Source organism: Bradyrhizobium sp. CSS354, assembly GCF_029051725.1.
In the GTDB taxonomy this organism is placed as follows: domain Bacteria; phylum Pseudomonadota; class Alphaproteobacteria; order Rhizobiales; family Xanthobacteraceae; genus Bradyrhizobium.
The window spans coordinates 458,662-574,004 of record NZ_JAACFU010000006.1 but is presented as its reverse complement, the minus strand read 5'-3'; the positions used below and the strand labels follow the sequence as shown (position 1 = coordinate 574,004).

At 64.5% G+C, this 115,343-nt stretch carries 94 protein-coding genes (2 of these 94 only partly in view); 42 read left to right on the top strand and 52 right to left on the bottom strand.

Translation table 11 applies throughout. The features are described 5' to 3' along the window. From GWG67_RS18270 to GWG67_RS18255, 4 genes are all read left to right on the top strand, one after another. Positions 1-952 carry the 3' portion of a tripartite tricarboxylate transporter permease gene (locus tag GWG67_RS18270; protein ID WP_275170653.1) on the top strand. It extends 563 nt beyond the left edge of the window, so the window shows 952 of its 1,515 coding nt (coding positions 564-1,515); its start codon lies off the left edge, out of view; the stop codon is at positions 950-952. A gap of 52 nt (positions 953-1,004) precedes the next feature. After that, positions 1,005-1,994: a methylmalonyl Co-A mutase-associated GTPase MeaB gene (gene meaB, locus GWG67_RS18265; protein WP_275170652.1), complete on the top strand. Its 990-nt coding sequence runs from the start codon at positions 1,005-1,007 to the stop codon at positions 1,992-1,994. After that, a complete protein-coding gene (locus tag GWG67_RS18260) occupies positions 1,991-2,644 on the top strand; it encodes a pyroglutamyl-peptidase I (protein WP_275170650.1) in 654 nt (217 codons plus the stop codon). The genes meaB and GWG67_RS18260 overlap by 4 nt, the downstream gene beginning before the upstream one ends. Positions 2,645-2,735: 91 nt before the next feature. Then, positions 2,736-4,106 (top strand): TIGR03808 family TAT-translocated repetitive protein, encoded by a 1,371-nt coding sequence (locus tag GWG67_RS18255; RefSeq protein WP_275170648.1) that lies wholly within the window; start codon positions 2,736-2,738, stop codon positions 4,104-4,106. Between the two features lie 29 nt (positions 4,107-4,135). Here GWG67_RS18255 and GWG67_RS18250 read toward each other — a convergent pair whose 3' ends face one another. From GWG67_RS18250 to GWG67_RS18235, 4 genes are all read right to left on the bottom strand, one after another. Then, positions 4,136-4,777, bottom strand: coding sequence for a TIGR03809 family protein (locus tag GWG67_RS18250; RefSeq protein WP_275170701.1), 642 nt, complete (start codon positions 4,775-4,777; stop codon positions 4,136-4,138). A 509-nt stretch (positions 4,778-5,286) separates the two neighbouring features. Then, positions 5,287-6,993 (bottom strand): S8 family serine peptidase, encoded by a 1,707-nt coding sequence (locus GWG67_RS18245; RefSeq protein ID WP_275170646.1) that lies wholly within the window; start codon positions 6,991-6,993, stop codon positions 5,287-5,289. A 13-nt stretch (positions 6,994-7,006) separates the two neighbouring features. Next, positions 7,007-7,702 carry a hypothetical protein gene (locus GWG67_RS18240; protein ID WP_275170645.1) on the bottom strand — a complete coding sequence of 232 codons (696 nt, stop codon included), beginning with the start codon at positions 7,700-7,702 and terminating at the stop codon, positions 7,007-7,009. Further along, positions 7,699-8,268, bottom strand: coding sequence for a sigma-70 family RNA polymerase sigma factor (locus GWG67_RS18235; RefSeq protein ID WP_007593582.1), 570 nt, complete (start codon positions 8,266-8,268; stop codon positions 7,699-7,701). Before GWG67_RS18235 ends, GWG67_RS18240 begins: the two co-directional genes overlap by 4 nt. 434 nt (positions 8,269-8,702) lie before the next feature. Between GWG67_RS18235 and GWG67_RS18230 the strand changes: the two genes are divergently transcribed. Together GWG67_RS18230 and GWG67_RS18225 are read left to right on the top strand one after the other, a co-directional pair. Beyond that, positions 8,703-9,860 (top strand): GGDEF domain-containing protein, encoded by a 1,158-nt coding sequence (locus GWG67_RS18230; protein ID WP_275170644.1) that lies wholly within the window; start codon positions 8,703-8,705, stop codon positions 9,858-9,860. 63 nt (positions 9,861-9,923) lie between these two features. Beyond that, positions 9,924-11,027 carry a DUF2336 domain-containing protein gene (locus GWG67_RS18225; RefSeq protein ID WP_275170643.1) on the top strand — a complete coding sequence of 368 codons (1,104 nt, stop codon included), beginning with the start codon at positions 9,924-9,926 and terminating at the stop codon, positions 11,025-11,027. A 10-nt stretch (positions 11,028-11,037) separates the two neighbouring features. On the opposite strand, the gene GWG67_RS18220 is transcribed toward GWG67_RS18225, so the two are convergent. Both GWG67_RS18220 and GWG67_RS18215 read right to left on the bottom strand, forming a co-directional pair. Beyond that, the gene (locus GWG67_RS18220; RefSeq protein ID WP_275170641.1) at positions 11,038-11,676 is read right to left on the bottom strand and encodes a DUF1109 domain-containing protein; all 639 of its coding nucleotides are present in this window, start codon (positions 11,674-11,676) and stop codon (positions 11,038-11,040) included. A 2-nt stretch (positions 11,677-11,678) separates the two neighbouring features. Beyond that, positions 11,679-12,224, bottom strand: a complete 546-nt coding sequence (locus GWG67_RS18215; RefSeq protein WP_275170700.1) for a sigma-70 family RNA polymerase sigma factor — start codon at positions 12,222-12,224, stop codon at positions 11,679-11,681. 292 nt (positions 12,225-12,516) lie between these two features. Between GWG67_RS18215 and GWG67_RS18210 the strand changes: the two genes are divergently transcribed. The 5 genes from GWG67_RS18210 (at position 12,517) to GWG67_RS18190 (ending at position 17,331) form a co-directional block, all read left to right on the top strand. Further along, positions 12,517-13,200: a hypothetical protein gene (locus tag GWG67_RS18210; protein WP_275170640.1), complete on the top strand. Its 684-nt coding sequence runs from the start codon at positions 12,517-12,519 to the stop codon at positions 13,198-13,200. A 136-nt stretch (positions 13,201-13,336) separates the two neighbouring features. Further along, positions 13,337-14,116, top strand: a complete 780-nt coding sequence (locus tag GWG67_RS18205; RefSeq protein WP_275170639.1) for an enoyl-CoA hydratase — start codon at positions 13,337-13,339, stop codon at positions 14,114-14,116. Between the two features lie 219 nt (positions 14,117-14,335). Continuing rightward, positions 14,336-15,733 (top strand): TolC family outer membrane protein, encoded by a 1,398-nt coding sequence (locus tag GWG67_RS18200; protein WP_275170638.1) that lies wholly within the window; start codon positions 14,336-14,338, stop codon positions 15,731-15,733. A gap of 25 nt (positions 15,734-15,758) precedes the next feature. Next, entirely contained in the window at positions 15,759-16,316 is a 558-nt protein-coding gene (locus tag GWG67_RS18195; protein WP_275170637.1) for a hypothetical protein, read from the top strand. Positions 16,317-16,368: 52 nt separating this feature from the next. Further along, positions 16,369-17,331 (top strand): amidohydrolase family protein, encoded by a 963-nt coding sequence (locus GWG67_RS18190; protein WP_275170635.1) that lies wholly within the window; start codon positions 16,369-16,371, stop codon positions 17,329-17,331. Between the two features lie 2 nt (positions 17,332-17,333). On the opposite strand, the gene GWG67_RS18185 is transcribed toward GWG67_RS18190, so the two are convergent. The 3 genes from GWG67_RS18185 to GWG67_RS18175 all read right to left on the bottom strand — a co-directional run bounded on the left by GWG67_RS18185 (position 17,334) and on the right by GWG67_RS18175 (position 23,289). Next, on the bottom strand, positions 17,334-20,450 hold the full coding sequence (locus GWG67_RS18185) for an efflux RND transporter permease subunit (protein ID WP_275170633.1): 3,117 nt from the start codon (positions 20,448-20,450) through the stop codon (positions 17,334-17,336). A gap of 36 nt (positions 20,451-20,486) precedes the next feature. Continuing rightward, positions 20,487-21,731, bottom strand: a complete 1,245-nt coding sequence (locus GWG67_RS18180; RefSeq protein ID WP_275170632.1) for an efflux RND transporter periplasmic adaptor subunit — start codon at positions 21,729-21,731, stop codon at positions 20,487-20,489. A 145-nt stretch (positions 21,732-21,876) separates the two neighbouring features. Further along, the gene (locus tag GWG67_RS18175; protein ID WP_275170631.1) at positions 21,877-23,289 is read right to left on the bottom strand and encodes a CoA transferase; all 1,413 of its coding nucleotides are present in this window, start codon (positions 23,287-23,289) and stop codon (positions 21,877-21,879) included. A 54-nt stretch (positions 23,290-23,343) separates the two neighbouring features. Between GWG67_RS18175 and GWG67_RS18170 the strand changes: the two genes are divergently transcribed. Both GWG67_RS18170 and GWG67_RS18165 read left to right on the top strand, forming a co-directional pair. Then, on the top strand, positions 23,344-23,631 hold the full coding sequence (locus GWG67_RS18170; RefSeq protein ID WP_092024185.1) for a hypothetical protein: 288 nt from the start codon (positions 23,344-23,346) through the stop codon (positions 23,629-23,631). 174 nt (positions 23,632-23,805) lie between these two features. Then, the gene (locus tag GWG67_RS18165) at positions 23,806-24,576 is read left to right on the top strand and encodes an SDR family NAD(P)-dependent oxidoreductase (RefSeq protein ID WP_275170630.1); all 771 of its coding nucleotides are present in this window, start codon (positions 23,806-23,808) and stop codon (positions 24,574-24,576) included. 182 nt (positions 24,577-24,758) lie between these two features. Here GWG67_RS18165 and GWG67_RS18160 read toward each other — a convergent pair whose 3' ends face one another. The 3 genes from GWG67_RS18160 to GWG67_RS18150 are packed head-to-tail and all read right to left on the bottom strand — an operon-like array spanning position 24,759 to position 30,401. Beyond that, positions 24,759-28,127: an error-prone DNA polymerase gene (locus tag GWG67_RS18160; RefSeq protein ID WP_275170629.1), complete on the bottom strand. Its 3,369-nt coding sequence runs from the start codon at positions 28,125-28,127 to the stop codon at positions 24,759-24,761. Continuing rightward, on the bottom strand, positions 28,124-29,716 hold the full coding sequence (locus tag GWG67_RS18155; RefSeq protein WP_275170627.1) for a DNA polymerase Y family protein: 1,593 nt from the start codon (positions 29,714-29,716) through the stop codon (positions 28,124-28,126). Before GWG67_RS18155 ends, GWG67_RS18160 begins: the two co-directional genes overlap by 4 nt. Further along, on the bottom strand, positions 29,613-30,401 hold the full coding sequence (locus GWG67_RS18150) for an ImuA family protein (protein ID WP_275170626.1): 789 nt from the start codon (positions 30,399-30,401) through the stop codon (positions 29,613-29,615). The genes GWG67_RS18155 and GWG67_RS18150 overlap by 104 nt, the downstream gene beginning before the upstream one ends. 162 nt (positions 30,402-30,563) lie before the next feature. On the opposite strand from GWG67_RS18150, the gene GWG67_RS18145 reads away from it, so the two are divergent. The 3 genes from GWG67_RS18145 (at position 30,564) to GWG67_RS18135 (ending at position 34,967) form a co-directional block, all read left to right on the top strand. Next, positions 30,564-31,799: a putative DNA modification/repair radical SAM protein gene (locus GWG67_RS18145; protein WP_275170625.1), complete on the top strand. Its 1,236-nt coding sequence runs from the start codon at positions 30,564-30,566 to the stop codon at positions 31,797-31,799. After that, positions 31,799-33,241 (top strand): UdgX family uracil-DNA binding protein, encoded by a 1,443-nt coding sequence (locus GWG67_RS18140; protein ID WP_275170623.1) that lies wholly within the window; start codon positions 31,799-31,801, stop codon positions 33,239-33,241. The genes GWG67_RS18145 and GWG67_RS18140 overlap by 1 nt, the downstream gene beginning before the upstream one ends. Before the next feature lie 97 nt (positions 33,242-33,338). Next, a complete protein-coding gene (locus GWG67_RS18135; protein WP_275170622.1) occupies positions 33,339-34,967 on the top strand; it encodes an inorganic phosphate transporter in 1,629 nt (542 codons plus the stop codon). Positions 34,968-35,041: 74 nt separating this feature from the next. Here GWG67_RS18135 and GWG67_RS18130 read toward each other — a convergent pair whose 3' ends face one another. Continuing rightward, complete coding sequence (locus GWG67_RS18130; protein ID WP_275170620.1) at positions 35,042-36,214, bottom strand: M20 aminoacylase family protein; 1,173 nt, start codon at positions 36,212-36,214, stop codon at positions 35,042-35,044. A 201-nt stretch (positions 36,215-36,415) separates the two neighbouring features. On the opposite strand from GWG67_RS18130, the gene GWG67_RS18125 reads away from it, so the two are divergent. The 7 genes from GWG67_RS18125 to GWG67_RS18095 all read left to right on the top strand — a co-directional run bounded on the left by GWG67_RS18125 (position 36,416) and on the right by GWG67_RS18095 (position 41,643). Then, the gene (locus tag GWG67_RS18125; protein WP_275170619.1) at positions 36,416-38,035 is read left to right on the top strand and encodes a GMC family oxidoreductase; all 1,620 of its coding nucleotides are present in this window, start codon (positions 36,416-36,418) and stop codon (positions 38,033-38,035) included. Positions 38,036-38,222: 187 nt separating this feature from the next. After that, a complete protein-coding gene (locus GWG67_RS18120) occupies positions 38,223-39,167 on the top strand; it encodes a metallophosphoesterase (protein ID WP_275170618.1) in 945 nt (314 codons plus the stop codon). Positions 39,168-39,190: 23 nt separating this feature from the next. After that, positions 39,191-39,514 (top strand): cupredoxin family copper-binding protein, encoded by a 324-nt coding sequence (locus tag GWG67_RS18115; RefSeq protein ID WP_275170617.1) that lies wholly within the window; start codon positions 39,191-39,193, stop codon positions 39,512-39,514. A gap of 157 nt (positions 39,515-39,671) precedes the next feature. Beyond that, the gene (locus GWG67_RS18110; protein WP_275170615.1) at positions 39,672-40,220 is read left to right on the top strand and encodes a sigma-70 family RNA polymerase sigma factor; all 549 of its coding nucleotides are present in this window, start codon (positions 39,672-39,674) and stop codon (positions 40,218-40,220) included. Beyond that, the gene (locus GWG67_RS18105; RefSeq protein ID WP_275170614.1) at positions 40,217-40,978 is read left to right on the top strand and encodes an anti-sigma factor; all 762 of its coding nucleotides are present in this window, start codon (positions 40,217-40,219) and stop codon (positions 40,976-40,978) included. Before GWG67_RS18110 ends, GWG67_RS18105 begins: the two co-directional genes overlap by 4 nt. Before the next feature lie 65 nt (positions 40,979-41,043). After that, a complete protein-coding gene (locus GWG67_RS18100) occupies positions 41,044-41,325 on the top strand; it encodes a type II toxin-antitoxin system RelE/ParE family toxin (RefSeq protein WP_275170613.1) in 282 nt (93 codons plus the stop codon). Positions 41,326-41,337: 12 nt separating this feature from the next. After that, positions 41,338-41,643: a HigA family addiction module antitoxin gene (locus tag GWG67_RS18095; RefSeq protein ID WP_247349855.1), complete on the top strand. Its 306-nt coding sequence runs from the start codon at positions 41,338-41,340 to the stop codon at positions 41,641-41,643. Between the two features lie 2 nt (positions 41,644-41,645). On the opposite strand, the gene hpnO is transcribed toward GWG67_RS18095, so the two are convergent. Then, positions 41,646-43,037 carry an aminobacteriohopanetriol synthase HpnO gene (gene hpnO, locus GWG67_RS18090; protein WP_275170612.1) on the bottom strand — a complete coding sequence of 464 codons (1,392 nt, stop codon included), beginning with the start codon at positions 43,035-43,037 and terminating at the stop codon, positions 41,646-41,648. A gap of 141 nt (positions 43,038-43,178) precedes the next feature. Here hpnO and GWG67_RS18085 point away from each other — a divergent pair, with 141 nt between their 5' ends. After that, entirely contained in the window at positions 43,179-43,811 is a 633-nt protein-coding gene (locus tag GWG67_RS18085) for a DUF2147 domain-containing protein (RefSeq protein ID WP_275170610.1), read from the top strand. Here GWG67_RS18085 and GWG67_RS18080 read toward each other — a convergent pair. After that, positions 43,779-46,367, bottom strand: a complete 2,589-nt coding sequence (locus tag GWG67_RS18080; RefSeq protein ID WP_275170608.1) for an MMPL family transporter — start codon at positions 46,365-46,367, stop codon at positions 43,779-43,781. The two genes, GWG67_RS18085 and GWG67_RS18080, sit on opposite strands and share 33 nt — an antisense overlap. Before the next feature lie 462 nt (positions 46,368-46,829). Between GWG67_RS18080 and ispH the strand changes: the two genes are divergently transcribed. Next, positions 46,830-47,756: a 4-hydroxy-3-methylbut-2-enyl diphosphate reductase gene (gene ispH / locus GWG67_RS18075; protein ID WP_219684809.1), complete on the top strand. Its 927-nt coding sequence runs from the start codon at positions 46,830-46,832 to the stop codon at positions 47,754-47,756. Positions 47,757-47,791: 35 nt separating this feature from the next. Next, positions 47,792-48,952, top strand: coding sequence for an adenosyl-hopene transferase HpnH (hpnH, locus tag GWG67_RS18070; RefSeq protein WP_275170607.1), 1,161 nt, complete (start codon positions 47,792-47,794; stop codon positions 48,950-48,952). 168 nt (positions 48,953-49,120) lie between these two features. On the opposite strand, the gene GWG67_RS18065 is transcribed toward hpnH, so the two are convergent. From GWG67_RS18065 to GWG67_RS18040, 6 genes are all read right to left on the bottom strand, one after another. Then, positions 49,121-49,870 (bottom strand): phosphorylase, encoded by a 750-nt coding sequence (locus tag GWG67_RS18065; RefSeq protein WP_275170606.1) that lies wholly within the window; start codon positions 49,868-49,870, stop codon positions 49,121-49,123. Continuing rightward, positions 49,867-51,834, bottom strand: coding sequence for a squalene--hopene cyclase (shc, locus tag GWG67_RS18060; RefSeq protein WP_275170605.1), 1,968 nt, complete (start codon positions 51,832-51,834; stop codon positions 49,867-49,869). The genes GWG67_RS18065 and shc overlap by 4 nt, the downstream gene beginning before the upstream one ends. A gap of 76 nt (positions 51,835-51,910) precedes the next feature. After that, positions 51,911-53,164, bottom strand: a complete 1,254-nt coding sequence (gene hpnE, locus GWG67_RS18055) for a hydroxysqualene dehydroxylase HpnE (RefSeq protein ID WP_275170604.1) — start codon at positions 53,162-53,164, stop codon at positions 51,911-51,913. Beyond that, positions 53,164-54,003 (bottom strand): presqualene diphosphate synthase HpnD, encoded by an 840-nt coding sequence (gene hpnD / locus GWG67_RS18050; RefSeq protein ID WP_275170603.1) that lies wholly within the window; start codon positions 54,001-54,003, stop codon positions 53,164-53,166. The genes hpnE and hpnD overlap by 1 nt, the downstream gene beginning before the upstream one ends. Next, positions 53,993-54,877, bottom strand: a complete 885-nt coding sequence (gene hpnC, locus GWG67_RS18045) for a squalene synthase HpnC (RefSeq protein WP_275170602.1) — start codon at positions 54,875-54,877, stop codon at positions 53,993-53,995. The genes hpnD and hpnC overlap by 11 nt, the downstream gene beginning before the upstream one ends. Before the next feature lie 194 nt (positions 54,878-55,071). Continuing rightward, complete coding sequence (locus GWG67_RS18040; protein ID WP_007593627.1) at positions 55,072-55,305, bottom strand: hypothetical protein; 234 nt, start codon at positions 55,303-55,305, stop codon at positions 55,072-55,074. A gap of 451 nt (positions 55,306-55,756) precedes the next feature. Between GWG67_RS18040 and GWG67_RS18035 the strand changes: the two genes are divergently transcribed. Beyond that, positions 55,757-56,254, top strand: coding sequence for a hypothetical protein (locus GWG67_RS18035; protein ID WP_275170601.1), 498 nt, complete (start codon positions 55,757-55,759; stop codon positions 56,252-56,254). Positions 56,255-56,375: 121 nt separating this feature from the next. Here the strand turns inward: GWG67_RS18035 and GWG67_RS18030 are convergent, their stop codons facing one another. From GWG67_RS18030 to GWG67_RS18015, 4 genes are all read right to left on the bottom strand, one after another. Then, entirely contained in the window at positions 56,376-58,742 is a 2,367-nt protein-coding gene (locus GWG67_RS18030; RefSeq protein ID WP_275170600.1) for an RND family transporter, read from the bottom strand. A gap of 206 nt (positions 58,743-58,948) precedes the next feature. Beyond that, a complete protein-coding gene (eutC, locus tag GWG67_RS18025; RefSeq protein WP_275170599.1) occupies positions 58,949-59,734 on the bottom strand; it encodes an ethanolamine ammonia-lyase subunit EutC in 786 nt (261 codons plus the stop codon). A 6-nt stretch (positions 59,735-59,740) separates the two neighbouring features. After that, a complete protein-coding gene (locus tag GWG67_RS18020; protein WP_275170598.1) occupies positions 59,741-61,327 on the bottom strand; it encodes a B12-binding domain-containing radical SAM protein in 1,587 nt (528 codons plus the stop codon). Between the two features lie 152 nt (positions 61,328-61,479). After that, positions 61,480-62,862: an ethanolamine ammonia-lyase subunit EutB gene (locus tag GWG67_RS18015; RefSeq protein WP_275170597.1), complete on the bottom strand. Its 1,383-nt coding sequence runs from the start codon at positions 62,860-62,862 to the stop codon at positions 61,480-61,482. A gap of 224 nt (positions 62,863-63,086) precedes the next feature. Here GWG67_RS18015 and GWG67_RS18010 point away from each other — a divergent pair, with 224 nt between their 5' ends. Then, positions 63,087-64,826, top strand: coding sequence for a methyl-accepting chemotaxis protein (locus GWG67_RS18010; protein ID WP_275170596.1), 1,740 nt, complete (start codon positions 63,087-63,089; stop codon positions 64,824-64,826). An 815-nt stretch (positions 64,827-65,641) separates the two neighbouring features. Beyond that, positions 65,642-67,546 (top strand): AI-2E family transporter, encoded by a 1,905-nt coding sequence (locus GWG67_RS18005; RefSeq protein WP_275170698.1) that lies wholly within the window; start codon positions 65,642-65,644, stop codon positions 67,544-67,546. 101 nt (positions 67,547-67,647) lie between these two features. Here GWG67_RS18005 and GWG67_RS18000 read toward each other — a convergent pair whose 3' ends face one another. Both GWG67_RS18000 and GWG67_RS17995 read right to left on the bottom strand, forming a co-directional pair. Continuing rightward, positions 67,648-68,139, bottom strand: a complete 492-nt coding sequence (locus GWG67_RS18000; RefSeq protein ID WP_342761047.1) for a septal ring lytic transglycosylase RlpA family protein — start codon at positions 68,137-68,139, stop codon at positions 67,648-67,650. 115 nt (positions 68,140-68,254) lie between these two features. Continuing rightward, positions 68,255-68,581, bottom strand: coding sequence for a hypothetical protein (locus tag GWG67_RS17995; RefSeq protein WP_275170594.1), 327 nt, complete (start codon positions 68,579-68,581; stop codon positions 68,255-68,257). A gap of 196 nt (positions 68,582-68,777) precedes the next feature. Here GWG67_RS17995 and GWG67_RS17990 point away from each other — a divergent pair, with 196 nt between their 5' ends. Next, on the top strand, positions 68,778-70,115 hold the full coding sequence (locus tag GWG67_RS17990) for an epoxide hydrolase family protein (protein ID WP_275170593.1): 1,338 nt from the start codon (positions 68,778-68,780) through the stop codon (positions 70,113-70,115). A gap of 54 nt (positions 70,116-70,169) precedes the next feature. Here the strand turns inward: GWG67_RS17990 and GWG67_RS17985 are convergent, their stop codons facing one another. From GWG67_RS17985 to hpaR, 16 genes are all read right to left on the bottom strand, one after another. After that, entirely contained in the window at positions 70,170-71,384 is a 1,215-nt protein-coding gene (locus tag GWG67_RS17985) for an acyl-CoA dehydrogenase family protein (protein WP_275170592.1), read from the bottom strand. 199 nt (positions 71,385-71,583) lie between these two features. After that, complete coding sequence (locus GWG67_RS17980; RefSeq protein ID WP_275170591.1) at positions 71,584-72,792, bottom strand: ABC transporter substrate-binding protein; 1,209 nt, start codon at positions 72,790-72,792, stop codon at positions 71,584-71,586. A gap of 112 nt (positions 72,793-72,904) precedes the next feature. Then, positions 72,905-73,480: an HdeD family acid-resistance protein gene (locus GWG67_RS17975; protein ID WP_275170590.1), complete on the bottom strand. Its 576-nt coding sequence runs from the start codon at positions 73,478-73,480 to the stop codon at positions 72,905-72,907. Positions 73,481-73,608: 128 nt separating this feature from the next. Continuing rightward, a complete protein-coding gene (locus GWG67_RS17970; RefSeq protein WP_275170589.1) occupies positions 73,609-75,132 on the bottom strand; it encodes an FAD-dependent oxidoreductase in 1,524 nt (507 codons plus the stop codon). Between the two features lie 27 nt (positions 75,133-75,159). Then, a complete protein-coding gene (gene folE / locus GWG67_RS17965) occupies positions 75,160-75,786 on the bottom strand; it encodes a GTP cyclohydrolase I FolE (protein ID WP_275170588.1) in 627 nt (208 codons plus the stop codon). Positions 75,787-75,923: 137 nt separating this feature from the next. Continuing rightward, the gene (locus GWG67_RS17960) at positions 75,924-76,814 is read right to left on the bottom strand and encodes an alpha/beta fold hydrolase (RefSeq protein WP_275170587.1); all 891 of its coding nucleotides are present in this window, start codon (positions 76,812-76,814) and stop codon (positions 75,924-75,926) included. A 12-nt stretch (positions 76,815-76,826) separates the two neighbouring features. Further along, complete coding sequence (locus GWG67_RS17955) at positions 76,827-77,654, bottom strand: metal-dependent phosphohydrolase (RefSeq protein WP_275170586.1); 828 nt, start codon at positions 77,652-77,654, stop codon at positions 76,827-76,829. 219 nt (positions 77,655-77,873) lie between these two features. Further along, positions 77,874-78,752 carry a transglutaminase family protein gene (locus tag GWG67_RS17950; RefSeq protein WP_275170585.1) on the bottom strand — a complete coding sequence of 293 codons (879 nt, stop codon included), beginning with the start codon at positions 78,750-78,752 and terminating at the stop codon, positions 77,874-77,876. After that, a complete protein-coding gene (locus tag GWG67_RS17945; RefSeq protein WP_275170584.1) occupies positions 78,749-81,274 on the bottom strand; it encodes a circularly permuted type 2 ATP-grasp protein in 2,526 nt (841 codons plus the stop codon). Before GWG67_RS17945 ends, GWG67_RS17950 begins: the two co-directional genes overlap by 4 nt. A gap of 27 nt (positions 81,275-81,301) precedes the next feature. Beyond that, positions 81,302-84,571 carry a DUF2126 domain-containing protein gene (locus GWG67_RS17940; RefSeq protein WP_275170583.1) on the bottom strand — a complete coding sequence of 1,090 codons (3,270 nt, stop codon included), beginning with the start codon at positions 84,569-84,571 and terminating at the stop codon, positions 81,302-81,304. 288 nt (positions 84,572-84,859) lie between these two features. Further along, on the bottom strand, positions 84,860-86,164 hold the full coding sequence (locus GWG67_RS17935; RefSeq protein ID WP_275170582.1) for a methyl-accepting chemotaxis protein: 1,305 nt from the start codon (positions 86,162-86,164) through the stop codon (positions 84,860-84,862). Further along, positions 86,142-86,663, bottom strand: coding sequence for a PAS domain-containing protein (locus GWG67_RS17930; RefSeq protein WP_275170581.1), 522 nt, complete (start codon positions 86,661-86,663; stop codon positions 86,142-86,144). The genes GWG67_RS17935 and GWG67_RS17930 overlap by 23 nt, the downstream gene beginning before the upstream one ends. Before the next feature lie 185 nt (positions 86,664-86,848). Beyond that, positions 86,849-88,372 carry a UxaA family hydrolase gene (locus GWG67_RS17925; RefSeq protein ID WP_275170580.1) on the bottom strand — a complete coding sequence of 508 codons (1,524 nt, stop codon included), beginning with the start codon at positions 88,370-88,372 and terminating at the stop codon, positions 86,849-86,851. 169 nt (positions 88,373-88,541) lie between these two features. Next, positions 88,542-89,318: an HpcH/HpaI aldolase/citrate lyase family protein gene (locus GWG67_RS17920; RefSeq protein ID WP_035974924.1), complete on the bottom strand. Its 777-nt coding sequence runs from the start codon at positions 89,316-89,318 to the stop codon at positions 88,542-88,544. A gap of 155 nt (positions 89,319-89,473) precedes the next feature. Further along, complete coding sequence (locus tag GWG67_RS17915; protein WP_275170579.1) at positions 89,474-90,559, bottom strand: malate/lactate/ureidoglycolate dehydrogenase; 1,086 nt, start codon at positions 90,557-90,559, stop codon at positions 89,474-89,476. A gap of 118 nt (positions 90,560-90,677) precedes the next feature. Then, complete coding sequence (gene hpaR / locus GWG67_RS17910) at positions 90,678-91,196, bottom strand: homoprotocatechuate degradation operon regulator HpaR (RefSeq protein WP_275170696.1); 519 nt, start codon at positions 91,194-91,196, stop codon at positions 90,678-90,680. A gap of 109 nt (positions 91,197-91,305) precedes the next feature. On the opposite strand from hpaR, the gene hpaH reads away from it, so the two are divergent. The 6 genes from hpaH (at position 91,306) to GWG67_RS17880 (ending at position 97,857) form a co-directional block, all read left to right on the top strand. Continuing rightward, positions 91,306-92,112 (top strand): 2-oxo-hept-4-ene-1,7-dioate hydratase, encoded by an 807-nt coding sequence (gene hpaH / locus GWG67_RS17905; RefSeq protein WP_275170578.1) that lies wholly within the window; start codon positions 91,306-91,308, stop codon positions 92,110-92,112. Positions 92,113-92,142: 30 nt separating this feature from the next. Further along, positions 92,143-92,541, top strand: a complete 399-nt coding sequence (locus tag GWG67_RS17900) for a 5-carboxymethyl-2-hydroxymuconate Delta-isomerase (protein WP_275170577.1) — start codon at positions 92,143-92,145, stop codon at positions 92,539-92,541. Further along, a complete protein-coding gene (hpaE, locus tag GWG67_RS17895) occupies positions 92,534-94,072 on the top strand; it encodes a 5-carboxymethyl-2-hydroxymuconate semialdehyde dehydrogenase (RefSeq protein ID WP_275170576.1) in 1,539 nt (512 codons plus the stop codon). The genes GWG67_RS17900 and hpaE overlap by 8 nt, the downstream gene beginning before the upstream one ends. 106 nt (positions 94,073-94,178) lie before the next feature. After that, positions 94,179-95,162, top strand: a complete 984-nt coding sequence (hpaD, locus tag GWG67_RS17890; protein ID WP_275170575.1) for a 3,4-dihydroxyphenylacetate 2,3-dioxygenase — start codon at positions 94,179-94,181, stop codon at positions 95,160-95,162. Positions 95,163-95,333: 171 nt separating this feature from the next. Then, a complete protein-coding gene (locus GWG67_RS17885; protein ID WP_275170574.1) occupies positions 95,334-96,203 on the top strand; it encodes a fumarylacetoacetate hydrolase family protein in 870 nt (289 codons plus the stop codon). A gap of 25 nt (positions 96,204-96,228) precedes the next feature. Further along, a complete protein-coding gene (locus GWG67_RS17880) occupies positions 96,229-97,857 on the top strand; it encodes a thiamine pyrophosphate-dependent enzyme (RefSeq protein WP_275170573.1) in 1,629 nt (542 codons plus the stop codon). Here the strand turns inward: GWG67_RS17880 and GWG67_RS17875 are convergent. The 5 genes from GWG67_RS17875 to GWG67_RS17855 all read right to left on the bottom strand — a co-directional run bounded on the left by GWG67_RS17875 (position 97,835) and on the right by GWG67_RS17855 (position 102,727). Further along, positions 97,835-99,076: an MFS transporter gene (locus tag GWG67_RS17875; protein ID WP_275170572.1), complete on the bottom strand. Its 1,242-nt coding sequence runs from the start codon at positions 99,074-99,076 to the stop codon at positions 97,835-97,837. The two genes, GWG67_RS17880 and GWG67_RS17875, sit on opposite strands and share 23 nt — an antisense overlap. A 54-nt stretch (positions 99,077-99,130) precedes the next feature. Continuing rightward, positions 99,131-99,784 carry a DNA oxidative demethylase AlkB gene (alkB, locus tag GWG67_RS17870; RefSeq protein WP_275170571.1) on the bottom strand — a complete coding sequence of 218 codons (654 nt, stop codon included), beginning with the start codon at positions 99,782-99,784 and terminating at the stop codon, positions 99,131-99,133. 9 nt (positions 99,785-99,793) lie between these two features. Then, positions 99,794-100,540 carry a 2OG-Fe(II) oxygenase gene (locus tag GWG67_RS17865; protein ID WP_275170570.1) on the bottom strand — a complete coding sequence of 249 codons (747 nt, stop codon included), beginning with the start codon at positions 100,538-100,540 and terminating at the stop codon, positions 99,794-99,796. A gap of 158 nt (positions 100,541-100,698) precedes the next feature. Further along, positions 100,699-101,385: a DUF2848 domain-containing protein gene (locus tag GWG67_RS17860; RefSeq protein WP_275170569.1), complete on the bottom strand. Its 687-nt coding sequence runs from the start codon at positions 101,383-101,385 to the stop codon at positions 100,699-100,701. Beyond that, a complete protein-coding gene (locus GWG67_RS17855) occupies positions 101,378-102,727 on the bottom strand; it encodes an amidase (protein WP_275170568.1) in 1,350 nt (449 codons plus the stop codon). Before GWG67_RS17855 ends, GWG67_RS17860 begins: the two co-directional genes overlap by 8 nt. Before the next feature lie 172 nt (positions 102,728-102,899). On the opposite strand from GWG67_RS17855, the gene GWG67_RS17850 reads away from it, so the two are divergent. From GWG67_RS17850 to GWG67_RS17835, 4 genes are all read left to right on the top strand, one after another. Then, a complete protein-coding gene (locus GWG67_RS17850; protein WP_275170567.1) occupies positions 102,900-103,313 on the top strand; it encodes a Zn-ribbon domain-containing OB-fold protein in 414 nt (137 codons plus the stop codon). 3 nt (positions 103,314-103,316) lie between these two features. Further along, on the top strand, positions 103,317-104,456 hold the full coding sequence (locus GWG67_RS17845; protein ID WP_275170566.1) for a thiolase: 1,140 nt from the start codon (positions 103,317-103,319) through the stop codon (positions 104,454-104,456). 105 nt (positions 104,457-104,561) lie between these two features. Further along, positions 104,562-105,476 (top strand): SDR family oxidoreductase, encoded by a 915-nt coding sequence (locus GWG67_RS17840; RefSeq protein WP_247288650.1) that lies wholly within the window; start codon positions 104,562-104,564, stop codon positions 105,474-105,476. A 113-nt stretch (positions 105,477-105,589) separates the two neighbouring features. Continuing rightward, positions 105,590-106,756, top strand: coding sequence for an SMP-30/gluconolactonase/LRE family protein (locus GWG67_RS17835; RefSeq protein ID WP_275170565.1), 1,167 nt, complete (start codon positions 105,590-105,592; stop codon positions 106,754-106,756). 60 nt (positions 106,757-106,816) lie between these two features. Here GWG67_RS17835 and ppc read toward each other — a convergent pair whose 3' ends face one another. Next, entirely contained in the window at positions 106,817-109,606 is a 2,790-nt protein-coding gene (ppc, locus tag GWG67_RS17830) for a phosphoenolpyruvate carboxylase (protein WP_275170564.1), read from the bottom strand. Positions 109,607-110,845: 1,239 nt separating this feature from the next. On the opposite strand from ppc, the gene GWG67_RS17825 reads away from it, so the two are divergent. Next, a complete protein-coding gene (locus GWG67_RS17825) occupies positions 110,846-111,763 on the top strand; it encodes an NADP-dependent oxidoreductase (RefSeq protein ID WP_275170563.1) in 918 nt (305 codons plus the stop codon). 778 nt (positions 111,764-112,541) lie between these two features. On the opposite strand, the gene GWG67_RS17820 is transcribed toward GWG67_RS17825, so the two are convergent. Together GWG67_RS17820 and GWG67_RS17815 are read right to left on the bottom strand one after the other, a co-directional pair. Beyond that, positions 112,542-113,291 carry a chemotaxis protein CheB gene (locus GWG67_RS17820; RefSeq protein WP_275170562.1) on the bottom strand — a complete coding sequence of 250 codons (750 nt, stop codon included), beginning with the start codon at positions 113,289-113,291 and terminating at the stop codon, positions 112,542-112,544. 63 nt (positions 113,292-113,354) lie between these two features. Then, positions 113,355-113,759, bottom strand: coding sequence for a YccF domain-containing protein (locus GWG67_RS17815; RefSeq protein WP_275170561.1), 405 nt, complete (start codon positions 113,757-113,759; stop codon positions 113,355-113,357). A 386-nt stretch (positions 113,760-114,145) separates the two neighbouring features. Between GWG67_RS17815 and GWG67_RS17810 the strand changes: the two genes are divergently transcribed. Continuing rightward, complete coding sequence (locus tag GWG67_RS17810) at positions 114,146-114,709, top strand: MarR family transcriptional regulator (RefSeq protein WP_275170560.1); 564 nt, start codon at positions 114,146-114,148, stop codon at positions 114,707-114,709. A 45-nt stretch (positions 114,710-114,754) separates the two neighbouring features. Here the strand turns inward: GWG67_RS17810 and GWG67_RS17805 are convergent, their stop codons facing one another. Further along, a protein-coding gene (locus GWG67_RS17805) for an acyl-CoA synthetase (RefSeq protein WP_275170559.1) crosses the window boundary here: on the bottom strand, positions 114,755-115,343 show its 3' portion. The gene runs 956 nt beyond the window's last position; 589 of the gene's 1,545 nt are visible here — the last part of the coding sequence; its start codon lies beyond the right edge, outside the window; the stop codon is at positions 114,755-114,757.

Sequence of the window (115,343 nt, the reverse complement as noted above, 5' to 3'; positions counted from 1 at the left end):
GCCGCGCTTCACCTTCGGCCTCACCGATCTGTTCGGCGGCATCGAGCCGATCCCCGCGCTGGTCGGCGTGTTCGCGGTGGCCCAGGTGATGCGCGCGATGCTGACGCCCGAGCCGCCGCCGCTGCCGCGGCGCAAATTCGGAAGCATCATGGCCGGCCAGTGGAAGCTGACCAAGAAATACCATTGGCAGATGACGCGCGGAAACATCGTCGGCATCATCATCGGCGTGCTGCCCGGCGCCGGCGCCGACATGGCCGCCTGGGTGTCCTATGCGATGTCGAAGCGCTTCTCCAAGGAACCGGAGAAATTCGGCACCGGCCATGTCGAGGGCCTGGTCGAGGCCGGCGCCAGCAACAATGCCAGCATCGCCTCGGGCTGGGTGCCATCATTGCTGTTCGGCATCCCCGGCGACACCATCGCAGCGATCGCGATCGGCGTGCTCTACATGAAGGGGCTCAACCCCGGACCGACGCTGTTCACTGAAAAAGCGTCGAGCATGTACGCGATCTATCTGATGTTCATCATCGCGAACATTTTGATGATCCCGCTCGGCATCGCCATGATCCGGGTTGCCGCCTATATCCTGCTGGCACCGCGCTCCGCCATCATGCCGATCATCATGCTGTGCTGCGCAGTCGGCTCGTTCGCGATCGGCAACAACATGTTCGGCGTCGTCACCGTCGCCGCCTTCGGCGTGATCGGCTATGTCATGGAAGCAAACGGCTATCCCGTTGCCGCGATGGTGCTCGGCATCGTCATGGGCACCATGGTCGAGCAGGCTTTTGTCACTTCGCTGATCAAGTCCGACGGCAGCATCCTGCCGTTTTTCGAGCGCCCCGTGGCCGCGATCCTCGCCGCCATGGCGATCGGGGCGCTGCTGTGGCCGGTGATGGTCTGGGGGTGGCGGAAGTTGAAACCGGTGCGGACGGGGGTGGCGGCGACAGGCCGGTGATATCGGGCGGGCGGCCCTCGCCTGCTCCGCGCGGGCGTTGTAAAGCAAGGGCATGGTTGAGAAAAAGCCTTCCCTGGACATCAAATCCCTCGCCCGTGATCTCCGCGCCGGCAGCCGCGCGGCGCTCGCGCGCGCCATCACACTGGTCGAGAGCCGGCGCAGCGACCATCAGGCGCTGGCGCGCGAGCTGGTGCAGATGCTCTTGCCTGACACCGGCAGGGCGGTCCGCGTCGGCATTACGGGCTCGCCCGGCGTCGGCAAATCCACCACCATCGACGCGCTCGGCATCCATCTCATCGAGCAGGGCCGCAAGGTCGCGGTGCTCGCGGTGGATCCGTCCTCGGCGCGGAGCGGCGGCTCGATCCTCGGCGACAAGACGCGGATGGCGCGGCTCTCGGCCTCCGACGACGCCTTCATCCGCCCCTCGCCGTCCTCCGGCACGCTCGGCGGCGTCGCCGCGAAAACGCGCGAGGCGATGCTGCTCTGCGAGGCGGCCGGCTTCGACGTCGTGCTGGTCGAGACCGTCGGCATCGGCCAGTCCGAGACCGCGGTCTGCGACATGACCGATTTCTTCCTGGCCCTGATGCTGCCGGGTGGCGGCGACGAATTGCAGGGCATCAAGAAGGGTCTGGTCGAGCTCGCCGACATGATCGCGATCAACAAGGCCGACGGCGACAATCTCAAGCGCGCCAACATCACCGCCGCCGATTATCGCGGCGCGCTGCATATCCTGACGCCACGCTCCGAGCACTGGCATCCTCCGGTCGAGACCTATTCGGCGCTGACCGGCGACGGCATCGCGAAGATCTGGCAGAAGGTCCTCGATCACCGCAAGGCGATGAATGCATCCGGCGACTTCGCCGCACGGCGCCGCCAGCAGCAGGTGAAATGGATGTGGTCGATGCTGGAGCAACGCATGCTGGCGCGGTTGCGCAGCGAGGCGTCGGTGCGCACCAAGGTCCGGAAGATCGAGACCGAGGTGGCCGATGGCCATCTCACACCGGCGCTCGCCGCCGAAAAGATCCTGGAGTTGCTGCAATGAGCGACAAGCTCCGCATTCTGCTCACCGGCTTCGGCCCGTTCCCCGGCGCGCCCTACAATCCGACCCAGCCGCTGGTCGCCCGCCTGGCGCAATTACGCCGTCCCGCACTCGACGATGCCGCGATCTCCAGCCACATCTTCCCGGTCACCTATGCTGCGGTGGACCGGCAATTGCCGGAGGTGATCGCGAGAGAAAAGCCCGATGCGCTGCTGATGTTCGGCCTCGCCGCACGCACGCCCTATCTGCGCATCGAGAGCCGCGCGCGCAACGCCGTCACCATGCTGTGGCCCGATGCCGCCAACACCCGCTCGAGCAAGCGCGGCATCGCCGGCCATGCGGACGCGATGATTTTCGGCCCGCACACCGCAAGGCTGCTGCGCGCCGCCCGCCTCACCGGCATCGACGCGCGCCCCTCGCGCGACGCCGGCGCCTATCTCTGTAACTACCTAAGCTGGCGCGCGATCGAAAACGTCAGGGGCGGCGGACCAAAGCTCGCCGCGTTCATCCATATTCCCCTGCTTGCGCGCAGCGGCGCCGTGCGCCGCAAGGGCGCGCCGCGGATCACGCTGGAGGAACTGGTGGATGCCGGGGAAGCGATGCTGATGGAGATGGTGCAGTTGGCACGGAAGCGGCGGAACACGACTGCGTAAACGTTTAACCCTACCGCGAACAATCCTCACGCACCCAATCGTCCTGCGCTACTTAACCGCTGCGGACCCCGCGTTCGCCGGAGGACGCGTCATGGACCTCAATCGCCGCCATATCATCGGAGCTTCGACCGCAGGCATCGCCGGCGCGCTCGCGATACCGGCCGAGGCCGCGCGTGCGGCGCCGCTGACGTCGCTGCTCGGCCGCGATGCCACGCAATATGGCGTACGACCCGGCAGCAGCGAGGATCAGACCCGCCCGCTCCAGCGTGCGATCGACGAGGCCGCGCGAGCGCAGATGCCGCTGGCGCTGCCACCCGGCATCTACCGCACGGGACTGTTGCGGCTGCCAAATGGCGCGCAACTGATCGGCGTGCGCGGCGCGACAAAATTCGTCTTCACCGGCGGGGCGTCGGCGATCCAAAGCGACGGCTCCTATGCAATCGGCCTCTCCGGCATCACCTTTGATGGCGGCGGCATTCCGCTGCCGACGCGGCGCGGGCTGATCCACGTACTCGGCGGGCGCGACGTCCGCATCACCGATTGCGAGATCACGGGATCCGGCGGCAGCGGCGTCTGGCTAGAGCAGGTCTCCGGCGACATCTCGGGCAACATCTTTACCAACATCGCGGTGACGGCGGTGGTGTCGTTCGACGCCAGAGGTCTCAGCGTCTCCCACAACACCATCACCGGCACCAACGACAACGGCATCGAGATCCTGCGCACGGCCATCGGCGACGACGGCACGCTGGTCACTGACAACCGCATCGAGGACATCAAGGCCGGCCCCGGCGGCTCCGGCCAGTACGGCAACGCCATCAACGCGTTCCGCGCCGGCAACGTCATCGTGCGCGGCAATCGCATCAAGAACTGCGATTACTCCGCCGTGCGCGGCAACTCGGCCTCGAACATCCACATCACCGGCAACAGCGTCAGCGACGTGCGCGAGGTCGCGCTCTATTCGGAGTTCGCGTTCGAAGCCGCGGTGATCGCCAACAACATTGTGGACGGCGCCGCCGTCGGCGTCTCCGTCTGCAATTTCAACGAAGGCGGCCGCATCGCCGTTGTCCAGGGCAACATCATCCGGAATTTGATTCCGAAGCGGCCGATCGGCACCGCGCCGGATGACGATGCCGGCATCGGCATCTACATCGAGGCGGATTCATCGGTCACCGGCAACGTGATCGAGAACGCGCCGTCCTACGGCATCGTTGCCGGCTGGGGCAAATATCTCCGCGACGTCGCGATCACGGGCAACGTGATCCGCAAGGCACTGGCCGGCGTCGGGGTGTCCGTCGTGCCCGGCGCCGGCACCGCGCTCGTCAACAACAACATGATCTCGGAAACCCCGCGCGGCGCCGTGGTCGGCCTCGATCATGCGCGCGCGGTAACGTCCGACCTGTCGGCGGACGGCGCCCAGCGGTTTGCGCAATTGGTCGTCGGCGGGAATGCGGTGCGGCGGTAGGTGCCGCTCCTCGCCTCTGGCTCCGAACGCTAGAACGCATTCCGCAGCAGCGGGTACTTCGCTTCGAGGCCGTCGAGGCTGAAGGTGAACTCAACCAGGCGCTCGGGGGCGGCGACAATTTCGGCTGCCGGCGGGGAGAACTGCGGCAGAAGCGCCGCCATCGCGGCCAGCGCCCTGGGCGCCGCCATCGCGGGCGGCACCTTGGGTCCTGTCATTGCCACGGGTGCGGTGGGAGGCGCCATGGCAGCTGGCACTTCGAGCGGTGCCATCGGGGCCGGCGCGGCGACCGGCGCGGTCGGAGTTTCGGAGATTTCGGCGAGAACGCCCGGCTTGGAATCGAGCCTGACCGACACGGCGGTCTCGGGGGCGATGTGCACGGCCTTCGGTTGCACGGTCTGCGCCTGCTGCTCGCGCGGAAACATGCGGGGCATTGTCGCCGGCGACCAGCCGAATGCGGGCGACACGCTCGCGGCCGCCGTGGCGACGTCAGCGCCGGTGGCAAGCGCGCGCCAGGTCTGGACCGCGAGCTTGGCCTCCTGGATGTTTTCGAGAAATGCGATCTCGGAGTGATAGCGGCGCCAGCGCCCGGTCTCGAACATCTCGGAGAGATGCACCAGCCGCTGCTCGGCGAGAGCGCACCAGCGTGCCGCAATGTCGCGGCCAATGGCCACGTCGCGAACAGCCTCTTGGCGATGTGTCATAAATCAGCCCGTCAGGAGAAAATACGGACGCGACGCAACGCACACGAATCAATTTAGACGCGACGTGAATATTTTGTGGAAAAGTTTTGACTTGTCCAGCAACGACGATGTTTTCGTCGCCAAACTCCGTAGTCGTGCGGAGATTCAAGGGGATCTGGAGTCAAGCTTCGCACAAGCATAGCGCGCTTGCGGCGTGCCGGCAGAGCGGTGGGGATGAGCGAGTCATGATCTCTCTACCGGAAGCTGATCTCATGCAGGGCTTCGAGGAATCGGACGTGCAAAAAGAAAAGACCCGTCCGGGGGGACAACCGGACGGGTCGAGCCATATGGGCGCTTGGGGTGGATGGGCGCTCGCGCCTGATATGACTTATGGGGAGGGATAACCGCTCCCACGTAATTTGGTCGTGGCAGCGGGCCGAACGTTCAATGCGGCGTTTGATTTTTCGACCTTCGCGCGGCGCGCAAAGTTGTCGCAGCCGCTATCGCGTCGCCGGACTATCCGCCTGAGAAACCGTGGCTTTATCCTCGGTGCTCGACAACGAGGGTTGCTCTAATGCGCGGATGCCGGGCCCGTCGCGACGCTTCCCGGTATCTTCACGTTTTGTTGTACCGGACGCGGCTGCGACCGGCGTCGCGCCGGCGGCGGGAACGGCCATGACCGCGGCAAACGCGTCGGCCTCGCCATCGCCGAAGAGATCGTCGCGCCCGGGTGAACCGAGGTCACGCGCCGTCTTCGCCAGCGTCGTGCGCAGCGCTTCCGGCTTCAAGGCGTAGTTGCGCTCGAGCAGCAGCGCCGCGACGCCGGAGACATAGGCGGCCGAGAACGAAGTACCCGACGTCATCTGGTATTTGCCGTCAGGCGCGGGGAGGAAGATATCGACGCCGGGGGCCGCGACCGCGATGTAGTTGCCACGGTTGGACGCGGTGAACAGCCTGTCCTGCTGGTCGGTCGCGCTGACCGCGATCACGTTGGGATTGGCGGCCGGATAGAGCGGCGGGGACTTCGCGCCGGCATTGCCGGCGGCCGCGATCAGCACCAGGCCACGCGCGGCGGTCGCGGCGATGGCCCGCTCGATCACCGCGTCTTTGGGGCCGGCAAAGCTCATGTTGACGATCTGCGCGCCATGCTCGGCGGCATAATTCAGCGAGCGCAAGATGATGTAGGACGAGCTCTCGGCCCCGCCGGTGGTGCCGCCGAAGGCGCGGATGGCGATGATGCGCGCCTCGGGCGCGCTGCCCATCAGCTTGGCATGCGCCACGATGGCGCCGGCAATTCCGGTGCCGTGAATGTGCGGGCCCTCGGCGATGCCGAGCGCATCGAAATTGTCGGCAATGGAATTGGCAAGTTCCGGATGTTGGACGTCGATGCCGGAGTCGATGACGGCAACCGTCACATTGGCGCCATGCGCCAGCGCATGTGCCTGCGGCAGCCTGAGCTTGGCCAGCGCATATTGCGCGGGATCTCCCTCGGTCGGCACCGACGATTTCTGGTCCTGGAGCATGTAGCGGAAATTCGGCTGGACCGAGCGCACGCTGCCGTCCGCCGCGAATTCGCGCCGCACCGTCGCGGAGGGCCGGCCGTCGGTGATGCGGAACAGTCCGAACGTTGCCCCGATCAGCGGAAAATTCTCGGAGGACACGCGGGTCAGGCCATGGCGGCGCGCAAGCTCATCGGCCTGCGTCGACGACAGCCCGGCATCGATCTCGGCAACGAATTCGTTGGCAAAGGTGCGCAAGTCCGCGGCGACGGGCGTGTTGTTGCCGCGCCCCCTCCCGGCGGTCTTCTTGCCCGATTTACTCGAGCCATCGCCGCCCGCGTTCTGCTGCGCCAGGCATTCGCCGGCGGCGTCGCGATAGGCCGCGGTACAGGCGGGATAGAGGTTCGGGGAGTAGCGCGCATAAGGCAGCACCGGCGTCGGCCCTATCCGCGCCGAAATCCTCGTCGTCACGATCGGACCTGGACCGCGGCCGACAGCCACCGCTCTGGCGGCAACACCGGGACTGACGCGTGCGGCGATGCCAGGTGAAATGGTCGGCATTCGGGAGGGGACGCTGATCGTGGGCGTGCGCATGATCGCCTGCGCCTGCGCAACCTCGACGCCGAGACAGGCGGCGAGCACAAGCGCGGCTGCGACCGACGAAGCCCAGGCCCCGGCTCTCACTCCATTTTCGGACTTGCGCGTCATCGGCTTGGAAGCGCTACGGCGCCGCGACGGCGAGGTTGACGAACTTCTCGCGCTGCATCTTGCCGAGCAGCGAGGCGAGTTCGTCCTGGCTCATCGCCTTGTCGAACTGGAGGCGGAACATGCCGCCCTTGGCATCACCGATGATCGAAGCCTGGTAGCCGTCGAGCAATGCCGTAATGTCGGCGACGCGCGCCTCGGGCGTAAAGCGCACCAGCGCGCGCGCCGGCGGGACGCTCGTGCCGAGGTCACGTGTGAGCGGAGCGCTGGTCGAGAGCGAAGCAGTCTGGAAGGTCGCAGTCTGGGTCTTCGTCAACACGGCGCCGATGATTCCGGCTTGCAGCACGAGCGCCATGGCGCCAAGGCTCGCCGACCAGGCCAGAGTGCGCGGCGACAGGCTCGCAAAGAAGGTGGCGATGCGCGCCGACAGCGGCAGCGAACCGGCCGCCCGCGCCGGCTCGGCGTCGATCGCTGCGAACAGCTTTTGCATCGCGCGCGCCGACGGAGCACCCAGGCTCTCGTTCAGATGAATGGTCTCTTCATACTCGCCGCGGATCGCGGCGTATTGCTTCGCGAGCTCCGGATCGCGCGCCAGCGCCTCGTCGACGCGGCGCGCATCGCGCGGGTTCAGCGTGCCGGCGGCGTGCCACGGCAGCAGCAGTTCAATTTCACCGGGCTCTTGCTCCAGCATCTTCTTGCTCAAAGCCATCATGGCCAGCCTCGCTCAATGCCGGCTGCCTTCAGCAGTTCGGCCAATTTCTTGCGCGCATAGAACAGGCGCGTCTTCACAGTGTTCTCCGGGATGCCAACGATTTCGGCCACCTCTTCCACGGATTTTTCGTGGTAGTAGACGAGATCGACGATTTCCCGATGATCCGGCGAGAGGCCCGTCAGACACTCCCGCAACGCTTCACTGGTATCCTTCTTCTGCACCGCCGTTTCCGGATTGTCGGACGTATCCTCGATCGCGTTCGCGGCGTCGTCGTCCAACTCAAAATCCTTCCTGCGCCGGAGCGCAGACAGGGCCTTGAATCGGGTAATGGCCAGCAGCCAGGTGGAAACGGCGGATCGGCCCTCGAACTTGCCGGCTTGACGCCAGACGTCGAGAAATACCTCACTGATGAGGTCTTCTGCCGCCTGCTCGTCCCGCACGAGCCGGAGGCCGAACCGATACACCCTGACATGGTGCCGCCCGTACAGCACCTGCATGGCGAGCCGGTCGCCTTGAGCGATCCTGGCGATCAGGATCTCGTCCGAAGCCGCTTGTGTCACGCTCAAAGGCCGTCTCGCAAGGTTGGTCGGGTCGATGCGGCAGACGGTTCGACGGGAGGGGTAAAATTCTTCAACCTACCGCAGTCGTACGGGGCGCTGTGTGATCTACCCCACATACGCGAAATTTCCTGTTGCCACCCGCGGCTGGGCGCCTCGCTCAAGAACGGTAACATAGTAATGAAGCACTTTCCTGCGCAATGCCGTCTCAGCATAGACGGTCCGACGTGCATGGAACCTTAGCAGCCTAGCACGACATATGTCTTCCGAAGCCCTGCTTTGGCTCGAACGCGTCGCACACGATGCCTAATCGCCGGCAAATTCCTGGAGCGGTCGACGTCCCGCGCTGCCGAGCTGCACAGCGTGGATTCGGTTTCGAAGGATACCAAACCTAAAGGCTTGGGACGTAGATTTTTGCGCTGACATCCACCATTGGCGGGACCATGAGCACGGCTGCGACGTCCTTTCCCGAGAGGAATGCCGCTGAGACCGCGGATCTCGCCCTGACGACCGAGGCAGCGGCACCCGAAGTCCTGGCGCGCCGGATCCGGCAGCGGCGCCAGATGTATGTCGGCCAGGTGGCGAGCTACTCGCTCGGCGCCTCCGTCCTGCTGCTCTACGCCTTTGACGGCGTGATCTCCATGGGCGTTCCGTCACTGTTCTGGCTCAGTGGCCTTCTGATCATCGGTACCTTCACCGTGCTGTCGGAAGCGGGCTTCGCCGACCGGTTCGAAGATCATTACCTCACCGTCTTCCAGATCTCGGCGCATATGACGCTGCAACTGCTGTTCCTGCTCGCGGTGCCGACAGTCGGAGTTGCGTTCCTGGCCGTGCTGTTTCTGATCTTCGCCTTCGGCACGCTTCGTATGACCTCGAGCCAGGCGATGCTCACCTGGGGTCTCGCCACGTGCGGGCTCGCCTTGGTCTTCCTCGCCTCGGACTTGCCAATCGGACTGCCGGTTGCGACCCAGCTGCAACGGGCCGCCTCTATGCTGTGCTTCGTGCTGGTAATCGGCCAGTGCGCCTTCCTCGGCCTGTTCGGTGCCACGCTGCGCAAGATCCTGTACCGGCGCAGCATCGAGCTGAAGGCCGCCTATCAGCGCATCGAGGAGCTGGCGGAGCTCGACGAGCTCACCGGCTCCTACAACCGCCGCTGCATCATGCGGCTTCTCGACGCCGAGATCGAAAACTCGCGGCAGACATCGAAGCCTTGCGCGATCGCGCTGATCGACCTCGACTGGTTCAAGCGCATCAACGACGCCCACGGCCATCCCGTCGGCGACGAGGTGCTGCGCACCTTCGCGATCACCATTTTCGCCAATATCCGCCCGGCCGACTGCTTCGGCCGCTACGGAGGCGAGGAATTCTTGCTGCTGCTGCCGGGGATGGACGGCGATGCGGCGTCGCGCATGCTCGATCGGCTGCGCGGCATCGTCGCCGATCTGGACTGGAGCGCATTCTCCCCGGGCATGCGCGTGACCATTTCCGCGGGCGTTGTGACGCTGCGCGACAACGATACTGCCGACACGTTTCTCGTGCGCGCCGACAGCGCGCTCTATTCCGCCAAGGCACAAGGGCGCAACCGCATTGCAACGAGCTGACCAATCCATTTTCTCCCGGCGCGACAGAAGCCGCTGCCGGGCCGACCGCTCCAGGACAGGGCAATGAGATCCAAATCCGCAAAATCATCCGAGAATTTGCTCGAAGAATTGCAAACCACGCTCTCGCACGGCACCGTTGCGCACCGGGTCGAGATGCTGCGCCGCGTCACGGACCTCTTCGTGGGCAATGCGGTAGATTATTCCGACGACCACGTTCGTGTGTTCGACGAGGTGTTCCAATGCCTGATCGAGCAGATCGAGACGTCCGCCAGGGCGCTGCTTGCCGAGCGCCTCGCACCGATCGCGGCTGCGCCGCCGAAGATCATCCGCACGCTCGCGCTCGACGAGGTGATCGAGGTTTCCGGCCCCGTGCTGTCGAAATCCGAACGGCTGGACGAGGCGACCCTGATCGAGATTGCGCGTACCAGGGGCCAGGCCCATCTCAAGGCGATCTCGCTGCGGCGGGTGCTGTCGGAAGCGCTGACCAACGTGCTGGTGACCCGCGGCGACGAGGACGTGGTGCAATCGACCGTCAGCAATCCGGGCGCGCAACTGTCCGAGGGAAGTCTCGCCGAGCTCGTGACCCGCGCCGAACGTGACGACGATCTCGCCAGCTGCATCGGCCTGCGGCCTGACCTGCCCCGCCATCATTATTTGAAGCTGGTCGCGAAGGCCTCCTTGGCCGTGCGCAGGACGCTGGAGGCCGCGCATCCGGAGCTTGCGGACGACGTGTCCAGCGTGGTCCAGGAAGCGGCCCAGCGGATCCGCGCCGCCGCCATGACCAGGCAGACCGAGAGGGCACGGGCGCTGGTGAAGTCGCTGCACGAGGACGGCCGCCTCACCGAGCTCCAGGTCGCCACCTTCGCAGAGCAGGGCAAGTTCGACGAGACCAATGCGGGGCTCGCAGCGCTTGCGGGCGTCGCGGTCGAGACCGCCGAGACCATGATGATCGAAAGCCGGGTCGAGGGCGTGATGATCCTCGCCAAGGTCGCGGCCATGCAATGGTCGAGCGTCCGCGCCATCATCGCCCTGCGCGAGAAGCTCTCAGGCGGCTCGCAGACCGACATGCTGGCGCTGCGCGACGCTTACGAGGCGCTGCGCAGCTCGACCGCGCAGCAGGTGCTGCGCTTCCACCGCATGCAGCAGGGTGCGACGCCGGCGGCGTAAAGCGGGCGAGCTAGTAGCGTAGGACCTTCGCCCCCGCCAGCGCGCCAATTGCCGTCACCAACGCGGTGGCGAGCGTGTACCAGGTCGCGACGAACAGCGGTGAGTCATCGGTGCAGTGCGAGGCGTACAGCGTCGCGGCGAGCCCGGCCGACACCAGGCCGGCGAGCGCACCGGCGAGCGCGGGGTTCGACGGCGCGCCGTGGCGCAGGCCGAACAGGGCCCCCGCAAGCAGCGGCAGCGACATCGCAGGGATTGCGAACAGGCACACCCTGGAATTCTTGCCCATCAATCGCATCGTCATCGGCGCGGCCGGCGCCATCATCGCCTCGCTGCCGATCGCCACCGCGAGCAGCCCGACGGGCAACAGCAGCAGCCAGCCCCAACCACGCAGCAAGGCTTCGGGACGCGACAGATGCAGGCTGACGATGATCGCAGGGATCGCGAGCGACAGCGTCACCGCGAACTTCATGTCGAAGAACGGGTTGCGCATCGCGCTCATCACGTCGTGACGCACACCGAGGAAGGTGGCGAAGATCAGGATCGACAGGGGCGCGGCGACCAGCAGCGCCATGGTCAGCACCGCGCCGACGCGCGGCGGGCGATGGGCGTTGTCGGCCGCGAGCGAGCGAATGAGTTGATCGGTATCCATGACTACTGGTCCCGCAGTTTGGCAGTCAGCGCCGCAAGTCCGCGATGCAGCGCGACCCGCACCGCGCCCTCGCTCATCGAATATTTCACCGCCGTGTCCTTGATCGAGGTGCTGTCGACCGCGATCGACTGCAACACGTCGCGCTGGCGTTGCGGCAGCGTCTTGAGCTGGCTGGCGACTTCGCCTGCCGAAGCCGTCTCCTGCGGCGCCTCGCCCGGCAGGATCTCGGCGAAATCGTCGATATTGACGAAGATCCGCCTGCCCCGTCGCCGCAGCATGTCGATCAGCTTGTTGCGGCCGATCGCAAACAGCCACGGGGCGAAGGGGGCTTCGCTGTCCCAAGTGTGCCGCTTCAGATGCACCGCCAACAGAATCTCCTGCACGATATCCTCAGCCTGGTCGGGAGGCTGCCCGGCCCGCGCCAGGCCACGCCTCGCGGCAGCGCGCAGCACAGGCGTGACCGCCTTCAACAGGCGATGATACGCCGCGTCATCGCCTGCCATGGCCGACCGCATCAGGCCGGTCCACTCGTCCTCACGTCCGCGCACGCGCGCCCTCACCATGCAATTCGGCCGCTCTTTCAGTTTGTTACGCCGGCAGCGGCAAGATCACGAATTCGTGATCTGTGCCTGGCCACGCGACCGAAGCGGCCGTCAGGATTTGCGACGGCTCTTAACACCGATCGGTCCCGTTCGCACCCCGTGGCCAGTCGCGACGGCAGCGGTTTGCCGCGCTTTTGCCCAGTGTGGCCCGAAGATTCCCATTTTCTGCCCCGCTGTGGTCACGCCCCAGGGTCTCTGTTCGGTCCCGGGACGGGCGGAATTTGGGGAGATCGTCAACATGATGAAAGCCAGCGGGCGCGCGGCCGTGATTCTCCTGGCCGGGTTTTTCTTGGCCGGGCTTTTCGTGCTGTTCGGGGGCGTTGCACAGGCGGCGCCGGGTTCAGCCGCAAGCAGCAAGTCGGACAGTGCAGGCAAACAGGCCGACGCGGTCAAGCCTAGCAAGCAGCAGCGGCGTCACACGTCGCGCCACCGCGACAGCACCAAGACGGCGCAGAAATCCGACGACAAGGCCGACAAGAAGGACGCCGCGGCAACCGCCGACGAGGCGAAGGCCGACAATCGTGACATGCCGGCGTCGAGCCAGATGCCGCCGGAAGTTGCGAACGCCAATGCGCAGCTCGCGGCCGCCGAAACACCGACAGCAGCTGCCGCTTCCGCAATGACGGGCCGCGCCAACGACAACGTCCAGGCAGCGGCCGATAATACCGCCGCCCCGAACGCCGAGAGCCAGGTCGTCCCACCCGATCAGCTCAACGACATCGACCGCGCCCTGCAACGGGACAACGCGCCGGCGCCGAAGGCGGTGATTGCCGCAACCGAGGCGCAGCCGCGTCCGGCACCGGTGATGGCAAGCAGCCAACAGAGTTCGGCCTGGGACCAGAGCTCCCTGATCGGAAAAATCTTCATCGGCGTCGGCACGCTGCTGACGCTGGCCTCCGCCGCGCGCATGTTCATGGCCTGATTGTGGCCTGATAGCCGTCCGGAACGCGGACCTCGCCGCGTGTCCCGGGCGCTCCTGCTCCGATGGCCTTGGCGCCTCTTGAAGCCCACCGCACGAGCGGGCACATTGCCCGCTCAACCAAAAGCGTGGGTGGAGCATGAGCACGTTCGAACACATCATCGTCGAAAGCAAAGGCGCGGTCGGCATCATCAAGCTGAACCGGCCGAAGCTGCTCAACGCACTCTCCTTCGGCGTCTTCCGCGAGATCGCCGCGGCAGTCGACGATCTCGAAGCGGATGACGCCATCGGCTGCATCGTCGTGACCGGCAGCGAGAAGGCATTTGCCGCCGGCGCCGACATCAAGGAGATGCAGCCGAAAGCCTTCATCGACATGTTCTCGGAGGATTTTGCCGCGATCGGCGGCGATCGGATCGCGCGCTGCCGCAAGCCGACGATCGCCGCAGTCGCGGGCTATGCGCTGGGCGGCGGCTGCGAGCTCGCGATGATGTGCGACTTCATCATCGCCGCCGACACCGCCAAATTTGGTCAACCCGAAATCACGCTCGGCACCATCCCCGGCATCGGCGGCACCCAGCGCCTGACCCGTGCGATCGGCAAGTCCAAGGCGATGGACCTTTGCCTCACCGGCCGCATGATGGATGCAGCCGAAGCCGAGCGCAGCGGCCTCGTCAGCCGCATCGTGCCGGCCGACAAGCTGATGGACGAGGTGATGGCCGCGGCCGAGAAGATCGCCGCGATGTCGCGGCCCGCGGTCGCGATGGCCAAGGAAGCGGTCAACCGCGCCTTCGAGACCACGCTCGCCGAGGGCATGAGCGTCGAGCGCAACCTGTTCCACGCGACCTTCGCGCTGGAGGACCGCTCCGAAGGCATGGCGGCGTTCATCGAGAAGCGCAAACCGGTGAACAAGAACCGGTAAGGAGGGGAGCGGTCAGGCTGGTGTAAGGCTCTGCCGCTTTCCCGCAGAATCCCTGTGATGTAGCTGCAACAAGCACGGAATACATGGGGGTTTCCCCCGCGGCAGTTTGCCTGCGAGACCTCGGCTGGTTAAACAGTTAAGAGAGCCGCCGTCGGCGGGGGCGGACAGCCGGGATTTGCGGATTACATGATTGGGCGTGCCGCCAGAGCTGGTCGCGTGATGACGCGGCATCGATCGGGCGTGGCTCCTGTGCTCGCGACATGGACCACACTGGCGCTCTGTTGCGCCCTGCCCTCCGCTGCACGGGCGGAAGCGCTCCCGGAGGCGCTCGCCAAAGCCTACCAGACCAATCCGCAGCTCAATGCCGAGCGTGCGCGGCAGCGCGCCACCGACGAGAACGTGCCGCAGGCCCTCGCCGGCTACCGGCCACAGATCGAGGCAAGCCTCAGCGCCGGGCTGCAATCGGTCCGCAATCTGCTGCCCAACAACACCATCCAGACCGCCAATCTGAAGCCATGGATCATCGGCGTCACCGTGTCGCAGACCCTGTTCAACGGTTTCCGCACCGCCAACAACGTGCGGGCCGCTGAACTCCAGGTACAGTCGGGCCGCGAGGCGCTGCGCAACGTCGGCCAGGGCGTGCTGCTCGACGCGGTCACCGCCTATACCAATGTGCTCGCCAACCAGTCGCTGGTCGAGGCGCAGCGCTCCAACGTCGCCTTCCTGCGCGAAACGCTTTCGGTCACCCAGCGGCGCCTCAACGCCGGCGACGTCACGCCGACCGACAGCGCCCAGGCCGAGGCGCGGCTCAACCGCGGGCTTTCCGATCTCAACGCCGCCGAAGTCGCGCTGGCGGTGAGCCAGGCGATCTACGCGCAAGTGATCGGCAATGCTCCGTCGCAGCTTCGGGTCGCCGAAGTCGTCGACCGCTATCTGCCGAAGAGCCGCGAAGACGCGCTGACGATGGCGATCCGCCAGCACCCGGCGGTGATGGCGGCGGGCTTCGACGTCGATGTCGCCTCCACCAACATCCGCGTCGCCGAAGGCGCGCTGCTGCCGAGCGCCAGCGTCCAGGGCAGCGCCAGCAAGAGCCGCAACAACGACCCGACGCTCGGCACCTTCGCCGAAGATCAGGCCTCGATCGTCGCCAATGTCACCGTGCCGATCTACGACGGCGGCCAGGCCGCCGCACAGACCCGGCAGGCCAAGGAAATCACGGCGCAGAGCCGGCTCGTGCTCGACCAGGTGCGCAACCAGGCGCGCACCGCGGCGGTCAGCGCGTGGGTTGCCAATGAAGGTGCCAAGGTCGCGGTCTCGGCCTCGGAGTCCGAAGTGAAGGCGGCGACCGTCGCGCTCCAGGGCGTGCAGCGCGAGGCCGCCGGCGGACAGCGCACGACGGTGGATGTGCTGAACTCGCAGGCCGATTTGATCCAGGCCAAGGCCCGCCTGATCGGCGCCAATCGCGACCGCGTGATCGCCTCCTACACGCTGCTCAGCGCCGTCGGCCATCTCGACGTCAAGACCTTGAGCCTGAACACGCCGGACTATCTGCCCGAGGTACACTACCATCAGGTCCGCGACGCCTGGCACGGCCTGCGCACGCCGTCCGGGCAGTAGTTTCAAATCGTCTGGCTTGCTGCCGATGAAAAGCTGCCGCATCCATCTGATGGGAGCTTCAGGCTCCGGCGTGACGACGATCGGCCGCGCGCTCGCTGGCCGGCTTGCGCTGCCGCATCACGACAGCGATGATTATTTCTGGCTGCCGACCGCGCCGCCCTACCAGACCACGCGCCCCGCCGCCGAACGTTTGCGGCTGATGCGCGAGATGTTTCTGCCGCGGCTCGATTGGGTGCTGAGCGGAACCGTCACCGGCTGGGGCGACGAGCTCATCCCAGTCTTCGATCTCGTCGTCTTTGTGACGACGCCGCGCGAGCTTCGCTTGAAGCGCCTGCGTGGGCGCGAGGCTACGCATTTCGGAGCGGATGCCGTCGCACGGGGCGGCTGGCGTCATGAGGAGGTGGAGTCGTTCGTCGATTGGGCCTCGCACTACGAAGCCGGCGATCGCGACGGCCGTAGTCTCGCAAAAGATGAGGCGTGGCTCGCGAAGCTGCCCTGCCCGGTCGTGCGCATCGACGGCTCACGCCCGCTTGCGGACCTCGTCGAGCAGCTATGCAGCGAAGCGCAGCGTCTGCCGGGCTGATGTGATACTGTCGCGACGCCACTGCCAGATAATAAAAACAGGGAGAGAAACCATGCTCAGCCGACGCAGCGTCCTGCTTGCCTCCCTTGCCGCCGGAGTTGCCATGTCGAACAAAGCCCACGCACGCGCGGCGCAGCCCGCGACGCCGGTCAATTTCGACGTCCCGGCCCATGCCTGCGACTGTCACACCCATATCCATGGCGATGTCGAAAAATTTCCGTTCTTCGCCGGACGCGTCTATACGCCCGAGCCGGCGAGCCCCGAAGAAATGGCCGCGCTGCACAAGGCGCTGCATATCGCGCGCGTGGTGATCGTGACGCCGAGCGTCTACGGCACCGATAACTCCTCCACCCTGTTCGGCATGAAGGCGCGCGGCGCGGCCGCGCGCGGGGTGGCCGTGATCGATGACAAGACGACCGAGGCCCAGCTCGACGCGATGCATGCAGACGGCTTTCGCGGTGTCCGCCTCAATCTTGCGACCGGCGGCGTTAACGACCCTAATGTCGGCCGGCCGCGCTTCACCGCCGCAGTCGAGCGCATGAAGGCACGCGGCTGGCACGTGCAGCTGTGCACCACGCTCCCCATGATCTCGGCAATCAAGGACCTCGTCGAGACGGCGCCCGTACCCGTTGTATTCGACCATTTCGGCGGCCTTGATGCTTCGCTCGGGCTGGAGCAGCCGGGATTTGCCGATTTGGTCGCGCTCGTGAAATCCGGCAAGGCCTATGTCAAGATTTCCGGCGCCTACCGCTCGTCGAAGCTCGCACCCGATTATCAGGACATGGTGCCATATGCCCGCGCGCTGATCGCGGCGAATGCGGACCGCATCGTCTGGGGCACGGACTGGCCGCATCCGGATTCGAGCCGTGTCGAGGGACGCAAGGCAACCGACATCGCGCCGCTCTACCAGATCGACGACGGCCGCCTGCTCAACCAGCTTCCGGTGTGGGCGCCGGATTCGGGTGTGCGCAAGAAGATCCTGGTCGACAACCCGGCGCAACTCTACGGATTTTGACGTCAGCGTGTGCGGCGGGAGAAGAAGGAGATCAGCACCGGCAGCGTCACCAGGATCACGATCGGGGCCAGCATCATGCCCGTTACCACGACCACCGCGAGCGGCTTCTGCACCTGCGAGCCGATGCCTTCCGACAGCGCGGCGGGCAACAGGCCGATGCCGGCGACGACGCAGGTCATCAGCACCGGCCGAAGCTGCAATTCGCCGGTGCGTATCACCGCGCTCATGCGGTCCATGCCCTCTTCGATGAGCTGGTTGAACTGCGACAGGATGATGATGCCGTCCATCACGGCGATGCCGAACAGCGCGATGAAGCCGATCGCCGCCGAGACGCTAAAGGCGGTGCCGGTGATCAAGAGACCGAGCACGCCGCCGAAGATCGCCATCGGGATCACGCTCATGGCGAGCAGCGTGTCGGTCATCGAGCCGAAATTGAACCAGAGCAGAACGCCGATCAGCGCCAGCGAGATCGGCACAACGATCGACAATCGCCGGATCGCGTCCTGGAGATTGCCGAATTCGCCGACCCAGTCCATGTGGGCGCCGGGCGGCAGCTGCACCTGATCGGCGATCTTCTGCTGCGCCTCGCGGATCGCGCTGCCGAGGTCGCGTTCACGCACCGAGAACTTGATCGGCAGATAGCGTTCCTGCTGCTCGCGATAAATGTAGGCCGCACCCGAGACGAGGCTGATGGTGGCGACCTCGCTCAGCGGGATCTGCGTGACGGTGCCGTTCGGTCCGGGCGCGCCGATCCGCAAATTCTGGATCGCCTCGGCGCTCCTGCGGAATTCGGGCGCGAGACGAACGATGATCGGGAAGTGGCGGTCGCTTCCCGCCTCGTAGATGTCACCCGCAGTGTCGCCGCCGATCGCGACTTTGATGGTGGCATTGATGTCGCCCGGTGCGAGGCCGTAGCGCGCGGCCTTGGCACGGTTGATGTCGATCTGGATGGTCGGCTGCCCGAGTGAGGTGAACACGGCAAGATCCGTGACGCCCTGCACGGTTGAAAGCACCGACTTGATCTTGTTGGCGGTGTCGGTCAGGGCCTGGAGATCGCTGCCGAACAGCTTGATCGAGTTCTCGCCCTTCACGCCGGAGACGGCTTCGGAGACGTTGTCCTGGAGATATTGCGAGAAGTTGAACTCGACGCCGGGGAAGCGATCGTCGAGCTGCTTGAGCAGCTGCGCGGTCAGCTCTTCCTTGTCGCGGGTGCCGGGCCATTGGCTGGCGGGCTTGAGCGGCGCGAAGAACTCGGCGTTGAAGAAGCCAGCGGCGTCGGTGCCGTCATCGGGGCGGCCGTGCTGCGACACCACGGATTCTACTTCAGGCCGCGCGCGGATCACCTTGCGCATCTCGTTGACGTAAGAGTTGCCTTCCTGGAGCGAGATGGTCGGCGGCAGCGTGGCGCGGATCCAGAGATTGCCCTCCTCCAGCTTCGGCAGGAATTCGAGGCCAAGCAACCGGCTGAGCGCAACCGTCATCAGCACGAGGCCGAACGCGCCACCGAGCATGATGCCGCGGTTGGCGACCGCCCAATTCAGCACCGGCATGTAGATCCGATGCAGGATCAGCATCACCCTGGTCTCGGTCTCCCTGACATGCGCGGGCAGGATGATCGCGGACAACGCCGGAGTGACGGTGAAGGTCGCAAGCAGACCGCCGGCCAGCGCGTAGGCGTAGGTGCGCGCCATCGGCCCGAAGATGTTGCCCTCGACGCCGGAGAGCGTGAACAGCGGCAGAAAGGCCGCGATGATGATCGCCGCGGCGAAGAAGATCGAACGGGAGACGTCGGCCGCCGCGCTGAGGATGGCGTGGCTTTTCATGCCGAACAGCGTCTCGGACGACATTTGCTCGGATTCCGACATCGGCGTCGTCTGCGTCAGGCGCCGGAAGATCGCCTCCACCATGATGACGGTGGCATCGACGATCAGGCCGAAATCGATCGCGCCGACCGACAGCAGGTTCGCCGATTCCCCGCGCAGCACCAGGATGATCACCGCGAAGAACAATGCGAACGGAATGGTGGCGCCGACGATCAGCGCACTGCGGAGATCGCCGAGAAAGATCCATTGCAGCAGCACGATCAGCAGAATGCCGATCACCATGTTGTGCAACACGGTGTGGGTCGTGAGGTCGATCAGGTCGCCGCGGTCGTAGATGCGTTCGATACGCACGCCGGGCGGCAGGATGCTGGAGTTGTTGATGGTTTGAACGAGTTGGTGGACGCGCTTGATGGTTGGCGAGCTCTGCTCGCCACGGCGCATCAGGACGATGCCTTGCACGATGTCGTCGGACTCGTCGAGGCCGGCAATGCCGAGACGTGGCTTCTGGCCGACGGTGACGGTGGCGACGTCCTTGACCAGAACCGGGTTGCCGTTGGTCTGCGAGACCATGGTGTTAGCGAGGTCGTCGATCGAGCGGATCAGGCCGACGCCGCGCACCACGGCCGATTGCTGACCGATATTGACGGTGTTACCGCCGACATTGACGTTGGAATTGCCGACCGCCTGGAGCAATTGCGGCAGCGTCAGACCGTTGGCGACCAGCTTGTTGAAGTCGACCTGGAGCTCGTAGGTCTTGCTCTTGCCGCCCCACCCGGTGACGTCGATTACGCCGGGCACCGAACGGAAGCGCCGCTGGAGGATCCAGTCCTGGATGGTCTTGAGGTCGAGCACGCTGTAGTTCGGCGGGCCGACGAGACGGTAGCGGAAGATTTCGCCAATTGGACTGAGCGGCGAGATCTGCGGCTGCACGTTGCCGGGCAGCGGCGCGAGCTGCGCCAGGCGGTTCAAGACCTGCTGCAACGCCTCGTCATAAGTGTAGGCAAAGGAGAACTGCAGTTTGACGTCGGAGAGGCCGTAGAGCGAGATGGTGCGAATGGTCGTCAGGTTCTTCAGGCCCGCGACCTGGGTCTCGATTGGAATCGTGATGTAGCGCTCGATCTCCTCGGCCGACAGGCCCGGGCTTTGCGTCACGATGTCGACCATCGGCGGGGTCGGATCGGGGTAAGCTTCGATGTTGAGCTGGTTGAACGCAATCAGGCCGCCGATGAGCACGGCGACGAACATCCCGACCATCAGGAAGCGCCGGTTGACGGCAAGGGCGACGAGGCGATCCATTCAGGTCTTCAGCTTGTCTTTTTTCCGGCCAGTCGATCAGCTGCCGGACGCCGCGCGGTCGATGAACAGGCTGCCTTTGGTGACCACCTGCTCGCCGGGCTTCAGATTACTGGTGACCTCGACGAGATTGCCATTGATGAGACCGATCTTGATCTCGCGCAGCTCGACCGACTTGTCCTCGCGTGCGACCCAGAGGCGGACCTTGTCGGCTTCGTAGATCAAGGCCTGCTTCGGTACCGCCGGAGCGGCGCGGTCGCCGGACGAATAGATCGTGACGTTGGCGAACATCTCGGGCTTCAGCAGGCCGTCCTTGTTGTCGATGGTGGCGCGGACCAGTAGGCGGCGGGTGTTCGGATCGATCGCGGCGGCGACGTAGTTGACCTTGGCGGTCAAGGGGCGGCCCGGCAGCGCCATGACGTTGACGGCGATGTCCTGTCCGATGCACACGGCAGCCGCATCGCTCTCGCGCACGAAGGCGGTGAGCCAGACCGTGGAGAGATCGCCGACCACGAAGACCGGATCGCTGGCGCCGGAATTGACGTACTGGCCGGGGCCGATCTTACGCTGCACGACCGTGCCCGCGATCGGCGAATAGATCGTGACTTCCGGATTGATGACGCCCTTGTCCTGGAAGGCCTTGATAGTCTCATCAGTGAAGCCGAGAATCCGCAGCTTGTTGCGCGCGGCTTCCAGCGCCGTCATCGAGGAGCGCATGTCGTTCTGCGCCTGAACCTGGGTCGCTTCCGCCTGCTGATAGTCCTTCAGGGGGATGGCATGGCCCTCATAGAGGTCCTTGGCGCGCTTGAACTGGATGTCGGCAAGATCGATCGCCGACTTTGCCTTGTTCTGCGAGCTCATCGCCGCAATGAAATCGTTCTGGGCCTGCACGGTGTCGGCGGCCTCGATTGTGAACAGCGGTTGACCTTGCTTCAGCACCTCGCCGGGCTTGGCGAGCAGCTTGGTCACCCGCCCCGCATAGGGCGAAAACACCGGCGTCGAACGGTCCTCGTCGACTGCGACCTTGCCCTCGGTGACATACTCGGCGCGGAAGGTCTTGGCCTTGACCGGCTCGATCGTCAGCGTCGCCCATTCCGACGGCGTCGGCGTGAAGTTCTGCGCATTCCTGCGCGACTGGCTGGAGATCTCGGAGTGGTTCTTCTCCTTGGCTCCAGTATGGAGGAAGCCGTAGGCCCCGGCACCGGCAAGAGCTAGTAAAATTACGGATGTAATCACCCGTTGTTTTGTAAGCACCTGCAATCGCTTGGTATTTTCAACTACCATGGGGCCCGGTCATGTCTGCGATGATACCGGCGGATGCCTGCCTCATCGGTCGCGCTAATAGTGCCGAATTGTAATTTCAAACAACCTAAAAAACGCCGGGCGCCTTTCCGTTTGCGTTAAAAATTTGCGACGTGTCAGCTTCACGTCAGCTTGTCACCGGCCACTCTGCCGGATGACTGCCGAGCGGCATCGCCGGACGGCTCCATTGCGCCGGCGTCTTCGACAGCAGCGCTGAATGGCGCACCGCCTTCAACGTGCCGAAGCCAGATGGCATGCTCTCGATGAATGCAGCATGTACGGCCTCGCCCGTAATATCCGGGGTGTTCAGGCCATTTTCGAGCCGTCCGAGATTCCACAGCCAGCGCCCGGTCTGGGCTAGCGACACACGCACGTGCCAGCTGCCGCCTTCGCGGACCTGGCGGGCCTTGGCCATCATCGCGCCGAACGCCATCAGATAGCCGGTGGCGTGGTCGAGCATCTGCGCCGGCAATTCCTTCGGTCCATCGATGCCGGCGGCCTCTCCCTCAGCATGGTTGAAGCCCGTCGTGGTCTGCACCAGCGAATCGAAGCCGCGCCGTTCCGCCCAGGGACCGGCATGGCCATAGGCCGATAGCGTTACGTAGACGATGCCGGGATTAATTGTCGCTGCGTCCTCCGGCGTAAAGCCGAGAGCGGCGAGCGCGCGCGGGCGATAGCCTTGCGAGAAGATATCGGCGTCTCTCAAGAGCTCACGCAACTGCGTACGCCCGGCCTCGCTCTTTAGCTCGATGAAGGTGGTGAGCTTGCCGCGGCCGGTGTCGATGGTTAGCCACGGAATCGCCGGCAGCGCGGGGCCCGACACGAGCAGCACATCCGCGCCGTGCGCGGCGAGCGTGCGACCGGCGACGGGGCCCGCGATAACGCGAGAGAGGTCGAGCACGCGCAGGCCCGCGAGCGGGCGATCGCCTTGTGGCAGTCGTTGCGGCCATGGCTTCGGCGGGGCCTCGCCGATCTTCTCGATCGAGACCAGCGGCAATTCGGCGAGCGCGCGGGCCTGCGGCAGCGCCGACCATTCGTCGTAGGAGCGCATCAGCGCAACGACGCCGCCCGCTGCGTAGGCCGCGGTCTCGAAATCCTCGCCCTTCCATTGCATCAGCGCGGCCTGCACCTTCTCGCGCTCGGGCTCGCAGCCGAGCACCTTGCAGACGGCGTCGCGATGATGCGGGAAATTGGTGTGGCAGCGGACGAAGCGGTTGTCGCCGGTTCTGTAGACGCCGGCGATGGCGTCCCAGGCGGGCGGCGGCGGCTTGTCGTCGACGCGCAAGTAGCGCTCGGAGCGGCATTCGGCGACGGCATGGCGCAGGTCAACGCTAACGTCCTGCGCCTCGCCGCCGCGCAATCTCCAGATTTCGGCGGCGGCGAGGCCGGCGGCTGCTATCGTCGTCTGGCCGGCAATTGCGACGCGAAACGAAGACGGGATTTGCGGCTCCTCGCCCATCAACCGCACGCGCGCAAGCGCGGCGGCGTCACCGCCGGCGGAGGTCCAGATGCCACTGAGAATCTCGGCGGGGCTTTGCATGACCCTTCTCTCCCTCTAGTTTGCGACCATCGCATTAGCACACAAGGACATGCAATGGCCGCCATCGATCCTCTCACTGCAGGCGCCGTGTTCATCGCAACGGCGGCCACCGACGCGGTCTATGTCATGTTCACCTCGGCCGTGATCGCGCGCAAGCGCGTGCCTGCGGCGAACTGGAGCGCGGTCTGGTACATGCTCTCGTCCTATGCGGTGATCAGCTACACCGAAAACGCGTTCTATGTGGCTTTCGCGGCGATCGGCTCCTGGGCCGGCGCCTACGCCTCACTGACATTCCTGCACCGCCCGCCCGGCGGCCCGCCGGTGGGCGCGGCACCGGAGTGAGGGCCGCTGCTTCCACACCGTCATTGCGAGCGAAGCGAAGCAATCCAGAGTCTTTCCGCGGTGACAGTCTGGATTGCTTCGTCGCAAGAGCTTTTCGCAATGACGATGTGGAGGCTTTTGGGCGTCCCTCGAAACAGCTACACTCGCTGCGACCAACAAGAAGGAAAACCAACAATGGATCTCGGTCTCAAAGGCAAGAACGCCGTCGTGCTCGGCGGCACGCGCGGCATCGGGCGGGCGATTGCGGTGACGCTGGCCGGCGAAGGCAGCAATGTCGCGGTATGTGCACGCAACGCCAATCAGGTTGCCGCCACCGTTACGGAGTTGAAGGCCAGCGGGATCCGCGCGACCGGCGGCCCGGTCGATGTCACCGACGGCGCGGCGCTGAAATCCTGGATCGAGGGCGCGGCAAAGGAGCTTGGCGGCATCGACATGCTGTTCTCCAATGCGGGCGCGATGGCGCAGGGCCATGATGCCGCATCGTGGGAGCAGAATTTTCGGCTCGACCTGCTCGGCGCGGTGCATGCGTTCGACGCCGCGCGGCCGTTCCTCGAGGCCAGCGGCGACAAGGGTGGCGACGCCGCCTTCGTGATCATCTCATCGATCTCCGCGGCGCAAGCGGACACGGCGAGCTCCTACGGCCCGATCAAGGCGGCGTTGATCCACATGGCCAAGGGACTGGCGCGGCAATATGCGAAGAAGAAGATCCGCGTCAACGTGGTCTCGCCCGGCACGGTCTATTTCAAGGGCGGTGTCTGGGAGATGATCGAGCAGAACATGCCCGAGCGCTACAATGATGCGATGAAGCGTAACCCCACCGGCCGCATGGCGACGCCGCAGGAAATCGCGAGCGCAGCGGTGTTTCTGGCGAGCCCGGTGTCGGGGTTCACCACGGGCTCCAATCTGGTGGTGGACGGCGCGATCTCGAACCGGGTGAATTTTTGAGGCGGGCACGCGCGTCCCTGCCAGTTTCGTCATCCTGAGGTGCGAAGCTTGCGATGCAAAGCATCGCAAGAAGAGCCTCGAAGGATGAACGGCCCGGATGCAGCCGGGCCGTCGCCCTTCGAGGGCCGCTGAAGAAGCGGCCACCTCAGGGTGACGGTGCGAGAGGGGCGCGGCCCACACCCTCAATGAAAATCCCGCGACGGCGGCAGGATGCGGACGTTGCGGGGGTGGCGAAGTTTTTGCGCGGGCGCATCCGGGTGGGCGCGGGGATCGTCGTTGAGCGGTTCGATCGGGGCGGCGCCTGCCGGCACCGGATGCTTGCGGCCGAGGGCGTCGTTGGCGAGGCCGACCAGATCGTGCGAACGGTCGACCATGCGCTGGGCAATGAGGTGCGTCACCTTTTCGGGGCTGCTCTGGATATAGCCCTCGACCAGGATGAGGCGCGCGCCCATCACCTCTTTCCGGTACTGCTCCATGATTTTCGGCCATACCACGACATTGGCGATGCCGGTTTCGTCCTCCAGTGTCATGAACACGACGCCGCTGGCGCTGCCCGGCCGCTGCCGTACCAGCACGACGCCGGCACAGCGGACGCGGCGCCGCTCGTTGTCATGATTGATGTCCTTGCAGGCGACGATGCGCTCGCGCGTAAACATCTCGCGCAAAAATTCCATCGGATGGCCCTTGAGTGAAAGGCGAATGGTCTGGTAGTCCGCGACCACCTGTTCGGCGCGCGGCATCACCGGCAACGGCCTGGCTTGCTCGTCCGGCTGCTCGCGTGCGGTGGCCACCTCGAACAGCGGCAGCGGCACATCATCGGGCAGGCGCCGCACCTGCCACAGCGCCTCGCGGCGGTCGAGCCCGAGCGAACGGAACGCGTCGGCATCGGCGAGCAGGATCAGCGCGCGCTTGGGCAGTCCGGTGTCGCGCGCGAAGTCTTCCAGAGAGGTGAAGGGCCGGCGGTTGCGGGCGACGACGATGCGGTCGGCCCAGTCGGGCGCTCTCTCCACATTTTCATTCCGAGGCGCGCCTCTTTTCAGCCTTTCCTCATCCTCATCGAGCCAATGAAAACCGTCGATCTGGCGGAAGCCCAGTCGCACGGCGCAATATTTGCCACTTCCTTCTTCAAGCGTGTTCTGCGCAAAGCTGTAGGACACATCGATATCGCGCACCTCGACGCCGTTCTTGCGAGCGTCGCTGACGATCTGCGCCGGGGCGTAAAAGCCCATCGGCTGCGAGTTCAGGAGGCCGCAGCAGAATGCATCAGGGTGATAATGCTTCAGCCATGAGGAGATGTAGACAAGCTGCGCGAAGCTTGCGGCATGGCTCTCCGGAAAGCCGTAACTGCCAAAACCCTTGATCTGTTCGAAACAGTTTCTGGCAAAATCAGGCGCATAGCCGCGCGCGATCATGTTGCCGATCATCTTGTCTTCGAACTTGCCGATGGTGCCGACATTGCGGAACGTCGCCATCGCACGGCGCAGGCCGTTGGCCTCCTCGGCCGTGAACTTCGCGGCTTCGATCGCGATCCGCATAGCCTGTTCCTGGAACAAGGGCACGCCGAGTGTCTTGTGCAGCACTCTGTAAAGCTCGTCCTTGTCGCCATGCTCCGGTGACGGCGATGGATAGTTCACTTTTTCCAAGCCGTTCCGCCGTCGCAAATAGGGATGCACCATGTCGCCCTGGATCGGCCCCGGCCGCACGATCGCGACTTCGATCACGAGATCGTAGAAGGTCCGTGGCTTCAGGCGCGGCAGCATGTTCATCTGCGCGCGGCTCTCGACCTGGAACACGCCGAGCGATTCCCCTTCACACAGCATGTCGTAAACCTTGGGATCGTCCTGCGGGACGCTCGCCAGCATCCAGCGTTCGCCCTTGTGCTGTTCGATCAGATCAAAGCACTTGCGGATGCAGGTCAGCATGCCCAGCGCGAGCACGTCGACCTTCATCATGCTGAGCGCGTCGACATCGTCCTTGTCCCATTCGATGAAGGTGCGATCATCCATCGCGGCATTGCCGATCGGCACATAGGTGTCGAGCCGGTCTTGCGTGAGCACATAGCCGCCGACATGCTGGGACAGATGACGCGGGAATTCGATCAGCTCGGTCGCGAGTTCGACCGCGAGGTTGATCATGGAATTTTGCGGATCGAGGCCGGCCTGCCTGACCTGCATGTCGTTGAGGCCCTTGCCCCAGCTTCCCCAGACGGTGTCGGCGAGTGCGGCGGTGACGTCCTCGGTCAGGCCCAGCGCCTTGCCGACGTCGCGGATGGCGCTGCGCGGGCGATAATGAATGACGGTGGCGATGATCGCGGCGCGATGGCGGCCGTAACGACGGTAGACATATTGCATCACCTCCTCGCGTCGCGAATGCTCGAAATCGACGTCGATATCGGGCGGCTCCAGCCGCTCCTTGGAGATGAAGCGCTCGAACAGCAGATCGACCTTGGTCGGGTCGACCGATGTGATGCCCAGTACGTAGCAGACCGCCGAATTCGCCGCCGATCCCCGCCCCTGGCACAAAATGTTCTGGCTGCGGGCGTAATGCACGATGTCGTGCACGGTGAGGAAGTAATGCGCGTATTTCAGCTCGGCGATCAACGCGAGTTCTTTCTTCAGGGTGGCGCGCAGCTTGTCGTCGATCTTGCCGCCGAAATATTTGTCGACACCGGCCCAGGTCAGATCCTCCAGATGCCCCTGCGCGGTCTTCCCCGGCGGCACCGGCTCATCCGGATACTGGTATTTGAGCTGATCGAGCGAGAAGGTGATCTTGTCCGCAAAGCGCATGGTCTCCGCGATAGCCTCGGGAAAATCGCGGAACAGCCGCGCCATCTCCCTGGGCGTCTTCAGAAACCGCTCTGCATTGGCTTCCAGCTTCCGGCCGACCGCCTCGATCGTGGTTTTCTCCCGGATGCAGGTCAGCACGTCCTGGAGGGGACGGCGCGCGGGATGGTGATAGAGCACCTCGTTGGTCGCCAGCAGCGGCACTTTTGCTTTTGCGGCGAGACCATCGAGCTGCGCGAGGCGGCGGCGGTCGTCGCCGCGATAGATCAGGCTTGCCGCCAGCCACACGCCCTCGGCGCGACTTGCCTTCAGCCTGGCGAGGATGTCCTGCGCTTGCGCCGCATCGAGACGATGCGGCAGCGTCAGGATCAGGAGCTGGCCTTCGGAAAACGCAAGGAGGTCGGCGAAGGTGAGATGGCATTCGCCCTTCGCGATCCGCGTGATGTCGTCGCCGCGCTTGCCCCTGGTGAGAAGCTGACACAGCCGGCCATAGGCGGCGCGGTCGCGCGGATAGACCAGAATATCGGGCGTACCATCGATGAAGACGATGCGCGTGCCGATCAGCAGTTTTGGCTTGTGCAGCACCTCGTCATTGTCGAGCTCCTTGTAGGCCCGCACCACGCCGGCGAGCGTGTTGTGATCGGCGATGCCGATCACGGGAATGCCGAGTTTGCCGGCCTGATGCACATAGGCGCGCGGATCCGAGCCGCCGCGCAGGAAGGAGAAATTCGTGGTGATGCCGATCTCGGCATAGGCGGGCGTGTTCATGCGAAGAGACCGTGCACATACCAACCGGGAGGAACGGGCTTGCCGTCGCGGTCGAAGCACTCCCCCTCGTAAAGACCGTCGCGAAAGATCCAGAAGCGAAGGCCCTCGGCATCCTCGATACGGAAATAGTCCCGCGTCAGTTGCTTGCCGTCCTGCCGCCACCATTCCATGGCGATGCGCTCGGGGCCTTCCACCCGCACCACCGCATGCTGCGCGCGGCGCCAGGTGAATTGATGCGGCGGCCCGTCGGGCACGGTCGCGAACGGCACATTGATCGGCTCAGGCTTGTCGAACAGCCGCAACGGACGCAATGGCGGCTCGGTCTCGGTGCGCGCGGGCCATTCGGCCTGCATCGCCACGGCGAGATGATGCTGGGCAGGCGCGGCCAGCACCGCACATTCGGGGATATGGGTATCCTCAGGCAGATGCACGACGACGCGCTTTCCGCCGATGCGCGCGGCGATGCGGTCGATCAGCGCGGCAAGCTCATCATTGTCGTGGACGTGGGCGTCGAGATCGCGCTGCTCCTGCACCACGATCTCGGTGCGGCTTGCCGACAGCCGAACCATGTCGAAGCCGAAGCCGGGATCGAGGGGATCGGCGAGCGCATCGAGGCGCTCGCGGAACAGCCGGTCGACGACTTTGCTTTGCGTCACGGGACGTCCGGTCTCGACCATGATGGCACGCACCGCGCCGTCGGTACGGAAGAAGGCGGCCTCCAGCCGTCGCGCGCCCTTGCCCTGCTTCTCCATCGACGCGATCAACGTGTCCGCCAGGCGCGACAGCGTCATCGCGATCATGGTGTCGGTCGCGATCGGCTCGGCAAAGCGTTTCTCCACGATGTAATCGGGCAGCGGCTTTCGTGGATTGATTGGCGCATCGCCCTGCCCCAGCGCATGCGCGAGCAGCGTGGAGAACCGTGCGCCGAACCGCGCCGTGATTTCGCTCGGCGTTCGCGAGGCGACATCGCCGATGGTCTTCAGGCCGGCGCGGCGCAGACCGGTGCTGATGGCCTCTCCCGCACCAAGCGCGGACACTGGAAACCGGCTGATTGCCGCCGCCTCCCCGCCATCGGCAACGATGGTCCCTGAAGATTGCCGCGTCAGCGTGCGCGCGCAGACCGAGGTGCCGGCGATCGCCGCGCTGACGGCAAAGCCCTGGCGATCGAGGGCACGGACAAGGGTTGGCAACAGCGCAGCCTCGCCGCCGAACAGATGCGCGCAGCCGGTGATGTCGAGGAACAGCCCGTGCGGCGGATCGAGCGCCACCAGCGGCGTGAAGCGGTCGCACCAGTCGGCGATGTCGCTGATCGTCTTGGCATCGGCCACGGCATCGGCGTCGAACACCTTTAGATCCGGACACATCGCCCGGGCATTGGCCAGGGGCTGGCCGACATACAGACCGAGGCGCTCGGCCGCCTCGTCCAGCGCATGGATCACCAGCGCGTTGCTGTCCTTGATGACGACAATGCTCGGATCATTGGTTCTACCCAGCCCGACGTTGCCGAAGAACCGCTGGATCCGATCGATGGGCAGGCGCGGCAGCCACAGGCTGAGGATACGCCGACGATTCAGAGAACTGGCACTCATCACATTTCCATTCCATGATCCACCGGCCGCACGGGCCGTGACGATTGCGCAGGAGCTCGGCATCGAAGCGCGGCGCCCCCCAGGCACTCCACATCGCGCCCGGCGGCGAATGCGCCGCGCGAAGCATCCATCTGGTCTCGGCGGTCGAGGGCAAGGGTTGCGCGGCCATCCGCAGCAGCAAACCGGTGACACCGGAAGATTGCGCAGCCAGCGTCAGCTTGCGGCTCGCCACGAGATCGAACTGCCTGGTCTCACCCCAGAGCTCGAGCACGACCGCACCCAGCGCGTCGCAGGCGAGCGCATCTGCCGAAGTCCGTAGTGCACTCTCCACGTCGGCGGCGCGCACCATCACCATCCGGCGCGGATCGAGGCCGATCTCGGCGAGCCCGCTCATCGACAGCGCGCCGGCTTCAATCTCTGAAAAATCCTGCCGCACCCACAGCAGCGGCTTGCGCGCCGTCACGCGCCCCGCAAGTCCCGTGACAAAGCCCGTCGCGGCGGCGCCCTGACGTCCCTCGCAAAACACCTCGTGGATTGCCGCGCGCGCGAGCCCGCCCTTCAGCGCGCTGTCCACTTCGCTATGGCCGAGCGCGACACGGTCGCGATTATGCACGACCTCCGCCGTCTCGATGCGCTCGATCTGGCCGCGCAAGGCTGCAAGCGCGCTTGTTCGTGCGCCGCTCATATACGCCGCTCCTCAAGGGTGATTGCCGGTGGCTCTCAAAAAGAGAACCAGCGGCTAGCTCATTTGTTCATGATATGTTCTAATATAAAGCTAACGACGCCCCGGGAGTCAATCGAATTGGCAGGCCTCGGGATTCATGAGCTGAATCAAAGGGATTCCAATATGGACGTGCAACGCAAGCTGGAAATCCTGGCAGACGCCGCCAAGTACGACGCGTCCTGCGCCTCCAGCGGCACCGAGCGGCGGGATTCCAGCGACGGCAAGGGCATGGGCTCGACCGCGCCCGGCATGGGCATCTGCCATTCCTACGCGCCGGACGGCCGATGTATCTCGCTGCTCAAGGTGCTGCTGACCAACGCCTGCAATTACGACTGCCTCTATTGCGTCAACAGGGCCTCCTCCAACGTGCCGCGTGCCCGCTTCACCATCGACGAAGTGGTCAAGCTGACGCTCGACTTCTACCGGCGCAATTACATCGAAGGGCTGTTTCTCTCCTCCGGCATCATCCGCAACCCCGACTACACCATGGAGCAGGTGGTGAGCGTCGCGCGCAAACTACGGGAGGAGCATCACTTCCGCGGCTACATCCATCTCAAGACGATCCCCGAGGCTGACGATGCATTGATCTCCGAGGCCGGCAAATATGCCGACCGTCTCTCCATCAACATCGAGATGCCGCAGGAGACGAGCCTGCAGCAATTCGCGCCCGAGAAGGACGTGCGCGCGATCCGCCGTACCATGGGCCGGCTGCGGCTGAAGCTGGACGAGGCCGAGGAAAGCCTCAGCGCGAAGACGAAAGCCAAGCCGCAGCGCTTCGCGCCGGCTGGCCAAAGCACGCAGATGATCGTCGGCGCCGACGCGGCCTCCGACCACACCATCCTTCACACCAGCGCCAATCTCTACGGTTCATACAGGCTGAGGCGCGTCTATTATTCCGCGTTCAGCCCGATCCCCGACGCCAGCCGCGCGCTGCCTCTGCGCGCGCCGCCCTTGCTGCGCGAGCACCGTCTCTACCAGGCCGACTGGCTGATGCGGTTCTACGGCTTCGACGTCGGCGAGATCATCGACGACAGCGCGATGCTGCCGCTCGACATCGATCCAAAACTCGCCTGGGCGCTGCGCCACCGCGACCGCTTCCCGCTCGACGTCAACCGCGCCAGCCGCGAGGAATTGTTGCGCGTGCCGGGCTTCGGCACCAAAGCGGTCGAGCGCATCATCGCGGCGCGCCGCACGACCACGATCCGCGTCGCCGATCTCGCGCGGCTGCATGTGCCCCGCAACAAGGCGCTGCCGTTCATCGTCCTAAGCGATCACCGGCCCACGCCGCATCGGCTCGACGAGGCACGGCTGATCGAACGGTTCAAGCCGAAGGCAACACAACTGGGATTTGGCTTCTGATGCAGTACATCACCCTCGAGAACGAAACCGATTTCGATGGCTGGCGCAAAGCCGCGCGTAGCCTCGTGCTTCACCAAGTGAAGCCGGCCGACATCACCTGGGCCGTGCGGGGCGGCGAAGCGGAGCTGTTCGCGCCGCCCTCGCCGTCTCCGCTGCCGGCCGGTGGCGACGGCACCTTCAACGTGCCTGCAAAATTCGTCGAGCTCGCCAAGGCCGCGATCCTGCATCGCGATCCCGAGCGCTTCGCGATCCTCTATCGCCTGTTGTATCGGCTGAAGGACAATCACGATCTCATCGAGGTCGCGACCGATGTCGATGTCGCGCAAGTCACGGCCATGGCAAAGGCGATCTACCGCGACGAGCACAAGATGCATGCCTTCGTGCGCTTCCGCGAGATCGGCAGGGAACGCGAAGCACACTACGTTGCGTGGTTCGAGCCGGAGCATCATATCGTCGAGCTCGCCGCGCCGTTCTTCGCCAAGCGCTTTGCCGACATGCCCTGGTCGATCCTGACGCCCGATTTGTGCGCGCATTGGGATGGCCACGCGCTCTCGTACACATCAGGCGTCAGCAAGAGCGAGGCGCCGAGCGAAGACCGGCTGGAGGAAACCTGGCGGCGCTACTACGCCAGCATCTTCAATCCCGCCCGCCTGAAGGTGAAGGCGATGCAAACGGAGATGCCGAAGAAATATTGGAGGAACCTGCCCGAGGCTTCGATCATTAAGCCTCTGATCGAGGATGCCGAACGCATGACCGGCGCCATGATCGCCAATGCCGCAACCGATCCGCACAAGCCTCAAAAGCGGCCGGAGGCTCCGATGAAACGCAAGACCGCTACCGACGATCTCGAAGCGCTCCGCGAGGAGGCCGCCCACTGCCGCGCCTGCCATCTCTACAAGGACGCGACCCAGACCGTGTTCGGCGAAGGTCCGAAATCCGCCAATATCATGCTGGTCGGCGAACAGCCCGGCGACAAGGAAGACCTCGCCGGCCATCCCTTCGTCGGTCCGGCCGGCCAGATGCTCGACCGGGCACTGCAGGAGGCCGGCGTCGACCGCAAGAAGGTCTATGTCACCAACGCGGTGAAACACTTCAAATTCGTGCCGCGCGGCAAAATCCGCCTGCATCAGAAGCCGAATACGCCGGAGATAAAGGCCTGCCGACAGTGGTATGAGCGGGAAGTCTCCGTCATCCAGCCCGATCTCATCGTAGCGATGGGCGCGACCGCCGCGCAGAGCGTGTTCGGCAAGATCACCCCGATCGGCAAGACCCGCGGCCGGCTGATCGATCTTCCTGACGGTCACAAGGCGCTGGTGACGGTGCACCCGTCCTATCTGCTACGGTTGCCCGATCCGGAAGCCAAGGTGCTGGAATATCAGCGCTTTGTCGAAGACCTGAAGATCGTCGCCGGTTTGCAGAAGAAAGCCGCGCGGGCGGCGTAAATAGCGGCGGAAATCGGCTTTCAACCGCTGCTTGTCATCCAGCCTTCAAATCCATCGCGGACAATACCCTTACCTGAAAGTTAAGGGGCGTCCTGACATGACCGATGTAGCATTCGACCGCGCAGTAGCCGATCCCGCGCCGATCCAGCCGGCCTCGCGGCCAAATCTCGACAAGGGCTTCAACCCGCTCACGATGATCCTGTTCTTCGGCATCCTCGCCGCGGGCCTGCTCTATGTGGCCTACAGCATCTATTCGGATGTCGATGCGACCGGCACGCGTGTCACGAGCTACCTGCCCTACATCCTCTTGTTTGTCGCGCTCCTGATCGCGCTCGGCTTCGAATTCGTCAACGGCTTCCACGACACCGCCAACGCGGTGGCCACCGTTATCTACACCCATTCGCTGCCGGCCGAAGTCGCGGTGATGTGGTCGGGCTTCTTCAACTTCCTCGGCGTGCTACTCTCGTCTGGCGCCGTGGCCTTCGGCATCGTCTCGCTGCTGCCGGTCGAGTTGATCCTTCAGGTCGGCTCCAGCGCCGGTTTCGCGATGGTGTTCGCGCTACTGATCGCCGCAATCCTTTGGAACCTCGGCACCTGGTATTTCGGCCTGCCGGCCTCCTCCTCGCACACGCTGATCGGCTCGATCATCGGCGTCGGCGTCGCAAACGCGCTGATGCGCGGCCGCGACGGCACCTCGGGCGTGGACTGGGGCAAGGCCACGGAGATCGGCTATGCGCTCCTGCTGTCGCCGCTGGTCGGCTTCGTCTGCGCCGCCGGCCTGCTGCTGCTGCTCAAGCTGATCGTCAAGAACCCGGCGCTCTATGCCGCCCCTGAGGGTAACAAAGCTCCGCCGATCTGGATTCGCGGCCTGCTGATCCTGACCTGCACCGGTGTCAGCTTCGCCCACGGTTCGAACGACGGCCAGAAGGGCATGGGCCTGATCATGCTGATCCTGATCGGTACCGTGCCGACGGCCTATGCGCTCAACCGCGCATTGCCGGAGTCGCAAGTCGCCCAGTTCGCGAAGATCTCGGAAGCCGCCTCCAAGGTGGTTGCGACCAAGGGCGCGGGCCATGCGATCATCGGCGATCCCCGTCCTGCGGTGACGCAGTACGTCACCTCGCATCACATCAGCGAAGGCACCTATCCTTCGCTCTCAGTGCTGGTGAAGGATGTCGGCGAGCAGGTCGCGAAATACGGTTCGCTGAACAAGGTGCCGGCGGAAGTCGTCGGCAACACCCGCAACGACATGTACCTGACCTCGGAAGCGATCCGCTTCCTGATGAAGGACAAGGAAAACGACCTCAGCAAGCAAGAGGTCGCGACCTTGAACGCCTACAAGGGCGGACTCGACAGCGCGACCAAGTTCATCCCGACCTGGGTGAAGGTCGCGGTCGCCATCGCGCTCGGCCTCGGCACCATGATCGGCTGGAAGCGCATCGTCGTGACCGTCGGTGAGAAGATCGGCAAGACTCACCTCACCTACGCGCAGGGCGCTTCCGCCGAGCTCGTCGCCGCCGCCACGATCGGCGCCGCCGACGTGTTCGGCCTGCCGGTCTCGACCACCCACGTGCTGTCGTCCGGCGTCGCCGGCACCATGGCCGCGAACGGTTCGGGTCTTCAGGTCGCCACCATCAGGAACATGGTGATGGCCTGGGTGCTGACCTTGCCCGTCGCCATCCTATTGTCGGGTACGCTGTACGTGATCTTCTCGCGGATCTTCTGAGCCTATCACGTCGCTCGAAGACAAAGGGCCCGTGCGGTGCACGGGCTCTTTTCATGTGTGCTTTCGGCTTGACCTTACGATGCCGCGAGCGATTGCTCGACCAGCTTGACCCAGTACGACGTGCCGTAAACGATCGCCTCGTCATCGAAATTGTAGGCGGGGTGATGCAGGCCGGCGCTGTCGCCGTTGCCGCAGAAGATGAAGGCGCCGGGGCGCGCTTCAAGCATATAGGCGAAATCCTCGCCGCCCATCAGCGGCGGCATTTCGAGCACATTGGCCTCGCCCGCGACCTGCCCGGCGATGCGACGCGCAATCTCGGTCTCCGCGGCGTGGTTGTTCACCACGGGATAATTCCGCTTGTAGTGCAGATCAATCTTGGCGCCGGTGATCTGCGCCACGCCCGCGACGACCTCGTGCACGCGCTTCTCGACCAGCTTGCGCACCTCCGGCGACAGCGTGCGGATGGTGCCCCTCAGTGTCGCGGTTTGCGGAATCACGTTGCGGGCATTGCCCGCGTGGAACTCGCAGATCGAGATCACGGCCGATTCCAGCGGATCGACGCTGCGCGCGACGATCGACTGCAGCGCCGTGATCACCTGTGCGCCGACCAGAACGGAATCGACACATTTGTGCGGTCGCGCGGCATGGCCGCCGAGCCCCTCGATCATGATATCGACCTCGTCGGTCGCCGCCATGATCGGACCCGGCCGGATCGCGAACGAGCCCACCGGAATGCCCGGGCCGTTGTGCATGCCGTAGACCTGCTCGATGCCGAAGCGCTCCATCAATCCGTCCTTGACCATCGCCAAGCCGCCGGCGCCACCCTCCTCGGCCGGCTGGAAGATCACCACCGCATCGCCGGCGAAGTTGCGGGTCTCGGCGAGATAGCGCGCAGCACCGAGCAGCATCGCTGTGTGGCCGTCGTGGCCGCAGGCGTGCATCTTACCGGGAGTCTTCGAAGCGTAAGGCAGGTTGGTCTGCTCCTCGACCGGGAGCGCATCCATATCGGCGCGCAGGCCGATGGTCTTGAGGCCCTCGCCGGCCGGCTTGCTGCCCTTGATCACGCCGACCACGCCGGTCTGGCCGATGCCGGTCACGACCTCATCGCAGCCGAATTCGCGCAGGCGGTCTGCGACGAATGCTGCGGTGCGGTGGACGTCGTAGAGCAGCTCCGGATGCTGGTGGATGTCCCGGCGCCAGGCCTGAATATCGGGTTGAAGGTCGGCGACGCGGTTCACGATGGGCATGGAGGGTCTCAAGCTTTGTTGAAAATGCAGGCCTGTCTACCATGCAAGCGCCAGTCCACCCAACTGGCGGGGAGTCTGGGGTAGCTCTGTCCTCTCGTCATGGCCGGGCTTGTCCCGGCCATCCACGTCTGACTATTAGAACGGAAAGCGCGTGGATGCCCGGGACAAGCCCGGGCATGACTCCTATTGGGTGGAAGCAGAATGCCAAGACGGCTCGAAGGTGAGTTTGACTACATTGTCGTTGGGGCCGGCACGGCCGGCTGCATCGTCGCCAACCGGCTGTCGGCCAATTCCAGCAATCGCGTCCTCGTCCTCGAAGCGGGCGGCGACGACAACTGGATCTGGTTCCACATTCCCGTCGGCTATCTCTTCGCCATCGGCAATCCGCGCTCGGACTGGATGTTCAGGACCGAGGCCGAGCCCGGCCTGAACGGCCGCTCGCTCGCCTATCCTCGTGGCAGGGTGATCGGCGGCTCGTCGGCGATCAACGCCATGATCTCGATGCGTGGACAGGCCGCTGATTACGATCACTGGCGCCAGCTCGGCATGACCGGCTGGGGTTATGACGACGTGCTGCCGCTGTTCAAACGGCTCGAGGATCACTTCCTCGGCGCGAGCGAGCATCACGGCGCCGGCGGCGGCTGGCGCATCGAGGCGCCGCGGTTGTCCTGGGACATCCTCGATGCGGTGGGCGATGCGGCCGAAGAGATGGGCATCAAGCGCATCCCGGATTTCAATACCGGCGACAACGAAGGCACCAGCTATTTCCACGTCAATCAGAAGCGCGGCCGGCGCTGGTCGTCGGCGCGTGGCTTTCTCAAGCCGGTCCTGAACCGCCCGAACCTACGGCTCGAAAAACATGTGCTTGTTGATCGTCTGATCATTGAGCAGGGCCGCGCTGTCGGCGTGCGCTTCATCCAGAATGGCGAGATCATCGAGGCGCGTGCGAAACGCGAGGTAGTCCTCTCGGCAGGCGCGATCGGCTCGGTGCAGGTGCTGCATCGCTCCGGCATCGGGCCCGCCGACTGGCTGTCCCCGCTCGGCATCGACATCGTGATGGACAAGCCCGGCATCGGTCGCAATTTGCAGGATCATCTCCAGCAGCGCGCGATCTACAAGGTCGAGGGCGTGCGCACATTGAACGAGACCTATTACAATCTGGTTCGACGCGGCTTGATGGGCCTCGACTACGCCTTACGCCGTCGCGGGCCGCTGACGATGGCGCCGTCGCAGCTCGGCATCTTCACCCGCTCCGATGCGACGCGCGCACGCGCCAACATCCAGTTTCACGTGCAGCCGCTGTCGCTCGACAAGTTCGGCGATCCCCTGCATCGCTTCCCCGCGATCACGGTGAGCGCCTGCAATCTCCAGCCGACCTCGCGCGGCACCGTACGTCTACGTTCGGCGACGCCGGACGAGAAGCCGATCATCGCGCCGAATTATCTTTCAACGGATGACGACCGTCAGGTCGGCGCCGACGCCATCCGCACCACCCGCCGCCTGATGCAGCAGAAGGCGCTGGCAAAATATCGCCCGAGCGAGTATCTGCCCGGCCCCGCCGTCGGTGACGACGACGCCTCGCTCGCCAAGGCCGCAGGCGACATCGGCACCACCATCTTCCATCCCGTCGGCACCGCGAAGATGGGCGCGGTGAGCGATCCGATGGCGGTGGTCGACGAACGCCTGCGCTTCTACGGTCTCGGCGGCCTTCGAATTGTCGATGCGTCAATCATGCCGACCATCACGTCGGGCAACACCAACACACCCACCGCGATGATCGCCGAGAAAGGCGCGACGATGATTTTGGAGGATGCGAAGTGAATGCGTAGCCCCGATGGGGCGTAGCGAAATCCGGGAGAGGACGCTCGATTGGTCCCGTATTCCGCTACGCTCCATACGGGCTACGCGTCCAACCACCTCACGAAAACGTCATCGCGTCCGGGAATAACACCCCCGCTCCCGCAATCACCTCCCCGAAGCCCAATTCCGGGCGAAGTGGAGCTACGCGATGAGCGGACACGATCACGGCGAGGACGGCTTAAGCCGCCGCAAGGTGCTGGAATGCATGACCTGGGCCGGCACCGGAGTACTTTGGACCATCACCGGTGGCGTCCCGCGCTCGCTCGGCATCATCGATTCCGCGCAAGCCGCGACCGCGGCCGCGCCCGGAATGACCTTCCTCCAGATCAGCGACAGCCATGTCGGCTTCGACAAGCTGGCCAACCCCAACGCGCTCGGCACGCTGGAGGAAGCCGTCAACAAGATCAACGCGATGCCGGTCAAGCCGTCGTTCATGATCCACACTGGCGACATCACGCATCTCTCCAAGGCCGCCGAGTTCGACAATGCCGACCGCATCATCTCGCAGAGCAAGCTCGACGTGCACTACGTGCCCGGCGAGCATGACTTCCTCGACGAGGACGTGAAGTTCTATCGCGAGCGCTACGGCCGCGGCACCAAGGGCGCGGGCTGGTATTCGTTCGATGCCGGCGGCGTGCACTTCATCGGCCTCGTCAATGTCGTCGACCTCAAAGCCGGAGGCCTCGGCAATCTCGGTGCCGAGCAGCTCGCCTGGCTCGAGGACGATCTGCGCGGCAAGTCGAAATCGACGCCGATCGTGCTGTTCGCCCACATCCCGCTCTGGACCGTCTACCCCGAATGGGGCTGGGGCACTGAGGACGGCGCCCGCGCGCTGGACCATGTAAAGGGCTTTGGCTCGGTCACCGTGCTGAACGGCCACATCCACCAGGTGATGCAGAAGGTCGAGGGCAACGTCACCTTCCACACCGCCCGCTCCACCGCCTTCCCGCAGCCGGCGCCGGGAGCCGCCCCCTCGCCCGGACCGATGAAGGTCGAGGACGCAAAGCTCCGCGCGATGCTCGGCGTTGCCAGCATCAACTTCAAGCAGAGCGAGCAGCGGCTCGCGATCATCGACACGCCGCTCCAGGGTTGATGCAGGACTAACGGAAACCGACAATGAAGACTCTAAATCGCCGCGACTTCGGTGTCGCTTTGGCCGCGGCCATGCTGTTACCCGCCACAACCGCCCATGCCGACGACATGGAGGTGCATATCGACAATTTCGTCTTCCAGCCGGCCGAGCTCAGGATCAAGGTCGGCACCACCGTGACCTGGACCAACCGGGACGACATCCCCCACACCGTGGTGTCGGCCGGCAAATTCAGGTCCAAGACCCTGGACACTGACGACAAGTTTTCGTTCACCTTCACCAATGCGGGCGACTACAAATATTTTTGTTCTCTGCACCCACACATGACGGGGATGATCAAGGTTGAGTAACATCTCGAACCAAGGCATCAACGTCTTGCCCGGCCGGTGGTCCCACGCCGGCCGGGCTCGTGTGCCTTCGGTCACACACAGAGACAAGACGAACAGGGACGAGACGAACAGCGACGAGACGAATCAACGAGCAGAACAAGAGGCAAAGCGAGGAGCGATGCCCGCTAACGACGATTTGCAGAAGGCGCAACGCTTCCGTGAGGCGGCGCTGCCCTATCTCGACGACGTCTACACGCTCGCGCGCTATCTCTTGCGTGACGCCTCCGATGCAGAGGACGCGGTGCAGGAGTGCTATCTGCGCGCGCTGAAGCATTTCGACAGCTATCGCGGGCCGGCGATGAAGCCCTGGCTATTTGCGATCCTGCGTAACGTCTGCAATGCCGAATATGCACGCCGCGCGCACAGGCACGGCGCGATCGAGGATACCCCCGGCGCTGCCGAGCAGACGCCGATCTGGCAGGAGACCGAGGCAAGCCCGGAAACCGAAGTGCTGCGCAGCCGCGATGCGGGCGCGATCCGCAAGCTGATCGACGCGCTCGCCGAACCGTTCAAGGAAACATTCGTGCTGCGGGAGATCAACAACCTGTCCTATCGTGAAATCGCCGAGGCCGTCGGTGCACCCGTCGGCACCGTGATGTCCCGCCTCGCCCGCGCGCGCGCCATGCTGCGCGCGGCCTGGACGGCGGATGAGGAGCAAGCAAGATGACCTGCGACGAAGCAAGGATCCTGCTTCACGCGCTGCTCGATAACGAGCTCGATGCCGGCCATGCGCGCGAGGTCGAAGCCCATATCGCCGGCTGCCCGGCCTGCGCTGCGGAGCTTTCGGCACAGCGCGAGATGCAGCGCGTGCTCGCGGACGCCGATTTGCGCTACACCGCGCCGGCGAGCCTGCGTGCGCGTATCGAGGCCTCGCTGCCGCAGCGTCAACAGCCGAGCCGCCGCTCCGTGCTGCGCGGCTTTGCGATGGGCTCGGCAGTCTCCGCGCTCGCCGCATCCGGCGTTGTCGCATTGGTGCTGCGCCAGGACGACCAGCAGCGCATCCTGTCGGAGGTCGTCTCCGCGCATCTGCGCTCGCTCCAGGCCGGCCACCTCATCGACGTGGTCTCGACCGACCAGCACACGGTGAAGCCCTGGTTCAACGGCAAGCTCGACGTCGCCCCGCCCGTGATCGACCTCACCGCACAAGGTTTTACGCTGGTCGGCGGCAGGCTCGACTATATCGACGCACGCGCCATCGGAGCGGTCGTCTACAAGCGCCGGCAGCACGTGGTCAATCTGTTCGTGTCGCAGACATCGAACGCAGAATACCGCGCGCCCAAGACCGAAACCATGCAGGGCTTCAACTGCCGGCGCTGGGGCAATCGCGGCCTGAACTTCTGGGCCGTCAGCGATCTCGGCGCAGACGAGCTCGCCGAGTTCGTCGACAAGTTCGAGGCGGCGATGAAGACGAATGTGGAGGGGTAGCGGCCTCGTATCAGAAATTGATACAAACCCCTTGCGCACGTATCAACCAATGATACATTGACTGAGTGATCAGGACCTTTCGGGATAAAACGACTAAAGCGGTCTTTAACGGCGAAAGCCCCAAACGCTTTCCGGCGGACCTGGTGAAGGTTGCTCGCCGGAAATTGCGCTATCTTCACGCTGCGGGCGAACTCAGCGATTTGAGGGCACCACCCGGAAATCGCCTTGAAGTCCTCACGGGCGATCGCAACGGACAGCACTCGATCAGGATCAACGACCAGTTCCGAGTGTGCTTCGTGTGGACATCACAAGCTCCCGTTCAGGTCGAGATCGTGGATTATCACTAGGAGAATGCGACGATGGCCAAAAAACTCAAGCCCATGCATCCTGGTGAGGTTCTTCGGGAAGAATTCCTGAGCCCGCTGGACATGTCGGCAGGCGCGCTCGCCAAGACATGCGGCCTGCCGCGTACGCGTATTGAGCGGATTGCGAGTGAGCAGACCGGAATCACCGCTGACACCGCGCTTCGGCTTGCCAAAGCGCTCGGCACGACCGCCGAGCTATGGCTCAATCTCCAGAACGATTACGATATCCAGATCGCCAAACGCGATCTCGGGAAGGCTCTCGACCGCATCGAGACTGTGAACAAGCCCAAGGCGGCCTGAGCTTACGCCGATCGCCTCACCGCGTTGTCCACCAGCGTCTTGCCGAGCGACCAGATCGCGCCGGGGACCTTGTGGCTGCCGGCGATGACGTCGTCGAAGGCGCGCTCGATCCAGCCGCAGTCTTCCTCGGTGATGGTGAGCGGCGGCAGGAGCTTGATGGTGTGGCTGCCATGGCCGGCGACTTGCGTGAGGATCTTGTGGTCCTTGAACAGCGGCACGGTGATGAGCTGGCAGAACAGGCCCTTGTTGGCCGCCTCCAGCACGTTCCAGGACGCCCGCAGTCGCAGCGATTTCGGCGGGCCGAACTCGACGCCGATCATCAGGCCCTTGCCGCGGACTTCCTTCAACAGCTCGTAGCCGGGCACCATGCGCGTGAGCGCGAGGCGCAGCTCGGCACCGCGCTTGGCGGCGGACTCGATCAGCTTCTCGGATTCCATGACGTCGAGGGTGGCGATGCCCGCGGCCATCGCCAGGTCGTTCTTGGAGAAGGTTGAGCCGTGCACGACTGCACGGTCCATCTGGTTGAAGATCTTGTCGAAGATGCTCTTGCGCGTCAGCACCGCACCGACCGGCACATGGCCGCCGGACAGCGACTTCGACAGCAGCACCATGTCGGGCTCGACGTTCCAGTGCTCGACCGCGAGGAAGCGGCCGGTGCGGCCCATGCCGGTCTGGATCTCGTCGGCGACGAACAGCGTGCCGTATTTCTTGCAGAGCGCAGCCGCAGCCGGCAGGAACTCGTCGGTGGGCATGTTGACGCCCTTGCCCTGGATCGGCTCGACGACGAAGGCCGCCACCTCGCGCGAGGCCAGCGCCTTTTCGAGCGCGGCGAGATCGTTGAACGGGACCGAGGTGCAGCCCGGCAGCAGCGGCTCGAAGCCGGTGCGGAAGTTCGAATCGCCCGTCAGCGACAGCGCGCCATAGGTCAGGCCGTGATAGCCGTGGGCACAATAGACGATGCCCGGACGGCCGGTGGCGCCGCGGGCGAACTTGATCGCCGCTTCGACGCATTCGGCGCCGGAATTGGCGAAGAACGCCTTGTCGAGATAGGGGACGTACTTCAAAAGCCGCTCGGCGAGCACGCCAGCGAGCACCGAGACGTCGAACTGGACGAGGTTGGGCAGGTCGGCATCGAGAACGCTCTTGAGCGCCTCGCGCATGACAGGATGATTGCGCCCGATCGCAAACACGCCAAAACCGGACAAGAGGTCGAGATAGCGCGCCCCGTCCCGGTCGTAGAGGTACTGTCCCTGCCCCTTCTGGAAGCCGACATCGTAGCCGATGGTCTTCAGAACCCGAACGAACTGCTCGTTCAGATGCCGATTATGCAGGGCGCTGCGCTGGGCCTGGCGGTCCGCAAACAGCTGAGACATGTCTGGATTTGGGCTGTGCATCCGCTACATACTTCGGTTGAGGGCCGTCTCGTCAACTGAAAACGGACCGTTGCCAAAAACGGTCTGTGCGGCCTTTTGCCCTTTTTCGGACCATCTTCGCAAGCAGAGCTTTAGACCATGTTGCACTGCCAAGGAACTATCATGCGTTTAGCCCTTTACACCGGACTAATACTGGCTGGCGGTTACGCCTGCCTGACCCCGGCGCTCGCCGCCGATCCGACCGGCGACTGGCGGGTTGCCGATGGCGTCGCCAACATTCGTGTCGCCCAATGCAATGGCAGCATGTGGGGCGCGGTTTCTTGGGAAAAACAGCCCGGCGGCCGCGACGAGAACAATCCGGACGCCTCGAAAAAGACCCGGCCCACGCTAGGCCTGGCGACCCTGATCGACATGAAGAAGAAGCCCGGCGCCGATCAGTGGGAAGGTCAGGTCTACAACGCCAAGGACGGCCAGCTCTACAGCGCGACCATCACGCCGGTCGGCACCGACCAGCTCGAGATCAAGGGCTGCGTGATGGGCTTCCTGTGCGGTGGCGAGACCTGGACCCGGGTCAGCCCCCCGATTCCCCTGAGCCCCGCCAACGCCATGGCCAAGGGCGCGCCGAAGCCCACCGGCGCCGCGCCGAAAGCCCCGGCAACGACGGGCGCTACGGCGGCGCAGCCTGCGCCCGCACTTCCCAAGCCCGGCGGCACCGCCAAACCCGGTCAGAAGGGCGCCGCCGACCAGGTCGGCGACATCTGCCTACTCCCTGAGATTGCGGGGTTTGCCCATTAGGGCGGGCTGAAACAGCAGCACGGCGGCGAGCGTCGTTACCAGCGACAGCGCGAGCAGCTTGCCCATGCTGGACGTGCCGGGATGGCTCGACAGCCAGAGGCTGCCGAACGCGGTCGCCGTTGTCAGCGCGCTGAAAAAGATCGCGCGCGTCAGGCTGGTCTGGAGCAGGTTTGTCCTGCCTGAGCGCCAGGCCACGACATAGTAGATCTTGAAGGCCACGCCGACGCCGAGCAGCAGCGGAAACGCGACGATATTGGCGAAGTTGAGCGGCAAGCCGATCAACACGCAGATCTCGAGCGTCACCGCACCGGCCACCAGCAGTGGCACCAGCGTCATCAGCACGTCGACGAACCGGCGCAGCGTGATCCACAGCAACAGACCGATCACCAGCAGCGCATAGATTCCGGCATGGATGAACGCCTTCACCACGGTGTCGCCGGATTTCAGGATCGAGACCGGACCGCCGATCGCGGTCGGCTCGGCAACGAGCACAGCCGCCGCAAATTTGCGCAGCGTGTCGTTGTCGTTGGGATCGCCCTTCGGCAGCGCCTCGACGCGGATGATGCCATCCTTGCTCTTCCAGGCGCTAACGAGATCTGCCGGCAATGATTTCAGGGTGACCGGCTCGGCCTGCATCGCGTTCCGGAGCTGGTCGAACACGATCTTCATCGGCGCGACGAACACGTCCTGCGCCTTGTTCCGCGTGGCTTCATCGCCATTGGCGAGCTTGTCCAGCGCGTCCGCGAGCCGACGCGAGGCGACCGCACCCGGGCCCTTCGCATCGCCTGCGGTCCGGCGCAGATTGTCGACCGAGGATTTCAGCGCATCGACGTTTTCCTTGTCCGTCGGCGCGGCGTCGATCTGGTCGGGATTGAGCGCGGGGTTCAGCACCTTGGCGCCCTGCGCGATCAGCTTCAGCTTCGGCGCCTGGTCTTCAGGAACGAAGCTGTTGAGCGACATCACGCGCAACACCTCCGGCACCTTCTCCAGCCTCGCCTCCACCTGCCTTGCCTGCTCTTCCGACGTGGTCATCACGTTGATGGCATTGGCGCCGGTGTTGGGATCCTTGCGCAAATCGAGGAAGGTCGCGATCGACTCTGCCTTCGGGTTGCGCAGGTTCATCGGGTTGAAGTCGAACTTCATGAAATAGAGCAGCGGCAGGCCGGCGACCGCGAGAAACATCGTACCACCGACGACCAGCACGCGGTGCTTCTCCAGGAAGTGATCGAGCGGCGCCAGGAAGGCGTAGCCGACCGGCTCTTTCTCGCCGGGCGGGTTCAACAGCTTCAGCATCGCCGGGAGCACGGTGATGCTGGTAACAAACGCCACCAGCATGCCGACGCCGGCGATCTGACCGAGTTCGGCGATGCCCTTGTAGTCGGTGGGGATGAAGCAGAGGAAGCCGGCCGCGGTCGCCATTGCCGCCAGCGACAACGGAATTGCCGAGCGCTTGGCGGCCAGCACCAGCGCGCCCGAAAGGTCGTTGTGCTTGTAGCGTTCGGAGCGATAGCGGACGCTGTACTGAATGCCGAAATCGACGCCGAGGCCGACGAAAAGCACGGCGAACGCGATCGACAGCAAATTGAGCGAGCCCACCATCATCAGGCCCGCGGCGGTCGTCAGCGCAAGACCGACGAAGAGATTGACGAACACCGCGAAGATGATCTTCGCCGAATGCAGCGCCAGCCACAGGATGAGCAGCACGACCAGGACCGTGCCGATGCCGTTGACGACGGCACCTTCCTGGACGGTTGCATATTCCTCGTTGGCGATCGGGACCGGACCGGTCAGTCGCACGCGCGCCTGATATTTGGTGGCAAAATCCAGATCGGCTGCGGCCTTGCGGATCGCATCGGTTGCGCCTTTGCCGGGCTCGAGCGCGTTGTAGTCGAGGACGGGCTTGAACTCGATGAAGGCGCGCTTGTCCGAATCCGTCAGCGGGTCGTCACTGACGAGTTCGCGCCAGGAGAAGGTCGCGTTGCCCTTGTTGAGCACGGTCTCGACCGTTTGCGCGATCTGGTTGAAGGGCCGTTCGGTGTTGTCGAGCTTGACCTGGCCGCGCTTGACGCCGGCAAGTCCCGTTTCCAGCGCGCCGGTCAGGCCGCGGATCGAGGGATCGCCCGCCATGATCTCGATCAGGGGCGCGGCGGATTCGAACTGACTGGTGACCTTGCCGACTTCTTCGGTCGGCAGGAACAACAGACCATTCTTCTCGAAGAACTCGCCGGTGCCGAGCTGCTGCATCGACTGGAAGTCGGTCTTGTTGTCCTTCAGCTTGGCATAGAGCGCGTCCGACGCCGCGGTCGCCATCTCCGGCGTCTTGGCTTCGACCACCGCCGTGATCGTCGCATCGCGGTCGAAGGCGCGATCGAACTGCTGGTCGCGTTGGCGCCAGTCCAGATTTTGGGCAATCAGCGAGTTGATGTCGGTGTTGATGGCAAAGTGCCGGGACGTGTAATAGCCCGCCCCCACCGCCAGCAGGAGCCCGAGAACGACGACGAGGGAGGCAAACCGGGTGCAGGCCCTGACGGTGGCAACGACTACGCTTTGCAGCACTACTTTTCTTTCTGCGGTTAACAGCTTGCCGGAAACGCCCGCTGTTTAACGGAGTTCCCGGCCGAAACCTATTGCTGTTTTGAGTGGTTATCGCCGTCAGAAGGTTCGAGGTAAACGGCGGAAGACCATGGCAAAATCATGCGGGGCAGTCGGTATAGCCGGGGAGTTGAGGCGGGAAAGTGACGAAGCGCGCGCACAAATGTCTCCACTTTTGCGGCAATGGGCGCCCTCTACTATAGTACCGCAAAAGTGATCCAGTAGGGAACCAAAGTTCGTTCCACCTTTCCTTACTGCCGATTTTTTGACACAAAGTGCTGCGCCTCCATGCACCGGGGCGGCGACAGGGGTGGGCAGCTACCGCCTGCGCGAAACCGTGGTGCGGATATTGCAACTCATTGGTTCGTATCGCGGTGACCCCTGAACTTGAGAGCGGATTGGTGCAACTTGCGTGATGGGCGTCCAATGGAAGTTTATCTGGCGCAACCGCGTGGCTTTTGCGCGGGAGTGGTGCGTGCAATCGAGATCGTGGAACGGGCGCTGGAGAAGTACGGCCCGCCCGTCTACGTGCGCCATGAGATCGTGCACAACAAGTACGTCGTCGAGAGCCTGAAAAACAAAGGCGCGATCTTCGTCGAGGAACTGTCAGAGGTGCCGCCGAAGGCCGTGACGGTCTTCAGCGCTCATGGCGTCGCCCGCAGCGTCGAGGAAGAAGCGGCCGCGCGCGACCTTCCAGTGCTCAATGCCACCTGCCCCCTGGTCACGAAAGTTCACAATCAGGGGAAGCGCTACATCGCCAGGGGCCGCACCCTGATCCTGATCGGCCATGCTGGCCACCCCGAGGTCGAGGGTACGATGGGCCAGGTTCCCGCCCCCGTCCTGCTGGTCCAAAGTGTTGAAGAGGTTAAAGCCCTTGAGCTGCCGGCGGATACGCCAGTGGCCTACATCACCCAGACCACCCTGTCTGTGGATGACACCAAGGACATCATTTCGGCCCTGCAGGCCCGCTTTACAGATATTCAAGGTCCGGATATCCGGGATATCTGCTATGCGACACAGAACCGCCAATCTGCGGTAAGGGATTTGAGCAAGCTGGTCGACGTGATCTTGGTGGTGGGCGCTGCCAATAGCTCGAACTCGAACCGGCTCCGCGAAATCGGCACTGAGGCCGGTGTCGCGAGTTATCTGATTGCCGACGGCAGCGCGCTCAATCCCGAGTGGTTGAAAGATGCCAGAACCGTCGGTGTCACGGCTGGCGCTTCGGCGCCCGAGGTACTCGTGGATGACGTGATCGAAGCAATGCGGCGGATCGGACCGGTCAAGGTCTCGGTGCTCCCCGGCCGCGAGGAAAACATCGAATTCCGGCTTCCGGCCCAACTGGCTGCGAGCTGACCCACCCGAATTTCAAGCCCAGAAAGAAACTTGTAATGGCTATCCCCTTCTTCAAGGAAATGCGTATCGGCGGCTATTTGATCAAGCAGAAGCTGCTTGGCCGCAAGCGCTATCCGCTCGTGCTGATGCTGGAGCCGCTGTTCCGCTGCAACCTCGCCTGCGTCGGCTGCGGCAAGATCGACTATCCGGATGCGATCCTCAACCGCCGCATGACCGCACAGGAGTGCTGGGACGCGGCCGACGAGTGCGGCGCGCCGATGGTCGCCATTCCCGGCGGCGAGCCGCTGATCCACAAGGAGATCGGCGAGATCGTGCGCGGCCTCGTGGCGCGCAAGAAGTTCGTCTCGCTCTGCACCAACGCGTTGTTGCTCGAGAAGAAGCTCGATCTGTTCGAGCCCTCGCCCTATCTGTTCTTCTCGGTGCATCTCGATGGCCTGAAGGAGCACCACGACAAGGCCGTGTCGCAGAAGGGCGTGTTCGAGCGCGCCGTCTCCGCGATCAAGGCGGCCAAGGCCCGCGGCTTCACCGTCAACGTCAACGCCACCATCTTCGACGGCCACCCGGCCGAGGAGATCGCCAAGTTCCTCGACCTCACGGTCGAGCTCGGTGTCGGCGTCTCGATGTCGCCCGGCTACGCCTATGAGCGCGCGCCCGACCAGGAGCACTTCCTCAACCGCACCAAGACCAAGAAGCTGTTCCGCGACGTCTTTGCGATGGGCAAAGGCAAGAAGTGGAATTTCATGCATTCCGGCCTGTTCCTCGACTTCCTCGCCGGCAACCAGGAATATGAGTGCACGCCCTGGGGCATGCCCGCGCGCAACATCTTCGGTTGGCAGAAGCCCTGCTACCTGCTCGGCGAAGGCTATGCGAAGACCTTCAAGGAGCTGATGGACACGACCGACTGGGAGACCTACGGCACCGGCAAGTACGAGAAGTGCGCCGACTGTATGGCCCATTGCGGCTACGAGCCGACGGCGGCGACCGCTGCCATCAACAACCCGCTGAAGGCGATGTGGGTGTCGCTGCGCGGCATCAGGACCACGGGTCCAATGGCGCCGGAGATCGACATGAGCAAGCAGCGTCCGGCCCAGTATATCTTCTCGGCGGAAGTGCAGAAGCGCCTGTCGGAGATCCGCAAGGACGAGGCCGCCGCTGCCCAGGAGAAGGCCGCACGGAAGGCTTCGACCGCCGCGTAAGCGCGGTGACCTGTAGCCCGGATGGAGCGCAAGCGAAATCCGGGAGGGTGCCTCCGCGTTGAAGGCCCCGGATTGCGCTCTGCTCCATCCGAGCTACGCAGATCAAAACAAAAGGCCCGGTCGCCATTGGCGACCGGGCCTTTTCATTTTAGTGATCGCAGAACCCGCTCAGGCCGCCTCGGAGACCAGCGCCTCGCCCTCGACCAGCTCGGTGCCGATCAGGAAGTCGCGGCAGCCGCGAAGTGAGCGCAGCGCGCGGTTGAAGTCGAGGCCGGTCGAGACCAGTCCGTGCAGCGCGGTCGGATTGCGCGCGATGCCGCGCAGCACGGCCAGCACGTCGATCTGGCCATTCGGCTTGATGGCGGCGCGGGCGAGCGCCGGCAGCGCGCGATGGGCGGGATCGCTGATGACGCGGACCGCGGCGAACGGCAAGCCGGCCTCGGCGGCGTAGGCGGCCGCGATGTGGCTTTCCATGTCGACGGCGGCCGCTCCGGTCTCCGAATGCAGCGCCGCCTTGCAGGAGCGCCCCGTGACCACTTCCTCGGCACCGGCGAGGCTGCCGCGCACCACGCGGCGGCGCCCCGACGTCAGGCGGTCGATCAGGTCGTCGCCGAGCGAGAGGCCGGCGGCCCAGCGGGTGTCGCCCGCGAGCACCTCGGTCGCCAGCACGACGTCGCCGGAGCGCAGCGTCGGGTCGAGCCCGCCGGCAACGCCAAAGGAGATCACACCGCGAATCGTCTCGGGATCCAGCACCGTCAACAGCGCCCGCAACTGGGTCGGGCTGCTCGACGAACAAATGACCGCCATTCCGGGCCCCGCAGCGATGCGGGCCTCCTGAACCAGTCCAGTCACGATCAATATCGGCCTCGGATCAACGGTTTGACCCGCGGTAAGATAGTCCCCCGTCCCCAAAGTCACATTCCGACCCCTACCACCCTGCTGTTGGTGTTCCGCAAGTTCCGATACCGCGCCAACGCCCACAGCGGGAAGAACTTCGGGTAACCATGGTACCGTAGATAGAATACACGGGGAAAGCCTGTGGCGGTGTACCGCTGTTCGTCCCACAGTCCTTTTTCGTTCTGTGTTGCAATCAGGTACTCCACCCCGCGGGCGACGGCCGGGTGATCAACCTCGCCAGCAGCCATCAAGGCAAGCAAGGCCCATGCCGTTTGCGAGGCGGTTGAGGGGGCAGCCTGCCAGCCCCGGTAGTCCAACCGGTAGCTGACGGCATCCTCGCCCCAGCCGCCGTCCTTGTTCTGGATCGAGGCCAGCCAGCCGGCGGCTTTCCGGATCATGGGGTCGTCATGGCGGACGCCGGCCATGTTGAGGGCGCACAGCACCGACCAGGTTCCATAGATGAAGTTCATCCCCCAGCGGCCATACCAGGACCCTTCCGGGTGCTGGGTCTTTCGGAGGTAGTCGATCCCGTCCGCGACATGCTTGCTGGTCTTCGCGGTCTCGCCGAGCTGGGCCAGCATCGAGACGCAGCGCGCGGTGACGTCCTCGGTCGGTGGATCGAGCAGCGCGCCATGGTCCGAGAACGGGATGTTGTTCAGATAATATTCGAGATTGTTGACGTCGAAGGCAGCCCAGCCGCCGTCGTCGCTCTGCATGCCCTCGATCCACTCCCGCGCACGGTCGATCGCGGCGTCATAGCCGGTCGCGCCGTGCTCCCGGCGCATGCGGTCCATCGACATCACCACCACCGCGGTATCGTCGAGATCGGGATAATGGGCATTGTTGTACTGGAAGGCCCAGCCGCCCGGGCGCACGTCGGGCCGCTTCACCGCCCAGTCGCCCTTCACCTCGAGCTCCTGCTTCGGGATCAGCCAGTCGAGACCCTGCTTGGCCGCCGGCACCGCCCTGTTACCGCCGGCTTCGAGCAGCGCGTGGGCGGTCAGCGTCGTGTCCCACACCGGCGAGACGCAGGGCTGGCAATAGGCTTCGTCGTCCTTGATCACGAGCAGCTTGTCGATACCCCGGCGCGTGATCGCGCGCGGCGGGAAGTTCTCGTCCTTGCCGAGTGCGTCGTACATCATGACGATGTTGGCCATTGGCGGATAGATCGCGCCCATGCCGTCCTCGCCATTGAGCCGCTCCTCGGTGAAGGCGAGCGCTGCCTCGATCGCGCGCTTGCGCAGGCTCTTGGGAAACATCGGCTCGATCACGCGCAAAATGCCGTCGAGCGCGCGAAACAGCACGAACCAGGCCATGCTCTGGTGCGGCGCCTTGGCAGTCATGCCGATCGAGCGCGGATCCTGCAGGAACAGCTCGTCGATGCCGATGCCCTTGGGATTCCTCGCCCGCGGCTTCAGCGCGGCGATGACCATCAGCGGCACCATGGTGGTGCGCGCCCAGTAGGAGATCTTGTTGATGTGGAACGGCGACCAGAACGGCAGCAGCACGATCTCGATCGGCAGCACCGGTACCGCGCGCCAGGTCACGACGCCAAACATCGCAAGCATGAAGCGCGTGAAGACATTGCTGTGAATGGCACCGCCGCGGGAATGGATCGCCTCGCGCGCACGCACCATGTGCGGCGCGTCGATGGAATCCCCGATCATCTTCAGCGCGAAATACGCCTTGACGCTGGCGCTCATGTCGAACTCGCCGTTATGCACCAGCGGCCAGCCGCCATGGGCGCCCTGCACGCGGCGAAGATAATTGGCGATCTTGGCTTCGAGCACGGCATCGACCGGCTCGGCCAGATAATGGCGCAGCAGCACGTATTCGGCCGGAATCGTGCAATCGGCCTCGAGCTCGAACACCCAATGGCCGTCGGGTTGCTGGAAGCCGAGGACGCCTTCGGTGGCCGACACAATGCTCGATTCCAAGTTTCTCAATTCTTGGGCTTCGCGGCTGGTCGCGTTCACGGAATCCATCTCGCTCGATTGCTCCGATAGTCGATTGAATTGGCCGAAATTGACCGGGACAAATGCCCGTCAGGGCCGCCTGTCACTATCCCTTGGCGGCCAGAACCAGATCGGCGGCGCGATCACCGGATCGGACCGATCCCTCGATGGTTGCAGGCAATCCCGTAGCAGTCCAATCGCCTGCAAGAAACAGGTTTTTCAGCGCAGTGACCGGCCCTGGACGCAGGGCATTCTGCGCCGGCGTCGCCGCAAATGTGGCGCGGCGCTCGCGCACGATCTGCCAAGGGGGTAGCTCGCCGGAAACACCGCCCGCCTTGCAGACGTCGTTCCAGATCGCCTGCGCGAGTTCCTCGCGCGGCATCTCGACCAGACGGTCGCCGTTGCTGATGGTGACGGACAGCCGGTTCGGGAACGCAAACAGCCATTCCACGACGCCGCCGATCACGCCGAGGATCGGAGCCGATCCCGCCGGCGGCTGAACGCGGAAATGCGCATTCACGATGGCGCGGAATTCGGTCGGCGTCTTCAGCCCCGGCAGCAAGTTGGAGGCAGCGCGCGGCGGCACCGCCATCACGACGACATCGCCCGCGCCGATCTGGACCACATCTTCGCCGCCGAAATTCAGCGCGCCGACCTTGCCGTCATGGGTCGCAAACGAGCGCAGCTCATGGCCGAGCTGAACGGTGTGGCCGCGCTCCTGCAGGAACGTCACGGCAGGCTCGATCAGCACTGCGCTAAGCCCGTCGCGCGCGATCAGGGGACGGCAGGCCTGTCCGCCGGCGAGCAGCGTCTCGCGCACGATCGCGCCGGCAAGCCCGGCCGAGCCTTCGGGTGGATCGACGTTGAGCGCCGCGAGCAGCAACGGCTGCACCAGGCGCTGATAGAGCACGCCCTCGCAGGGAATGGACTTGCCGACCAGGGTCTCTTCCGAGGCCCAGATCAGTGGCGCCAACTTCAGATAATCGGTCAACCCGGTGTCGGGGACGCGGCGGCTCTCGTCGAGCACCCACGTCGGCAGCCGGCCGTCGCCGAGATCGATCTGCCAGCGCTGCCCGGTCGTGATATCGACGAAGGGAAACTGCGCGCGCTCCGGACCGACGAGGCCCGCCTCAGTACCGATCGAGCGCGCATAGGCGCGCGCGTGGCTATTGCCGGACAGCAGCAAATGGTTGCCGTTGTCGATGGTGAGATTGGTGGCGCCGTCGAAATAAGAACGGCAGCGACCGCCGGCCTGCTGCGTCGCCTCGTGCACGGCGATCTTGAAGCCGGCATTGGCAAGCCGCACGGCGGCGGAGAGGCCGGAGATTCCAGCACCGATGATGTGAGCTGTTTTTTGCATCAGATGAGAGCGTAACGGAGCAGGATGGCGATGCGTGTGATCTTCGACACACGCACCGGCTCACGCGGCGCGTTGAACCCGCGCGCGATCAGGAGATCGAGAATCGCATGATAGTATTTCGACATCATCCGCGGCGCGCGCACCGCGCGGCGCCGGTTGCGATTCATGATCTCGTCCGACTTCTCGAAATACACCTTTGCGCGTTGCGCCAGCGGCAGGCAGACCTTCGGCAGCGCGCGCTCGACGATCACGCGGTCCGGATCGTTGGAGGTGATGCCGGCATGCAGCAGCGCTTCGCGCGGCAGATAGAGCCGCCCGAGGCCCGCATCCTCGTCGATGTCGCGCAGGATGTTGGTGAGCTGGAGCGCGCGCCCGAGATGATGCGCGAGCTCGATGCCATCTTCTTCCGGCAGGCCGAAGACCCGGACCGACAGCCGCCCCACGGCACTCGCAACGCGATCGCAGTAGAGATCCAGCGTCGCCATGTCGGGCGCGCGGATGTCCTGCGGCACGTCCATCTCCATGCCGTCGACGATCGCAAGGAAATCCTCGCGCTTGAGGCCGAAGCTTTTCACCGACGCGACGTAGTCCTTCAGCCGCGGCGGCGGATTGCCCTGGTAGAGCGCATCGATGTCGTTGCGCCACGCCTGAAGGGCGGCGAGCCGCTCGTCGCGCGGGCCATCGGAATCGGCGATGTCGTCGACCTGGCGGCAGAAGCTGTAGATCTGGAACATCGCTTCGCGCTGGTCGTGCGGCAGGATGCGCATCGCGGCGTAGAACGAACTGCCGGATGCGGTCGAGCCATAATTGGCGCCGGGCGAGGTCGCCTCAAGCGTCATGTGCAGTCCCCGGTCTGGAAATGGCTTTGCGTCCGACCGCGCGGCGGCCGACTTCGCCGATCATGCCGGCGAGGCTGAAGGTGAGGAGCTCAAGCTTGTTCAGGTGCACGCGCTCGCGCAAGGGATCGCGCACCTTCAACTGGCGCACGATGCGGTCGGCATAGGCCTGGATCACCGAGACCTCGACGCCGAGGCGAAAATCCCTGATCTCCGCGCTGAGCGACCTGCCCTCCTCGAGCAGCGCTTCGTTGCGCACGGCGAGAGCCTGAAGGCAGGCCAGCATCGCCGGCGGCGACTGCGCCAGTCCGAGCTGCTCGACCGAGGCGCCACTCGCGGCCAGCGCATCGCGCGGCAGGTAGACGCGGTTGAGCTCGCGGAAATCCTTGCCGCAATCCTGAAGGTGGTTGTTGATCTGCAGCGCTGCGCAGAGCGCATCCGACGCGGCCCAGGTCGAGGTGCTCTCACCATGGACGTCGAGCATGAAGCGGCCGACCGGCATCGCCGAGTAGCGGCAATAATGGATGACCTCGTCCCAATTCTCGTAGCGCAACTTGGTCACGTCCATGCGGAACGCGATGAGCACGTCGAGCGCGTGGCGCGGCGCCATGCCGCGTTCGGCCAGTGCGTGCCGCAGGCTGACGGCCTCGGCCTGGGTGTCGCCCTTGCCGAGCAATTCCGCCTCGAGCAGGTCGAGATAAGCGAGCTTCTCGTCCGGCGGCAGCGTGGCGTGGTCGGCGATGTCGTCGGCGGTGCGGACGAAATTGTAATACGCCAGGATCAGCGCGCGATGACGCGGATGAATGATCCAGGACGCGACGGGAAAATTCTCGTCGCGCTCACCCTTGCCGGATCGCAATTCGCTCGCAGAGGTCATCGAGGGCTGGTCTACAATCGTTTGGACAGGAAGGGCTTTTTCGCTCGCGCTAGCCCGTGCCGGCGATGCCGCCGCGGCCCCCATATAGGGGAATACGGCCGCAAAACCAATCCTGTCTCTCGATGGCTGCCCTTTGCAGATCAGGTCCGAAAAGGCGGGCCCGGAGGCCGCCTTTTGTGGGCCAGTGGCCGAGCTTACTGGTTGTGGTTCTTCAGGACTTGGTCGCAGGCCTGCGAAATCTTGGCCCGGTTCTCCTTGAGGCAGGCCAGGATGGTGAAATCGCCTTGGTCGATGACCGGACGGCAGAGCTTCTGCACATCGCGCGAGCAGGCCTTCTGCTCGGCGTCCGTGCCGCGCCCTTGCTGGGCGAACGCTGCGGTCGAGAGGGAGGCCGACAGCAAGGTGAGAGCGACGAGAAGCTTACGCATTGTATTCCTTCATTCTGACGGCAGAATCGCACCAATCCCGGGCAGCACACCGGATCGGATTGTTCTGATGGCAAGTCGCCGCGGGAGTAGCGGCCTCAGAGAAGGCACAAGCACTGGCAAATGCGGCCAAATTGGCGCCACGTCCACCAAATCAGGTCTTCCCTGCGCCTTCTCTGGCAAATGTAAGAGATTGATACTACGCCATAATTCAGGCACGCCGCGTTTTGCTGCGCACCTGTTGCAGAGCTGCATCTCTCCATCCCGCCTTGGGCACCAGAAACATGCCGAAACGCAGAGAATCCGGAGGTCAACCATGGCAAGCGCGCTTCGCGATGCCGACATGTGGGCGGCCGGCCATTGAACCTGACACAGGCTCGGAACACTAAACCTTCGATGTGGCGAGACGTCCTTGGTGACAAGCGGACGTCGTTCCAAAACGGGATATTTTGAGATGAAATTCTTTGGGCGATCTGAACTGGCAATCAAGGCGGCCAGCATCGGCGCTGTGCTGCTGTTCTCAGTTTCGGCAAGTCAGGCTCAGTCGTCCGGACCGTTTGCAGGTTTCGAGGGCGCGTGGACCGGGACGGGTACGGTGTCGCTGTCCGACGGCTCCACCGAGCGCATCCGCTGCAAGGCGGACTACAAGGTTGCCGGCACCGGTCTCAGCCTCAAGCAGGCGCTGCACTGCGCGTCCGAGAGCTACAAGTTCGACCTCACCAGCGACGTGACCAGCCAGGGTGAGCGGATCTCCGGCAATTGGAGCGAGACCAACCGCAACATCTTCGGCAATCTGCAGGGCACCGCCGGCGGCGGCCAGATCGAGGTTTTCGTCGAGGCCAACGGCTTTGCCGCCAATTTGTCGCTGCGCACCAACGGCACCAAGCAGACGGTGCAGATCTCATCCAAGGGCGAAATTCGCGGCGTCAACATCACGATGACCAAGGGCTGACAGCTCTTACCGCTTCGAAAGAAGCAAGCCCCGGTTCTCGCGAACCGGGGCTTGTTGTTTTCCGGAGACGCGGCGCAGTCGCCCGGACCGCGCCGATTCCATGTCGGATGAATGAAGCCGCTCAGATCGCCGGCTTGTCGGTGCCCTGAAGCTTGCCGTGCAGATTGATCAGCCACATCGCCGTCGGCCGCAGGATGAAGAGGTCGGCGACGAGCGCCATGACCATCGAGAAGGCGCTGAGCCAGCCGAACAGCCGCAGCGACGGCAGGTCGGAGAACACCGTGACGACGAGACCGCAGGCCAGCACCAGCGTGGTCAGGATCAATGCCGGGCCGACCAGCACGGTCGCGCGCTCCACCGCGAGCGCCGAGCCGACGCCCGGCTTGCTCTCGAGCCTGAGGCGGTTGAGGAAGTGGATGGTGGCGCTTAAGCCCAGGCCAAACGAAACGGTCAGAGCCACGACACTTGCGAATTGCAGTCCCTCACCCATCGCCCACAGCACCGTTCCCGACATCACCACGGGGAAGATGCCCGGCAGGATGCAGGCGAACATCACCACCCAGGAGCGGAAGGCCAGGCCGATGAAGATCGCGACCAGCGCGAATTCGACGGTAAGCCCGCGATTGAGCTTCTCGATCATGCCGGCCGAGTTGCGCGCGGCAATCGCGGCAAGACCCGTGACCGCCACTTCATAGCCGGGATGCTTCTTGCGGACGGCATCGAGCTCGGAATCGAGCTTGTCGACGATCGGCAGCAGCTGGCTGGAATCCTTGTCCGGCACGCGACCTGCGACCACGACGGCGTCCTGCTCGGCATCGATGAACCGGCGCACCAGATGCTCCGGAATGACGCTGACATATTCCTTCAGCGTCGCGACGTCGGCGCTGCCGGCCTTGTCCGCGAGCCAGCGGCGCAGGGTCTCGACCGACCAGACATTGCCGACACCGGCTGCCTTCTCCACCGTCGCGTGCACGTCCGCGATGGTCTGCAGCGTTTCCGGCGAATAGAGCGATTCACCCTTGGGGAACTGGATCAGAACGTTGACCGGATTGGCGCCGGTGAGCTTGGCGTCAAGCCGGTCGCTGGCGGCGACCGCCTGGCGTTTGTCCGGCACCTGGTCGGCGAGCCGGTAGCGCGGCTCCAGATTGGCGTAGATGACGCCGAGGCCGGCGACGAACAGCACGGCGATCAGGCTGAACAGGCCGGGACGGCCCACCATGCGCACCGCGATCCAGTAGCAGAAATTACGCAGCGCCTGCACGCCGGCATCCGCGCTCTGGAACTTGGTCGCAAAGACCTTCTCGTTGCGCACCAACAGCACGCCGAACACCGGCACCAGTGACAACACCGCGACCAGCGCGATGATGGTGGCGGCGAGACCCGCCTCGCCGAACTTGCGGATCAGATCGGAGTCGGAGAACTGGAGCGCGATGAAGGAAATGCCGGCGGTGCCGTGCGTCAGCACGCAGGCCGGTCCCACCACCAGCACCGCGTTCTTGAACGCGGTGAACTTGTCCTGGCCCGCGATCAGCCGGTCGCGCGCGGCGAAGGTGAGCTGCATCGAGTCCGAGAAGCTGATGACCATGATGAGCGGCGTCATCACATTCAGGAACATGTTGAGATTGAAATTGGCCCAGCCGAGCGCGCCGAGCGCCAGCAGGATCGCGATCATCGGCGGGAACGCCGCCGCCACCATGAACGAGATTTTTCTGAAGAAGATGATGGCGATGACACAGCCGGCGAGAATGCCGAGGATGTTGTAGGTGAGCCCGTCGCGCTCGACCGCGTTGCGGATCTCGAGCTGCATCACCGGCACGCCGGAAAGCTGCACGTTGAGGCCGGTGTCGCCGAGGTCTTCCTTCATCAGCGCGCGGATGTCGGCCACGGTCTTGGTCAGCTTGTTGGAGGCGACCACCTCCGGATCGAGCGACAGCACGATCAGCGCCAGCGTGCCGTCCTCGGACAACAGCTTGCCGCGGATGATCTCGTTGGCTTTGACGCCCTCGATGAACTTGTTATAGGCGTCGCCCTCGGGCAGCTCGGGTGGGAACAGCGCGGCGGGAAGCTTGCCCGGCGCCGGCGCCTGACGCGCGGAGAACAGCGAGACCAGTCCGCGCGTGCCCTCGACCAGTTGCATGTCGGTGACGAAGTCGCGCAGCTTCTCGAGGTTGTTCCGCGCCAGCAGGGTCTTGCCCTCGACCACGACGAGGACATCGAATTCCTCGGCCGGGAACTTCTTGGTCACTGCTTCGTACTGGCGGAATTCCGGCGTGTTGGACCGGAACAGCTGCGACAGCGAATCGTCGATTTTGATCCGGTGAATGCCGAAGACGGCGCCGACGATCAGCACGAGCAGGACGATGCAGGAGACGATGGGCGCCCGGACTGCGATCAGCCCGATGCGCTCCAGCCCGAAGGCGATCGAGGACGCAGGTCCCTGCTCGACCTTGTCGACATGAACCTCACTCTCGCTGTGCTTTTCGAGCATGCCTTGTCCAGTTCCTAAATCGGCTCGGGTCTGTGAGCTTGTCGCGCCCCGCGAACGGCTTGAAAATGCCATACCAATGGGAGGCTTGCCCTTTGAAAATGCGCAGAAAATCGCCGCGAGGGGTTTAGCAGGTCAATCACCCTTCTCGCAAGCAGGCGGAGTGTGGCCGAATCGATCAAGATATGGCGATTTTGCCTTAATGCCCTTCATCCGGGCAAAGCCGTGCCAATTCGACGCGGCGCGCGGTCCGCGCTCTCGTCCTTCAGCGCCACACCGGTCAGTTCCCGCGCGAGCCCCTCGCGGACCAACCAGGCGATCTTGAAGGCGGCCTCGTCATAGCTCAACCCGGCCTTGTGGATGTTCGACACGCAATTGCGCTCGGCATCGCTGCGATCAGGCTTCGGGGCGAAAGTCAGATAGGCGCCGAGACTGTCGGGCGCCGACAGGCCCGGCCGCTCGCCGATCAGCGTCACCACCATGCGCGCGCCGAGAATGGCGCCGATCTCGTCGCCGAGCGCGACGCGCGCGCCTGAGGCGACGACGACATGGCCGATCGCGACACCATCGTCGGCTGCGAGCAACGGCAGCAGGCGCATCACGAGCGCGACCGCATGGGCGTGGACCGCCGCCGCCGACAGCCCATCGCCGATCACGAGTGCGAGTTGGCACGGCTCCGAGGCGCTCCGCGCCAGAGCCTCTGCTGATCCAGCATCTAGCCGTCTGCCCAGATCGGGCCGCCGCAGATAATCCCTGCGGTCGACCGCCTGGCTGTTCGCCTCGGTGACGACGAGGCCGAGCGCGCGGAGATCCGCGACCAGCCGCGGCGCATCGAAGACGGCATGCACCGCATCGCGGGCGCGGGCATGGTCCAGCGTGAAATCGAGCAGTGCCCGTGTCGGCAGGCTGGCGCCGCTGCGCCCGAGTGCGACGCGCGCGGGCGTGAGCGACCGCAGATCGAGGGTCGGACGACGCGGGGTGGCCGGATCAGACATGTCGCATCATTCGGCGGGGACGGAGGCCTCGCGTAGCCGGATCGAATAGTTCGAGGCGTTCTGCTGGCCGGTCGAGGCCGCCCGCGCAAAGGTGATGAGGTGGTGCGCGATCAGGGTGCAGCCGATCAGGCCTTCGAGATCGCCGCGCTTGATTCGGCCCAGCGCGAACTTCCAGAACACGCGCTTGTAGTCGCCGAGCACGCCGACCTTCCAGAAGATGTTTCGCAGCATGACGAGGCCGCGCCTGATGTTGGGCCAGGTCTTCATCTCGTCCGGTTTCGGCATCTTAAGGCGGTGCACGTAAACGTGGTCGCATTGATACTGGAAGCGCGCGTAGACCTTCTCGGGCTCGTAGGCGACGGCCATAGCGTGCTTCCAGGACGCGACGACGTCGTCGTAGGGCAACAGGAAGTTGACATTGGAATCGCGGCCGTCGTCCTCGACCAGGCGTCCCTCGCGCTCCAGACGGTCCCACAGCGGCGTCTTCGGCAGCGCCTGAAGCAGGTTGATCGTGAGCAGCGGAATCCGGGAGTCCTCGACAAAGGCGAGCAGCGCCTCCGAAGTGTTCGGCTTGTCGGTGTCGAGCCCCATGATGATGCCGGACACGACCTCCATGCCGTAGGAGTTGATGGTTTGCACGCCCTCGAGGATCGGGACCATCATGTTGTGGTCCTTGTGCATCGCCTTCAGCGCATCGGGGTCGGGCGTCTCGATGCCACAGAAGATGGTGACGAAATAGGCCTCGCGCATCTTCTCGAGGATTTCCGGCCGCTTGGCGATGTTGAGCGTCGCCTCGCAGGCGAGCCGCACCATGTAGCCGGTCCTCTTCTGCCATTCGATCAGATGCGGCAGGAGGTCCAGCGCCGCCTTGCGGTTGCCGATGAAATTGTCGTCAACGAAATAGACCGTGTCGGTCATGCCGCATTCGCGCAGGCGGTCGAGCTCGGCGATGATCTGCTCGGGCGACTTGAGCCGCGGATTGCGGCCGTAGAGGCCGGGGATGTCGCAGAACTCGCACTGATAGGGACAGCCGCTGGAATACTGGATGCTGCCGAGGAAATATTTCTTGACGTCGGCGAGCTCGTAGGCCGGGATCGGAAACTCCGTCATCGGCACACGGTCCTTGGTGGTCAGCACCACCTGCGCTTCCGGACGTGAGATGTCGCGCGACAAGATTTCGAGCAGCTGATTGGTGGCGTCGCCGAGCTCACCGACATGGAGATAGTCGAAGGAGGGATAGTAATCCGGGCAGGCGCTGACGGAGGGACCGCCGAGCGCGACGGGCAGATCGAACTCGTGGGCGCGGCGGCAGATATCGTTCATCTGCTGGCGCTGGATGTGCATGCCGCTGACGAAGACCGCCTCCGCCCATTCGAACTCTTCCCTCGTCGTACGGCGAAGGTTCTCATCGACGAATTTGACCTGCCACTCCTCGGGCAGATAGGCCGCGAGCAGCAAAAGTCCCTGCGGCGGCATGAAGGCGCGGACGCCATCGGTCAGGGGGTAGGAATGCTCGAACGTCCCGAACGACGATGTGTATCGCGGAAACACGCACAGAATCCGCCGGGACGTCCCGTTACTTTCAGCTCGCATCAAAGCTCCCCCGCCACGCTCGACTTAGCTGCGGAAATTGCCAGACAGGCACATAGCGTAATGCTGCCGCCGGAATTTCTCAATATTGTGGCATGAGCATAATTCCCTAGGGCACCAATGGTTTCCTCGAGCCGCCTGGTGCTTCCGCCGCGTCAAGCGATCAGCCGTGAGGCGAAATCGGGCAGCAGGCCTGCATCGCCGGCAAGCCGGAAATCGGGACCCGCAATGCCCGACTGCGCCAGCCAGTCGTCGAACTCCGGCGCGCGGCGCAGTCCGAAGACGTCGCGGACGTAGAGCGCGTCGTGAAAAGACGTGGACTGATAGTTCAACATGACGTCATCCGCACCGGGAACGCCCATGATGAAGGTGACGCCAGCGGTAGCGAGCAGCGTCAAGAGATTGTCCATGTCGTCCTGGTCCGCCTCGGCGTGGTTGGTGTAGCAGATATCGATCCCAAGCGGCAGGCCGAGCAGCTTGCCGCAAAAATGATCCTCCAGCCCGGCGCGGATGATTTCCTTGCCGTCGTAGAGATATTCCGGGCCGATGAAGCCGACCACGCTGTTGACCAGGAGGGGCGCAAAGGCGCGGGCAACTCCATAGGCGCGGGCCTCGCAGGTCTGCTGGTCGACGCCGTGATGGGCGTTGGCCGATAGCGCCGAGCCCTGCCCGGTCTCGAAATACATCACGTTCTGGCCGACCGTACCGCGCCTCTGCGACAACCCGGCCTCTTGCGCCTCCTTGAGAAGCGCGAGGTCGATGCCAAAACTGCGGTTGGCGGCCTCAGTGCCGGCGACCGACTGGAAGACGAGGTCGACCGGCACGCCCTGCCCGATCAGCGACAGCGTCGTGGTGACATGGGTCAGCACGCAGGCCTGGGTCGGGATCTTCAGCCGCGCGATGATCTCGTCGAGCAGCCGCAGCAATTGGCCGATCACGGTCGGGTCGTCGCTCGCCGGATTGATGCCGATGCAGGCATCGCCGGCGCCCAGCAGGATGCCGTCGAGGATGGAGGCGGTGATGCCCCTGGCGTCGTCGAAGGGATGGTTGGGCTGGAGCCGGGTGCTCATCCGGCCCTTCAGGCCGATGGTGTTGCGGAAAGCGGTGGTGACCTCGCATTTCCGCGCCGCCAGGATCAGATCCTGGTTGCGCATCAGCTTCGAGACCGCGGCCGCCATCTCCGGGGTGATGCCGCCTGCCACCTTGCGCAAGATTTCGGGCGTCGCGGCATCCGACAGCAGCCAGTCGCGAAAGGCACCGACCGTCAGCGAAGCCACCGGCGCGAAAGCCTTGGCGTCGTGACTGTCGATGACGAGGCGGGTGACCTCGTCGGTCTCATAGGGGATGACGGCTTCCTGCAAGAACTGCCCGAGCGGGACGTCGGCCAGCGCCATCCGCGCGGCGATCATCTGTTCGGCACTGGCGGCGGCGATCCCGGCCAGCCGGTCGCCGGAGCGCGGCGGCGTCGCCTTGGCGAGCAAGTCGCGCAAATCCGGGAACGTGTAGGTCGTGGCGTCGATGGTGTGGCGGTAGACCAATCGTCTCTCCGGGGTTCGTCGGCCAGAGGCCGACTCCAGGGCCGATCCCAAGACTATACCTTCAGATCAAGACGCTGAAATATCTTACCTTTCTTTCGACCAAGGGCGAAGGGGGGCCAAACCCGCCGTTAACGCCGCGTCCATCTTCATTCTGCATAGTTTTGCATCAATTTGTACGACTGCGCTCTCCGGGCCGCTTCCGGCCATTCGGGCCCCTGAAAACCATGACAATCGACCAATCTGGGAATGCCACCGGCCTCGCCGGCCGCTTCACGCTTGCGACCAAGCTCTACGCGATCTTCGCGCTGTTCGCGCTGCTCACGGCGGCGATCGCGATGCTGTCCGACTACAACAGCCGCCGCGGCGCCGACCTGACGAACGCAATCGAGACCGCGAACGCCGCCGCGCTGAATGTCGAGCGGGTCAACTCGCTGGTCTACGCGGTCGTGATGGAATCGCGCGGCGTCTACATGTCGACTGAACCGGCCGTGGTGAAGAAATACGGCGAGGGCCTGCTCAAGTTCAACGCCCAGATCCTCGACGTCGTGAAGCGCTGGGAGACCATCGTCAAGGCTGACGATGCCGAGCAGTTCGCCACGTTCAAGAAGCGCATCGAGCAGTTCGTCGAGTTTCGCAAAGAGCTGGTGCGCCGCGGCGTCGAGATCAATGCGGCCGCGGGCCGCGAATGGGGCGACAACGACGCCAACCGCGCCGTGCGCTCGGCGCTGAACAAGGATCTCGAGGCGCTGTCCAAGGTCTATGCCGAGCGCGCGAGGCAAATAGGGCACGAGACCGAGACCAATCGCACCATGTCCTTCGTCCTGACCTGCCTCGCCGGCGTGGCGCTCGCCCTCGTCGTGATCGGCATCGTCATCATCGCCCGCTCGATCGCACGTCCCCTCTCCGCCATCACTGCGACCATCAAGCAGGTCGCTGACGGCGCCGAGAACGTCGTGGTGCCCCACAGCCACCGCGCCGACGAGATCGGCGCACTGGCACGCGCGATCCAGATCTTCCAGGACGCGATGGGGCGTAACCGCAACCTCGCCTCACAGGTTTCGCAGGACTCCGCCGCGCGCGAGGAGCGCGCCCGCCACATCGAACAATCCGTCGACGCGTTTCGCGAGGCGATCGGCGCGATCATGCGCGGCCTCAGCGACAACGCATCCGTCATGCGCGAGACGGCGCAGACCATCACCCGCGTCACCGCGGACGCGAGCAGCCGCGCCGGCACGGCGGCGAACGCCACCGAGCAGGCCTCTCACAACGTCACGGCGGTTGCAGGCGCGGCCGAGGAGTTGTCTGCGTCGGTGGTGGAGATTGGCCGCCAGGTGCGGCAATCCGCCAGCGCGGTCGAGCAGACCGGCCAGCGCACCGAGAAATCGATCGCCGAGATCGAGAGCCTGGCGGCCGCCACGCAACGCATCGACGGCGTGCTCAGCCTGATCCAGGCGATCGCCGAGCAGACCAATCTGCTCGCGCTCAATGCCACCATCGAGGCGGCGCGCGCGGGCGATGCCGGCCGCGGCTTTGCCGTCGTCGCACACGAAGTCAAGGCACTCGCAGGCCAGACCGCGAAGGCGACCGCCGACATCAGCGAGAACGTCTCGATGATCCAGTCCTCCACCCGCAACGCGGTCGACGCCGTCCGCGAGATCGGCGGTGCGGTGCGCGAGATCAACGATGTCACCTCGGCGATCGCCGGCGCCATCGGCCAGCAGGATGCCGCCACGCGCGAGATCTCGTCCAACGCGCAATCGGCTGCCCAAGGCAACGAGACCCTCGTCGCCAACATCAGCTCGCTCCGCGACGCCATCGGCGAGACCGACACTGCGGCCTCCTCGGTGCTGACGGCTGCGAGCAGCGTGACCGAGACGGCGGAGACGCTGTCGCGTGAGGTGGAGAAGTTCTTCCAGAACCTGCGCTCAGGCGCAGCGGACGGCCGCGTCGCCAAGGCGGGGTAGCAGCACGTCGATCGCCAGCAGAGCCGGCGGCGGGGTCGCTCCACCAAAAAACGCGAAAACAACCCCATGCACAGTAGCCGGGGATAGCGATATCAATGGCTTGGCTCTAGTCCAAAGCTATTCGTATTTTACGAAATGACATTTGACTCGTCGGGCAAAACAGGGGCATGATGTCAATGCTGGAGCCTTCCGCGCTGGGCCGGCAGATCGTGAGAAGCCGAAGGCTGGCTGAGGCCGCCTCCCTGTGAACCAAAGCCGCGGAGCAGTCCGCGGCTTTTTGCTATCGCCACCACCTGGGTTTATCGGAAGCGATGCAGGAGACAATGATCCTTGGAAGCGGCCCAAATGTTCAGGCTTTTCGGCGGCAAGCAGGCCGGAAAGATCACACGCCGAGTCGCTAGCGCGAGCTAAGCGGGGCGCCATACCGCGCTCTTGGAGCAGCGCGCGGAACTAAACCCGGCGTGGCTTGTTCATCCCCAACGTGGCTTGGGGCTCCCGATTCAATGCCGCCGTCAGCGCAACATCGTCCGCTCCAGATGCTCATGGCAACAATGCGTACCCGTCGGGATCGTAGCCCTAGCCGATCGGGCCTGGTCAGTTGTGGCCGGCCTCGCAAACCGGCCTGAAGCTCATGCATCGACTTCGACAGGTTGCGTCATGTCAGGACTAGACGACCTTCCCAAAGATGTGCCGTCCGAACTCACTGAACCCTCAACAACTCGCCGTCTTTCCCGGCCTAGCGAGGAGCTGTGATCAGGCAGCCATTCAAAGCACGAACACCGGAAGAGCTGATTTCCCTATTGAGCGCCGTGGCGATGGCCATTCTCGCGTCGATCATTGTCATGGTGCTGTATTATGGTCGCGAGATCATCATTCCGATAGCGCTGGCTGTCTTGCTCAGCTTCGTGCTGGCGCCCCTGGTTCGACTGGTTCAGCGTCTGCGCATTCCACGCAGTTTGGCTGTGGTGAGCGTGGTCGTGATCGCCTTCGCATTCATATTTGCGATGGGCAGTCTCCTCGCTACCCAACTCGCGCAGCTGGCCGGCGATTTGCCGCGATATCAGTCCACAATAAGCGAGAAGATCCAATCCTTCCGTGAGACCACCGCCGGTCGAGGCACGCTCGAGCGAGCTTCCAGCATGTTGAAGGACCTCAGCAAGGAGCTCGACAAGCCGAAGGAGGCCGCGAATTCGTTGGGGACCATAGCAGCTCCGAAAGCGGCCCAGCCGAAGCCTGTTCCTGTGGAAGTGCTCCAGCCCGATCCCGGCGCGCTGGAGAGCTTGCAAACGCTGATTTCACCATTGCTTCATCCGCTCGCAACGACCGGGATCATCGTCATATTCGTGATCTTCATTTTGCTTCAGCGCGAGGATCTTCGTAATCGTCTGATCAGGCTGGCCGGTTCGGATGACCTGCAGCGCACCACGGCTGCCCTTGATGACGCGGCGAGCCGCCTCAGCCGGCTTTTCCTCATCCAGCTTCTCGTGAACGGGGGCTTCGGCATCATCATCGGAATGGGTCTGTGGCTGATCGGCGTTCCAAGCGCGATCCTGTGGGGTATTCTGGCAGCAGTGCTGCGCTTCGTGCCTTACATTGGGGCGGTCATCGCCGCCGCCTTTCCTCTCGCTCTCGCGGTCGCGGTCGATCCAACCTGGACGATGCTGCTTTGGACGATCGCGCTGTTCGTGGTGGTGGAGCCCGTCGTCGGCCATGTGCTGGAGCCGATGGTCTATGGACACAGCACGGGACTGTCGCCGGTGGCCGTTGTGGCTTCCGCGACGTTCTGGACGGCGCTCTGGGGTCCAATCGGCCTCGTTCTGGCGACACCCCTTACCGTGTGTCTGGTCGTACTGGGCCGCCATGTCGAGCGCCTGGAGTTCCTGGACGTCATGTTTGGAGACCGACCAGCGCTCTCTCCGCCTGAGATATTCTATCAGCGGATGCTCGCCGGCGATCCGACAGAAGCATCGGCAAAGGCCGAGGAGTTCTTGAAGGAGCGATCTCTTGGCTCCTATTACGACGAAGTCGCCCTGCGAGGACTGCAACTGGCTCAAGCGGATGCCGAGCGCGGCGCTCTGGCTCCCGACCGGCTGATCAAAATCAAGGATGCAGTCCAAGAATTTGCCAATAACATTTCGGAGCAGGATGAACGTCCGTCGCCGAAGGTCAACCCGACCACAGATGTCGAAGCTACATCTGCCATAGAAGGCGTGGCTGAGGACGCGCCTTATGAGAGTCTGCGGGTTCTGCGCAAGGAGGACTTGCCTTCCGAATGGCAAGGCGATCATCCCGTGCTCTGCCTGGCTGGACGAAATCCGATCGACGAAGCCGCTGCGATCATGCTGGCTCAACTGACGAATGCGCATGGCTTGTCGGCACGAGTTGAAGCAGCGGGAGCGTTATCGACGGCGAATATCTTCCGGTTGGAGACCGCCGGGGTCGCCATTGCCTGTCTTGTCTATATGGACGCAAGTAGTCCTGCCCATATGCGTTACTCGGTGCGACGGCTTCGCCGTAAATTGCCGAACGCTACAATCATTCTGGGTTGCTGGATGAAGGACATCGACCCAGCGGCGCTGGAAACTCTGCGGGAAGGTGCCAAAGCGGATTTGGCTGCTGCAACTCTGGGCGGGGCGCTTAAACTCTGCATAGAGGCGACGGGTGTGGATGGCCTTGGCACAGGAGCCGAAGGCCAGACTTCGAAGATCACGGCCGCTTAGTAGTTTAGACGCGCAGATATGGCTGCTCCGGGCGCGCAGCAAACCATGATGTCATCATGGCGATGGCGCGGCGCCCGCGACCTTCGTTCGTACTGCGCGATTCAACCAACCGGTCCGGGGGTCCAATCGCCGCCGGCAAGCGGCCGGACTTTTACGTCAGGAATGACTCCGCGCTCCAGGCTCGGATCGAAATGGCGCATGGTCCGCTCATTGAAGTCGATGATGCGGCCAGGCCTTAGCGGTCCCACATCATTTATCCTGACGATGACCTTCTTGCCGACAGCCTCGACGAGGGCGTATTTCGGCTTCGCGCCAAATTGGACCCCACCGAATTTCTTACGCAAGCTCGTCTTGATGGCAGCCGACCAGACTGAGGGATCATAGCGCTCGCCGGAGGCCGTCTTCGGGCCGCCCTCCTCTTTGCCAGGCTTGAACGGATTGTACATGGATGCCGCGCCAACGATCGCTTCCCCGGAAGCGGCATTGTCGGCAGCGCTTGAGTGAACCCCACCAGCTTCACATCGCGCAATCGGAACGGAAACGGCAAGCGCAATCACGGCGCCGCAAATTGCGGCGCTCGATCGGAACCCCATTATATCTCCTGTGATTTTCGATTGTTCGGTTCCGGTGCCGCAAATCATTTTGCGGATGGAGCCAACCCCTGGCTCCGGAACCGTTGTGGGAACCGTAGTGGTCCAGCACGGTGTTTTAGTTGTCGCCGTCTAAGCCAGACATTGCGTCAACAGCATGACGACGAGCGACAGAGAAATAGTGCGACGACATGACTCTCACGGCGCCACCAATCAGGACAATCGGTGCGCTCGTCGGCCTGGCCGTGGTTTCATACTCATCGACGTTGTCGTTGCAGAAGCGATCATCGCAGCGACGCTGCGGCGGAGGCAGCCAATCTAGCGTGAGAAGGCTTGCTTGCGCGATGTCGCAGAGGGAGTTTGCAATGTCCTTGCGCAGCAAGGCGCGATGCTGAACACGTTCCGGGACAACGAGCCGACGCACAGATCCGGTCAGCTTGTTCACTCCGTCCGTGTCTAGGACATGGGACAGAAATGCTGAGCTTGTCTTCCTTCACCTTGCCCGGCATCAGCCGCAACTGCTCACAGCATCTAACAAGCCTTAACGAGCTATTGACCAGCTACCGAGCCATGTTGCAGAGCCAGACGAAGGACTGCCCTGCTCCGCAGGCTCCGATCGCCTGAAGCCAGGAGGGTGTCCCATGCCGATGCCATACGATTCCGAGAACACCATCGACAGAAGCCGGCGCGCGCTTTTGAGCACCGCAGCGGTTGGAATTGCAGCGGTGATTTCCACGAGCGTGTTTTCGCTGCGTGGCGCGGCGGCCGCCGGCGAAAGCACAATCCGCCCCTTCCACATTGCCGTGCCGGAGGAGGACCTTATCGAGCTTCGGCGGCGGGTGTTGGCGACGCGATGGCCCGATCGCGAGACTGTTTCCGATCAGTCCCAAGGTATCCCGCTGGCGAAGCTCCAGTCCCTCGTCAACTATTGGGGAACGTCCTACGACTGGCGACAGATCGAAGCGAGGATGAATCGACTTCCGCAGTTCGTCACCAACATCGACGGCATCGATATCCACTTCATTCATGTCCGCTCCAAACATCCCACCGCCCTCCCTGTCGTCATAACCCATGGCTGGCCCGGATCGGTTTTCGAGCAGCTCAAGCTGATCGATCCACTCACCGATCCGACGGCCCATGCGGGCCGGCCTGAAGACGCGTTCGACGTCGTGATCCCTTCGATGCCCGGCTATGGCTTCTCCGGCAAGCCGGTCGATATAGGTTGGGGTCCTGACCGCACCGCGCGCATCTGGGCGGAACTGATGAAGCGATTGGGCTACACCCACTATGTCGCGCAGGGCGGCGACTGGGGCTCGCCGGTCTCGAGTGCGATGGCACGGCTGGCGCCGGCAGGATTGCTCGGCATCCATATCAATTTGCCGGCGATCGTCCCGCCCGAGATTGCCGCGATCCTCGCGGCCGGCGGGCCCGCCCCGGCAGACCTTTCCGCCAAAGAGCGCGCAGCGTTCGATGCATTCAGTGCGGCCGGCAAGATGGGCAACCGGTCCTACGCGCTGATGATGGGAACGAGGCCGCAAACGATCGGCTACGGCTTGACGGATTCCCCCGCCGGCCTGGCGGCCTGGATGCTCGGGCATCCCGGCTTCTCGCATTGGAAATTTGACGGCACCGACTCCGAAAAATCCCGCGACGAGGTGCTCGACGACATCACGCTGTACTGGCTGACGAACAGCGCCACCTCCTCGGCGCGACTTTACTGGGAATATAGCGGGCGCAGCCCCGCCCTTGCGGGTCCCGAGAAGACTGCGGAGATCTCGCTGCCGGTGGCCATCACGGTCTTCCCCGGCGAGAGCTATCAAGCCCCGGAAACATGGGCCCGGCGCGCCTATCGCAACCTGACCTACTTCCACGAGGTCGACAAAGGCGGTCATTTTGCTGCTTGGGAGCAGCCGGCGCTTTTCTCCGCCGAGCTGCGCGCCGCATTCAGGCCGCTTCGCCCCGCACATCTGGTCCAGTGACAGTGGTCAAGAGCGCCGCGGGCAAGGTGTTGATCTAACTGCCGAGGGCGTTGCTTAGCCCATCACCCCGCCTCGCTTGATCAGCTCCTTCCCCACCGCGGCCAGATGCACCTGATCCGGCCCGTCGCCGATCCGGATGAAGCGGGCGTAAACGTAAGCACGCGCCAGGAACGTGTCCTGCGAGACGCCGGCGGCGCCGTGGATCTGGATGGCGCGGTCGATAACGCGGGCGGCCATGCTGGGCACGACGATCTTGGCGGCGGCAATCAGGTCGCGCGCCATCTTGTTGCCTTCGCGATCCATCCTGTCGGCGGCTTGCAGCGTCAGCAAGCGCGCCTGCGCGATCTCGCAGAATGAGTGTGCGATGTCCTCGCGGACCGAGCCCTGGTCTGCGAGCGGCTTGCCGAAGGCCGTGCGGGAGACCGCGCGCTGACACATCAACTCGAGCGCGCGCTGGGCGCAGCCGATCAGCCGCATGCAATGATGGATGCGGCCGGGGCCAAGCCTGCCTTGCGCGATCTCGAAGCCGCGGCCCTCGCCGAGCAGGATGTTCTCCGCGGGCACGCGAACGTTCTCGTAGACGATCTCGGGATGGCCGACCGGCGCGTCGTCATAGCCGTAGGTCAGCATGTCGCGGGCGATGCGCACGCCGGGCGTCGCTCTCGGCACCAGGATCATGGATTGCTGGCGGTGGCGGTCGGGATCGTCGGGCGCGGTCTTGCCCATCACGATCAGGATCTCGCAATCCTCGTTCATCGCGCCCGAGGTGAACCATTTGCGGCCGTTGATGACGTAGTCACCGCCGTCCCGCTTGATCTCGCATTGAATGTTGGTGGCATCACTGGAGGCCACCTGCGGCTCCGTCATCGAGAAACCGGAGCGGATGCGCCCCTCCAGAAGCGGCTTCAGCCAGCGCTCCTGCTGTGCCGGCGTGCCGTAATTTGCCAGCACCTCCATGTTGCCGACATCGGGCGCCGAGCAATTGAACACCTCGGGCGCCCAGAGGATGCGGCCCATGATCTCCTTCACCGGCGCATATTCGAGATTGCTGAGGCCCGGACCGTGCTCGCCGGAGAGGAACAGATTCCAAAGCCCCTGCTCGCGCGCCAGCCGTTTCAGGTCCTGAAGGATCTGCGGCGTCCGGTAGCGCGTCGCTTCCGGCTTGACCTGCTCGTAATAGAGCGCCTCGACCGGCTCGACATGCGTCCGCATGAACCGGCGGACGCGCTCCTGCAACTCCAGCGAACGTTCGGAGTGGTGAAAGTCCATGGGGGTCTCCTCCTCTTCCCTTCTCCCCTTGTGGGAGAAGGTGGCGCGAAGCGCCGGATGAGGGGTCTCTCTCCGCGAACGCAATAAACAGCTTCGCGCGCGGAGAGAGACCCCTCACCCGGCTCGCCGCTTCGCGGCGATCCACCCTCTCCCACAAGGGGAGAGGGTGCACCGTTTGTGCGGTCGCGCCCGCAGTCCCTCACGTGCCGCGCAGCAGCTCGCTCGCGACGATCCAGTCGTTGCCGTTGAACTCGAGCATATAGCCGTCCTTGATCGGGCGGAAATCCTGCGGCGTGGTGTTGAGCGTGATGCCGGGCATCAGCAGCGACAGCGGCACGTTCTTCAAATTGGCCGCCTGCGCCATGATGTTCTCGCGCGTCAGATTATCCTTGCACTGCTTCAGCAAGACCACCAATGCCTCGGCGACGGTGTAGCCGTAGAGACCCGCGACGTTGTTGACGTCGGCGTTGGGCAGGCGCTTCTTCATGAAGTCGATATAGGCCGTCATCGCCGGATCGTTCTTCGGCGCCTCGACGAACGGCTTGAGCGAGCCGAGCGAGAGCACGCCCTTGCCGGCATCGAGGCCGGCGGGGACCATCACGGTGGCCTTGTTGGCGCAGCCCGAGGCGAGGAAGCGCGTCGCCTGCCAGCCGACTTCATGCGCTTTCCGGATCGCCTGGGCGCAGGCGCGCGGCGTCACCGAATAGATCATGAATACGTCGGCCTTGGTGTTGGCGAGCGTCAGCACCTGGGAATCGACGGTGGGGTCGGCCACCTCGAAGCTCGACGCCATCGCGATCGCCTTGTCGGCGTCGGCACCAAGCGCTTCCTTGACGCCGCGCAGATATTCCTTGCCGGCGTCGTCGTTCTGATAGAGCACCGCGAAGCGCGCATTCGGGTTCTTGGCGCGGGCATAGGCGACGTCGATGGCGGCCTCGCTGGTGTAGTTCGGTGCCCACGGCAGCGCCATCGACCAGGGCATGTTGGCGGGGTCGTTCCACTTCGAGGCCGAGCTGATCAGAAACAGTTGCGGCACCTTGTTGCTGTTGAGATATTTCGCGATCGCCGAGCTCGGCGCGGTGCCCATGGTCGCGAAGATGAAGGCGACGCCGTCGCCCTCGACCAGCCGCCGCGCCGCTTCCATGGTCTTCGGCGGCGAGAAGGCGTCGTCGAGCGACAGGAGATTGAGCTTGCGGCCGTTGATCCCGCCCTTCTCGTTGACCTCGTCGAAATAGGCCGAGATCACCCTGCCGGTGATGCCGAGCGGCGATGCGGGGCCGCTATAGGGCATGGTGTTGCCGATCTTGATCTCGGTGTCGCTGACGCCGGGACCGTAGGATTTTTGCGCGGAGACAGGCGTGGACAGGCAGGCAGCCAGCGCTGCAGCCAGGGCCAAAGCGGCTTTCATGGTTTCTCCCCGGTGATGATCGCCGCGCTAGTCGGAAAGCGCGACGTGCTGCTTTTTGCCAGCACGTCAGATCAGCGGAGTTCCGCGAGAGGGTCTTGCGTCGAGTTGCTGATCAGTGCCGTCGCTTCAGGCTGAAGCCCAGGCTGACCCAGCCCGCGCCCGCCATGATCAGGTCGATGCCGAGAAACAGGCCGAGGATGTAGACGCTGTTCACCGGCCAACGTGCCAGGATCAATAGCCCGAGCAGCAGCGTGATGACGGCCGATAGCGCCACCCAGACCCACGGGCTTTCGCGCTTCATGCTGAAGGCGAGAAACAGCCTGACCGCGCCGGAGGCGAGCAGCGAGGCGCCAAGGAACAGGGTCAGCAGCGCCGCAGCAAACAGCGGGTTCTCGAAGGTCAGGAAGCCCGCGACGATGTAGAGCACGCCGAGCAAGGCCCAGATCACGAACTTGCCCCAGCTCTTCATCTGGAACGCACCGATGATTTCGGCCGCGCCTGCGACGATCATCATGGCGCCAACCACGATCACGCTCGCCACAGTCGCCATCACCATGCTGCCGAGCGCGACGAATCCGGCAATGAGATAGACCACGCCGAGAGCGACGATCCATCCCCATTTGCCATGCAAGGCCCCGATGCCGGAGCCCAGGCTGGAAGGATGGGAGATATCCGAGGCATTTGTCATGAGGGGCCACTCCTGCATGGGAAGCCAGCGGGCACAGGCCAGAATAGCGCGCGCCGCACCGGAGACAGCCAGCACAGCAGCCCTCGCGGGCAGCAACATTGACGCAAATCAACATCGGAAGCGGCGCCTCAGCCGCGCCTCCGCTCCATCTCCAGCTCGGCCTTGAGATTGTCGAGATCCCGATAAATTGAAGCAACCGCAAGGACGCGGCCGCCCTTGCGATACTTCAGCAGGCAGTCCTTGCCGGAAATGCTGCCGTCGATCGCGATGTCGTCAAAACTCTCGGCGTGGCCGACATAGTTGATCGGCACGTCATAGTGCTGCGACCAGAAGAACGGCACGGCTTCGAACCGCTCGCGCTTGCCGAGCATGTTGCGTGCCGCGGTCTGGCCCTGCCGCTCCGCCACGACCCAGTGCTCGACGCGGATGGTTTGACGCGAATGCGGATCGGGCCAGCGCGCGATGTCGCCGGCCGCGAAGATACCGGCTATGCTGGTCTCAAGATATTCGCTGACGCTGACGCCCCGGTCGGCCGCAAGCCCCGCTTGCTCGGCGAGCGCAAGGCGCGGCTTGACGCCGATGCCTACCACGACCAGTTCGGCCTCGATCACGCCACCGCTCTTCAACGTGGCGCGCGTGCCGTCCAGCTTTTCCACCGTGTCCTCGAGATGGAAGTTGACGCCGTTCTCCTCATGCAGCGCGCGCACGAAGTCGCCCATCTCGGGACCGAGCACCTTCTGCATCGGCCGTTCGTCCGGCGCGACCACGTGCACCTCGATCTTGCGTGCCCGCAAGGAGGCCGCAACTTCCAGGCCAATGAAGCTGGCGCCGATCACCAGCGCACGCTTGGCGCTGCCGGCCGCCTTGATGATGGCGCGGCTGTCGGCGACGGAGCGCAGGGTGTAGACATGAGGCTGGTCGGCACCCGGAATCTGCAATCTGACCGGCTCGGCGCCAGTCGCGAGCAGCAGCCGGTCGAACGGCAGCCTGTCGCCGTTGCCCAGCGTCACGCTGCGCGTCTTCGCCTCGATCGCGGCGACATTCGTGTTGAGCCTGAGATCGATGCCGGCGTCCCGATAATAGTCCTCGCCCCGCAGCAGCAGCCAATCCTCCGGCGCGTTGCCGGCCAGGTAATCCTTGGACAGATTGGGCCGGTCCACCGGCATCGCGCTGTCATTGCTGAGCATCGTGATGGCGCCGGCAAAGCCCTCGCGACGGAGCGTCTCCGCCGCCGCGAAACCCGCCGCGCCGCCGCCGATGATGACAAATTTTTCCGGCGTTGGCGCTGTCCGGTGAGGCACCGAAGGCTTCGGCATCTCGCGCTTGCGCTGAACCACGATCTTGTCCTGATCGCGCGAGACCTCCCATACCGCCAACGCATTCAGCGCCGGCGGACGGGTCGCCTCGCCTGACCGCAAGGAGAAGCAGGCGTGATGCCAGGGACAGCGGATGGTGTCGCCAACCACGAGTCCTTCGGCGAGCGGACCGTGATAGTGGCTGCAGGCCGGCTCGATCGCAAAGATCTCGCTGCCGGCCTGCACCAGCAGGACGTCTTCCTCGCCGACATGGCCGAGCAATTTGCCATCCTTGAACGCGGCGAGCGTCACGCCTCGGCTCAGGTCGGGGCCGCTTGGCTTCTTGTCCTCGGTCATGGCATTGCCTCCTTGAGCCGTCGCGGATCAATCGTCCGAATTGGCCAGCCCCAGCAGCTCCTGGCGGGTCAACGCATTATCGCGGAACACGCCGAGCATGCGGCTGGTGACGAGATCGGTCCCGGGCTTGTGCGCGCCGCGCGTGGTCATGCAGTGATGCGTTGCCTTGATGATGACCCCGACACCTTCGGGCTTCAGCACATCGTTGATCGTGTTGGCGATCTGCGCCGTCATCTTCTCCTGGATCTGAAGGCGCTTGGCGTAGATGTCGACGAGACGCGCGAGCTTGGAGATGCCGACGACGCGCCCTTGCGGAATATAAGCGACCCAGGCGCGGCCGACGATCGGTGCCATGTGGTGCTCGCAATGGCTTTCGAAGCGAACGCCGCGCAGGACGATCATCTCGTCATAGCCTTCGATCTCCTCAAACGTCTTTTGCAGGATTTCGGTGGGGTCCTGCGCATAGCCGGAGAAATACTCCTCGAAGGCGCGGGCGACCCGGTCCGGCGTTTCGCGCAGACCGTCGCGCGCGGGATCGTCGCCGGCCCAGCGGATCATGGTCCGGATCGCCTGCTCGACCTCCGCCCTCTCGGGCCGTTCGGTCGGCGCTTGCGCGACGGCGACACGCTCCAGCCTGCGCGTTTGCGTCTTCATCGAAAACCTCTCCTGCAACGAACCGCGTACAGAAAGCGGCCCCACAGCTTGGACGGCTGCGATTGGAAAAGGTTCCCGGGATCAGGAAAAATTGGAATCCGCGAGAGCGGCAAGACTGAGGGACGAGAAACCCGGCTCTATGAGGCCGCTTTCCGCACATCGAGCACGGCCCGCGCCCATTCGGCCGGCCGCTCCTGCGGCAAATTGTGGCCGGCCCCTGTAAAGACGCGCCGCTCGAAAAAGCCCTCGAATTTGCGTGCATGGTGCGCGGTGCCGGAATTGACACCGTCGCTGTCGCCGTCGATCGCGATGGTCGGCACCCGAACCGGCGGCTGGGCGGCGAGCTTCGCCTCGATCGCGGCATAGGCGGGATCGCCCGCGACCAGCGCGTAACGATGTCGATAGGAGTGGATCACGACATCGACGAAATCAGGATTGTCGAAGGACATTGCGGTGGTCTCGAACGTCGCGTCGTCGAACGCCCATTTCGGCGACCACATCGACCAGAGCTGGCGCGCAAAACCGCGCCGGTTGCGCTCCAGTGCGCGGCGGCCGCGCTCATTGTGGAAGAGATATTGATACCAGAGCGCCGCCTCCTCCGTTGGCGAAGCCGGCTCCATCGAACGCGCGATGTTCTGGATGTTGTAAGAATTGCCCGAGACGAGGCCGATCACGCGCTCCGGATGCAGCACCGAGACCACGCAGGCCGCGCGCCCGCCCCAGTCGTAGCCGCCGACCACTGCGCGCGAGATTCCAAGCGCATCCATGAAGGCCAGGAGATCGGCGCCCAGCGCCGCCTGCTCACCGGAGCGCAATGTCGCAGCGGAGCGGAATCGCGTCGGCCCGTAGCCGCGCAGCCAGGGTACCAGCACCCGCGCGCCCGCTTGCGCAATGATCGGCGCGGTCTCGGCATAGGCGTTCACGTCGTAAGGAAAGCCGTGACCCATGATGCAGGGCCAGCCGTCCGGCGCGCCGTATTCGCGATAGACGATGTCGAGGATATCGGTGGTGATTGTTTTTTGTTGCATTACAAGGCGAAGCTATTTTTGCGGCCCGGACAACGTGATGTCGCGCTCGGCGCGGAACACGTTGCTGTAGAGGTTGGCGATCCACTGGCGGCCGATCTCGGTCTTGTTGAGGTAGCCGATCTCGGTCTGGATGTGCGGCGCGACGCTATTCCAATAGAACTGCGGATAGCGGTTCACGATGTCGGCCGGCGAATCGTAGCCGAGCTGGCGGTTCATGCCGACCTCTTCGAATTCGTAGTAGAGCGCGTTGGCCTTGCGCAGATAATTGGGGTCGCCGAGCTGGCCGATGAAGTCGGCGGCGCGCAGGATCGAGGCGTCGTCGTCATAGTCCTGGCCTTCCCGGGCCGGAAACCGTGTCCCCTCGATGGCGCGGGCGATGCGTTCCGGATCAAGCCCTGGAATGTGCTGCAGCCGGCGCATGACGTACAGCTTGGATCGGTCGACATGATACATCATCAGGCTGGCATCTGATGAGCCGCGGGGCAGCGAGACCTTGGTGCCTGCCGCATCGACCAAAAAACCGTCCTCGTCATCTTCTTCGAACAAGCCGCGGACATAGCCGATGTCATGGGCAAGACACGCGATCAGGACGTGGACGTAATCCTCGGCCGAGAGATGAATATGAAGATACCGGCCGCTCAGGATGGAATGGCCCGCGAGCGTGACCAGCATCGTATGTTCGACATTATGATAGAGAGCGTCGCTGTTTCCGATGCATTCCATCGCGGTGCGGGTTGCGCTCTCGACGATGTTTGCCGGAGAATCGCCGTACCTGCGGCGCATGAACGAACCCAGCGTCTTCTCCAGGGATTCCGCCGCCAGTCTCGGTAACGTCATCATGGATGCAGCCCCGTCTGTCGGTGGTGTCCCACATCAACTCCCGACGTCTCATTCTCGTCCTCGACGAAGGCGCCAGCATAGCCCATCTTGGCCGACTGGCAAAACCCGGGGGCGTAAACACGCAAATATGTTTTGCGGTTGTTGCCCCGCGATATCGCAGTTGCGGTGCCGGTTCGATACACCCAGGCTAGGGCGTCGCCGACACGGCAGGACCCGCAATCATTCCACCAGCAGCACGTCGACGGCGACGTCGAGCTTCTGCTTCGGCGAGCCGACGATGATGCCGTCGACCGGCGAAACGTCAGAAAAGTCGCGGCCGACCGCGAGCACGATATGGTCGCCAGCGACCATAAGATCGTTGGTCGGATCGAAATCGACCCAGCCAAGCTCCTCCCCGCACCACAGCGACACCCAGGCATGGGTCGCGTCAGCGCCCTGCAGGCGCGGCTGGCCCGCCGGCGGAATGGTGCGCAGATATCCGCTGACATAGGCCGCCGGCAGGCCCAGCCCGCGCAAGCCCGCAATCATCACATGGGCAAAATCCTGACAGACGCCATGGCGCTTGACGAAGACCTCGTTGAGCGGCGTCGAGATCACCGTCGCCTTGGGGTCGTAGCGAAATTCGGTGCGGATGCGATGCATCAGATCGACCGCCCCGGCGAGGACGCCCGCACCGGGCGCGAAGCTTTCCGCCGCATAGGCACTAACCGGTCCCAGCACCGGCACCAGCGGGCTCGCAAAGACATAGCCGACCGGCGAGGACGGCCCGAGGCTCGTCGCCTCGAAGGCGATGTCGCGAATGTTCTCCCAGCCCGGACTGGCAGCGGCGCGCGCCGGCGGCTGGCGCGACACCTTCACGCGAGAGCGGGAATCGATGCGCAGAGTGCGATGCGCGGCCTCGATCACGACGCTCTCGGTCAGGGTGCCGAAGAAATCGCGCCGGACGCTACGCTCGGCGGGGCGCGGACGGATCTCGACCTTATGCGAGATCAGCTCCTGGCCATGGCCACTCCTCGGCTCCAGCCGCAGCGTGCAGCGGGCGAAGCTGACCGGACTCTCGTATTCGTAAGTTGTGACGTGACGGATGTCGTAGATCACGCGAGCCCCGTCAGCTTTTCCGGTCGGCTGGCATTGGGGCCGTGCGGGAAGTAGTGCTGCCCGACCGCCTCGGCGAGGCTGAGCAGATCCTGCTCCAGTGCGAACAGCGTCTTGACCTCGAGCTTCTCGGCCTCCGCGGTCGCGAGCATCGCCTGCATCGCGACCGCAAGCCGCTGCGGCTTCTCGATCAGGCCGTGCTCCTTCAGGCTTGGCAGCGCGGCGATATGCTCGTTCAGCGCCGTCACCTGGAACGCCACCGAACGCGGATTGTAACTGTCGAGCACGGCGAGGTCGCGCACCGGCGCCAGGATCGGCGCCAGCAGATAGCGCGAGCGGTAGGTGATCTGGCAATCCACCAGCGTCAGCAGGATATCGAGATCCTCGTCGCCGGCCTCGTCATAGGCAAACTGCCGGGCGAAACGCGTCGTGTTGATGGCGCGCTCGGTGCGACGGCCGATGTCGAGGAAGCGCCAGCCGGCGGCGCGGTTCATGTTCTCGTGCGCAAGGCCGGCAAAGCTCGCGAGCTCCTGCAAGGTCAGCTCGGCCGCGCTCAGCACGCTGTCGTCGTCCTCGACCTCAACGGCCAGCCGCTCGGCCATCTCGGTGATGACTTGCCAGGCGTCCGGCGACAGCCGCTCGCGCAAGGAGGTCGCCGTGCGCTGGGCCGCGCGGACCAGCGACAGTGCCGAGCCGAAACGCTCCGGGCTCTGCAGCGCTTCGGCGACGATGCGGCCGGGCGCCGCGCGCGAGGTCTGCGAGATCGCGCCCCAGGTCACCAGCAGGCGCTGGATACGCTCGGCCGATTGCAGCGAGGCCGCGGTGCCCTTGTTGGGCCCGCTCGGCGAGCCCAGCGTCCGCACCAGCCGCAGCGTCGCCTCGGCGCGTTCGAGGTAGCGGCCGAGCCAGAACAGATTGTCGGCCGCGCGACTCGGCAGCACGCCGGCGATCCGGCGGATGCGCACCTTGTCGGTGGCGGGCAGCAGCGTCGCGCTCGAGACCTGCTTGTCCGAGACCACCCAGACGTCGGCGGAACGCGCGCCGTCGCCCATCGACACCGCGCGCGCATCCGGCTGCTCGGCGATCCGGCAGAAGCCGCCGGGCATGATGGCCCAGCCGTCGGGCGTCGCGGCTGCGAACACGCGCAGCACGAAGGGACGGGGCGTGATCTGCCCCTGCTCCCACACCGGCATGGTCGAGAGCCGCACCACCTCCTGGCCGACATAGTCCATGCCGCGCGCGGCGATCGCGTCGCTCAGGCGCCGGCGCCCGGCGGCATCGAGCTCGCTCGCGAGCACCGGACCGTTGCTGTCGAAACCGGGAACGCCGCGCCGATAGGCGCCTTCGATCGCGACCTCGTCGAGCCGCGACAACACCTCGTCGCGCGCCGAACGCTGGCCGCACCACCAGGTCGCGATGTGCGGCATCTTCAGCTCTTGGCCGAGCAGGCGGTGGCTGAGCGCCGGCAGGAAGCCGAGCATCGCGCGCGCCTCCAGCACGCCCGAGCCCGGCATATTGGCGACGACGACGCCGTCCTTGCGCAGCACGTCGATCAGGCCGGCCACGCCGAGCCGCGAGGAGGCATCGAGCTCGAGGGGATCGAGCGAATTGGAATCGACGCGGCGCAGCAGCACGTCGAGGCGCTTGAGGCCCGCAACCGTGCGGATGTGGATATGGTTGTCGCTGACGGCGAGATCGTCGCCTTCGACCAGCAGGAAGCCGAGATAGCGCGCCAGCGTCGCGTGCTCGAAATAGGTCTCGCTGAAGCTGCCCGGCGTGAGCACGCCGATCCGCGGCTCGTCGCGGTCGGCGCGCGCCCGAAGACTGTCGCGAAACGCCTCGAAGAACGGCGCGACGCGCGGCACGTTCATCGACTTGTAGAGATCCGAGAACGCGCGCGAAAGCACCAGGCGGTTCTCCAGCGCATAGCCCGCGCCCGACGGCGCCTGCGTGCGGTCGCCGAGCACCCACCAGCGGCCGTCGGGCCCGCGGCCGACATCGGCGGCATAAAGCGAGAGATAGCGCCCGCCCGGCGGCGGCACGCCGCAGACGGGACGGAGATATTCGGGGCTGCCGGCGATCGCGGCCGCCGGCAGCGCGCCTTCGGCGACGAGGCGGCCCTCGCCATAGATGTCGCGCAGCACGAGCTCGAGCAGCTCGGCGCGCTGGGTGATGCCGTCGGACAACTGCTTCCAGTCGGCCTCGTCGATCAGCAGCGGCAGATGGCTGATCGACCAGGGCCGATCGGCGCTCTCGCCGGGCGCGCGATAGGTGACGCCGGCCTCGCGGAGATGACGGTCGGCCATGCCGAACCGCCGCTCGACCTCGTCGGGCGCGAGCGCGCCGAAGGCATCGAAGAAGCGGCTCCAGACGGCGCGGGGCTTGCCGTCCGGGCCGAGAAACTCGTCGGGGATGCCGGGCAGTCGCCTGTAGTCGCGGACCCATTGCGCGAAGCGGCGCTGGCCTTCACGTTGACCTTGCGCCTTACCCGCCTTGTCGTCCTCTTCGGCTGCGCCCTCGGCCATGCGCCTCTCCCTGCCCCGGCATCATACTCATTGCAGGAGCGGGGTCCGCAAGTCGAGGGTCAGCGGAAACTCATTTGTGCGTTCCTCGGGCGGCGGCTGCATCGGGCCCGGCGTATGGCCATGGTCCTGGAAGCGCGCCAGCCGCCGCGCCTCGGCCTCGTAGGTGTTGACCGGCTTGGTGTCGTAGCTGCGGCCGCCGGGATGGGCGACGTGATAGACGCAGCCGCCGAGCGAGCGGCCGTTCCAGGTATCGATGAGGTCGAATGTCAGGGGCGCGTGAACGGGAATGGTCGGATGCAGGCCGGAGGCCGGCTGCCAGGCCTTGAAGCGGACGCCAGCCACGGCTTCGCCGGAGCGGCCGGTGGCGGTCATCGGCAGGCGACGGCCGTTGCAGGTGACGATATGGCGGCCCTCGACGAAGCCTTCCGCCTTGACCTGGAGCCGCTCGACCGATGAGTCGACATAGCGCACTGTGCCGCCGGCCGAGCCCTCCTCGCCGAGCACGTGCCAAGGCTCCAGCGCCTGCCGCAGCTCCAGCGTCACGCCGCCATGATGGATGCGGCCGAAGGCGGGGAAGCGGAATTCGAGCTGGGCCAGATACCATTCAGGCTCGAACGGATAGCCGGACTGCTTCAACTCGGTCAGCACTTCGAGGAAATCTTCCCAGATGAAGTGCGGCAGCATGAAGCGGTCGTGCAGCGCGGTGCCCCAGCGCACGAACTTGCCTTGTTGCGGCTCGCGCCAGAATTTTGCGATCAGCGCACGGATCAGCAACTGCTGCGCCAGCGACATGCGCGGATCCGGCGGCATTTCGAGCGCGCGGAATTCGACCAGGCCGAGCCGGCCGGTCGTGCCGTCCGGTGAATAGAGCTTGTCGATGCAGATCTCGGCGCGATGGGTGTTGCCGGTGATGTCGACGAGGAGATGCCGGAACAAGCGATCCACCAGCCACAGCGGCGCCTGAGTGCCCGGCGGCGGCACGTGCGTGAGCGCGACCTCGAGCTCGTAAATGCTGTCGTGGCGGGCTTCGTCGATGCGCGGCGCCTGGCTGGTCGGGCCGATGAACAGGCCGGAGAAGAAATAGGACAGCGACGGATGACGCTGCCAGTGCAGCACCAGGCTCTTCAACAGATCAGGCCGGCGCAGGAACGGCGAGTCCTGCGGGCTTGAGCCGCCGACCACGACGTGATTGCCGCCGCCGGTGCCGGTATGGCGGCCGTCGACCAGGAAACGATTGGCGCCGAGGCGTGTCTTGCCGGCATCTTCATAGAGCCCGGCGGTGATCTCGACTGCCTCGCGCCAGTTCTTTGCCGGCTGGACGTTGACCTCGATCACGCCGGGATCGGGCGTCACCTTGATGACGTCGACGCGCGGATCGAATGGCGGCGGATAACCCTCGACATGGACCTGGAGCTGCATCTCCTCGGCCGTCGCTTCGAGCGCCGCTATCATCTCTAGATAATCCTCGATCTGCTCGACCGGCGGCATGAAAGCGCAGAGCACGCCGTCGCGGACTTCGACCGACATCGCAGTGCGGACCGGGACGGAGGTGTTGAGCTCTTCCGGCTCGAGCCGCTCCGGCGAGTCCGGACGCGCCGGAAGGCTGAACACCGGCAGCTTGCCGCGGGCCTCCATCGGATCCCGCTCGACGATGTAGGGATATTGATCGGGCGGGACATAGCCCAGCGAGTCCAGCGGCAGGCGCAGGCCGAGCGGCGAATCCCCCGGCATCAGAAACAGATGACTGCGCCGGAGCTGCCAGCGCTCGCTGCGCCAGCGTGGTGCCGCATTCCAGCGCTGCACCGGCAGCACGAAGCCGCGAGGATTGTTGAGCCCCTGCTCGAACACCCGCGCCATGCGCGCGCGGGCCTCCGGATCGGACAATTTGGAATCGGACGGATCGACGTTGACGGGAAGCTCGGATTCCTTCTGCAGCCAGTACGCGGTGTCCTCATAGGCCGGCATGATGTAGCCGGGATCGAGACCAAGCCGCAGCGCCGTGCCTTCCACGAACGCCTGGACGTCCTTGGCCTGCGCCGGCCGCGGATTTTCGATGCTGGCGATGAGGTCGGCATTCTTCCAGATCGGCAAGCCATCCTTGCGCCAGTACAGGCCAAAGGCCCAGCGCGGCAGGCTTTCGCCGGGATACCATTTGCCCTGACCGAAGTGCAGCAGGCCCCCGGGTCCGAAACGCGCGCGCAGGCGGCGGATCAGATCGTCGGCGAGCCCGCGCTTGGTCGGACCGACGGCGTCCGTGTTCCACTCGGCGCCTTCGAGATCATCGACGGAGACGAAGGTCGGCTCGCCGCCCATGGTCAGACGCACGTCCTGCGCGGCAAGATCGCCGTCGACCTGCTCGCCGAGATCGTTGAGCCGTATCCAGGATTCGTCCGAGAACGGTTTGGTGATGCGCGGCGCCTCGCGAATGCGCTTGACGCTCATGTCGAAGGCGAATTCGACCTCGGCAAAGCCGGCGCCGCCGGAGATCGGCGCGGCCGAGCGGTAGTGCGGCGTCGCCGCGACCGGGATGTGGCCCTCGCCCGCAAGCATGCCCGAGGTCGCGTCGAAGCCGATCCAGCCTGCGCCCGGCAGGTAGACCTCGGCCCAGGCGTGGAGATCGGTGAAATCGTTCTCAACCTCCGGCGGCCCCTCGATTGGATCGATGTCGGGACGGACCTGGATCAGATAGCCGGAGACGAAACGGGCGGCGAGACCGAGGTGACGGAAGGTCTGGATCAGGAGCCAGGCGGAGTCGCGGCACGAGCCGGCCGCGGAGGAAAGCGTCTCCTCCGGCGTCTGTACGCCCGCCTCCATGCGGATGACGTAGCCGATCCTTTTCTGCAACTCCCTGTTGAGATCGACCAGGAAGTTGACGGTGTTCGGGGCTTCGGGCGGGATCGTGTCGAGATATTTCGCGAACAGCCGATCGGGCTTGACGGTCTCGAGATAAGGCGCGAGCTCCGTCTTGAGATCCTGCGTATATTCGAACGGAAAGCTGTCGGCATAGGGCTCGACGAAGAAGTCGAACGGATTGACCGTAGTCATCTGCGCCGTGAAATCGACCTCGATCTTGAGCTCGGTCGTCTTCTCCGGGAAGACGTAACGCGCGATCCAATTGCCCAGCGGATCCTGCTGCCAGTTCACGAAATGATTGGCCGGAGTGACCTTGAGCGAATAACTCAGGATCGGCGTGCGGGTATGCGGCGCCGGCCGCAGACGGATGGTCTGCGGGCCGAGATCGATCGGGCGGTCGTATTTGTAGTGCGTGACGTGGTGTAATGCGACGTAGATCGACACGGGGTGCGGTACTCCAGCAGCTTTTTTAAGCAGAACACCGCTGGTGACCTCGATCAAGCACTAACAACGGGCAAAGGGTGCCTACGCAAGGTGCGGCCCGCCCGCTTTCTTCCTTCTCCTCTTGTGGGAGAAGGTGGCGCGAAGCGCCGGATGAGGGGTACGCCTCCGCGAATTCCGGCGTGAGAGGTGCGCGCGGAGAGAGACCCCTCACCCGTCTCGCCGCTGAGCGGCGAGCCACCCTCTCCCACAAGGGGAGAGGGGAAGAATGCGCGTCCTCTCCGCGATGTCCTACGCCGCTGACGTCAGCCGCTGCAAAAACTGCGTCACCTCGCGCCGGAGCGTCTCGACCTCGCCATGGACGCGTTCGGAGGCGCTGTTGACGCGGCTCGCCACACGGCCGGTATCGGCGGCGGCTTCGCTGATGCCGGTGACGTTGGAGGACATTTGCGAGGTGCCGGCCGAGGCTTCCTGGACGTTGCGGGCGATCTCACGGGTGGCGAGACCCTGCTGCTCGATCGAGGTCGCGATCGAGGCGGTGATGCCGTTGATCTCGGTGATGGTCTGCGCGATCGCCTCGACGGCGGCGACCGAATTGGTGGTCGATTGCTGCATCTCGCCGACCTTGGCGCTGATCTCCTCGGTCGCTTTCGCGGTCTGGTTGGCGAGGCTCTTGACCTCGGATGCGACCACGGCGAAGCCGCGGCCGGCCTCGCCTGCCCGCGCGGCTTCGATGGTGGCGTTGAGCGCCAACAGATTGGTCTGCTCGGCGATCTCGCTGATCAGCTTGACCACGTCGCCGATCCGCATCGCCGCATCCGCAAGCGTGCGAATCTCGCTGCCGGCACGATTGGCTTCGTTCACCGCCCGCCCCGTGCTCGTGGTCGAGCCGGCCACCCGGCGGCTGATCTCGGCGATCGATGATGCGAGCTGCTCCGCGGCGCTCGCGACGGTGGCGACGTTGCGCGAGGCCTGGTCGGACGCACTGAGCACGCCGGAGGTCTGCCGGCTGGTCTTCTCGGCCGCCGCCGCCATCTGGCCAGCGTCGGATTCGAGATCGGTCGCCGCGCCCATCAGAGTGCCGGCGACCTGATCCAGATGCGTGCCGAACTGTTTTGCGAGGTCCGCGATCTCGACCACGCGACGGCCGAGACTGTCGGTGCCGGAATTGATGACGGTGGCTGAACGGCGGAACGAGCCGGGTAATCCGCGCGCGAGGATCTTGCGGAAATATTTGCCGCGGCTCGCATAGTCCATCGACGCCGAAGCTTCCCGCAAATAGGCATCGGTGATGTCGAGCATGTCGTTGACCGACTTCTGAGTGGCGCCGATCCGTCCGGCCTGGCGGATGCTGAGGATGCGCGCCTCGAGGTCGCCACGCGCGGCCTTGCGGCACACGTCTGCCACCTCGTCGACGGCCAGCGCCGTGCGGTGCTGGCACCAGACGGCATAGACGAGCAGCACGACCGTAACGCCCAGCAACGCCGCGCCGGAAATTCCGGTCGCACCGGCCAGCGAGAGCACGGACGCAACGACGGCAAGAACGGATGCGAGCGCGGTCGCTCCCTGCGCCTTAGAGAGAGAGCACAAATTCATCGTAACCGACACCCTGTTGCTTGAGCAGCGCGACCATCGCCTCGAAGCTCGCATGCATGCCGTCCTTGGCATTGGCATGCCGCGCCTCTTCCGCGCACAGCGCCTTATAGATCGGCTTGATACGCTCGATCTGCGCAGGATCGGGTTTGCGACGGTTGGAGTGATAGCCGACGATATTGCCACGCTCGTCGAATGTCGGCGTGACGTGGGCGAACACCCAGTAATGGCTGCCGTCCTTCGCGAGGTTGACGACGTAGGCGAAGATCTCCTGCCTGGACTGAAGCGTGTCCCACAACAGCTTGAAGACGGAGCGTGGCATCTCGGGGTGGCGGATCAGGCTGTGGGGGGCGCCCATCAGCTCCTGCCAGGAGTACCTCGCCATGCGGATGAAGACATCGTTGGCGTAGGTGATGCGGCCCTTGAGATCGGTCTTCGACACGATCAGCTCCTCCTCTCCGAGGAGATGTTCCACGCCGGTCGGCCGTATCGCACGCGTCATCGTTGACGAATCCTCACGAAGGGCGAACGCCCCACATGAGTGGAGCTCGCATCGCTCCAGGGATTACGGCAGAAGATGTTAATCAGGTGTGACCGCGGGAACGCCCGTGATCACGTGACGGCTCCGTATCATTACTTAGGAGCGTCGCTTGCAGTGTGGGGTTACCGGCGACGCGCAACGAGGGATTACATCGTCGCGCCCAGCACCCATGGCGCGAACTCGGCGCCGCCGAAATCAAAACTCTCGCTCTTGGTCGGCTGTCCGGACGCGGTCTTGAGGATGAGATCGAAAATGCGCTGGCCGCACTGCTGGACGCTCTCCTCGCCTTCGAGGATGGTGCCGCAATTGACGTCCATGTCCTCTTCCATGCGCTTATACATGGGCGTGTTGGTGGCAAGCTTGATCGAGGGCGCCGGCTTGCAGCCGAACACGCTGCCGCGGCCCGTGGTGAAGCAGACCAGATTGGCGCCGCCGGCGACCTGCCCGGTCGCGGCAACGGGATCGTAGCCGGGCGTGTCCATGAAGACGAAGCCCTTCTTGGTGATGGGTTCGGCGTAGCGCAGCACCTCGACGAGATTGGTGGTGCCGGCCTTCGCCATCGCGCCGAGCGACTTCTCCAAAATGGTGGTGAGACCGCCGGCCTTGTTGCCCGGGCTCGGATTGGCGTTCATCTCGGCGCCTTCGCGCGTCGTGTATTCGTCCCACCAGCGCATGAGATCGACCAGTTTCTCGCCGACCTCGCGGCTGACGGCGCGGCGCGTGAGCAGATGTTCGGCGCCATAGGTCTCCGGCGTCTCCGACAGGATCACGGTGCCGCCGTGACGCACGATGAGATCGCTGGCCGCACCGAGCGCCGGATTGGCGGAGACACCGGAATAGCCGTCCGAGCCACCGCATTGCAGCGCCACTGTCAATTCGCTCACCGGGACGGACTCGCGCTTGACCTTGTTCGACTCCGCAAGTGCTTCGCGCACGAAGGCGATACCCGCCTCCACCGTTTTGCGGGTGCCGCCGACCTCCTGGATGTCCATCGCGCGCAGACGTCCCGCGAGCTTCTGCTCCTCCATCAGGCCGCCGATCTGGTTCACTTCACAGCCGAGGCCGAGCACGATGACATGAGAGAAGTTCACGTGCCGCGCATAGCCGCCGAGCGTGCGGCGGAGCAGCGCCAGCGGCTCGTTCTGCGTCATGCCGCAGCCGGTCTTGTGGGTCAGCGCGACCACGCCGTCGACATTGGGGAAATCGGCCAGCGGATTGTCGCCGGTGAACGGATTCTTCTTGAACACATCGGCGACGAGGCTTGCGACATGCGCGCTGCAATTCACCGAGGTGAGGATGCCGATATAGTTGCGCGTGGCGACGCGGCCGTCCGGGCGGCGGATGCCTTCGAAACTCGCCGGCAGATCGAAATTCGGCGTCGGCTTGACGTCGGCGCAATAGGCGTAGTCCTTGGCGAAATCGCCCATGCCGCAGTTCTGCACGTGCACGTGCTGGCCCGGCGCGATCGGCGTGGTCGCAAAGCCGATGATCTGGCCGTAGCGGATCACCGGCTCCCCGACTGCGATCGGCTTGATCGCGACCTTGTGGCCGGAGGGAATGCGCTCGACCGTGGTCACGCCGTCGGCGACTACCGTTCCCGGCGGCAGGCTCGCGCGCGCGATCAGCACGCCATCATCGGGATGCAGGCGAATGACGGGGCTGATAGTCATGGGAGGTCTCCTGTATCGAAACTATCGTGCCCCGGACGCAGCGCAGCGTGAAACGGTGCGCTGCTGAGCCGAGGCCCAGTTGTTTACGTAATGTGCTTCACTGGCTTCTGGGTCCCGGCTCTGCGGAGCGGCGCTACGCGCCGCGCCGCGTCCGGGACACAGAGAGAGATCAGGCCTTGCCGCCGGAATCCTTCCGGGTGGCGTTGACCTGCATCTTGGCGTAGGTCGTCATCAGGCCGACCTCGTTCGAGAGCGTCACCAGCTTGAAGCCCATGTTGATGGCGCGCGCAGCACCCTCGGCGCCGCTGCAATGGATGCCGGGGTTGAGGCCGCGCTTGCCGCACTCCTTGATGATCTTCTCGTAGATCGCGAGGATCTCGGGCTCGGTGCGATCGAGCTTCGGCTCGAGGCCGTAGGAGAAGCCGAGGTCGGACGGGCCGATATAGACGCCGTCGATGCCTTCGACGTCGAAGATCGCTTCCATGTTCTCGACCGCGGTCCTGGTCTCCATCATCGGCAGCAGCACGATGTCGTCGTTGGCCGTCTTCTGGTAGGAGCCGGCGGTGCCGTACATGCCGGCGCGGATCGGGCCGTTGGAGCGCACGCCCTTCGGCGGGTACTTGGAATAGGAGACGAGGTTCCTGGCTTCCTGCGGCGTGTTGACCATCGGGCAGATCACGCCATAGGCGCCGCCATCGAGCACCTTGCCGATGATGCCGGGCTCGTTCCAGGGCACGCGGACCATCGGCGTGATCGGGTGCTTGTCCATCGCCTGGAAGCACTGCACCATCGACAGATAATCCTGCACGCCATGCTGCATGTCGACGGTGACGCTGTCGAAGCCGCATTGCGCGATCATCTCGGCCGAGAAGCCGGAGGGAATCGCGAGCCACGCGTTGACCACGGCCTTGCCCGACTTCCAGATTTCCTTGACCTTGTTCGCCACGTTGCCTTCCTTCTTTGTTGTTCGGACCGTGTTATTTGGACCGTGTTATTTGGACCGTGTGATTTGGACCATCGTCACCATGACGAGCGTCGCGACAGCACAACCGCTGTTACCGCGAACTGGCGCGTCGCGCTACGCTCGCAATGACGCAAGACCTATGCGGTCGCCCTCTGGATGCTGACTTCGCTGACGCCGACCTCGCGGGCGGTATTCACTATTGCCGCCCAGGTGTCATCCGGCAAGGGGATGCCGTTTCGGGTCCGCTCAGCCCGGGTTTTCCGCTCGGGGTCGCCGGGAATCAGCACCTGGTCGACCCCGGCCACCGGCTTGGTGGCACGGATGAAGTCGGCATAGCGCGACACCTCTGCGTCGAAGACATGGGAGGTATCGACCACTTTCGGATCGACGTAGAAGGCCAGCATGCCGTTGGCGAAGCGCCGCCCCCCGGACGTGGCCCCGGTTCCGGTCAAGGCGCCGCCGAGCAGCTCGGACATGAAGGCAAGGCCCGAGCCCTTGTGCTCGCCGAACGCACGGATTGCGCCCGTTCCCTTGGTGTGATCGCGCGGCCCGTCCGGCGTGTAGGGCCCGTAGAGCACGGCCGGCTCCTCGCTCAGGCTGCCGTCGGCATCGACCAGCGCGCCCTTCGGCAGCTTCTTGCCGCCGCGGCTCGCGACCAGCACCTTGCCTTCGGCCACGACTGAGGTCGCAAAATCAAGCACGATCGGATCCTGGCCCTCGCGCGGAATGCCGACGCAATAGGGGGCAGTGGAGAGCCGTTTCTCCACGCCGCCGAACGGCGCCACCAGGAGCGAGCCTGCGGCATTGACGAAATGAACCGAGATCAGTCCTTCGGCGGCGGCCATCTCGGCCCAATCGCCGACGCGGCCGATATGGCCGGCATTGCGCAGCGCGACAGCGGCAAGTCCCGCCTTCCTGCACTTCTCGATGCCGATCCGGACCGCCTGCGGCGTCACGGTCTGGCCGTAGCCGAACCTGCCGTCGACCACCGCGAGCGAGGGCGTGTCGAGCACGATTTCGGCGTTCTGGTTGGGCACGACCGCGCCGGACTTCTGCCAACGGATATAGACGGGGACGCGGATCACGCCGTGGCTGTCATGGCCGGTCAGATTCGCCGTGGTTAGATAAGTGGCCATGCGCCGGGCTTCTTCAGGCGACGACTGCGCATGCGCGAAGACCTCGGTGACGAAGTCGATCAGCTTCTGAACCTGGATGGTGACCATGAGGGTCTGTTTGCCTCTACCTCGACGCCGATTTTGCAGTCATCGGCTTGAGCGGCACTTGAGCGAAAAAATGCGGCGATGTCCATGATTGTTGCCGCGCGCTTGCGCATATCTGCTTTCACTCCTCGGCACTTGCCTCCTCGCCCGCGCCGAGCCCTGCGAGACTTTGTTCGAGCTCGCCGAGCATCTCCTGCAACTCGACGAGCTTGCGTGCGCCAAAGCGGCGCGTGATCTCCGCATAGATGGCTTCGGAGGACGGCGCCACCGAGGCCATCAGCTTCACGCCTTTTTCCGAGATCGAGACCATGCTGCGGCGCTGGTCCGCCTTCGCGGTCTTGCGCTCGATCAGGTTGCGCGCCTCCAGATCACGCAGGATGCGCGACAAGCTCGGCCCGAGCAGGAACGCGGTGCGCGCGAGTTCCGTGACCTCGACCGTATCGATCGCCGCGAGCGCGCGCAGGATGCGCCATTGTTGCTCGGTCAGGCCATGCTCACGCAACGAAGGACGGAATTGCCGCATCACGGCTTCGCGTGCCCGCAGCAACGACATCGGCAGCGAACGCGAGAAGTCGCGCATCGGCACCTGTCGCGCGGCGGTGGCGCCGTCGTCCGCTGGATCAGCCGGTCTCTTCACGATGATGCCCCTTCAACCGCAAAACGTTTGCAGTGCAGCAAGCCAAAATGGCGTTGACGCATTCACTTAACATGTTAAGTATCTTCGAGCTCCACATTTTGTAAGATCACAAATGGCGCTTTCCAACGACGATATCCGAGCTTGCGCGAGCCGTCTGCATCAGGCGGAGAAGACCCGTACGCAGATCCGGCAGCTGTCGCAGGACTTTCCCGCCATCAGCATCGCTGATGCCTACGCGATTCAGAAGGCCTGGGTCGACGTCAAGATTGCCGAGGGGCGCATCGTCAGGGGACACAAGATCGGCCTGACCTCGAAGGCGATGCAGAGCGCGCTTGGAATCAATGAGCCTGATTCCGGCGTATTGCTCGACGACATGTTCTTCGCCGATGGCGGCCTCGTCCCGACGGAGCGATTCATCGCGACGCGCGTGGAAGCCGAGCTCGCCTTCGTCATGAGCAAGCGCCTCGCTGGCCCCGACTGCACGCTGTTCGACGTGCTCAACGCCACCGATTTCGTCGTGCCGGCGCTGGAGATTCTGGACACGCGGATCGAGCGCGTCGATCCCCGGACCAAGGCGACGCGAAAGATTTTCGACACCATCGCCGACAACGCGGCGAACGCCGGCATCGTGCTCGGTGGACGGCCGATCCGCCCGCTGGATGCTGATCTGCGCTGGATCGGCGCGCTCTGTTTCAAGAATGGCCAGCTCGAAGAGACCGGCCTTGCCGCCGGCGTGCTCAATCATCCCGCGACCGCCGTTGCCTGGCTCGCCAACAAGATCGCCCCGCTTGGCCTTGCGCTCGAGCCCGGACAAATCGTGCTCGCCGGCTCCTTCATCCGTCCGATCGAGACCCGCAAGGGCGACACAATTCAGGCCGATTATGGCGCCTACGGCTCGGTAAGCTGCTACTTCGCTTAGACGAACAAGAAAACAGGGAGTGAAACCGCGATGCCGCATTTCACGATCGAATATTCGGCCAATCTCGACGACCGCCTCGACATCGGCGCGGCGTGCGAGGTGGTGCGCAAGGCCGCGGTCGAGACCGGCATCTTCCCGCTCGGCGGCATCCGCGTCCGCGCCGTCAAATGCGAGCATTATGCGATCGCGGACGCGCGGCAGGACTACGGCTTTCTCGACATGGTGCTGCGCATTGGCGAAGGCCGTGACCTCAAAACCCGCGAAGAGGCCGGCGAGCATGTCTTCCAGGCGCTCTCCCGGCATCTCGATCCCGTGTTCGCAAGCTCGAAATTCGCCCTCTCGTTCGACATGCAGATCAACGACAAGGACACGAGCTGGAAGCGCAACAACATCCACGACGCCCTGAAAGCGGAGGCCGCCCATGGATAAGCCCACGCCGAAAGCCGATGTGTTCCAGGCCAATCGCGACCGCATCGCACCGCTGCTGAAGACGCTGCGCGCCGACGGCATCGGCCACATGATCGACGGCAAGATCGTGCCGTCGATCTCAGGCGAGACGTTTGAGACGAAATCGCCAGTCGACGGCGCGACACTCGCGAGCGTCGCCCGCGGCAACGCCGAGGATATCGATCGCGCCGCCACCGCTGCCGCACTTGCCTTCAAGTCTTGGCGCGACATGGCGCCGGCGATGCGGAAGAAGCTGCTGCATCGCGTCGCTGACGCCATCGAGGACAATGCCGAGGACATCGCGGTGCTCGAATGCATCGACACCGGCCAGGCCTATCGCTTCATGGCCAAGGCCGCGATCCGCGCCGCCGAGAATTTCCGCTTCTTTGCCGACCGATGCGGCGAGGCGCGCGACGGCCAGAACACGCCGAGCGACGAGCATTGGAACATCTCGACCCGCGTGCCGATCGGCCCGGTCGGCGTGATCACGCCGTGGAATACGCCGTTCATGCTCTCGACCTGGAAGATCGCCCCTGCCCTCGCAGCCGGCTGCACCGTCGTGCACAAGCCGGCGGAATGGTCGCCGATCACGGCGGCTATCCTGGCAAAGCTCGTCAAGGAAGCCGGCGTTCCCGACGGTGTGCTCAACACCGTCCACGGCTTCGGCGAAGAGGCCGGCAAGGCGCTGACAGAGCATCCCGCCATCAAGGCGATCGGCTTTGTCGGCGAAAGCTCGACGGGCTCGGCGATCATGGTTCAGGGCGCGCCGACCTTGAAGCGCGTGCATTTCGAACTCGGCGGCAAGAACCCGGTGATCGTGTTCGACGACGCCGATCTCGACCGCGCGCTCGATGCCGTCGTGTTCATGATCTACTCTCTCAACGGCGAGCGCTGCACGTCGTCGAGCCGCCTGCTGATCCAGGCCGGCGTCGCCGAAAAGTTCATCGAGAAGCTGACCGCGCGGGTGAAAGCGCTGAAGGTCGGCCATCCCCTCAATCCCGCAACCGAGATCGGGCCGCTGATCCACGAGCGGCACCTCGCAAAAGTCTGCTCATATTTCGACGTCGCACGCCAGGACGGCGCGACGATCGCGGTCGGCGGCAAGGCCTATGACGGCCCGGGCGGCGGACATTATGTCGAGCCGACCCTGGTGACCGGCGCGCATGGCAAGATGCGCGTGGCGCAGGAAGAGGTGTTCGGCCCCTTCCTCACCGTGCTGCCCTTCAAGGACGAAGCAGACGCGATCGAAATCGCCAACGACATCCGCTACGGCCTGACCGGCTATGTCTGGACCAATGATGTCGGCCGCGCGTTGCGTGTCGCGGATGCGCTGGAGGCCGGCATGATCTGGCTGAACTCGGAAAACGTCCGGCATCTGCCGACGCCGTTCGGCGGCATGAAGGCCTCAGGCATCGGCCGCGACGGCGGCGATTATTCGTTCGATTTCTACATGGAAACCAAGCACGTCTCGCTGGCGCGAGGCACGCACAAGATTCAGAAGCTGGGAATTTAAGGCCACCGTCGTTCCGGGGCGCGAAGCGAACCCGGAACCTCGAGATTCCGGGTTCGGCCCTGACGGCCCGCCCCGGAATGACGGGTGTCTAGAGAGGGGAAACGCAATGCCCGTACCGCAACATATCTTCGAGCCGCCGTTCAACATCATCCGCTCCAGCCACGCCGTGCTGGACGTCACCGACCTGAAGCTCAGCCGCGAGTTCTATGAAAGTGTTGTCGGCCTGCATGTCGAGGACGCCGACGACAAGGTCGTCTACTTGCGCGCCGCCGAGGAGCATCAGCATCACTCGCTGGTGTTGCGCAAGGCGGCGGTGCCTGCCTGCAACCGGCTCGGTTTCAAGGTTGGCAGTGACGGGGATCTGGACAAGGCTGCAAAGTTCCTGTCCGAGAACGGCCTTGGCTACGCCTTCGCCGATCAGCCCTTCCAGGGCCGCACGCTGCAGTTCACCGACCCCTTCGGCTTCCAGATCGAGCTGTATGCGTCGATGGACCGGCGGCCGCATCTGCTGCGCCGCTACGATCTCTACAGGGGCTGCCATCCGCAGCGGCTCGACCATTTCAACGTGTTCGCCGCCGAGGTGCAGGACACCGTCGAATTCTATGCCCGGCTCGGCTTCCGCCTCACCGAATACGCCGAGGAGGACGGACCGAACGGACGCATCGCCGCGGCCTGGATGCATCGCAAGGGCAATGTCCACGATTTTGCCATCACCAACGGCAAGGGCCCGCGGCTGCACCATTTCGCCTACTGGACGCCGACGGCGATGAACATCATCCATCTCTGCGACGTCATGGCCTCGCAAGGGTTCGTGAAGAACATCGAGCGTGGTCCCGGCCGCCACGGCATCTCGAATGCGTTCTTCCTCTACGTCCGCGACCCCGATGGACACAGGCTCGAGCTCTATACCAGCGACTATTTCACCGGCGACCACGACCACGAGCCGCTGCGGTGGTCGCTGCGCGATCCCCGTCGCCAGACATTATGGGGCGCGCCCGCCCCGCGCTCCTGGTTCGAGCAGGGCTCGCCGTTCTCCGGGCAAGCCGTGCGAGAGCCGAAGTTCGTGGCCGACGTGCTGGTGGCGGATTGATGCCAGCGACCATCAAAAGTTCTCTTCCCGTCGTCCCGGCGAAGGCCGGGACCCATAGCCACAGGGAGACGTTTGGCGAAGGTTGGTCGTTCGGGATTGTCGTTGTGCGCACTCGATAGATCACGCGGTGTGGGTCCCGGCCTTCGCCGGGACGACAAGGAATAGTTACCAATGAATCTCCCTCGCCTCGCCACCTACTCCGTCAACGGCGCCATCTGCTACGGCGCCGTCGTCGACGGCGGCATTGTCGAGCTCTCCGCGCGCCACGCCAAAGACTATCCGACGCTGCGCGAGGTGATCGCGGCAGGAAAGCTCGCGAGTCTCGCCGAAGAAGCCGCCGGCCGCACGCCCGATCACGCGCTCGGCGATATCATCTGGCTGCCGCCGGTACCCGCGCCGGAAAAGATCATCTGCATCGGCGTCAACTACCCTGATCGTAACGCCGAGTACAAGGACGGCCAGGACGCACCGAAATATCCGAGCATGTTCATGCGCTCGCCGCGTTCCTTCGTCGGCCATGACACGCCGCTGGTGCGCCCGCGCGCATCCGCGCAGCTCGACTACGAGGGCGAGATCGTGCTGGTGATCGGCAAGCAAGGCCGGCACATCCTCGAAAGTTCTGCGCTCGACCACATCGCCGCGCTGACGCTCTGCAACGAAGGCTCGGTGCGAGATTGGCTGCGCCATGCCAAGTTCAACGTCACGCAGGGCAAGAACTTCGATTCCAGCGGCAGCCTCGGCCCGTGGCTGGTGCCCTACACGCAGGAATCGCAGATCGCCGACATCCGCCTCACCACGCATGTCAACGGCGAGCTTCGGCAGGACGACCGCACCAGCCGACTGATGTTTCCGTTCCGCTATCTCATCAGCTATATCTCGACTTTCGCGACGCTTGTCCCCGGCGATATCATCGTCACGGGCACGCCGACCGGCGCCGGAGCGCGGTTCGATCCGCCGCGTTATCTGAAGCCAGGCGATGTTATCGAAGTCACGGCCGAGGGCATCGGATCTTTACGCAACGGCGTCGTCGACGAAGCCTGAACACCGATTGAAATGGAATGATGCCATGACCACCCTCACCGGCGGCGAAGCGATCGTAAGCGGGCTTGTCGCCCACGGCGTCGACACCGTGTTCGGACTGCCAGGCGCGCAGGTCTACGGCCTGTTCGACGCCTTCCACCAGGCTCAGCTCAAGGTGATCGGCGCGCGGCACGAGCAGGCCTGCGGCTACATGGCGTTCGGCTATGCGCGCTCCAGCGGCAGGCCCGGCGTGTTCAGCGTGGTGCCGGGTCCCGGCGTGCTCAACGCCAGCGCGGCACTGCTCACCGCCTTCGGCTGCAACGAGCCGGTGCTGTGCGTCACCGGCCAGGTGCCGACGCAGTTTCTGGGCAAGGGCCGCGGCCACCTGCACGAGATGCCCGACCAGCTCGCGACCTTGCGCACCTATGTGAAATGGGCGGACCGCATCGAATATCCCGGCAACGCGCCGACCACCGTCGCGCGCGCCTTCCAGGAGATGACGTCCGGACGGCGCGGCCCCGCCTCGGTCGAGATGCCCTGGGACGTCTTCACCCAGCGCGCGGACACTGCCGCCGCAAAGGTGCTGGAGCCTTTGCCCGCGCCGCAGCCCGACCCTGATTTGATCAAGCAGGCGGCCGCGCTGATCAGGAACAGCAAGGCGCCGATGATCTTCGTCGGCAGCGGCGCGATCGAAGCGCGCGAGGAGATTCTCGAACTTGCCGAGATGATCGACGCGCCTGTCGTCGCCTTCCGCAGCGGCCGCGGCATCGTCTCCAATGCGCATGAGCTTGGACTGACGATGGCGGCGGCCTACAAGCTGTGGCCGACAACCGATTTGATGATCGCAATCGGCACGCGCGCCGAACTGCCGGCATCGGGCTTCCGCTGGCCATATCAGCCGAAAGGGCTGAAATCCATTCGTGTCGATATCGATCCCGCCGAGATGCGGCGGCTCGCCTCCGATGTCGCTATCGTCGCCGACGCCAAGTCCGGCGCAGCCGATCTGGTCACTGCCGTGAAGAAGGCCGGCTTTGCCAGGACCAGCGGCCGGCGTGGTGACATTCGAGAGGCCACTTCGACCGCGCAAGCCGAGATCCAGCGCATCCAGCCGCAGATGGCGTATCTCAACATCCTGCGCGAGGTGCTGCCGGCGAACGCGATCGTGACAGATGAATTGTCGCAGTTCGGTTTCGCCTCCTGGTACGGTTTTCCGATCTACGAGCCGCGCACCTTCATCACATCAGGCTATCAGGGCACGCTCGGCTCAGGCTTCCCGACCGCGCTCGGCGCCAAGGTCGCCAATCCCGACAAGCCGGTGGTGGCGATCACCGGTGACGGCGGCTTCATGTTCGGCGTGCAAGAGCTCGCCACCGCCGTGCAGTTCAACATCGGCGTGGTGACGCTGGTGTTCAACAACAACGCCTATGGCAATGTCCGCCGCGACCAGCGCGAGCGTTTTGACGGCCGCGTCGTGGCGTCGGATCTGGTCAACCCGGATTTCGTCAAGCTCGCGGAGTCCTTTGGCGTCGCCGCTACGCGCGTCACCGCGCCGGACCAATTCAAGGCGGCGCTGGAGAAGGCGCTCGCTCATGGCGGGCCGTATCTGATCTCGGTGGAAGTGACGCGGGATTCGGAAGTCAGCCCCTGGGCGTTCATCCACCCGCCGAAGCCTTGAGGTGAACGCCGCCCTGTAGCCGCGCCGCCGCGATCACCAGCAGGCCCGCGCCTGCGGCCGCCCAGCAAGCGACCGGGGCCCAGTGCAGCAGCGGCGCGTAGTCAGGCATTTTCTGCAAGCCGCCGGCGACCGCCGCCATCCGCGCGAAGGTCCCGAGTGCCAGCGCCGAGAAGACGAGGCCGGTCACCTTTCCCTCCGCGCCGGTCGAGCCGATCGCCAACGCGGCCGAGATCGCGCTCATCAGCATGCAGCCCCACGCCGCTCCGGCGAGAAACTGCGCGACGATCAGCGTGTTGAGGCTGCCGGCGAATTCGGCCGCAGCAATCGCGACCGCTCCAAGCAGTCCGGCCGCGCCCATCACGATCACGCCGCCACGGTGCTTGACGACCAGGCTTGCCGGAAACATCGCAATGTTGAAACCGATCCAGAACACCGGCATCAGCCATTGCAGCTCATCCGGCTTGGCAAAGCGCAGGTAGAACGGCGCGCTGTTCAGAGCGAAGTGCAACTGATAGCCGAGCGCGAGCGCCACCATCGCGACGATGAAGGCGATCGGCACGAGGCCAAGCGGCTTTGCTGCCTCGGCCGGTGTCGGCGGCGCGGTGTCGCGGGCCACGTCGTGCTCGATCCGTGACAGCCCGAGCGCGGTCAACAGCAGCACTGCGCTCGATATCACGAAGGGCAACCGCGCATCGTGCTCGCGCAGCACCACGCCGAGATAGGGCGAGACCGCGCCGGCGACGCCATAGCCGAGCATCGCGAGCGCGGCGAGGAACGGCACCTGCGGCCGGGCGCGGTATCTGCCGAGCAGGGTCAGCGGTGGCGCGCGCAACGCGGACGAGGTGATCGACCAGACCACGATCAGGGCAATGAACCACCCCTGCGCGACCACGCCGCGCCCTGCGACGAAAGGCAGCGCGATGAACGCGCCGCAGGAGATCGCGGCCAGGAGCCCGACGAACAGGCCAAGCCTGCCGAGATGGGGAGCGATCTTGTCGGCGGCGATCCCCATCACGGTATCGGCGATGGTGAAGATCGCCTGGTCCAGCATCAGGATGAAGATGACGGCCGATGGCGCGATGCCGACCTCAGCCGCGAGCTTTGGCAAATGGACGACGTAGGTGGTCCAGCCAAGCGTGAACGCCAGTTGCAGCACGGCCAGATACAGGCCGGTGCGGTTGGCCGCGCCAGTGCCGGCCGAGAGCTGTGTGGTCGCCATATCGCCGTCTCCCCCGCCGGAAGCTTAGACGAGCGGGGGCTGCGAGGAAACGCGTCAGCGGACCTTTCGGAACGTCAAATTGATCCGCTTCCGCCCCAGCAGCGCGTGCTCGCCCTCGGCGAGCGGCGCGACGCCGTGATAGGCGAGCCTGCTGGGCCCGCCCCAGACCACGACATCGCCATGGACGAGCCGGAAGCGCCGCGGCTTGTCGCTACGCGCCATGCCGCCGAACAGGAAAGTCGCAGGCAGGCCGAGCGAGACTGAGACGATCGGCGCGGAATAATCCAGCTCGTCCTTGTCCTGATGCAGTGACAGTCGCGTGCCGGGCTCGTAGCGGTTGACGAGGCATGCGTCGGGCGCAAAGCCCTCAAAGCCGCCCTGCTCCGCCGCACGGCGGGCGAGATCGCGGAGTACGGGCGGCATCGCCGGCCATGGCGCGCCGGTTCGCGGGTCGATGGGATCATAGCGATAGCCGGTATGATCGGTAATCCAGCCGCGCTCGCCGCAATTGGTCATCGCCACCGACATCAGATGCCCGCCGGGCGTGGTCATGCGACGGAACGGCGACTGCGCCACGATGGCGCGCACCGCTTCGATCAACTCGCTCTCGATCGGCTTGACGAAGCCGCGCAACAGCACAGCGCCGTCGGCGATCTCCTCGCGCGACGGCTGGGCTTCGGCAACATTGTCGAACAGATCAGCCGTCAATCGCAGCGCTCATTTGGCATCGTGAAAGATCACACCCAGCGTGTGGCGCTGGCCAGAGCGAATCCGGCTGACGCCATGGCGGAGATTAACGCGGTAGGTGCCGCGTGTCCCCTGCACCGGACGGTGATGCACAGCGAAGGCGACCGCGTCGCCCTGCGCGAGCGGAACCACCTCGGCGCGGGACTGCATGCGCGGGCGCTGCTCGGTCAGTACGAACTCGCCGCCGGTGAAATCGCGGCCGGGCTCGGACAAGAGGATTGCGACCTGGAGCGGGAACACGTGCTCGCCATAGAGATCCTGGTGCAGGCAGTTGAAATCGCCTGCCTCGTATTGCAGCAGCAGCGGCGTCGGTCGCGCCTGCCCGGCCTCGTGGCAGCGCTTCAAGAACGCCGCGTGAGCGGCGGGATAGCGGATATCGATCCCCATCGCCTCGTTCCAGCGATTGGCGACGCCCTGGAGATGCGCGTAGAGCGCCGGGCGCAATTGCGCGATCAGGTCCGGCAGCGGATAGGAGAAATATTTGTACTCGCCGCGGCCAAAGCCATGGCGGCCCATGACGATGCGGCTGCGGAAATTGGCGTCGTCGGGATAGAGCGCGGCGACGGCGCGGCATTGATCCGGCGTGAGCAGGCCCTTCAGGACGGCGCTGCCCTGGGTGTCGAGTTCGCCGGTGATCTGGGGCCAGCCGAGGGCATCGACGTGGGCAGCAGCATCCGCTGACGGGGATTGAGGCGATTTGCGTGCTGTTGCTGTCATGGCACTGATTTTCGCAGGACCGCCCCGTCCTCTACCACCCGATTTCCGTCTCTCTCCCCGTCATTGCGAGGAGCTCTTGCGACGAAGCAATCCAGACTGCCACCGCGGAACCAATCTGGATTGCTTCGCTTCGCTCGCAATGACGGTGCGGAGGCATATCAGCCTCGCACCGGCAGCGTCACCACGTCATAGCCGTGCTTGATCGTGCGCTTCAGAACGGGGTCTTCCAGCTCGAAATCGAAACGGTCGGCGGGGCGGATACCCCCCTTCGCCGCGAACGTACCGCCGAACATGGCGCAGCCGTCGGGGAATTTTCCACGCTCGAAGCCACGCGCGATCAAGTCAGGGACCGGAAGCATCGCGTCGAGCGTGCCCTCCTGGTAGAGCACACGCTCGCTCTTGATGGTGGCCCAGGAGCGCAGGATCATCCTGTCCCAATGGCCGATGACGTCCTCGAGCTCCCACAGCGTGGATGCGATCGGCTTGTCGCACATCTGCTTGGACACCGTGACGTTGTAGGCCTCGACCTTGCGGTCGGTGTGGTCGGATCCGCAGCCGACGAAAATGCGGCCCTGCCAGCCGATCAGCACGAACTCGACTTCGCCGGAGGAATCGCCGCCGGTGCACTCGATGCTATCTTCTATGGTCAAGCGCCGCGCCGAGGCGCGATAGTAGATCGGCGTCGAGGCCGGCGGGGCGATACCCATCTCCTGCAGCTCGGCAATGTGCTTGTCGCGCGCGACCGGATCGCGGCCGGTCCAGCCGGCGATGACCATCTGGTCGATCGCCAGCGTCAGCGGCGTGGTGGTGTCCTGGGCGTCAACGGTGAAAGTCAGGTCAAACACGAATTACGGCCTCCATGCCGGCAGCAAGCTCGAAGATACGGCGGTCCGATCCGCCCGCGCCCGCCAGCATCAGACCGACGGGAATCTCACCCTCGCGATGCGCAGGCAGCGAGATGGCGCAGCCGTCGATCATGTTGATCAGGGTGCAGTTCCGGAGCGCCCGCAGGTTTTCCCTGGTGAACGCCTTGTCGTCGGCAAGATCCGATATTTTCGGCGGCGTGTTGGCGGTGGTCGGCAGCACCAGCGCGTCATAAGGCGCGATGCGCGCATTGACGCGGGCGATCAGCGAGCGGCGCTCGTTGAGAAGATCGATGTAGTCCGCCGCGCTCTGCGCTTCGCCGCGCATGATACGCACGGAGACTCTGGGATCGTAGACGTCGCCCTTGGATGTGAGCAGGTAGCGATGCCAGGCGTAGCTTTCGGAAGCCGCAAAGCCACCCTTGGCGTTCATCGGTCCGATGTCGTGGAATTCGGCCATCTCGATGCGCTCCATGATCGCACCGTGATCGGCGAGACTCTTGAGCGCCCGCTCGAACGTCCCGGCCACAGCCGCGTCGAGGTCGTCGAGCGCGATCGTGGTCGGCACCGCAAGCCGCATGCCCTTGACAGGGCGCGGCTTCAGCGGGGCGATGGGCTCGTTGGCGAGCACGGCATCGAGAATGGCACAGCAACTGACCGATCGTGCCAGCGGCCCGATGCTGTCGAGCGAGAACGACAGCGGCACAGCCCCGTCGAGCGGTACGCGCCGCTGCGTCGGCTTGTAGCCGACGATGCCGTTATAGGCCGCCGGAATCCGGCAGGAGCCGCCGGTGTCGGTGCCGAGTGCGCCATGCGCCATGCCGTCGAGCACGGAGACTGCGGCGCCCGAGGACGAACCGCCGGGCACGTGGCCCTCGGCCCGGTTCCAGACGCCTTTTGGCGTACCGTAATGCGGATTGATGCCGATGCCGGAATAGGCGAACTCGGTCATGTTGGTGCGCCCGATCACGACGAAGCCGGCCTTGCGCAGCCGCGCCACCGTGGGGGCATCCTGTTCGGCCGGCGAGGAATCGTCGAGCGCGCGGGAGCCGGCGCGCGTCACCTGGCCCTTGATGTCGAAGAGATCCTTGATCGAGACCGGGATACCGGCATAGCGCGACGGCGCTGCCTTCACCTTGCGCAAACCATCCATCGCATCCGCCGCCACAAGCGCGGCGTCCTTGTCGACGTGGATGAAGGCACGCTGCCCCTCGCCAGCCGGATCGGCGATTTTGGCGATGCAAGCCTCGACCAGCTTGCGGGAGGTGGTACGGCCGCTTTCGAGGTCTTCGGCGAGCTTCGTCAGTGTCGGAAAATCGGGCATGTCTGTCTCACGGAATATTTGCGCGCAATGTATAGCGCTGCCTCACTTCGACACAAGCATTGTGCGCATGATGGCATGCATGCGCATTGCTGGACCGTTGACGCGCCATGGTCGATTGTCGCATCAAGATCGCAACAGCCGGGCTTCGCTTGGCCTTGGGAGGACCTGCCGAATGGCCGAACCGCAGCGCGCGCGACCGAAACCGACGCCCGAGACCCAGCATTTCTGGGACGGCACCAAGGCGGGCGAGTTGCGCCTGCAGCGCTGCGACGCCTGCGCACATGTCTATTTCCCGCCACGCCCGTTCTGCCCGTCCTGCGCCTCGCGCAAGGTCAGCATCTTCAAGGCGAGCGGCAAGGGCTTCCTCTACAGCTACGTGATCAACCACCGTCCCGCCGCGCCCGGCTTCACGCCGCCTTACGCGATCGCAGTGGTCGAGCTCGAGGAGGGGCCGCGGATGATGAGCAACATCATCGACTGCCCGCAGACGCCGGAGGCGCTCGAGCTCGATATGAAGCTCGAGGTTGCCTTCGAGGCGCTCGACGACAAGGTCACCCTCCCCGTATTCCGTCCGGCGAAGGGATAGACCATGCGCAGCAACCAGGTTGCCGTCGTCGGCGCGGCCGAGACCACCGAACTCGGTGTCATCCCCAACGCCTCGCAGCTCCAGCTTCACGCGGACGCGGCGCTCAATGCCATCGCCGATGCCGGACTGAAGCTGTCGGACATCGACGGTTTCGCCACGGCGGTCGAAACGCCGCAGCAAGTCTGCCACTATCTCGGCATCAAGCCGACCTGGGTGGACGGCACCTCGGTCGGCGGCTGCTCCTTCATGCTGCACGTCCGCCATGCCGCCGCGGCGATCGAGGCTGGCCTCTGCAAGACCGTGCTGATCACCCATGCCGAGAGCGGCAAGTCGATGATCGGCAAGGCACCGCGCTCGATTCCCGCCGACAGCCTGCAAGGCCAGTTCGAGGCGCCGTTCGGCGTCTACGGCCCGCCCAGCATGTTCCCGATCCCCGTGCTGCGCTTCATGAAGACCTACGGCATCACACACGAGCAGCTCGCCTCGGTGGCAGTGGTGCAGCGGGAATGGGCGGCGAAGAATCCGCGCGCGATGATGAAGGATCCGATCACGGTCGCAGACGTCCTCAACTCGCGCATGATCGCCTATCCGTTCCGTCTGCTGCAATGCTGCCTCGTCACCGACGGCGGCGGCGCGCTGATCCTGACCTCCGCCGACCGCGCCAAGGATTTTCCGCGCAGGCCGGTCTACATCATGGGGACCGGCGAGAGCGTGGAGACGCCGATGGTCAGCCAGATGGAGACTTTCAACTCCTCGCGCGCGTTCAAGACCGCCGGGCCCCTCGCCTTCAAGGAAGCCGGCATCGCACACAAGGACGTCGATCATCTCATGATCTACGACGCGTTTGCGCATTTGCCGCTGTTCGGCCTCGGCGACCTCGGCTTCATGCCGCACGAGGAGACCGGCAAGTTCATCGCCGACGGCAACACGCGCCCGGGCGGCAAGCTGCCGCTCAACACCAATGGCGGCGGCTTGAGCTACATGCATTCCGGCATGTACGGCATGTACGCGCTCCAGGAGAGCGTCCGCCAGATGCGCGGCATTGCGCCGGCGCAGGTCGCCAACGCGAAGATCTCGGTGTGCCACGGCGTCGGCGGCATGTTCGCCGCGTCGGGCACGATCGTGTTTACGAACGAGAGGTAACGCACCGTCATTCCGGGCGCGCGCAGCGCGCATCCGGAATCTCGAGATTCCGGGTCTGGTGCTTCGCACCATCCCGGAATGACGGGCAAAACAGGAGACATCCACATGAGCAAATCACTGCAAGACAAGGTCATCATCGTCACCGGCGCAGGCCGCGGCATCGGGCGGGAGATCGCGCTGCTCTGCGCTGGCGAGGGCGCCAAGGTCGTCGTCAACGATCCCGGCGTCGCCGCTGACGGCGCCGGCACGAGCGCCGCGCCCGCCGAGGAGGTGGTCGAGGAGATCAAGAAGCGCGGCGGCACCGCGGTTGCCAATTTCGAGTCGGTGGCCGAAGCCATCCCTGCCAGCAAGATCGTGAAGACCGCGACCGATCATTTCGGCCGGCTCGACGGCGTGGTCAACAATGCCGGCATCCTGCGCGACATGATCTTCCACAAGATGAGCGTGGAAGCGTTCGAGGCCGTCATCAAGGTGCATTTGATGGGCTCGTTCTACGTCAGCCACGCCGCGGCGCGGATCTTTCGCGAGCAGGAGAGCGGCTCGTTCGTGCACTTCACCTCGACCTCCGGCCTGATCGGCAACTTCGGACAAGCCAATTACGCCGCCGCCAAGCTCGGCATCGTCGGCCTGTCGAAGTCGATTGCGCTCGACATGGGCCGCTTCAACGTCCGTTCCAACTGCGTCTCGCCGTTCGCCTGGACCCGGATGATCGGCACCATCCCGACCGAGACCGAAGCCGAGAAGGCGCGCGTCGAGAAGATCAAGCAGATGGGACCGGAGAAGATCGCGCCGGTCTGCGCCTATCTGCTCTCCGATGCCGCCAAGGACGTCTCCGGGCAGATCTTCGGCGCACGCATGAATGAGCTGTTCCTGTTCAGCCAGAACCGCCCGCTGCGCTCGGTGCATCGGAGCGAAGGCTGGACGCCGCAATCGATCGCGGAACACGGCATGCCGGCGCTGAAGGGTTCGTTCTACAAGCTCGACCGCTCCGCCGACATCTTCCCCTGGGATCCCGTGTAAGCGAATTCCACTTTTGCTGCATTGCGATCTCCGGTTGTCCAGCCGGGGATCGCCCGCTTTACGCCCGATTGCAGGCGGACAGTTTTCTCCCAAACAAAAAATGGGAGGCGACTATGACAAACCCACTGACCATCTCCACCGACGTCAATGAGCCTGTTCTCGCGCGCCGCACCCTGCTGAAGGGCGCGGCAGCGGCAGTTGCGGCGACGGGCGTCACCATGACCGCAGCGCTGGGGGCGTCCGTGACGCCCTTGGGCCAGACGGGTGCACCGACAAGATCGACCGCGCCACTACCGTTGGGACCCCTGCCGGGCAGCCGTTATCCGGACGCCCATTTGGAATCCGCCAAGAAGGGGCCGCCATCGTTTGGGCCCCCCGGCTTTCCCGCCTTTGCCGGCACCATGGCGGTCGAGCGCGTCGCAACGGGCTTCCGCTGGGCCGAGGGGCCCGTATATTTCGCGGCCGGGCGATACCTGCTGTTCAGCGACATTCCGAACAATCGCATCATGCGCTTCTCGGAGGACGACGGTCACGTCAGCGTCTATCGCCAGCCCTCGATGAACTCGAACGGCAACACGATCGATCGCGAAGGACGCCTGATCACGTGCGAGCACAGCGGTCGGCGCGTGACGCGAACTGAACTCGACGGCTCGATCACCATCATTGCCGACAAATTCAACGGCAAGCGACTGAACTCGCCCAACGATGCGGTCGTGACGGCCGATGGCGCGATCTGGTTCACTGACCCGGCCTACGGCATCGGCGGCTTCTACGAGGGGATCAAAGCGGAGCCCGAGCAGGAGAAGAAGAACGTCTACCGGGTCGATCCCAAGTCCGGTGACGTCAAGGTCGTCGTCGACGACTTTGTCGAGCCGAACGGACTCGCTATTTCGCCGGACGAGAAGAAGCTCTACATCTGCGACACCGGTTTCACCGACGGACCGGACAATCCATCCCATATCCGCGTGTTCGATCTCGACGTCGCCGGGGCAAAGGTGTCGAACAGCAAGGTGTTCGCTGAGATGCCGAAACCGAGCATCACCGATGGCGTCCGCTGCGACACCGAAGGACGCGTCTGGTGCTCGGTGGGCTGGGGGGACGCAAACGAAGACGGCGTACGCTGCTATACGCCCTCGGGCGACTTGCTGGGCAAGATTCATATTCCGGAAACGGTCGCTAATTTGTGCTTCGGAGGTCAGCAGCGAAACCGGCTCTATATTTGCGGCTCGACGTCGCTCTACGCCGTCTACACGAGCGTACAGGGCGCAATGAAGCCGTAGAGAATAATAGAGTGGCGAGTAGCGAATAATTTGGACGCGCGCCGGTTCGCTACTCGCTTCTCAACCCGTATTCCTCAAGCCCGCCGATATGCCGTTGATCGTCAGCTGAATCCCGCGCAGCACCTGCTCGTCCGGGTTCTGCGCGCGATGCTCCTTCAAGAGTTCGACCTGCACGTGGTTGAGCGGGTCGAGATAGGGGAAGCGGTGACGCACCGAGCGCTCCAGCAGCGGGTTGCCCTGCAGCAGACGGTCCTGGCCCATGATGTCCAGCAGCGTCTCGATGCAGGAATGCCATTCGCGGCGGATACGGCCGAAGATTTTTTCGCGGAGCGCCTCATCCGGCACGAGCTCGGCATAGCGCGAGGCGATCGCGATCGAGCTCTTGGCCAGCACCATGTCCATGTTCGACAACAGCATGCGGAAGAACGGCCATTCCTTGTAGAGCTCTTTGAGGAACGGCATGCCCTTGTCGGGATGCTCCGCGATCCACTGCTCGACCGCGCTGCCGAATCCGTACCAGCCGGGCAGCATCAGGCGGCATTGTGCCCAGGAGAACACCCAGGGAATGGCGCGAAGGTCCTCGATCGCCCGCGTCTTCTTGCGCGAGGCCGGGCGGCTGCCGATGTTGAGTGTCGCGATCTCGTTGATCACGGTAGACGCCCAGAAATAATCGACGAAGCCGTCGGTCTCGTAGACGAGGCCGCGATAGGCCTTGAAGGCGAGGTTTGAAAGCTCGTCCATCGCGGTCAGATATTCGCGGCGCGGCGCGCTCTGGCGCGGATGCAGCAGGCTCGCCTCCAGCGTCGCGGCTGCCAGGATCTCCAGATTGTTGCGGCCGACTTCGGCGTTGGAATATTTCGACGAGATGATCTCGCCCTGCTCGGTGATGCGAATCTGGCCGTTCACCGCGCCGCCGGGCTGCGCGATGATGGCGTCATAGCTCGGGCCGCCGCCGCGGCCGACCGAGCCACCGCGGCCATGGAACAGGCGCAGGCGCACGCCATGGCGCTCGAACACGTCGACGAGCCCGATCTCGGCCTTGTAGAGCTCCCAGCCCGAGGTGACGAAGCCGCCATCCTTGTTCGAGTCGGAATACCCCAGCATGACCTCCTGCACGCTGCCGCGGCTGTCGACCAGGCGGCGGTAATCGTGCAGCGAGAGCATGCGGTCCATGATGGTGGAGGACGCCTGCAGATCCTCGATGGTCTCGAACAGCGGCACGATGTTGATGGCGCTGCGCCCGGAGGGATGGACGAGGCCGACCTCCTTCAAGAGCACCGCGACCTCGAGCATGTCAGACATGCCCTTGCACATCGAGATGATGCATTGGGGGATGGCGTCCGAGCCGAACTTCGCATGCGCTTCTGCTGCGGCATGGAAGACGTTGAGCTCGCCCATCGTCTCGTCGCTGTATTTGACGAACGGCGACACCAGCGAGCGCGTCGAGCGCAGCTCGTTGGTGAGCAGCGAGATGCGCGCGTCCTCGCCGAGCGCGAGATAGGACATGCCGGGGTTGGCGGCGTCCATCAGCTCGGCGATGGTGCGCTCGTGCACGGCCGAGTTCTGGCGGATGTCGAGCCGGGCCAGATGGAATCCAAAGCAGTCCACCGCACGCCGCAGCAGCCGCAGCCGGCCGCGGGCGATGACGCCGGCGTTGTTGGAGATCAGCGAGCGGTGCAGCACGTCGAGATCGGCCTTGAGCTCCCCGACGCTGTCATAGGGAGCGCCCTTGCCGACGGGCCGGCGCGTGATCTCGACCTGAAGCATTTCGGCCGTGGCGGTGAGGCGCGCATAGATGCCGGAGACCGCGAGGCGATAGGGCTCGCCGCTCCGATGCGGCGAGGTATCGGGCGAGCGCTCCGCGAGCGTGCGCAGCTCCTCGGAGACGTCGGCGAGATGCGCCGCGATCGACAGCTCGGAGCCGAGCACATGCAGCTCATTGAGATAGAACTGCATCACCCGGCTCGACTGCAGCCGCAGCGTGCCGCGCATGACGTCGGCGGTGACGAAGGGATTGCCGTCGCGGTCGCCGCCGATCCAGCTTCCCATGCGCAGGAACGAGGCGAGCTCGCCCGCGGCCTGCTGGCCGCCCTCCTCCAGCCGGTCCTCCAGCCCGTTGACCAGCCGCGGCACCTCGCGGAGAAACGTGTAATCGTAGAACGATAGGCCGTTAGCGACCTCGTCGAGCACGGTGAGCTTGGTCCGGCGCAGCAGATTGGTCTGCCACAGCGTCAGCACCTCGCGGCGGAGCTGCTCGTCGCTGGCGGCCGCCTCGTCCGCCGTCAGCGCGACGCGCTCGCGACGATCGAGCAGGCCAGCGACCTCCATCTCGCGGTCCATGGTGCTCTTGCGGCGGACCTCGGTCGGATGCGCGGTCAGCACCGGGCTGACCAGCGCGCTCTTGAAGAAGTTGCGCAGGGCATCGGCACCGATGCCCGCCGCCCTCGCATGGGCGAGCGTCTCGGCCAGCACGCCGGAGCCGCCGCCCTTGTTGGCGCGCATCTGGCGGATGTTGTTCTGGTCTTCGGCGATGTTGGCGAGATGGGAGAAATAGCTGAAGGCGCGGACGATCCGCACCGTTTCCGAGGTCGACATGCTGTCGAGGATCTGCTCGAGCTCGCGGCGGGCGAGCCGGTCCTCGTCGCGGTGGAATCGGATCGAGGTCTGCCGGATGCGCTCGACCAGGTCGAACAATTCGGCGCCCTCCTGGTCGCGCACGGTGTCGCCGAGGATGCGCCCGAGCAGGCGGATGTCGTCGCGCATCCGCGCATCCGCCTCCAGCGCCTGGACATCCTCGGGGCGGTTGGGGCGTTGGTCGGCGGTGTCGGATGGTAATGTCTGGAGGGACATGGCTCGCTCCCCTGGTTCGAGCTCGCTTGACTGCCCGGCTCAGCCGAGTGTGCGATATTTTTCTACCGCAGTGCAAGGTGAACTTGGTGGCGGCGCACACCGCCGGGGGCGGTCGTGTCCCGGACGCGCTGCAGCGCCCTTAAGCGTTGCTGCGCAGAGCCGGGGCACGAGAGATTTGCCTGTAACGCATCACTGCACACGTCCGCGGTCTCGCGGCGCGAGCGCCCGAGTTTTGCTGTCCGTTTCGCCCTCGTCGAGAAGAAAGGGCGCAGGGAAGGCCGGGCGCCGGCTGGCACCCAGGGTCCGCACGCGAAAAACGCACGCGGGGGTGACCACAGGTGATGCCGGAACATCCGGCCTTCCCTGCGCAATGGTTTTACGGCTTATGGCGCGCTCTCCCCGGGGAGCGATGCACTATTGCCCCCGTCGCCTCGCGGATGATCGATGCGCGCACCCGGTCGGGCCGCACATCACCGCAAGCCTTGACGCAGAGACCCCGGGCGTCAGGACCACACGCTTTTGCCGTCCGCGGACGTCCCTCCCCGAACATCCGGAAGCTTGCGCGTGCTCGCTCCCGAAGCCGAAAAGAAGCGCTGTGACAGCTCCGGGTCGTTCGCGCAGATCGCGATGGCTCACAGGCGTAGCCCGCCCTCCCACCTCGTCACGCGCCGGCGCTGCCGCGTCCATCGCATCCCGGCTCACGTATCGTGACGATCGCGAAACGCCCTTTTTAGCGGGCCAGGATGCCTGCGGTTTACCCGAAGAGGTGAATTCGGTCAATCAGAATATCTGCGGGACGTGTGCTTGACCTGTATGTGGCGTGTTTTGCCTGTCAGGCAACGCGAGGGATTGGGGGCGCAGCACTGACTGTGCGGGCTCGCATCGCAGTGCAGAGCGCGTAGGATTGCGAAAGCGTTCATATGTTCGTCATCGGCGGACGGATCGATGGGTGCCGCTCACGCTCTCTCCCATCCTACGAGCTCAATCTGAGCGCCGCCTGATGCGCTGGTACAGCCAAAATTTGCAATCTTGGTACTGGTTTCGTGACCAGGCACGACGCATCTAGCCGCTAGTACCGCGACCGAAGCGAACCCGATCGGCAGTCTCAGTACAAGCCGGTCAATGCAGACAGCGCAGATCGCGGACACTTCCACACTGCCCGGCAGTTTGTGGATAGCCGTTGTGCTTAAGCTGCCCGCAACAGTTGCATCAAGAGACAATGACCGAGGAGATAATCCCATGAAGGCGATCGTTGTAACGGAACGGGCCGCGGGAACGGCCGGGATGAAGCTGGTGGACCGGCCCGAGCCGCAGGCATCGATAAACGACGTCGTTGTTCGGGTTCATGCGTCGGGATTTGTTCCGACCGAGCTGACGTGGCCCTCGACCTGGACCGATCGCCTCGAGCGTGACCGAACGCCGTCGATCCCTGGGCATGAGTTGGCTGGAGTGGTCACCGCTCTCGGATATGGCACTACGGGGTTGTCGGTAGGACAGCGGGTGTTTGGCCTCGCGGACTGGTATCGCGACGGCACGCTCGCCGAGTATGTGGCGATCGAGGCGCGCAATCTCGCGCCGCTCCCGGGCGACGTCGACTTCACGGTGGGCGCAAGCCTGCCGGTCTCGGGCCTAACCGCGTGGCAAGGGCTGTTCCAGCATGGTCGTCTCCAGGCGGGGCAGAGCGTCCTCGCACACGGCGCGGCCGGCGCAGTCGGGTCGATGGTGACGCAACTCGCACGAGAGGCCGGCGCCTACGTCATCGGCTCTGGACGCGCCGCCGACCGTCAGACAGCGCTCGACTTCGGCGCGAAGGAGTTCGTCGACCTCGACAACGATGCCCTGGAAGACATCGGCAAAGTCGACTTGGTGTTCGATGTCATCGGCGGTGACATCCAGAAGCGGTCCGCAGGATTGATTCGAGTCGGAGGAACACTGGTCACCATCGTCGGGCCCGCAGAGGCGCGACCCTCCGACGGCCTGGCGGTCGACTTTGTCGTCGAGGCCGATCGTGCCCAACTGAGTGAGATCGTCCAGCGGGTGCGGGACGGACGATTGCGGACAAACATCGGCAACATCTCGATCTTCGACGATGCGGTCACCGCCTTAAACCCGACCAGGCGACGCAAGGGGAATACGATCATTCGTGTTCGTCCCTGAGGGAGCATGCCCATCGATGCACGCAGCGTGCAGGATGGGCTGAGCCCTTGCGAAACCCATCATATTTCGTCATCGGCGGACGGTTTGATGGGTTTCGCTCACGCTCTACCCCATCCTACGAGCTTAGGTCCTCAAGCTCCCGGATGTGCTTCGCGGTCCGCATCAACGTCGGTCACCAACTGCGATTTCGGGACAATCGTGACGCTTACCAGCGGTTATGGTGCCGCCAGCCATAGTGATGGCCTCGGCCTCTGCCCCAACCGTAATGATGACCACGGCCGCCGCGATGACCCCAGCCGTGGCCACCGCCATGTCCATGGCCGCCCTTGACCTCGATGGGGTCAGTCTGAGACCCGCCCAGTGCGTCCGGCTTGGCAACGGGCATCGCCGAAGCTGAAGGTGAGGGTATTAAAGCAACGGTCCCCGCCACAAAGCCGACCAAGCAAAGCCACTTCATGCAATCGCCTCCCAATAAGAATGAAACCAAGGGCCAGCCGGCCGCGGCACATTGCGGCCGCGTTCGCTCCCGCTCGTCAACAATGAAGCCGGGAAAAAGTTGCAATGAAATCTGACGCATTGCGGAGGCGTAGGATACCTATGCCCGGTTGAAAGCAGTCGTGGTCCACTTCGAATCAGAAGCTGCCTTCACGCACTCCCGCTCCGTTAGGTCGGCAACGGGCGCAGCACACCTCGGATGGGTTGGGCCCTTGGGAACCATCATGCTTCGTCATCGCGGACGGTTTGATGGGTTGCTCGCGCTCTACCCGTCTTACGAGTTCTAGGCTGCCTTGACGGCCCTGATCGCGATCCGGCGGACGATTTCCGCAGCGATGTCGCTGATCGAGCCGATGAAGTCGACAGGCCCATCATATTCCGTCGCATTCAAAGGCATACCGCGCGTTGCGGCGCCGTGCGTCCCCAGCACCATCGTGACGCCGCCGGCGAAATGTATCGCCTCCAAGCCACGCGATCCGTCGTTTAGCTCACCGCGCAATACAACTCCGATCGCGCGCCTTCTGGCGTGAGCTGCGACAGACGTGAACAACAGGTCAACCGTCCGATTGCGATACTGGTCTTGCGGGCCCTCAATCAGGTGGACGCGGCTTCGCGCCGCCAGAGAAAGGTGCGCTGCAGGTTCGCCGACGTAGCAGACGCCAACCTCGAACTCCTCGTCCTCGTCCGGTATCATCACGGGCAGCATCGACCGGCGCGCCAGCACCTCACGCAGATAACTGATGCGGTCGCTGGGGCGATGCAGGACCACAAGCACGACGGCGGCCAGATTGGCAGGAAGCGCTCCGAGTAAGTCCCCCAAATCGCGCAAGCCCTCAGCACCGGAAGCGCCGATTGCGACAAAACAAGGCCCGAACTCATCCGCTCGATTTGGCTGCATGTCGCCAAAATGGCAGGCTGCACTGCGACAGGATTGATCTGCCTCAAGTTTGGTCCGAATGAGCTTGGATCGGGCTAGTCTCGCGACTTCACTAGAGAGCGCGTAGCATGGGTTGAGCACAGCGAAACCCATCATGCGCCCTCATCGGCGGACGGATGATGGGTTTCGCTGGCCCTCTACCCATCCCACGAGTTTGCTTCAAGCCGGCACGATCACCTTGCCGATCGGCCAGAGCGCGATGCCCGCGAGCTTGAGGTGGGCCCAGGCGAAGGGAATGCCGATGATGGTGATCGCGAGGGCCAGGGCGGTGAGGAGATGGCCGAGCGCCAGCCACCAGCCGGCCAGCACGAACCAGATGATGTTGCCGATCACCCCGAGCGGGCCGGTGCCGATATCCTCGACACCGGTGACCTCATAGCGGTTGACGGCCCGCGAGCCGAACGGCATCAGCGTGTAGACCGCGATGTTGAAAGCCGCCCGCGCCCAGGGCAGGCCGATGATCGTGATCGCCATGATGACCGCGGCGACCAGCCAGCCGAGCGCCATCCAGGCGCCGCCGATGAGAATCCAGAGCAGGTTCAGCAGGATGGAAACGGGAGCCATGGGATGATCCGAAGGTCGATGATCCCGTTCATATAACATGATCGCCGAGATCATGGTTCACGACCGCAAGTTGGCGCACGATTGCTATCGATGTCGTCGTCGCTTTGCGCGAGGTCGAGCGCAGCGGGCATCGCCGACCCTCCCTCGAAAGTGATCGTTACCGGGTAACTACGGTGTTCCCTTGCAGGAACGGACGCGCTATCGGAAATCGGCAATCGGGAAAACTTGGCATAGAGCGCAGCTGCGGAAGCGGCCGCTTCAGAACGCCTGTCGGTATTTTTATACCGGAAACAAGCAGTCCCCCGTGTGTTGGAATTGAGTTTCGCAAAAACGAGGAGGCTGAGTCTGCGGGGGGTGTCCTGCGCGCGGTCGACGATGGGGCTTTCATGAAAGTGGCAAACGAGGTCATCGAGCTGTTGGTGCAGTCTGCGGGCACATGGCTTTTTGAGGGCCACCGCTCCGGCTTGACCGACCGCGAATGGATGGCACTTCGCTTCCTGGCGCGCGCAAACAGATTCTCGAAAACTCCGAGCGCCCTGGCAACCTATCTAGGCACGACTCGGACGAGCGCATCCCAAATCGCCGCCGTACTTGCAGAAAAAGGACTGCTGACCCGCAAGGCGTCGACGGAAGACAAGCGCTCGATCGCGCTGTCCGTGACGCCACAGGGCACGAAGTTTCTCGATCGCGATCCGATCAGTGCCCTTCGGGATCAGGTTGTGATACTCGAGCTTGCCGACAGAACGCGACTACGCGATGCACTCCGGCAGGCCCTTCTCCGTCTCGATACTGCGCTAAGGCGGCATCATACAGACGTTTGCAGCGAGTGCATGTTCTTGGCAGAAAGAAGCAAGCAGAAGGGCAGTCACTTCGAATGCCGTTTGTTTCGAAAAGAACTGGCCCTCAAAGAAACAGAATTGCTCTGCACCCATTTCGAGAGGCGCACCTGAGCGTTTGGCAGCCTTTCCTGGCGGAGGCTTTTCGTCTGTCTTCGGTCAGATCTTCCGCCCCGCCTGCTCCCAATAGGGATCGCGCAGGCGGCGCTTGAAGATCTTGCCGGAATCTTCGCGCGGCAGCCCGGTGCGGATCTCGATGTGCTTTGGCACCTTGTAGTCGGCGAGTGAGGCCTTCAACCGCGCGCGGATATCGCCGGCGTCGAGCGCGATGCCCGGCTGCGGCTCGACAACGGCCATCAGCGCTTCGCCGAACTCGGCATCGGGGATGCCGAACACCGCGCAATCATGCACGCCGGGCACGGCGTGCAGCACGGACTCGATCTCGGCCGGGTAGATGTTGACGCCGCCCGAGATCACCATGTCGCGCTTGCGGTCGCAGATGAAGACGTAGCCCTCTTCGTCGATGTAGCCGACGTCGCCGGAGGTGATGAAGCCGTCGCGATCGATCTCGGCGCGCTTCTCCGGCTTGTTGTGATAGGTGAAATCGGCCATCCCGGCCATGCGCGAATAGATCTCGCCGATCTCGCCCACGCCCAGCACGCGTCCGTCATCGCCGATGAAGCGTAGCTCGGCGCCCGGCGATATTTTGCCGACGGTGCCGGGCTTCCTCAGTGCGTCCTCGGAGGTC

Bases quoted from the DNA above. Each gene is read 5' to 3' on its own strand.
- eutC (WP_275170599.1), bottom strand. From the start codon at position 59,734: ATGTCTGATCCGGCCACCCCGCGTCGTCCGACCCTCGATCTGCGGTCG.
- GWG67_RS17955 (WP_275170586.1), bottom strand. From the start codon at position 77,654: ATGATGACGTTACCGAGACTGGCGGCGGAATCCCTGGAGAAGACGCTG.
- hpnE (WP_275170604.1), bottom strand. From the start codon at position 53,164: ATGCAAAAAACAGCTCACATCATCGGTGCTGGAATCTCCGGCCTCTCC.
- GWG67_RS18160 (WP_275170629.1), bottom strand. From the start codon at position 28,127: ATGAACACGCCCGCCTATGCCGAGATCGGCATCACCACGAATTTCTCC.
- GWG67_RS18190 (WP_275170635.1), top strand. From the start codon at position 16,369: ATGCTCAGCCGACGCAGCGTCCTGCTTGCCTCCCTTGCCGCCGGAGTT.
- GWG67_RS17840 (WP_247288650.1), top strand. From the start codon at position 104,562: ATGAGCAAATCACTGCAAGACAAGGTCATCATCGTCACCGGCGCAGGC.
- GWG67_RS18185 (WP_275170633.1), bottom strand. From the start codon at position 20,450: ATGGATCGCCTCGTCGCCCTTGCCGTCAACCGGCGCTTCCTGATGGTC.
- GWG67_RS17885 (WP_275170574.1), top strand. From the start codon at position 95,334: ATGAATCTCCCTCGCCTCGCCACCTACTCCGTCAACGGCGCCATCTGC.
- GWG67_RS18095 (WP_247349855.1), top strand. From the start codon at position 41,338: ATGGCCAAAAAACTCAAGCCCATGCATCCTGGTGAGGTTCTTCGGGAA.
- GWG67_RS17935 (WP_275170582.1), bottom strand. From the start codon at position 86,164: ATGAATTTGTGCTCTCTCTCTAAGGCGCAGGGAGCGACCGCGCTCGCA.
- hpaE (WP_275170576.1), top strand. From the start codon at position 92,534: ATGGATAAGCCCACGCCGAAAGCCGATGTGTTCCAGGCCAATCGCGAC.
- GWG67_RS18170 (WP_092024185.1), top strand. From the start codon at position 23,344: ATGGCCGCCATCGATCCTCTCACTGCAGGCGCCGTGTTCATCGCAACG.
- GWG67_RS18225 (WP_275170643.1), top strand. From the start codon at position 9,924: ATGAGATCCAAATCCGCAAAATCATCCGAGAATTTGCTCGAAGAATTG.
- GWG67_RS18005 (WP_275170698.1), top strand. From the start codon at position 65,642: ATGGCCATTCTCGCGTCGATCATTGTCATGGTGCTGTATTATGGTCGC.
- GWG67_RS18085 (WP_275170610.1), top strand. From the start codon at position 43,179: ATGCGTTTAGCCCTTTACACCGGACTAATACTGGCTGGCGGTTACGCC.
- GWG67_RS17850 (WP_275170567.1), top strand. From the start codon at position 102,900: ATGGCCGAACCGCAGCGCGCGCGACCGAAACCGACGCCCGAGACCCAG.
- GWG67_RS18205 (WP_275170639.1), top strand. From the start codon at position 13,337: ATGAGCACGTTCGAACACATCATCGTCGAAAGCAAAGGCGCGGTCGGC.
- GWG67_RS18130 (WP_275170620.1), bottom strand. From the start codon at position 36,214: ATGCCCATCGTGAACCGCGTCGCCGACCTTCAACCCGATATTCAGGCC.
- GWG67_RS18110 (WP_275170615.1), top strand. From the start codon at position 39,672: ATGCCCGCTAACGACGATTTGCAGAAGGCGCAACGCTTCCGTGAGGCG.
- GWG67_RS17810 (WP_275170560.1), top strand. From the start codon at position 114,146: ATGAAAGTGGCAAACGAGGTCATCGAGCTGTTGGTGCAGTCTGCGGGC.
- GWG67_RS18035 (WP_275170601.1), top strand. From the start codon at position 55,757: ATGAAATTCTTTGGGCGATCTGAACTGGCAATCAAGGCGGCCAGCATC.
- GWG67_RS18135 (WP_275170622.1), top strand. From the start codon at position 33,339: ATGACCGATGTAGCATTCGACCGCGCAGTAGCCGATCCCGCGCCGATC.
- GWG67_RS18125 (WP_275170619.1), top strand. From the start codon at position 36,416: ATGCCAAGACGGCTCGAAGGTGAGTTTGACTACATTGTCGTTGGGGCC.
- GWG67_RS17975 (WP_275170590.1), bottom strand. From the start codon at position 73,480: ATGACAAATGCCTCGGATATCTCCCATCCTTCCAGCCTGGGCTCCGGC.
- GWG67_RS18030 (WP_275170600.1), bottom strand. From the start codon at position 58,742: ATGCTCGAAAAGCACAGCGAGAGTGAGGTTCATGTCGACAAGGTCGAG.
- GWG67_RS18010 (WP_275170596.1), top strand. From the start codon at position 63,087: ATGACAATCGACCAATCTGGGAATGCCACCGGCCTCGCCGGCCGCTTC.
- hpaD (WP_275170575.1), top strand. From the start codon at position 94,179: ATGCCCGTACCGCAACATATCTTCGAGCCGCCGTTCAACATCATCCGC.
- hpnC (WP_275170602.1), bottom strand. From the start codon at position 54,877: ATGACCTCTGCGAGCGAATTGCGATCCGGCAAGGGTGAGCGCGACGAG.
- GWG67_RS18165 (WP_275170630.1), top strand. From the start codon at position 23,806: ATGGATCTCGGTCTCAAAGGCAAGAACGCCGTCGTGCTCGGCGGCACG.
- GWG67_RS17855 (WP_275170568.1), bottom strand. From the start codon at position 102,727: ATGCCCGATTTTCCGACACTGACGAAGCTCGCCGAAGACCTCGAAAGC.
- GWG67_RS18220 (WP_275170641.1), bottom strand. From the start codon at position 11,676: ATGGATACCGATCAACTCATTCGCTCGCTCGCGGCCGACAACGCCCAT.
- GWG67_RS17985 (WP_275170592.1), bottom strand. From the start codon at position 71,384: ATGGACTTTCACCACTCCGAACGTTCGCTGGAGTTGCAGGAGCGCGTC.
- GWG67_RS17970 (WP_275170589.1), bottom strand. From the start codon at position 75,132: ATGACCGAGGACAAGAAGCCAAGCGGCCCCGACCTGAGCCGAGGCGTG.
- GWG67_RS18155 (WP_275170627.1), bottom strand. From the start codon at position 29,716: ATGAGTGCCAGTTCTCTGAATCGTCGGCGTATCCTCAGCCTGTGGCTG.
- hpnO (WP_275170612.1), bottom strand. From the start codon at position 43,037: ATGCACAGCCCAAATCCAGACATGTCTCAGCTGTTTGCGGACCGCCAG.
- GWG67_RS18230 (WP_275170644.1), top strand. From the start codon at position 8,703: ATGAGCACGGCTGCGACGTCCTTTCCCGAGAGGAATGCCGCTGAGACC.
- GWG67_RS17825 (WP_275170563.1), top strand. From the start codon at position 110,846: ATGAAGGCGATCGTTGTAACGGAACGGGCCGCGGGAACGGCCGGGATG.
- GWG67_RS17980 (WP_275170591.1), bottom strand. From the start codon at position 72,792: ATGAAAGCCGCTTTGGCCCTGGCTGCAGCGCTGGCTGCCTGCCTGTCC.
- GWG67_RS18200 (WP_275170638.1), top strand. From the start codon at position 14,336: ATGACGCGGCATCGATCGGGCGTGGCTCCTGTGCTCGCGACATGGACC.
- GWG67_RS18120 (WP_275170618.1), top strand. From the start codon at position 38,223: ATGAGCGGACACGATCACGGCGAGGACGGCTTAAGCCGCCGCAAGGTG.
- GWG67_RS17835 (WP_275170565.1), top strand. From the start codon at position 105,590: ATGACAAACCCACTGACCATCTCCACCGACGTCAATGAGCCTGTTCTC.
- GWG67_RS18210 (WP_275170640.1), top strand. From the start codon at position 12,517: ATGATGAAAGCCAGCGGGCGCGCGGCCGTGATTCTCCTGGCCGGGTTT.
- ispH (WP_219684809.1), top strand. From the start codon at position 46,830: ATGGAAGTTTATCTGGCGCAACCGCGTGGCTTTTGCGCGGGAGTGGTG.
- GWG67_RS18105 (WP_275170614.1), top strand. From the start codon at position 40,217: ATGACCTGCGACGAAGCAAGGATCCTGCTTCACGCGCTGCTCGATAAC.
- GWG67_RS17945 (WP_275170584.1), bottom strand. From the start codon at position 81,274: ATGGCCGAGGGCGCAGCCGAAGAGGACGACAAGGCGGGTAAGGCGCAA.
- GWG67_RS17915 (WP_275170579.1), bottom strand. From the start codon at position 90,559: ATGGTCACCATCCAGGTTCAGAAGCTGATCGACTTCGTCACCGAGGTC.
- GWG67_RS17925 (WP_275170580.1), bottom strand. From the start codon at position 88,372: ATGACTATCAGCCCCGTCATTCGCCTGCATCCCGATGATGGCGTGCTG.
- GWG67_RS18020 (WP_275170598.1), bottom strand. From the start codon at position 61,327: ATGCGAGCTGAAAGTAACGGGACGTCCCGGCGGATTCTGTGCGTGTTT.
- GWG67_RS18180 (WP_275170632.1), bottom strand. From the start codon at position 21,731: ATGGTAGTTGAAAATACCAAGCGATTGCAGGTGCTTACAAAACAACGG.
- GWG67_RS18145 (WP_275170625.1), top strand. From the start codon at position 30,564: ATGGACGTGCAACGCAAGCTGGAAATCCTGGCAGACGCCGCCAAGTAC.
- GWG67_RS17990 (WP_275170593.1), top strand. From the start codon at position 68,778: ATGCCGATGCCATACGATTCCGAGAACACCATCGACAGAAGCCGGCGC.
- GWG67_RS18195 (WP_275170637.1), top strand. From the start codon at position 15,759: ATGAAAAGCTGCCGCATCCATCTGATGGGAGCTTCAGGCTCCGGCGTG.
- shc (WP_275170605.1), bottom strand. From the start codon at position 51,834: ATGGATTCCGTGAACGCGACCAGCCGCGAAGCCCAAGAATTGAGAAAC.
- GWG67_RS17815 (WP_275170561.1), bottom strand. From the start codon at position 113,759: ATGGCTCCCGTTTCCATCCTGCTGAACCTGCTCTGGATTCTCATCGGC.
- GWG67_RS18175 (WP_275170631.1), bottom strand. From the start codon at position 23,289: ATGCAAAGCCCCGCCGAGATTCTCAGTGGCATCTGGACCTCCGCCGGC.
- GWG67_RS18150 (WP_275170626.1), bottom strand. From the start codon at position 30,401: ATGAGCGGCGCACGAACAAGCGCGCTTGCAGCCTTGCGCGGCCAGATC.
- GWG67_RS17865 (WP_275170570.1), bottom strand. From the start codon at position 100,540: ATGACAGCAACAGCACGCAAATCGCCTCAATCCCCGTCAGCGGATGCT.
- GWG67_RS18140 (WP_275170623.1), top strand. From the start codon at position 31,799: ATGCAGTACATCACCCTCGAGAACGAAACCGATTTCGATGGCTGGCGC.
- hpaH (WP_275170578.1), top strand. From the start codon at position 91,306: ATGGCGCTTTCCAACGACGATATCCGAGCTTGCGCGAGCCGTCTGCAT.
- GWG67_RS18255 (WP_275170648.1), top strand. From the start codon at position 2,736: ATGGACCTCAATCGCCGCCATATCATCGGAGCTTCGACCGCAGGCATC.
- hpnH (WP_275170607.1), top strand. From the start codon at position 47,792: ATGGCTATCCCCTTCTTCAAGGAAATGCGTATCGGCGGCTATTTGATC.
- GWG67_RS17845 (WP_275170566.1), top strand. From the start codon at position 103,317: ATGCGCAGCAACCAGGTTGCCGTCGTCGGCGCGGCCGAGACCACCGAA.
- GWG67_RS18040 (WP_007593627.1), bottom strand. From the start codon at position 55,305: ATGCGTAAGCTTCTCGTCGCTCTCACCTTGCTGTCGGCCTCCCTCTCG.
- meaB (WP_275170652.1), top strand. From the start codon at position 1,005: ATGGTTGAGAAAAAGCCTTCCCTGGACATCAAATCCCTCGCCCGTGAT.
- GWG67_RS18260 (WP_275170650.1), top strand. From the start codon at position 1,991: ATGAGCGACAAGCTCCGCATTCTGCTCACCGGCTTCGGCCCGTTCCCC.
- GWG67_RS17875 (WP_275170572.1), bottom strand. From the start codon at position 99,076: ATGGCGACCACACAGCTCTCGGCCGGCACTGGCGCGGCCAACCGCACC.
- GWG67_RS18245 (WP_275170646.1), bottom strand. From the start codon at position 6,993: ATGACGCGCAAGTCCGAAAATGGAGTGAGAGCCGGGGCCTGGGCTTCG.
- GWG67_RS18115 (WP_275170617.1), top strand. From the start codon at position 39,191: ATGAAGACTCTAAATCGCCGCGACTTCGGTGTCGCTTTGGCCGCGGCC.
- GWG67_RS17900 (WP_275170577.1), top strand. From the start codon at position 92,143: ATGCCGCATTTCACGATCGAATATTCGGCCAATCTCGACGACCGCCTC.
- GWG67_RS18240 (WP_275170645.1), bottom strand. From the start codon at position 7,702: ATGATGGCTTTGAGCAAGAAGATGCTGGAGCAAGAGCCCGGTGAAATT.
- folE (WP_275170588.1), bottom strand. From the start codon at position 75,786: ATGAAGACGCAAACGCGCAGGCTGGAGCGTGTCGCCGTCGCGCAAGCG.
- GWG67_RS18000 (WP_342761047.1), bottom strand. From the start codon at position 68,139: ATGGGGTTCCGATCGAGCGCCGCAATTTGCGGCGCCGTGATTGCGCTT.
- GWG67_RS17880 (WP_275170573.1), top strand. From the start codon at position 96,229: ATGACCACCCTCACCGGCGGCGAAGCGATCGTAAGCGGGCTTGTCGCC.
- ppc (WP_275170564.1), bottom strand. From the start codon at position 109,606: ATGTCCCTCCAGACATTACCATCCGACACCGCCGACCAACGCCCCAAC.
- GWG67_RS17930 (WP_275170581.1), bottom strand. From the start codon at position 86,663: ATGACGCGTGCGATACGGCCGACCGGCGTGGAACATCTCCTCGGAGAG.
- GWG67_RS17960 (WP_275170587.1), bottom strand. From the start codon at position 76,814: ATGCAACAAAAAACAATCACCACCGATATCCTCGACATCGTCTATCGC.
- GWG67_RS17820 (WP_275170562.1), bottom strand. From the start codon at position 113,291: ATGATGGGTTTCGCTGTGCTCAACCCATGCTACGCGCTCTCTAGTGAA.
- hpnD (WP_275170603.1), bottom strand. From the start codon at position 54,003: ATGACGCTTGAGGCGACCTCGCCCGGCGCCAATTATGGCTCGACCGCA.